Annotated in this window: 117 protein-coding genes, 2 pseudogenes and 1 riboswitch (1 of these 120 running past the window's edge); of the genes and pseudogenes, 107 read left to right on the plus strand and 12 right to left on the minus strand. The window is 57.7% G+C overall.

Annotated elements, in window-relative coordinates; all coding sequences use genetic code 11:
• Positions 1–135 precede the first annotated feature (135 nt).
• From AC0CW1_RS01355 to AC0CW1_RS01375, 5 genes are all read left to right on the plus strand, one after another.
• Complete coding sequence (locus tag AC0CW1_RS01355) at positions 136–630, plus strand: helix-turn-helix domain-containing protein (RefSeq protein ID WP_488181326.1); 495 nt, start codon at positions 136–138, stop codon at positions 628–630.
• A 10-nt stretch (positions 631–640) separates the two neighbouring features.
• A complete protein-coding gene (locus AC0CW1_RS01360; protein WP_488181327.1) occupies positions 641–892 on the plus strand; it encodes a hypothetical protein in 252 nt (83 codons plus the stop codon).
• A complete protein-coding gene (locus tag AC0CW1_RS01365) occupies positions 892–2811 on the plus strand; it encodes a PDC sensor domain-containing protein (RefSeq protein WP_488181328.1) in 1920 nt (639 codons plus the stop codon). Before AC0CW1_RS01360 ends, AC0CW1_RS01365 begins: the two co-directional genes overlap by 1 nt.
• 14 nt (positions 2812–2825) lie before the next feature.
• On the plus strand, positions 2826–4550 hold the full coding sequence (locus AC0CW1_RS01370) for a DUF3369 domain-containing protein (RefSeq protein ID WP_488181329.1): 1725 nt from the start codon (positions 2826–2828) through the stop codon (positions 4548–4550).
• 103 nt (positions 4551–4653) lie between these two features.
• Positions 4654–4776: a hypothetical protein gene (locus AC0CW1_RS01375; protein ID WP_488181330.1), complete on the plus strand. Its 123-nt coding sequence runs from the start codon at positions 4654–4656 to the stop codon at positions 4774–4776.
• Positions 4777–4856: 80 nt separating this feature from the next.
• Here AC0CW1_RS01375 and AC0CW1_RS01380 read toward each other — a convergent pair whose 3' ends face one another.
• On the minus strand, positions 4857–5915 hold the full coding sequence (locus AC0CW1_RS01380) for a stalk domain-containing protein (RefSeq protein ID WP_488181331.1): 1059 nt from the start codon (positions 5913–5915) through the stop codon (positions 4857–4859).
• Between the two features lie 282 nt (positions 5916–6197).
• On the opposite strand from AC0CW1_RS01380, the gene AC0CW1_RS01385 reads away from it, so the two are divergent.
• A complete protein-coding gene (locus AC0CW1_RS01385; RefSeq protein WP_488181332.1) occupies positions 6198–6635 on the plus strand; it encodes a hypothetical protein in 438 nt (145 codons plus the stop codon).
• 300 nt (positions 6636–6935) lie between these two features.
• On the opposite strand, the gene AC0CW1_RS01390 is transcribed toward AC0CW1_RS01385, so the two are convergent.
• The gene (locus AC0CW1_RS01390; protein WP_488181333.1) at positions 6936–8849 is read right to left on the minus strand and encodes an Rqc2 family fibronectin-binding protein; all 1914 of its coding nucleotides are present in this window, start codon (positions 8847–8849) and stop codon (positions 6936–6938) included.
• Between the two features lie 196 nt (positions 8850–9045).
• Here AC0CW1_RS01390 and AC0CW1_RS01395 point away from each other — a divergent pair, with 196 nt between their 5' ends.
• The 25 genes from AC0CW1_RS01395 to hslO all read left to right on the plus strand — a co-directional run bounded on the left by AC0CW1_RS01395 (position 9046) and on the right by hslO (position 35613).
• Positions 9046–11964 (plus strand): cation-translocating P-type ATPase, encoded by a 2919-nt coding sequence (locus AC0CW1_RS01395; RefSeq protein ID WP_488181334.1) that lies wholly within the window; start codon positions 9046–9048, stop codon positions 11962–11964.
• A gap of 45 nt (positions 11965–12009) precedes the next feature.
• Positions 12010–12855, plus strand: a complete 846-nt coding sequence (dapF, locus tag AC0CW1_RS01400; RefSeq protein ID WP_488181335.1) for a diaminopimelate epimerase — start codon at positions 12010–12012, stop codon at positions 12853–12855.
• Positions 12856–13107: 252 nt separating this feature from the next.
• Complete coding sequence (locus AC0CW1_RS01405) at positions 13108–13986, plus strand: YicC/YloC family endoribonuclease (RefSeq protein WP_488181336.1); 879 nt, start codon at positions 13108–13110, stop codon at positions 13984–13986.
• Positions 13987–14016: 30 nt separating this feature from the next.
• Positions 14017–14325: an integration host factor, actinobacterial type gene (mihF, locus tag AC0CW1_RS01410; RefSeq protein ID WP_488181337.1), complete on the plus strand. Its 309-nt coding sequence runs from the start codon at positions 14017–14019 to the stop codon at positions 14323–14325.
• A 13-nt stretch (positions 14326–14338) separates the two neighbouring features.
• Complete coding sequence (gene remA / locus AC0CW1_RS01415) at positions 14339–14614, plus strand: extracellular matrix/biofilm regulator RemA (protein ID WP_488181338.1); 276 nt, start codon at positions 14339–14341, stop codon at positions 14612–14614.
• A 34-nt stretch (positions 14615–14648) separates the two neighbouring features.
• Positions 14649–15230 (plus strand): guanylate kinase, encoded by a 582-nt coding sequence (gene gmk, locus AC0CW1_RS01420; protein ID WP_488182091.1) that lies wholly within the window; start codon positions 14649–14651, stop codon positions 15228–15230.
• A 41-nt stretch (positions 15231–15271) separates the two neighbouring features.
• Complete coding sequence (rpoZ, locus tag AC0CW1_RS01425; RefSeq protein WP_488181339.1) at positions 15272–15481, plus strand: DNA-directed RNA polymerase subunit omega; 210 nt, start codon at positions 15272–15274, stop codon at positions 15479–15481.
• Positions 15478–16857 (plus strand): bifunctional phosphopantothenoylcysteine decarboxylase/phosphopantothenate--cysteine ligase CoaBC, encoded by a 1380-nt coding sequence (gene coaBC / locus AC0CW1_RS01430; RefSeq protein WP_488181340.1) that lies wholly within the window; start codon positions 15478–15480, stop codon positions 16855–16857. Before rpoZ ends, coaBC begins: the two co-directional genes overlap by 4 nt.
• 112 nt (positions 16858–16969) lie before the next feature.
• On the plus strand, positions 16970–18163 hold the full coding sequence (metK, locus tag AC0CW1_RS01435) for a methionine adenosyltransferase (RefSeq protein WP_488181341.1): 1194 nt from the start codon (positions 16970–16972) through the stop codon (positions 18161–18163).
• 70 nt (positions 18164–18233) lie between these two features.
• On the plus strand, positions 18234–20555 hold the full coding sequence (gene priA / locus AC0CW1_RS01440) for a replication restart helicase PriA (RefSeq protein WP_488181342.1): 2322 nt from the start codon (positions 18234–18236) through the stop codon (positions 20553–20555).
• A 116-nt stretch (positions 20556–20671) separates the two neighbouring features.
• Positions 20672–21127, plus strand: a complete 456-nt coding sequence (gene def, locus AC0CW1_RS01445; RefSeq protein ID WP_488181343.1) for a peptide deformylase — start codon at positions 20672–20674, stop codon at positions 21125–21127.
• Between the two features lie 7 nt (positions 21128–21134).
• Positions 21135–22154 (plus strand): methionyl-tRNA formyltransferase, encoded by a 1020-nt coding sequence (gene fmt, locus AC0CW1_RS01450; RefSeq protein ID WP_488181344.1) that lies wholly within the window; start codon positions 21135–21137, stop codon positions 22152–22154.
• A 34-nt stretch (positions 22155–22188) separates the two neighbouring features.
• Positions 22189–23022, plus strand: coding sequence for a DUF116 domain-containing protein (locus tag AC0CW1_RS01455; RefSeq protein WP_488181345.1), 834 nt, complete (start codon positions 22189–22191; stop codon positions 23020–23022).
• Complete coding sequence (rsmB, locus tag AC0CW1_RS01460) at positions 23022–24380, plus strand: 16S rRNA (cytosine(967)-C(5))-methyltransferase RsmB (RefSeq protein ID WP_488181346.1); 1359 nt, start codon at positions 23022–23024, stop codon at positions 24378–24380. Before AC0CW1_RS01455 ends, rsmB begins: the two co-directional genes overlap by 1 nt.
• A gap of 2 nt (positions 24381–24382) precedes the next feature.
• On the plus strand, positions 24383–25516 hold the full coding sequence (gene rlmN / locus AC0CW1_RS01465) for a dual-specificity RNA methyltransferase RlmN (protein WP_488181347.1): 1134 nt from the start codon (positions 24383–24385) through the stop codon (positions 25514–25516).
• Positions 25513–26268 carry a Stp1/IreP family PP2C-type Ser/Thr phosphatase gene (locus AC0CW1_RS01470; protein ID WP_488181348.1) on the plus strand — a complete coding sequence of 252 codons (756 nt, stop codon included), beginning with the start codon at positions 25513–25515 and terminating at the stop codon, positions 26266–26268. The genes rlmN and AC0CW1_RS01470 overlap by 4 nt, the downstream gene beginning before the upstream one ends.
• Positions 26265–28160 (plus strand): Stk1 family PASTA domain-containing Ser/Thr kinase, encoded by a 1896-nt coding sequence (gene pknB / locus AC0CW1_RS01475; protein WP_488182092.1) that lies wholly within the window; start codon positions 26265–26267, stop codon positions 28158–28160. The genes AC0CW1_RS01470 and pknB overlap by 4 nt, the downstream gene beginning before the upstream one ends.
• A 25-nt stretch (positions 28161–28185) precedes the next feature.
• Positions 28186–29097, plus strand: coding sequence for a ribosome small subunit-dependent GTPase A (gene rsgA, locus AC0CW1_RS01480; RefSeq protein ID WP_488181349.1), 912 nt, complete (start codon positions 28186–28188; stop codon positions 29095–29097).
• Positions 29094–29756, plus strand: coding sequence for a ribulose-phosphate 3-epimerase (gene rpe / locus AC0CW1_RS01485; protein ID WP_488181350.1), 663 nt, complete (start codon positions 29094–29096; stop codon positions 29754–29756). Before rsgA ends, rpe begins: the two co-directional genes overlap by 4 nt.
• A gap of 68 nt (positions 29757–29824) precedes the next feature.
• Positions 29825–29941, plus strand: a riboswitch (FMN riboswitch).
• A gap of 130 nt (positions 29942–30071) precedes the next feature.
• Entirely contained in the window at positions 30072–31202 is a 1131-nt protein-coding gene (ribD, locus tag AC0CW1_RS01490; protein WP_488181351.1) for a bifunctional diaminohydroxyphosphoribosylaminopyrimidine deaminase/5-amino-6-(5-phosphoribosylamino)uracil reductase RibD, read from the plus strand.
• The gene (locus tag AC0CW1_RS01495; RefSeq protein WP_488181352.1) at positions 31184–31873 is read left to right on the plus strand and encodes a riboflavin synthase; all 690 of its coding nucleotides are present in this window, start codon (positions 31184–31186) and stop codon (positions 31871–31873) included. Before ribD ends, AC0CW1_RS01495 begins: the two co-directional genes overlap by 19 nt.
• Positions 31874–31887: 14 nt before the next feature.
• The gene (locus tag AC0CW1_RS01500; RefSeq protein ID WP_488181353.1) at positions 31888–33081 is read left to right on the plus strand and encodes a bifunctional 3,4-dihydroxy-2-butanone-4-phosphate synthase/GTP cyclohydrolase II; all 1194 of its coding nucleotides are present in this window, start codon (positions 31888–31890) and stop codon (positions 33079–33081) included.
• Between the two features lie 89 nt (positions 33082–33170).
• Positions 33171–33641 (plus strand): 6,7-dimethyl-8-ribityllumazine synthase, encoded by a 471-nt coding sequence (gene ribH, locus AC0CW1_RS01505; RefSeq protein ID WP_488181354.1) that lies wholly within the window; start codon positions 33171–33173, stop codon positions 33639–33641.
• Positions 33642–33645: 4 nt separating this feature from the next.
• Positions 33646–34557, plus strand: a complete 912-nt coding sequence (locus AC0CW1_RS01510; protein WP_488181355.1) for a bifunctional hydroxymethylpyrimidine kinase/phosphomethylpyrimidine kinase — start codon at positions 33646–33648, stop codon at positions 34555–34557.
• Between the two features lie 150 nt (positions 34558–34707).
• Positions 34708–35613 (plus strand): Hsp33 family molecular chaperone HslO, encoded by a 906-nt coding sequence (gene hslO, locus AC0CW1_RS01515; RefSeq protein ID WP_488181356.1) that lies wholly within the window; start codon positions 34708–34710, stop codon positions 35611–35613.
• Between the two features lie 86 nt (positions 35614–35699).
• Here hslO and rpmB read toward each other — a convergent pair whose 3' ends face one another.
• Positions 35700–35891 carry a 50S ribosomal protein L28 gene (gene rpmB, locus AC0CW1_RS01520; RefSeq protein WP_155474739.1) on the minus strand — a complete coding sequence of 64 codons (192 nt, stop codon included), beginning with the start codon at positions 35889–35891 and terminating at the stop codon, positions 35700–35702.
• A gap of 152 nt (positions 35892–36043) precedes the next feature.
• Here rpmB and AC0CW1_RS01525 point away from each other — a divergent pair, with 152 nt between their 5' ends.
• The 5 genes from AC0CW1_RS01525 to AC0CW1_RS01545 are packed head-to-tail and all read left to right on the plus strand — an operon-like array spanning position 36044 to position 40966.
• Positions 36044–36253, plus strand: coding sequence for a DUF1858 domain-containing protein (locus AC0CW1_RS01525; protein WP_488181357.1), 210 nt, complete (start codon positions 36044–36046; stop codon positions 36251–36253).
• Positions 36254–36284: 31 nt separating this feature from the next.
• On the plus strand, positions 36285–36647 hold the full coding sequence (locus AC0CW1_RS01530; RefSeq protein ID WP_488181358.1) for an Asp23/Gls24 family envelope stress response protein: 363 nt from the start codon (positions 36285–36287) through the stop codon (positions 36645–36647).
• Entirely contained in the window at positions 36625–38310 is a 1686-nt protein-coding gene (locus AC0CW1_RS01535; RefSeq protein ID WP_488181359.1) for a DAK2 domain-containing protein, read from the plus strand. Before AC0CW1_RS01530 ends, AC0CW1_RS01535 begins: the two co-directional genes overlap by 23 nt.
• A gap of 4 nt (positions 38311–38314) precedes the next feature.
• The gene (gene recG / locus AC0CW1_RS01540) at positions 38315–40786 is read left to right on the plus strand and encodes an ATP-dependent DNA helicase RecG (protein ID WP_488181360.1); all 2472 of its coding nucleotides are present in this window, start codon (positions 38315–38317) and stop codon (positions 40784–40786) included.
• Between the two features lie 33 nt (positions 40787–40819).
• Complete coding sequence (locus tag AC0CW1_RS01545) at positions 40820–40966, plus strand: hypothetical protein (protein ID WP_488181361.1); 147 nt, start codon at positions 40820–40822, stop codon at positions 40964–40966.
• Between the two features lie 145 nt (positions 40967–41111).
• On the opposite strand, the gene gpr is transcribed toward AC0CW1_RS01545, so the two are convergent.
• Positions 41112–42101: a GPR endopeptidase gene (gene gpr / locus AC0CW1_RS01550; RefSeq protein ID WP_488181362.1), complete on the minus strand. Its 990-nt coding sequence runs from the start codon at positions 42099–42101 to the stop codon at positions 41112–41114.
• A gap of 124 nt (positions 42102–42225) precedes the next feature.
• Between gpr and rsmD the strand changes: the two genes are divergently transcribed.
• From rsmD to AC0CW1_RS01565, 3 genes are read left to right on the plus strand one after another with little or no spacing between them, the layout of a single operon-like run.
• Complete coding sequence (gene rsmD / locus AC0CW1_RS01555; protein ID WP_488181363.1) at positions 42226–42813, plus strand: 16S rRNA (guanine(966)-N(2))-methyltransferase RsmD; 588 nt, start codon at positions 42226–42228, stop codon at positions 42811–42813.
• On the plus strand, positions 42810–43316 hold the full coding sequence (gene coaD, locus AC0CW1_RS01560; RefSeq protein ID WP_488181364.1) for a pantetheine-phosphate adenylyltransferase: 507 nt from the start codon (positions 42810–42812) through the stop codon (positions 43314–43316). Before rsmD ends, coaD begins: the two co-directional genes overlap by 4 nt.
• Positions 43317–43333: 17 nt before the next feature.
• A complete protein-coding gene (locus tag AC0CW1_RS01565) occupies positions 43334–43852 on the plus strand; it encodes an ATPase (protein WP_488181365.1) in 519 nt (172 codons plus the stop codon).
• 73 nt (positions 43853–43925) lie between these two features.
• On the opposite strand, the gene AC0CW1_RS01570 is transcribed toward AC0CW1_RS01565, so the two are convergent.
• Entirely contained in the window at positions 43926–45110 is a 1185-nt protein-coding gene (locus AC0CW1_RS01570; protein WP_488181366.1) for a nucleoside recognition domain-containing protein, read from the minus strand.
• Positions 45111–45248: 138 nt separating this feature from the next.
• On the opposite strand from AC0CW1_RS01570, the gene AC0CW1_RS01575 reads away from it, so the two are divergent.
• The 29 genes from AC0CW1_RS01575 to AC0CW1_RS01715 all read left to right on the plus strand — a co-directional run bounded on the left by AC0CW1_RS01575 (position 45249) and on the right by AC0CW1_RS01715 (position 72004).
• Complete coding sequence (locus AC0CW1_RS01575; RefSeq protein ID WP_488181367.1) at positions 45249–46439, plus strand: acetate/propionate family kinase; 1191 nt, start codon at positions 45249–45251, stop codon at positions 46437–46439.
• 77 nt (positions 46440–46516) lie between these two features.
• Positions 46517–47062, plus strand: coding sequence for a YceD family protein (locus tag AC0CW1_RS01580; RefSeq protein WP_488181368.1), 546 nt, complete (start codon positions 46517–46519; stop codon positions 47060–47062).
• 15 nt (positions 47063–47077) lie between these two features.
• Entirely contained in the window at positions 47078–47257 is a 180-nt protein-coding gene (gene rpmF / locus AC0CW1_RS01585; protein WP_488181369.1) for a 50S ribosomal protein L32, read from the plus strand.
• Positions 47258–47440: 183 nt separating this feature from the next.
• On the plus strand, positions 47441–48013 hold the full coding sequence (fapR, locus tag AC0CW1_RS01590; protein WP_488181370.1) for a transcription factor FapR: 573 nt from the start codon (positions 47441–47443) through the stop codon (positions 48011–48013).
• Positions 48014–48026: 13 nt separating this feature from the next.
• On the plus strand, positions 48027–49034 hold the full coding sequence (gene plsX / locus AC0CW1_RS01595) for a phosphate acyltransferase PlsX (protein ID WP_488181371.1): 1008 nt from the start codon (positions 48027–48029) through the stop codon (positions 49032–49034).
• Positions 49031–50029 (plus strand): beta-ketoacyl-ACP synthase III, encoded by a 999-nt coding sequence (locus AC0CW1_RS01600; protein ID WP_488181372.1) that lies wholly within the window; start codon positions 49031–49033, stop codon positions 50027–50029. The genes plsX and AC0CW1_RS01600 overlap by 4 nt, the downstream gene beginning before the upstream one ends.
• Positions 50030–50094: 65 nt before the next feature.
• On the plus strand, positions 50095–51051 hold the full coding sequence (fabK, locus tag AC0CW1_RS01605; protein ID WP_488181373.1) for an enoyl-[acyl-carrier-protein] reductase FabK: 957 nt from the start codon (positions 50095–50097) through the stop codon (positions 51049–51051).
• Positions 51051–51962, plus strand: coding sequence for an ACP S-malonyltransferase (gene fabD, locus AC0CW1_RS01610; RefSeq protein ID WP_488181374.1), 912 nt, complete (start codon positions 51051–51053; stop codon positions 51960–51962). The genes fabK and fabD overlap by 1 nt, the downstream gene beginning before the upstream one ends.
• Positions 51963–52010: 48 nt before the next feature.
• The gene (gene fabG, locus AC0CW1_RS01615; protein ID WP_488181375.1) at positions 52011–52757 is read left to right on the plus strand and encodes a 3-oxoacyl-[acyl-carrier-protein] reductase; all 747 of its coding nucleotides are present in this window, start codon (positions 52011–52013) and stop codon (positions 52755–52757) included.
• A gap of 21 nt (positions 52758–52778) precedes the next feature.
• Complete coding sequence (gene acpP / locus AC0CW1_RS01620; RefSeq protein ID WP_161255776.1) at positions 52779–53009, plus strand: acyl carrier protein; 231 nt, start codon at positions 52779–52781, stop codon at positions 53007–53009.
• Positions 53010–53152: 143 nt separating this feature from the next.
• Positions 53153–54097 carry an NAD(P)H-dependent flavin oxidoreductase gene (locus AC0CW1_RS01625; RefSeq protein WP_488181376.1) on the plus strand — a complete coding sequence of 315 codons (945 nt, stop codon included), beginning with the start codon at positions 53153–53155 and terminating at the stop codon, positions 54095–54097.
• 18 nt (positions 54098–54115) lie between these two features.
• Positions 54116–55363 (plus strand): beta-ketoacyl-ACP synthase II, encoded by a 1248-nt coding sequence (gene fabF, locus AC0CW1_RS01630; protein ID WP_488181377.1) that lies wholly within the window; start codon positions 54116–54118, stop codon positions 55361–55363.
• A 97-nt stretch (positions 55364–55460) separates the two neighbouring features.
• Positions 55461–56168 (plus strand): ribonuclease III, encoded by a 708-nt coding sequence (gene rnc / locus AC0CW1_RS01635; RefSeq protein WP_488181378.1) that lies wholly within the window; start codon positions 55461–55463, stop codon positions 56166–56168.
• A 4-nt stretch (positions 56169–56172) separates the two neighbouring features.
• On the plus strand, positions 56173–57390 hold the full coding sequence (locus AC0CW1_RS01640; RefSeq protein WP_488181379.1) for a radical SAM protein: 1218 nt from the start codon (positions 56173–56175) through the stop codon (positions 57388–57390).
• Positions 57391–57721: 331 nt separating this feature from the next.
• Positions 57722–57982 (plus strand): stage V sporulation protein S, encoded by a 261-nt coding sequence (locus AC0CW1_RS01645; protein WP_488181380.1) that lies wholly within the window; start codon positions 57722–57724, stop codon positions 57980–57982.
• Positions 57983–58132: 150 nt separating this feature from the next.
• On the plus strand, positions 58133–61705 hold the full coding sequence (gene smc / locus AC0CW1_RS01650) for a chromosome segregation protein SMC (RefSeq protein WP_488181381.1): 3573 nt from the start codon (positions 58133–58135) through the stop codon (positions 61703–61705).
• A gap of 16 nt (positions 61706–61721) precedes the next feature.
• A complete protein-coding gene (gene ftsY / locus AC0CW1_RS01655) occupies positions 61722–62675 on the plus strand; it encodes a signal recognition particle-docking protein FtsY (RefSeq protein WP_488181382.1) in 954 nt (317 codons plus the stop codon).
• Positions 62676–62705: 30 nt separating this feature from the next.
• Positions 62706–62906: a tautomerase family protein gene (locus tag AC0CW1_RS01660; protein WP_488181383.1), complete on the plus strand. Its 201-nt coding sequence runs from the start codon at positions 62706–62708 to the stop codon at positions 62904–62906.
• Positions 62903–63700, plus strand: coding sequence for an S-methyl-5'-thioadenosine phosphorylase (mtnP, locus tag AC0CW1_RS01665; RefSeq protein WP_488181384.1), 798 nt, complete (start codon positions 62903–62905; stop codon positions 63698–63700). The genes AC0CW1_RS01660 and mtnP overlap by 4 nt, the downstream gene beginning before the upstream one ends.
• 17 nt (positions 63701–63717) lie before the next feature.
• Positions 63718–64755, plus strand: coding sequence for an S-methyl-5-thioribose-1-phosphate isomerase (gene mtnA, locus AC0CW1_RS01670; RefSeq protein WP_488181385.1), 1038 nt, complete (start codon positions 63718–63720; stop codon positions 64753–64755).
• 25 nt (positions 64756–64780) lie between these two features.
• Positions 64781–66094 (plus strand): amidohydrolase, encoded by a 1314-nt coding sequence (locus tag AC0CW1_RS01675; RefSeq protein ID WP_488181386.1) that lies wholly within the window; start codon positions 64781–64783, stop codon positions 66092–66094.
• Positions 66095–66167: 73 nt separating this feature from the next.
• Positions 66168–67436 carry a GGDEF domain-containing protein gene (locus AC0CW1_RS01680; RefSeq protein WP_488181387.1) on the plus strand — a complete coding sequence of 423 codons (1269 nt, stop codon included), beginning with the start codon at positions 66168–66170 and terminating at the stop codon, positions 67434–67436.
• 194 nt (positions 67437–67630) lie between these two features.
• Positions 67631–68014: a putative DNA-binding protein gene (locus AC0CW1_RS01685; RefSeq protein WP_488181388.1), complete on the plus strand. Its 384-nt coding sequence runs from the start codon at positions 67631–67633 to the stop codon at positions 68012–68014.
• Entirely contained in the window at positions 68007–69371 is a 1365-nt protein-coding gene (gene ffh / locus AC0CW1_RS01690) for a signal recognition particle protein (RefSeq protein WP_488182093.1), read from the plus strand. Before AC0CW1_RS01685 ends, ffh begins: the two co-directional genes overlap by 8 nt.
• Before the next feature lie 32 nt (positions 69372–69403).
• Positions 69404–69676, plus strand: coding sequence for a 30S ribosomal protein S16 (rpsP, locus tag AC0CW1_RS01695; protein WP_488181389.1), 273 nt, complete (start codon positions 69404–69406; stop codon positions 69674–69676).
• A gap of 39 nt (positions 69677–69715) precedes the next feature.
• Positions 69716–69943, plus strand: a complete 228-nt coding sequence (locus AC0CW1_RS01700) for a KH domain-containing protein (RefSeq protein ID WP_488181390.1) — start codon at positions 69716–69718, stop codon at positions 69941–69943.
• Positions 69944–70027: 84 nt separating this feature from the next.
• Positions 70028–70543, plus strand: a complete 516-nt coding sequence (rimM, locus tag AC0CW1_RS01705) for a ribosome maturation factor RimM (RefSeq protein ID WP_488181391.1) — start codon at positions 70028–70030, stop codon at positions 70541–70543.
• A 28-nt stretch (positions 70544–70571) separates the two neighbouring features.
• Positions 70572–71384: a tRNA (guanosine(37)-N1)-methyltransferase TrmD gene (gene trmD / locus AC0CW1_RS01710; RefSeq protein ID WP_488181392.1), complete on the plus strand. Its 813-nt coding sequence runs from the start codon at positions 70572–70574 to the stop codon at positions 71382–71384.
• Positions 71381–72004 carry an RNA methyltransferase gene (locus AC0CW1_RS01715; protein WP_488181393.1) on the plus strand — a complete coding sequence of 208 codons (624 nt, stop codon included), beginning with the start codon at positions 71381–71383 and terminating at the stop codon, positions 72002–72004. Before trmD ends, AC0CW1_RS01715 begins: the two co-directional genes overlap by 4 nt.
• A 584-nt stretch (positions 72005–72588) precedes the next feature.
• Here AC0CW1_RS01715 and AC0CW1_RS01720 read toward each other — a convergent pair.
• Together AC0CW1_RS01720 and AC0CW1_RS01725 are read right to left on the minus strand one after the other, a co-directional pair.
• Positions 72589–72999, minus strand: a complete 411-nt coding sequence (locus AC0CW1_RS01720) for a hypothetical protein (protein WP_488181394.1) — start codon at positions 72997–72999, stop codon at positions 72589–72591.
• Positions 72929–73507, minus strand: a complete 579-nt coding sequence (locus AC0CW1_RS01725) for a toxin-antitoxin system HicB family antitoxin (RefSeq protein ID WP_488181395.1) — start codon at positions 73505–73507, stop codon at positions 72929–72931. Before AC0CW1_RS01725 ends, AC0CW1_RS01720 begins: the two co-directional genes overlap by 71 nt.
• A gap of 604 nt (positions 73508–74111) precedes the next feature.
• Between AC0CW1_RS01725 and rplS the strand changes: the two genes are divergently transcribed.
• The 3 genes from rplS (at position 74112) to ylqF (ending at position 75966) form a co-directional block, all read left to right on the plus strand.
• The gene (gene rplS, locus AC0CW1_RS01730; RefSeq protein ID WP_488181396.1) at positions 74112–74456 is read left to right on the plus strand and encodes a 50S ribosomal protein L19; all 345 of its coding nucleotides are present in this window, start codon (positions 74112–74114) and stop codon (positions 74454–74456) included.
• A gap of 89 nt (positions 74457–74545) precedes the next feature.
• Positions 74546–75106 (plus strand): signal peptidase I, encoded by a 561-nt coding sequence (lepB, locus tag AC0CW1_RS01735; protein ID WP_488182094.1) that lies wholly within the window; start codon positions 74546–74548, stop codon positions 75104–75106.
• A gap of 2 nt (positions 75107–75108) precedes the next feature.
• On the plus strand, positions 75109–75966 hold the full coding sequence (gene ylqF / locus AC0CW1_RS01740; protein WP_488181397.1) for a ribosome biogenesis GTPase YlqF: 858 nt from the start codon (positions 75109–75111) through the stop codon (positions 75964–75966).
• A gap of 53 nt (positions 75967–76019) precedes the next feature.
• On the opposite strand, the gene AC0CW1_RS01745 is transcribed toward ylqF, so the two are convergent.
• Positions 76020–76868: a polysaccharide deacetylase family protein gene (locus tag AC0CW1_RS01745; protein ID WP_488181398.1), complete on the minus strand. Its 849-nt coding sequence runs from the start codon at positions 76866–76868 to the stop codon at positions 76020–76022.
• A gap of 131 nt (positions 76869–76999) precedes the next feature.
• Here AC0CW1_RS01745 and rnhB point away from each other — a divergent pair, with 131 nt between their 5' ends.
• The 22 genes and pseudogenes from rnhB (at position 77000) to AC0CW1_RS01855 (ending at position 97388) form a co-directional block, all read left to right on the plus strand.
• Complete coding sequence (gene rnhB / locus AC0CW1_RS01750) at positions 77000–77638, plus strand: ribonuclease HII (protein ID WP_488181399.1); 639 nt, start codon at positions 77000–77002, stop codon at positions 77636–77638.
• Between the two features lie 2 nt (positions 77639–77640).
• A complete protein-coding gene (gene fliK / locus AC0CW1_RS01755; RefSeq protein ID WP_488181400.1) occupies positions 77641–79347 on the plus strand; it encodes a flagellar hook-length control protein FliK in 1707 nt (568 codons plus the stop codon).
• A gap of 16 nt (positions 79348–79363) precedes the next feature.
• Positions 79364–79663 (plus strand): EscU/YscU/HrcU family type III secretion system export apparatus switch protein, encoded by a 300-nt coding sequence (locus AC0CW1_RS01760; RefSeq protein ID WP_488181401.1) that lies wholly within the window; start codon positions 79364–79366, stop codon positions 79661–79663.
• A gap of 288 nt (positions 79664–79951) precedes the next feature.
• A complete protein-coding gene (locus tag AC0CW1_RS01765; protein ID WP_488181402.1) occupies positions 79952–80308 on the plus strand; it encodes an NADH-quinone oxidoreductase subunit A in 357 nt (118 codons plus the stop codon).
• Positions 80299–80826, plus strand: coding sequence for an NADH-quinone oxidoreductase subunit B (locus tag AC0CW1_RS01770; protein ID WP_488181403.1), 528 nt, complete (start codon positions 80299–80301; stop codon positions 80824–80826). Before AC0CW1_RS01765 ends, AC0CW1_RS01770 begins: the two co-directional genes overlap by 10 nt.
• A complete protein-coding gene (locus AC0CW1_RS01775) occupies positions 80816–81280 on the plus strand; it encodes an NADH-quinone oxidoreductase subunit C (RefSeq protein ID WP_488181404.1) in 465 nt (154 codons plus the stop codon). Before AC0CW1_RS01770 ends, AC0CW1_RS01775 begins: the two co-directional genes overlap by 11 nt.
• A gap of 14 nt (positions 81281–81294) precedes the next feature.
• Positions 81295–82389 carry an NADH-quinone oxidoreductase subunit D gene (locus AC0CW1_RS01780; protein WP_488181405.1) on the plus strand — a complete coding sequence of 365 codons (1095 nt, stop codon included), beginning with the start codon at positions 81295–81297 and terminating at the stop codon, positions 82387–82389.
• Between the two features lie 21 nt (positions 82390–82410).
• Positions 82411–83487 (plus strand): NADH-quinone oxidoreductase subunit NuoH, encoded by a 1077-nt coding sequence (gene nuoH, locus AC0CW1_RS01785; RefSeq protein WP_488181406.1) that lies wholly within the window; start codon positions 82411–82413, stop codon positions 83485–83487.
• Positions 83488–83490: 3 nt separating this feature from the next.
• On the plus strand, positions 83491–83934 hold the full coding sequence (locus AC0CW1_RS01790) for a NuoI/complex I 23 kDa subunit family protein (RefSeq protein ID WP_488181407.1): 444 nt from the start codon (positions 83491–83493) through the stop codon (positions 83932–83934).
• A 7-nt stretch (positions 83935–83941) separates the two neighbouring features.
• Positions 83942–84454, plus strand: coding sequence for an NADH-quinone oxidoreductase subunit J family protein (locus AC0CW1_RS01795; RefSeq protein WP_488181408.1), 513 nt, complete (start codon positions 83942–83944; stop codon positions 84452–84454).
• 11 nt (positions 84455–84465) lie between these two features.
• Positions 84466–84789, plus strand: coding sequence for an NADH-quinone oxidoreductase subunit NuoK (nuoK, locus tag AC0CW1_RS01800; RefSeq protein WP_488182095.1), 324 nt, complete (start codon positions 84466–84468; stop codon positions 84787–84789).
• A 41-nt stretch (positions 84790–84830) separates the two neighbouring features.
• Positions 84831–86747, plus strand: coding sequence for an NADH-quinone oxidoreductase subunit L (nuoL, locus tag AC0CW1_RS01805; RefSeq protein WP_488181409.1), 1917 nt, complete (start codon positions 84831–84833; stop codon positions 86745–86747).
• Positions 86748–88265: a complex I subunit 4 family protein gene (locus AC0CW1_RS01810; protein ID WP_488181410.1), complete on the plus strand. Its 1518-nt coding sequence runs from the start codon at positions 86748–86750 to the stop codon at positions 88263–88265.
• Between the two features lies 1 nt (position 88266).
• Complete coding sequence (locus AC0CW1_RS01815) at positions 88267–89685, plus strand: NADH-quinone oxidoreductase subunit N (protein ID WP_488181411.1); 1419 nt, start codon at positions 88267–88269, stop codon at positions 89683–89685.
• A gap of 343 nt (positions 89686–90028) precedes the next feature.
• Positions 90029–90154 carry a cyclic lactone autoinducer peptide gene (locus AC0CW1_RS01820; protein ID WP_488181412.1) on the plus strand — a complete coding sequence of 42 codons (126 nt, stop codon included), beginning with the start codon at positions 90029–90031 and terminating at the stop codon, positions 90152–90154.
• Positions 90155–90331: 177 nt separating this feature from the next.
• Complete coding sequence (locus AC0CW1_RS01825) at positions 90332–90949, plus strand: accessory gene regulator ArgB-like protein (protein ID WP_488181413.1); 618 nt, start codon at positions 90332–90334, stop codon at positions 90947–90949.
• A gap of 17 nt (positions 90950–90966) precedes the next feature.
• The gene (locus AC0CW1_RS01830) at positions 90967–92376 is read left to right on the plus strand and encodes a sensor histidine kinase (protein WP_488181414.1); all 1410 of its coding nucleotides are present in this window, start codon (positions 90967–90969) and stop codon (positions 92374–92376) included.
• A 28-nt stretch (positions 92377–92404) separates the two neighbouring features.
• Positions 92405–92764, plus strand: a complete 360-nt coding sequence (locus AC0CW1_RS01835; protein ID WP_488181415.1) for a YraN family protein — start codon at positions 92405–92407, stop codon at positions 92762–92764.
• Between the two features lie 195 nt (positions 92765–92959).
• Positions 92960–93469, plus strand: coding sequence for an FHA domain-containing protein (locus AC0CW1_RS01840; protein ID WP_488181416.1), 510 nt, complete (start codon positions 92960–92962; stop codon positions 93467–93469).
• Between the two features lie 82 nt (positions 93470–93551).
• Positions 93552–93947 carry a hypothetical protein gene (locus AC0CW1_RS01845; RefSeq protein WP_488181417.1) on the plus strand — a complete coding sequence of 132 codons (396 nt, stop codon included), beginning with the start codon at positions 93552–93554 and terminating at the stop codon, positions 93945–93947.
• Between the two features lie 202 nt (positions 93948–94149).
• Positions 94150–95732, plus strand: a pseudogene (locus tag AC0CW1_RS01850) (IS3 family transposase).
• 369 nt (positions 95733–96101) lie between these two features.
• Positions 96102–97388 carry a YifB family Mg chelatase-like AAA ATPase gene (locus AC0CW1_RS01855; protein ID WP_488181418.1) on the plus strand — a complete coding sequence of 429 codons (1287 nt, stop codon included), beginning with the start codon at positions 96102–96104 and terminating at the stop codon, positions 97386–97388.
• On the opposite strand, the gene AC0CW1_RS01860 is transcribed toward AC0CW1_RS01855, so the two are convergent.
• The 4 genes and pseudogenes from AC0CW1_RS01860 to AC0CW1_RS01875 form a co-directional block, all read right to left on the minus strand.
• Positions 97330–98889, minus strand: a complete 1560-nt coding sequence (locus AC0CW1_RS01860; protein ID WP_488182096.1) for a recombinase family protein — start codon at positions 98887–98889, stop codon at positions 97330–97332. The two genes, AC0CW1_RS01855 and AC0CW1_RS01860, sit on opposite strands and share 59 nt — an antisense overlap.
• 345 nt (positions 98890–99234) lie before the next feature.
• Positions 99235–99730: pseudogene (locus AC0CW1_RS01865) on the minus strand (transposase); the annotation flags it as partial.
• A 199-nt stretch (positions 99731–99929) separates the two neighbouring features.
• On the minus strand, positions 99930–100262 hold the full coding sequence (locus tag AC0CW1_RS01870; RefSeq protein ID WP_488181419.1) for a hypothetical protein: 333 nt from the start codon (positions 100260–100262) through the stop codon (positions 99930–99932).
• 39 nt (positions 100263–100301) lie between these two features.
• The gene (locus tag AC0CW1_RS01875; RefSeq protein ID WP_488181420.1) at positions 100302–100724 is read right to left on the minus strand and encodes a helix-turn-helix domain-containing protein; all 423 of its coding nucleotides are present in this window, start codon (positions 100722–100724) and stop codon (positions 100302–100304) included.
• Between the two features lie 159 nt (positions 100725–100883).
• Between AC0CW1_RS01875 and AC0CW1_RS01880 the strand changes: the two genes are divergently transcribed.
• The 14 genes from AC0CW1_RS01880 to AC0CW1_RS01945 all read left to right on the plus strand — a co-directional run.
• Positions 100884–101120 (plus strand): helix-turn-helix domain-containing protein, encoded by a 237-nt coding sequence (locus AC0CW1_RS01880; protein WP_488181421.1) that lies wholly within the window; start codon positions 100884–100886, stop codon positions 101118–101120.
• 59 nt (positions 101121–101179) lie between these two features.
• A complete protein-coding gene (locus AC0CW1_RS01885) occupies positions 101180–101341 on the plus strand; it encodes a hypothetical protein (RefSeq protein WP_161259875.1) in 162 nt (53 codons plus the stop codon).
• A 56-nt stretch (positions 101342–101397) separates the two neighbouring features.
• Positions 101398–101994: a hypothetical protein gene (locus AC0CW1_RS01890; RefSeq protein ID WP_488181422.1), complete on the plus strand. Its 597-nt coding sequence runs from the start codon at positions 101398–101400 to the stop codon at positions 101992–101994.
• A 31-nt stretch (positions 101995–102025) separates the two neighbouring features.
• Positions 102026–102709 (plus strand): hypothetical protein, encoded by a 684-nt coding sequence (locus AC0CW1_RS01895; protein WP_488181423.1) that lies wholly within the window; start codon positions 102026–102028, stop codon positions 102707–102709.
• A gap of 20 nt (positions 102710–102729) precedes the next feature.
• A complete protein-coding gene (locus AC0CW1_RS01900) occupies positions 102730–103395 on the plus strand; it encodes a MarR family transcriptional regulator (protein WP_488181424.1) in 666 nt (221 codons plus the stop codon).
• A gap of 1227 nt (positions 103396–104622) precedes the next feature.
• Complete coding sequence (gene recD2 / locus AC0CW1_RS01905) at positions 104623–106896, plus strand: SF1B family DNA helicase RecD2 (protein ID WP_488181425.1); 2274 nt, start codon at positions 104623–104625, stop codon at positions 106894–106896.
• 540 nt (positions 106897–107436) lie between these two features.
• Positions 107437–107805: a hypothetical protein gene (locus tag AC0CW1_RS01910; RefSeq protein WP_488181426.1), complete on the plus strand. Its 369-nt coding sequence runs from the start codon at positions 107437–107439 to the stop codon at positions 107803–107805.
• 18 nt (positions 107806–107823) lie between these two features.
• On the plus strand, positions 107824–108177 hold the full coding sequence (locus AC0CW1_RS01915) for a PrgI family mobile element protein (protein ID WP_488181427.1): 354 nt from the start codon (positions 107824–107826) through the stop codon (positions 108175–108177).
• Entirely contained in the window at positions 108174–108872 is a 699-nt protein-coding gene (locus AC0CW1_RS01920) for a hypothetical protein (RefSeq protein ID WP_488181428.1), read from the plus strand. The genes AC0CW1_RS01915 and AC0CW1_RS01920 overlap by 4 nt, the downstream gene beginning before the upstream one ends.
• Positions 108873–108888: 16 nt before the next feature.
• Positions 108889–110832, plus strand: coding sequence for a VirB4 family type IV secretion system protein (locus tag AC0CW1_RS01925; protein ID WP_488181429.1), 1944 nt, complete (start codon positions 108889–108891; stop codon positions 110830–110832).
• On the plus strand, positions 110810–112897 hold the full coding sequence (locus AC0CW1_RS01930; RefSeq protein WP_488181430.1) for a hypothetical protein: 2088 nt from the start codon (positions 110810–110812) through the stop codon (positions 112895–112897). Before AC0CW1_RS01925 ends, AC0CW1_RS01930 begins: the two co-directional genes overlap by 23 nt.
• 11 nt (positions 112898–112908) lie before the next feature.
• On the plus strand, positions 112909–114681 hold the full coding sequence (locus AC0CW1_RS01935) for a peptidoglycan DD-metalloendopeptidase family protein (protein ID WP_488181431.1): 1773 nt from the start codon (positions 112909–112911) through the stop codon (positions 114679–114681).
• An 89-nt stretch (positions 114682–114770) separates the two neighbouring features.
• Entirely contained in the window at positions 114771–115235 is a 465-nt protein-coding gene (locus AC0CW1_RS01940) for a hypothetical protein (RefSeq protein ID WP_488181432.1), read from the plus strand.
• A gap of 26 nt (positions 115236–115261) precedes the next feature.
• Positions 115262–115343, plus strand: the beginning of a protein-coding gene (locus AC0CW1_RS01945; RefSeq protein ID WP_488181433.1) for a hypothetical protein. The gene runs 170 nt beyond the window's last position; 82 of the gene's 252 nt are visible here — the first part of the coding sequence; its start codon is at positions 115262–115264; its stop codon lies off the right edge, out of view.

Below are 115343 nucleotides of genomic sequence, written 5' to 3' on the forward strand. Positions count from 1 at the left end.
CAATAGATTACACGTATTTTCGTGCAAAGTCAATAATATTTGCTATGTTTTTCGTGCAAAAATCTATCGATATGCTGTCTTTTTCGTGCATAGAAATGAGCTTGCGCTCGAATATTAATGCGGAGGGTGATGATTGTGAGCATTGGGCAGAGAATAAAGGAACTTAGAGCTTCTAAAAAGCTAAGTCAGAAGGAGTTAGCAGATGGGATAGGTGTGTCGCGTGGTAATGTTGGCGATTGGGAGGCGGAGAAAGCGAAGCCTGGAGCTGATGCGTTGCTGGCATTGTCCAAATTCTTCGGTGTTACGGCCGATTGGTTGTTAAGCGGGGAGGGGTCGGTGCAAGACACACGAATATCCGTGCATGCAATGGGGGATGATATTGCGCCGCACGAGATCGAGTTCTTGGCAAAGGTCCGGCAGTTGTCGAAGGAAAATCGAATCAAAATCGAAGGGATCGTCGAAGGTTTGCTAATCCCTGACGGAATTTCGTCTCACTCCGTCAGGTCGTCCTCGATCCATACTGGACACACTCACACACTCACATTCCCTTTATTTTATTGGGTTTTTGTAACGTCTCGTAACGTCGAACAACGTCCAGGAACGGGGTTTTGTTTTTCTCAATTTCAGTGATACCCGACACGTGCATCTGTTGTCACAGCAAGTGAAGAACGCCGCCGCCGTCGTCGGCGAGATCAATGAAGGCGCCGTCATCATGGTGGATTCGATGGACCAGGTGACCAAGATCGCCCGTGAGTCGGCCAAGAGCCTGGAAGACGTGGCTGCCGCCACGGAAGAGCAGGCCGCCACGGCCGAGACGGTGACTTTTGCCGCCAATCAACTGGCTGGCATGGCTGCCGAACTGGACCAGTCGGTCCGAATGTTCAAGGTATGATGAGAGATTCGAGACAAGTCGTCCGGGGAGGAACGCGGCTGCTAGCCGCCTTCCTTCCCATTACCATTGTGGCTATGCTGTCGCTCTCTCTCGTCAGCTATCACCATGCAGACGCCATCGTCCGAGAGCAGTTGGACCTGCGGATGAATGACATCCTCGATGACATCCATTCAGAAATTACACACAAACTGGATTTACATAAAAGGATTGCTGCTACCCTGGCGGACAACATCGAGAGTTTGGGCGATGAACTGGCGCCGGAACAATATGAGCTGGTGCTGAAAAACTACATGGTCAACAGCAGTCCGGAGACCTACGGCGTCGGCGTATGGTATGAGCCGTACCGGTACGATCGGGATAAAAAGTATTTCGGCCCCTATGTGCATCGAAAAGCGGAACAACTTGTCTTTACCGAAGATTACAGCCAGGCGGAATACGACTATCACAGTCATGCCTGGTATAAAAACGCCCTTGCCGTGAGAAATAAACCTGTTGCAGACAGGGCCAGCGTGGTGGTCTGGAGCAAACCCTACCTCGACAATGTATCCGGCGTGACGATGGTGACGGCGTCGGCGCCCTTTTTTGACGGCGAGGGAAAACCCAAGGGCGCGGCGACGGGCGATATCGATTTGACCGCGTTGCAGAGGTTCATCGGTCAACAGAACATGGGAAAAACGGGGAGAGCCTTTTTGCTCAGTCGTGACGGCCTCTATCTGGCCGATGCAGACGCCTATAAGGTCATGTCTGTCAACATCAAAGAGGATCCCCTTTCCGGTCTTGCCGCGAAAGCCGACGAAATCATGTCCCGCAACAGCGGAAAGCTGACCTTTCAACAGAATGGGCAACCCTTTTTTCTGTACTATGCGAAGGTGGATGAAGTAGACTGGGTGATCGGATTCATCGTTTCGCAACAGGAAGCGTTGGCGCCGGTCCGTTTGTTGCTGTGGAAACAGATCCCCGTCGTGATCGCGGCGACCTTGTTGATCAGCCTTGGCAGTTGGCTCTCCAGACGCATGTGGCTCGAACTGAAAGAATCGCGCGATGAAGTGGCCGAGTTGAACGCCACGCTGGAACACCGCGTGGAGGAACGGACAGAACAACTGCGTATCGCCAATGAGGAACTGAGGACGACCTTGGCGACGCTGCAGGAAATGCAGGCCCAGCTGGTCCATTCCGAAAAGATGAGCGCCCTCGGCAGCTTGGTCGCCGGAGTGGCCCATGAGATCAACACCCCCGTCGGGATCGGGGTGACCACATCGTCCCACCTGGAGACGCGCACCCGCGAGATGGCCGAGCTTTTTGCCAATGGAAAAGTCAAAAAGTCGGATTTAGAGCGGTACCTGAAAACATGCGGCGAAAGCGCTCGCATCATTTACAGCAATCTCCGGCGGGCGGCTGAATTGATCCGCAGTTTCAAGCAGGTCTCTGCCGACCAGTCGAGTGAGCAAAAGCGCCTGTTCAATGTGAAACAATACCTGGATGCGGTGCTGCTGAGCCTGCGGCCGCAGTTGAAGCACACCCGGATTGACGTCCTGGTGGAATGCGACCCTGACCTGGAGATGAACAGCGACCCCGGCAGCCTCTCTCAGATCATCACCAACCTGGTGATCAACTCCTTGACCCACGGGTTTGATCCGGGGGAGCAGGGACGGATTCGGATTCAGGCGGCCCAAGTGGAGCAGGAACTGGTCTTGCAGTACACCGACGACGGAAAAGGCATCCCGGCAGAGATCCGGCCCAAGGTCTTCGAGCCCTTTTTCACGACGGCCCGGAACAAAGGCGGCACCGGTTTAGGACTGCATATCGTCTATAATCTGGTCACCCAAAGGCTGCTAGGGAGGATCCACTGCAGCAGCAACACTATCGAAGAAGCCCCTGAGATGCATGGAACCACCTTTACGATTTGCATTCCCCTGTGAGGAGGATGATGGTCATGGTCAAACGAGATGACGAGCAACCCCGGCAGCATCCATTCCTCATGGAGGGTATTGAAGCGACGAGCCATGAAGCGATGGGCTATCAAGCGACTGCCGATGAAGCGATAGGCAATCAAGCGACTGCCAATGAAGCGATGGGCAATGATGCGATGGCGTCCCAGGCAGAGGACGAACTGTTCGCTTTCATTGATGAAGAGGAGCAGGCGGAACAAAGGCAGCCCGGTCAGCCCGTGCCCTGGAATATCCTCATCGTCGATGACGATCGGGAAGTTCACGCCATGACCCAGGTGGTCCTGGAGGACGTCTGCTTTGACGGCAGGCCTTTGCATTTTATCAGCGCTTATACTGGGCAGGAAGCCCGCAGGATCATGGAAGCGAATGACGATGTGGCCGTCGTCCTGCTCGATGTGGTGATGGAAAGCGATCATGCGGGGTTGAGCACGGTCAAGCATATTCGTGAGGAATTGGGTAACCGGAATGTGCGGATCATCCTGCGCACCGGGCAGCCGGGAGAGGCGCCGGAACGAAAGGTCATCGACGAATATGACATCAATGATTATAAAGAAAAGACGGAACTGACCGCCCAAAAGCTCTACACCACCCTGATCGCTGCGTTGCGCTCGTACCGGGACATCACCGTGATCAACGCCTTCAAACGAGGGTTGGAAAAGATTGTTCAATCGTCGTCGACCATCCTGACCTTGCAGTCCATGAACAACTTTGTCTCCTGCGTGCTGACCCAATTGAGCGCGGTGCTGTGTGTAAGGGAGAATGCTAGCTTTTTCGGCATGTCCAGTTTTGCTGCCGCCGTCAATGACGACAAGAGCGATTTGATTATCCTGGCCGGAACGGGAGAGTATCGCAGCCATGTGAACAAAGCGGTACACGAGGTCGCTCCCGCGAAGGCCCTTGACTTGATCAGGCAAGCCCGGCAAAACGGCGGCAACGTCTTCGATCACAACAGCTTTGCCAGTTATTTTCGGAGCCAAAACGGCCATGAGAACTTGATTTACCTCGAAGGGGCGGGGGAGTTTACCGAGTTTGACCGGTACATGTTGCATATTTTCTGCGCCAATGTCTCCATCGGATTGGATAACATCCACCTGAAAGAGGAAATGGAGCAGACGCAAAAAGAAATCGTCTGTACGCTGGGGGAGATCGCGGAAGCCCGCAGTTTTGAAACGGGCGTGCATGTCAAGCGTGTGGGCGAGTATTGCAAGATACTGGCCGTCGGTTTCGGTCTGAACGAAGAAGAAGCGGAATTGTTGAAAATGGCCTCCCCCATGCATGATGTGGGGAAACTGGCCATTCCCGACGCTATCTTACACAAGCCTGGGCCGCTCACACCGGAAGAGTTTGCGCTGATGCAAACCCATGCCGAGATCGGTTTCGAGATGTTGAGAAAGTCGAGCCGGCCGATCATGCAGGCGGCGGCGTTGATCTCGTTGCAACATCATGAACGGTATAATGGAAAAGGGTATCCCCGAGGATTGCAGGGAGATGAGATCCATATCTACGGAAGGATCGCTGCCATTGCCGATGTCTTCGACGCCTTGAGCTGCGACAGGGTGTACAAGAAGGCTTGGGAGTTGGAGGCCATCTTGGGCTATCTGCGTAAAGAGAGCGGGGAACACTTTGACCCGCATCTGATCGAGATTTTTTTCAACCGTCTGGATGAGATCTTGAAGGTGCGGGAGAAGTACGGCGCAACGGCCAGATAACTCTTCCAGGGACCGCCCGGCTCCCCAGCTTTTGTACAGATGCGGCAAATCATGCGGGCGCTTTGATTTAATCGGTTTTTTTGCAACGCCATTCCAGTTCTTGATGAAAAAACAGATTGATCGTGAACGCATCCTTGACCTGGGCTGCGGCGACGGGGTGCTGACGAAACAACTGGCCGACCTCGTTCCCGAAGGGAGCGCCCTTCCTGAAGTATCTGCCCGATGAGAAAAAGGTCAATTTCCCGTTTTATACCATCGCCTATCGGAAGCTGTTCCAATAGAAAGGCGGTCCTATCGGAGGGCGGCTTATTGAATCGGAACGGTCAAGAGGTCGGCCAATTCGGCGTATGGGATGGTGAATTGAGGAAACCCGGCGGCATAAGGGGCGATGTCGTAGAGTTGGTAGTAGACGACCAGGCCGTTGGGGCTCAGGTAATAGGAATGCTTGGGGTCGATGGAGGTGAAGGGGGTCCAGAGGAAGTAATCCGTGCCTTTCAACTGTTCAATCCGCTGGTTGATCCGTTCGATGTAGGCCGGGGAGGAGAAGAGGTCGGGCAGTTCGTAGATCTTGCCGTCAGTGATGGAAAAGGTGAGGGAAGAGGCGTAGGACATGCCGTGGGCGCCGCCTAAGTAATTGTAATCGATCAAGCGGAGGCTAACGAGGTTGTTGGCGTTATATTTGACTTCATAGTTGCAGGTGATGGAAAAGGTGCGCAGGGGGACATTCGGATCGAGAAAGGATTCCCGCATTTCTTTCGCATCGGTGAGGGTTTTCTGTTTGAACTGGGCGATCTGCTCTTGAATCTTGCGGTTGATCCGCTCCTGGGCGGCCGGATCCTGCATACCTTCGATCTGCGGGTATTGGATGTCGATGATCATCTGCTCGTTTTCGGAAAACTCTTTGGCTGTTTTGATGGTGATGGCGTTTTCCTTAAGCCGCTTCAGCGCCACCGTATCTGTGGACGGATCCAAGGATACGCTGGCCGCGAGGTTTTCCGCGACAAAACGGAGCGGCACATAGATAGCTTGGTCGACCAACTGCGGAGGGGTATCCAGCGCGAGTTGATGATCGTTGACAGTGGCCTTGTACTCATTCATCTTCATAGTAATCGTCCGGTCGGCCTTTTTCAGGATCACTGTTTGGTCAGATGGCGTCCAGATCGGTTCGGCCCCAAGGGAATCGCTGATGGGGTTGAGGGGAACGAGGGCGCGTTCTTCAAGGAGCAGTCCGGAAAAAGGGAGGGCCTTGCCGTCGAGGGTGATATGGAATGTGTCGCCGTCACTGGCGCAGGCGGTCGTGGTGGTTGCAAGCCAGAGCAGCCCTGCGGCGGCGAGGAGGAAGGGTTTTTTCATGGAGAACGGCATTGAACACACGTCCTTTTTTTCGTCATTCTCCTTATCAGTGTACCACATGTTGTCCTGAAAGGTCCAAATATCGCAAAGAATTTGAATATTATGGCATGATAATATTTGTAGTAAATGCAGGGCGCTAACATCGCCTAAAATGGTTGTAAACCAGCTTTTCTAGGGGCTATCATATCGATAGAACAGAAGCATGGCCGAGAATAGTCATGTGCTTTTTTGGCATACTAGGACAAATGGGACGTGAAAAAGGTCCGTAAAGATGTTCGCTAAAGGGGGATTGCTGTGAACCGTAAAGTTTTTCGATGTATCACTCTATTGACAACATTGGCGATGTTGGCCGCCACCACTGTTACGGCTGGCTGTTCGGCTGCGAAGAACGATATCGGAAGCAAGCTCAATGAGGTTGCGAATCAAGCGCAGACCACCATCAATGCAGAGATATCGGCCGGGCTGGCCGAAATGCTGCAAAAAAAGATCGAAGAGGTGAAAGCAAATAACGAAAAGGTTATCAACCCCGATGGCACCATCAACTGGGACGAGGTCGGACGGACAAAACTGGTTGATGTGACGATTGCATCTGTGCTAAATCGCGATTATAAGGCTACATTGCAAGGAAACGGCTTGTTTGAAGTCAATCAGGTGGATAAGGTGACCGGCGAGAAAATTGTGTTTGCGAAATATACGGTCGAGTTTGTGAATGGGGAGGTTAGGTTGAAATAGGGTGTTAGACGCAGACGCAAGCAGAGTTGGTAAGATTGTCGGCGCCGTTGGTACATGAGAAAAAGCCCCCGATGACACGGACGATGAAGCGTGTCAATGGGGGCTTTGATGATTCTATCTCTCACTGAGCGCATTTTTTATCACCCAACGTCTTGCGGATGACAAGTCGGTGTTTACGTGGGAGTTTCCCGGATGGAAAATTGAAGCGGGAGAAAATCCGGAAACATCCCTTCGCAAGCTTATTTCGTAAGTGCGATAGTTGAGCCGTTCATTTTTGAAAAAACAGAAGCATAGTTACAACTATACTTCACTCGGCCTCACCCACACCGTCTGCTGATGATCATAAATCACAAATCCAGGCTTCGCCCCCGAGGGCTTGCGTACATATCGCCGCTCCGTGTAGTCGACAGGCACCTTGTCCGCCTCGCGGGCGCGGCTGAAGTGGGCGGCGTAGGAGGCCGCCAGTTCCAGCACCGAGTCGGGGAGGGGGCGCTGGTCACGGATGGGGATGACCACGTGGGAGCCGGGGATGTCTTTCGTGTGTAGCCAGATGTCCTTGTCGCGGGCCATTTTCATCGTCAAGTAGTCGTTCTGGCGGTTGTTGCGGCCGATCCAGATCGTCCAGCCCTCTTCCGTCGTCACCGTCATCGGCTTCGGCGGCCCTTCCGAGTCGGTGGCGCCACCTTTGCCGCCTCTGTTGCCCTTACCGCTCGCGCCTTTAACACCTTTCCCGCCTTTGCCACCTTTAGCGCCGGCTTTTCGGGCCTTGCCGCCAGCGTCCTTCCCGCCACCAGATGTCCCAGCAACGCCACCGGCGCCGCCATAGCCGCCTTTTCCAGCCTTTCCCTTACTGCCCTCATCCGGCAAATAGCCGCTCGTCACCAACTCCTGACGGATCTCCTCCAGATCTCCCGGCGTTTCCGCCTGTTCCAAAGCGATCAGCACCGTATCCAGGTAGGCCACCTCCTGGGCGGTGTTTTCTTTTTGCTCCGTCGCCAGCAACACCGTCTGGCGGGCTTTGTTGTAGCGGCTGTAGAAGGCCTGCACATTCTCTGACGGCGACAGGGAGGGTTCCAGTTCGATCACATAGGTCTGTTCCGGTTCGGTCAGATCGGCCACGGTGATGGAAGAGTCACCCGGCTGGACGCGGTAGAGGTTGGCCAGGAGCAGGTCGCCCCAGGTGCGGCAGACGAGGTCTTTTTCCGCCGAGGCGATGTCTTTTTCCTGGCTCGTCTTGCGCCGCTGCGCCCGCTCCCATTCGGCGGCGATGCGCTTGACCAGGGCGGAGCGTTTGGCCGCCAGTTTTTCCAGTTCGTCCTTGCTGTGGTAGAAGCGGTCGGCGGCCTCGTTGACACTGTCCATCTTTTCCCGTCGCAGGGTCGGATCCAGATGGGTGAGCGGCCAGGGGGCGAAGGTCTTCGGTGCGCCGGCGCCCGTTTGCCAGACGATCTCCGGTGTCGCCTCCTGGCGCTCCACCAGGGACACCAGGTCTCGCACGGCCAGGGCGAGGCGGCTGAATTCGTAGCGGCCGCATTCGCCGGACACAGCGTCGCGGCCCAAGCCGGCGCGGTGGCAGATCTCGCGCGCCGTTTCGGGGCTGAGGCCCATCAGGTTTTGCTGGAGCGCTTTTTCCACGGGCGTGTTTTCGTCGTGCTTCCAGATCAGTTCCGCCAGGGTCTCGTCGGTCGCCGCCGACGGGGCTTTTTTATTCGGGTCGGGCGGGGCGATGTAGGTCCGGCCGGGGAGGACCTCCCGGTGGCGGCTCACGGCGTGGCTGTAGCGGCGGATGCCGTCGATGATCGTCTCGGTGGCGTCGTCGACGAGGATCAGGTTCGAGTGTTTGCCCATGATCTCCAGGATCAGGCTCTTTTCTGTCCGGCCGCCCAGTTCGTCGCTGGCGTCAAAGCGCAGGCGGACGACCCGCTCCCAGGGCGATTGCTCGACAGCACGGACGCGCCCGCCCTCTAAGTGTTTGCGCAGGACCATGCAGTAGAGGGGCGGTTGGGTCGGGTTGGGCTTGTTTTTTTTCGTCAAGTGGATGCGCCCGGTCACGGGGTGGGCCGAGAGCAGGAGGCGCCAGTTGGTGTGGCCGGTGCGGCCGATCAGGTGTATCTCTTCCGGCAGGGGCTGGACGATGCGGTCGATCCGCCCGCCCAGGAGCGCCGGTCTCAGTTCATCGATGATGGTGGTCAAGGTGAGTCCGTCGAGTGCCATTGGGTATGCCCTCCTTATCACGTTCGCCCCTCATCATAGCATGGCAGCCCCGTTGGCGGCAATTGGAAGGGAAGGCATTGACAGACCTTTCCAATCATAGAAATAGGACAAGAGGGAGCCCGTCCATTTCCGGGGGCGGCCCACGAATCCAGCATGCCGGCGCGGCATGCAATTACAAGGAAACGGGGGAACGCAGATGAAACGTAAAGGCCAAGGTCGTTCGGGGAGGGAGACGGTCGCCGCCCCGGACAAGCCCTGGCACCAGCTCACCTATGAGGAGTTGTGCCGAACGCTGATCGCCGGCTCGCAGGGGCTCAATGAGCGCGAGGCGGAAGAGCGGTTGGGGCGCATCGGGCCGAACGCGCTCCGGGAGGCCGAGGCGGTGCCCTTGTGGCGGCGGCTCTTGGCGCAGTTCACCGACTTTATGATCCTGGTCCTCTTGGCGGCGACGGCCATTTCCGCTTTTTTGGGCGAAATGGCCGACGCCATCACCATTCTGGTCATCGTGGTGATGAACGCCGTCCTCGGCTTCGTCCAGGAATACCGGGCCGAACAGTCTTTGGAGGCATTGAAAAAACTGACGGCGCCGGAGGCGCGGGTGCTCCGCGAGGGCCGCGAAATGCGCGTGGCGGCCCACACCATCGTCCCCGGCGATGTGGTGCTTTTGGAGGCGGGCGACCGGGTGCCGGCCGACCTGCGTCTCCTGGAGGTCCACGACCTGGAGATCGATGAGTCGCCCCTGACCGGCGAGTCTTTGCCGGTTTGCAAGCAGCCGGAGCCGATCACCGCCGCCGGCGTGGGCATCGGCGACATGGACAACATGGCCTTTTCGGGGACAAGCGTCACCCGAGGCCGCGGGCGCGGCCTCGTCGTGGCGACAGGGATGCAGACCGAGATGGGCCGCATCGCCCACCTGATCGAGTCGGTTGGCGACGAGATGACGCCCTTGCAGCGCCGCCTCGATGAACTGGGTAAGATCCTGGTCGTCCTCTGCCTGGCCATCTGCCTCGTCGTCGTCTTCATCGGCCTCTACCAGGGCGAGCCCGTCTACCGGATGGTTCTCACCGGCGTCAGCCTGGCCGTGGCGGCCATTCCCGAGGGGTTGCCGGCCATCGTCACCATCGTCCTCGCCATCGGGGTGCAGCGGATGATCCGTAGTCGCGCCATCATCCGCAAGCTGCCTGCCGTGGAGACACTAGGCTGCGCCACGGCCATCTGCTCCGACAAGACGGGCACGCTGACTCAGAACCAGATGACGGTCCGCCAAGTCTGGGTCTCGGGCGAGCGCGTCGATGTGAGCGGCCAGGGGATTGAGCCGGTGGGCGAGTTTTTCGCCGAGCGGCGGGATTTGGCGGTGGGGGCGGAAGGTGTTGGCGCTGGATTCACCGGGTGGGCTAACCGGACGGGGGCTTCCGGTGAGTCGGGAAGCGCGTCGATGGGGACTGGCTGGGCCGACCTGGACGATCTCTTCCGCGCCTCCGTGCTCTGCAACAACGCTCGTCTCACCGGCGGCGAGTCTTCCCGCTCTCGTAAGGACGTTCCCTTCTGGGGACGCCGCAAGAAGGGTGAGGGAGAAGCGCCGGCCGGCGACTGGGCCCTCACTGGCGATCCCACCGAAGGGGCGCTCCTGGTGCTGGCAGCCAAAGGAGGATTTCTCCATCGGGATGTCGAAGCTGACTTTGATCGTGTCGAGGAACTGCCCTTTGACTCTGACCGCAAGCGGATGACTGTCATTGTGCGCGATCAGAAGGGGCAGATGATGGCCTTCATGAAGGGTGCCCCCGAGGCGGTCCTTTCCCGCTGTGCCTTTGTCCGCTGGAACGGATCGGAAGCGCCCCTCGATGACGACCGCCGCCGGAAGATCCTCGATGAAAACGAGCGCATGGCCGACGAGGCCTTGCGGGTGCTGGCCCTGGCTTGCCGGCCCCTCCCGGCGGGGATGCCGGTCGAAAAATTGATGGAAATCGCCGAGGAGGATCTGACCTTCCTCGGATTGGCCGGCATGATGGATCCGCCCCGGCCCGGCGTCCGCCAGGCGGTGGAGCGCTGCAGCCAGGCTGGCATCCGCACGATCATGATCACCGGCGACCATCCGGTGACGGCCTTGGCCGTCGCCCGGGAACTTGGCATCAGCAGCCGGTCCGACGAGGTGCTTACCGGCGCCTGTCTTGATGAACTCGACGATCGGCAACTGGAGGAAAAGGTGCCCCGCGCCGCCGTCTACGCCCGCGTCTCGCCGGCCCACAAATTGCGCATCGTCCGCGCCTTGAAGTCGCGGGGCCATGTGGTGGCGATGACGGGCGACGGTGTTAACGACGCCCCGGCCGTGAAAGAGGCCGATATCGGCGTCGCCATGGGCAAGGCCGGCACGGATGTGACGAAAGAGGCTTCTTCCATGGTCCTTTCCGACGACAACTTCGTCACTATCGTCACCGCCGTCGAGCAGGGCCGCGCCATCTATGACAACATCCGCAAGTTTATCCGCTATCTCTTGTCCTGCAACGCCGGCGAGGTGCTTGTCATGTTCCTGGCTAGTCTCATGGCCTTGCCGCTGCCGCTGTTGCCTGTTCAACTGCTCTGGGTCAACCTGGTCACCGACGGCCTGCCGGCGATGGCCCTCGGCGTGGACTCGCCCGATCCGGACGTGATGCGCCGGCCGCCGCGCCACCCGAAAGAACGCATCCTCGCCGGCGGCCTGGGGCGAAATATCCTGATCTGGGGAACCTATTGCGGGTTAGCCACATTGGCCGTCTTTGCCTGGGGGATTTACCTGGGCGACCTTCCCCTGGCACGGACGATGGCCTTTTGCACCTTGACTTTTTTCCAACTCTTCTACGTCTTTGACTGCCGGTCGGAGCGCTACTCCGTCTTTGAACTGGGCTGGTTCACCAACCGCAGTCTCATCGGGGCCGTGTGCCTCTCCGGTCTGATGCAGTTGGCCGTCGTTTACCTGCCGCCGCTGCAGCGGATCTTCCAGACCGTTCCCCTGGAGCCGAGCCACTGGCTCGTCATCCTCTTCTTCTCCGGCGGCTGGCTGCTCCTGGCTGGGCTCCGCCACTTCGTCTTGCGGCCTCTCGGGCAGCGCGACGGCGGGCGGGCGTTGTATGGACAGTAGCACTATATAAGGAAAAGATTGAATCCCGGAAAGGTGGCATCGTCGATGGAATTCGTAAAAATGCACGGCCTCGGCAATGACTTCATCATTGTCAACGCCATGGAACCGCCCCTGTTGGACCGCGAGGACTGGGAGGAGATCGCTGTCCGCATCTGTAACCGCCACTACGGTATCGGTGGCGACGGTTTGATCCTCCTCTTCCCCTCTGACAAGGCGGACATCCGCTGGCGCATCCTCAACTCCGACGGCTCCGAGCCGGAGATGTGCGGCAACGGCATCCGCTGCCTGGCCCGTTATGTCTACGAGCGGGGCATCGTCGCCAAGCGTCGCATCGAGGTGGAAACCCTGGCCGGGATCATCATCCCCGAGATCATCACCGACGAAGCCGGACTTGTCACCGGCGTCTGTGTCGACATGGGCGAGCCGCGCTTGCAACGCCACCAGATCCCTATGGTCGGGCCGGAAGGCCCTGCCGTCAACCAGGAACTGGCTGTCGGCGATGAGGCGGTCCGAGTGACAGCCGTGTCTATGGGCAACCCCCATTGCCTTATCTATGTCAACGACATCGACGAAGCGCCGGTCACCACCCTGGGTCCCAAGATGGAGATCCACCCGGCTTTTCCGGCGAAGACGAATGTTGAGTTCGTTCAGGTCGTCGCCCCCGACGAGGTGCAGATGCGCGTCTGGGAACGCGGCGCCGGTCCTACACTGGCCTGCGGCACCGGTGCTTGTGCTACCGTCGTCGGCTCCGTCCTCAACGGCTACACGGACCGCAAGGTGACGGTTCACCTCGCTGGCGGCCCGCTGCACATCGAGTGGCGCGAAGAGAACAACCGCGTCTACATGACTGGTCCGGCGGTGGCGGTTTTCCAGGGCGATTTCCCCCTGTAAAAGGGAAGTATCGGCTTCGCCCCCTCTGGGGAAGGCTATTGCCGCATCGCCTGACCTTTTACCCTAAAAAAAGCATGCGGGGCTGGGCGACCAGCCCCCTTTTTTTCAATCTGAAAAAGGAATTGCCGGAACTAGGTCGAAGTAATCACGCGAAAATGATAGTGCGGCGATGGTTTTCGGATCCTAATCGCATGTACGGGCGATCCGGAATAGCGTAGGAACGGCAGTGGGCCGCGCAAAGGAAGATGCATCGTGATCAAGAGCATGACCGGCTACGGTCGGGGAGAAGCCTGCGGAGGAGGGAAGCGCGTCACCGTCGAGGCGAAAGCGGTCAATCACCGCTACTCGGAAGTGGTCGTCCGCTTGCCTAAAACCTATATGGTCCTGGAAGATGCGATCAAGAAGATCTTTTTCCAGGGCGTCTCCCGGGGAAGGGTCGATGTGTTCGTCAACATGGAAACCGATGGGGAAATCACCCGGCAGGTAAAGGTTGACAAACAATTGGCCCTTCGATATTATAAATCGTTGAGAGACTTGGCGCAGGAGCTGGAATTGCCTTGTGATGTGGGTATAAACGCCCTCTACGGCCTCCCGGAAGTGATCACCCTCGATGAACCGGAGGAGGACATGGATGAGGTGACCCGCGTCGTCGAGGCGGCGGCGCGGCAGGCCTTGGACGGCCTGGTGGGCATGCGCATCCAGGAAGGGAACTCCTTGGCGGAGGATCTCTTTTTGCGCTTAACGGCGCTGCGCCACCGGATCAAGGCGGTGGAGGAGCGCTCGCCCTTCGTCGCCGAAGACTACCTGAACCGTTTGCAGGAGCGCATCAAGGAACTGCTCGGGCAAACGCCCGTTGATGAGCAGCGCTTAGCCATGGAAGTGGCCCTCTTCGCCGATCGTTCGAACATCACCGAAGAACTCGTCCGCCTCAACAGCCACCTGGAGCAGTTTCAAAAGGCGCTAGCCTCGTCCGAACCGGTGGGACGGAAGCTCGACTTTCTCGTCCAGGAGATGAACCGCGAAGTCAATACGATCGGATCGAAGAGCAACGACCTAGAAATCTCCCGCCATGTGGTCGATTTGAAGAGCGAAATGGAAAAAATACGTGAACAGGTGCAAAATGTAGAATAAGTCGTACCTGGAACCTTAGGAGGATCATTGATGGCGGTTCCCATGCTCACGGAGGAACAGAAATCGGAAGCCCTGAAAAAGGCCCATGCGGTGCGCAGCCAGCGCACCCAACTGCGCAACCAGTTGAAGGCCGGCGTCGTCTCGGTCGATGCGGTCTTTAACCGGATGGACGACGAGGTTGTCCGGGGGATGAAGGTCCTTTACCTGCTCGAATCGCTGCCGAAGGTCGGCAAGCGGACGGCCCGCCGCATCATGGCCGACATCGGTATCGATGAGTCCCGGCGCTTACAGGGGCTCGGCAGCCGACAGCGGGATGCGTTGATGGCGAAACTGACGTAGGAGGAACCAGGATATGGATATCAAGCTGATCAATATCGGTTTTGGCAACATCGTTTCCGCCAGCCGGATTGTCGCCATCGTCAGTCCTGAGTCGGCGCCGATCAAGCGTATCATTCAGGAAGCCCGGGATCGGGGCATGCTGATCGACGCCACCTACGGGCGGCGCACCCGGGCCGTTATCATCACCGACAGCGATCACGTCATCTTATCGGCCGTCCAGCCGGAAACGGTGGCGCATCGCCTGTCAGCCAAGGAGTCGGTCCATCATGGAGACGAGGGAGCCGAATAAAGGCGTACAGATCCTCCAATCCTACCTGGCTCGCATGGGCCGCGGCGTCCTGCTGGTCATGTCTGGTCCCTCCGGGGCGGGCAAAGGGACCCTCAGCCGCCGTCTATTAAACGAACTGCCACAACTGACCCTGTCCATATCCGCAACGACCCGCAAGCCTCGTGAAGGGGAACGGGAAGGCGTTCATTATTTTTTTCTGAGTAAGGAAGACTTTGAGCAACAGATCGAAGAGAACCGGTTTCTCGAATTTGCCCAGGTCTATGATAACTACTACGGGACGCCTTTGGGGTCGGTGCAAGCGTCGCTGGCCAGCGGAAAGGACGTCCTCTTGGAGATCGATATCCAGGGGGCGCTGCAGGTTAAGGAGCGTTACCCCGAAGCGGCGCTTATCTTCATCGCGCCGCCTTCTTTGGAGGAACTGGCGCGGCGGATCTACGGGCGCGGCACCGACAGCCGCGAGGTTATCGAAAAGCGTTTGAGCCTGGCCTCGCAGGAGTTGGAGTACATCAACCGTTACGACTACTGTGTCATCAACGATGACGTGGAGCGCGCCATCACCCGCCTGCGGGCGATCGTGGAGGCCGAGAAGTCACGGATCTACCGTAAGCTGGAATAGCTCCTTCAGCTTTCTCAAAGTTTTGGGGAGGTGTGAAGACCATGAACCAACCGTCTTTGGACAAATTGATGGAAAAAGTGGATAGCAAGTACACCCTGGTGGTGTTGGCGGCCAAACGGGCCCGCTCTCTGGTGGAGAAGCAGGATCCCCTTGTCAGCGCCGGCAAGTCCGCCAAGCCTGTCAGCGTTGCCTTGCACGAGATCGTCGATGGCAAGGTGACCTACCGGCAAGCGAAAGGCGGCCTCAAGTGAGACAGCCAGAAGCGGGACATTCTCAGAAAAACATCCTAAAGGGCAAATTTATCGCCGTCGGCGTCTCTGGCGGTATCGCCGCCTACAAGGCTTGTGACCTGGTGAGCCGGCTCGTCAAGGCCGGAGCCCAGGTCCAGGTGATCCTGACGGCTTCGGCGACCCGTTTTGTGGGACCGCTGACCTTTCAAACCCTTTCCGGGAGACCTGTCATCACGGAGATGTTTGATGAGCCGAAGCAGTGGAACGTGGCTCATGTGTCTGTCGCCGACGCGGCAGACCTTTTTGTCTTGGCGCCGGCGACGGCCAACATCATCGGCAAGCTGCGCTGCGGCATCGCTGACGATTTTCTTTCGACGACACTGCTGGCCATCCGCTCGCCCCTTGTCATCGCTCCGGCCATGAACGTGAACATGTTCAATCACCCGGCGGTGCAGGAAAACCTGGCCGTCCTCCAGTCGCGCGGCGCTGTCATCGTGGAGCCTGACGAGGGGCGGCTCGCCTGTGGCGTCACGGGGAAAGGGCGCCTTGCTGAGGTGGAGCGTATCCTGGCCACGATCGAGGATACGCTGGCGGCGCAGGGGTCGTCGACCAGTCCTGGTGGGGCCGATGAAGCGGCGTCGCCTGAGGTTTTATTATCGCCCAACATTTCAGGATCGCTGGATGCTCTCGAAACGCCGGAAGCGCCTGATGAGCAGGGCGATTCCATTGCGCCGTCGCGCGACCTCGCCGGTCGCCGCGTGTTGATCACCGCTGGCGGTACTCGCGAGGCCATCGATCCGGTCCGCTACATCAGCAACCGCTCCTCCGGCAAGATGGGCTACGCCCTCGCCCGGGAGGCACTCCGGCGCGGAGCTGAGGTGGTCCTGGTGACGACGCCGACTGGTCTGCCTGTCCCCGAGGGGGCCGAGGTGGTGCCTGTCGAGTCGGCTGAGGAGATGTATGAGGCGGTTCTTTCTCGCTTTGACGCTGTCGATGTGATCGTCAAAGCCGCTGCCGTCGCCGATTACCGCCCGGCGGCGCCAGCGGAGCAGAAGATGAAGAAGCAGGCCGACCGCCTGTTTTTGGAACTGGTCCGCACGCCAGACATCCTGGCGGAACTAGGCCGGCGCAAAGCGGGGCAGGTGCTCGTCGGCTTTGCCGCCGAGACGAACGACCTGGAGACCTACGCCCTGGACAAGCTGCGGCGCAAGAATTTGGACCTGATGGTCGCCAATGATGTGACCCAGCCGGGGGCCGGTTTCGGCGTCGAGACGAACATTGTCACCCTCTTCGACAGACAGGGCACGAAGGAATCCCTTGACGTCATGACGAAGGAAGAAGTGGCCTGTCGAATTTTTGAACGGGTTGTTCAAATCTTATCGCACAGTTGTGATTAATGCCCTTGTTTTTCTCCAACGTCCTTGATAATCTAGGAAGGAAAGCCAACGAGGGGCATTTTCGCCCAGATCCACACATTTTTCAGCGAAAGCCGCGAAGGAGGAAACAGATTTGAGCCGTAAACGTCTCTTTACGTCGGAATCTGTCACCGAAGGTCATCCCGATAAGGTGGCCGACCAGATTTCGGACTCCGTACTTGACGCCATCCTTGGACAAGACCCCATGGCGCGGGTGGCCTGTGAAACGTCGGTGACGACCGGCCTGGTGCTGGTTGCTGGCGAGATCACCACCAAGTGCTATGTCGATATTCCCAAAGTCGTGCGCCAGACGATCCGCGAGATCGGCTACACCCGTGCGAAGTTTGGTTTTGACTGTGAAACCTGCGCCGTTCTCACCTCCATCGACGAGCAGTCTCCGGACATCGCCATGGGTGTGGACAAGGCGCTGGAAGCCCGGACCGGCGAGATGAGCGAAAGCGAAATCGAAGCCACCGGCGCCGGCGACCAGGGCATGATGTTCGGTTACGCCACCAACGAGACCGAAGAGTACATGCCCATGCCCATCTCCCTGGCCCACAAGCTGTCCCGCCGCCTCTCCGAGGTCCGCAAGACGGCTGAACTGGAATACCTCCGTCCCGACGGCAAGACTCAGGTCACTGTTGAGTATGACGGCGACAAGCCGGTCCGCGTCGACACTGTCGTTATCTCGGCGCAGCACTCGCCCGAAGTCTCCCTGGAGACGATCAAACAGGACCTGATCGAGCGCGTCATCCTGCCCATCATTCCTCCGAGCCTGCTCGACGATAAGACCCGCTACTTCATCAACCCCACCGGCCGTTTCGTCATCGGCGGACCTCAGGGTGACGCTGGTCTGACGGGCCGCAAGATCATCGTCGACACCTACGGCGGCATGGCCCGTCACGGCGGCGGCGCTTTCTCCGGCAAGGATCCCACAAAAGTCGACCGTTCGGCGGCCTACGCGGCTCGGCACGTGGCGAAGAACGTCGTCGCCGCCGGCCTGGCTGACCGTTGCGAAATCCAACTGGCTTACGCCATCGGCGTTGCTCATCCTGTCTCGGTCTTGGTCGAGACCTTCGGCACCGCCAAGGTGGATGAAGCCAACATTGAAAAATGGGTCAAAGAAGTCTTCGACCTCCGTCCCGCCGGTATCATCAAGGAATTGCAACTGCGCCGGCCCATCTACCGTCAGACGGCGGCCTACGGCCACTTCGGCCGTATCGACGTTGATCTTCCCTGGGAGCGCCTCGATAAGGTCGAAGCGCTGAAGAAACTGGCCGGCCTGTAAGCCAGACCTGGAAGCCCGGAGCCAAGGCTCCGGGCTTTTTCACTTTAAGCGCACTGGGGTGTAAAGCGGTATGGCGCCCGAACAATGGCCTGAACTCGCGCAGGTCGTCGTGGACATCCCTCATCAGGAACTTGATCGCGTCTTTCATTACCGCGTGCCTGCGGCTTTGGCGAGAGAGGTCCAGCCGGGCTGTGAAGTCTGGGTTCCCTTTCACGGTAAGGTAATCCGAGGCTGGGTGATGGCTGTTGAGGCTGCCACGGCGGAGTTGGAAAAAGCCTTCTCCATACAGCCAATCGAGGCCGTAAAGGTCAGCTACCCTTTGGGCTCCGACTTGCTGGCACTCGTGCCCTGGCTGGCTAAGGAGGCCTTGGGGACGATGGCCGATGTGCTGCGGATGATGGCGCCGCCCGGCCCCCCGGTCCGTCCTGCCGCCTGGGTGCTCCTCTCTGACCGGCCCGATGGAGAGACGATCGCCTTCTGGGAGGGGATCGACCCGGAATGCGCGGCCCTGCTGCGCCGCCTCTCCCGGGCGCCGCAGCGGCGGATGAAGCTCGCGACCCTGACAGGCAAAGCAGGCAGTGTGCCTCCGGCGGTGATTGAACGGCTCGTTCATGCCGGGCTGGTGACCGTGCGACGGTTGCTCCCCAGGCAGGTGGAGGCGGGATCGGCAGAGGCAACAGATCCACACTTGTCAAAAGGGAGAGTATCTTCGCCTGATAAGGCGCCGCTTTTTCCCGAGCCCACTCTTACCCCCGATCAACAGCGCGCCGTCCACTGCTTGACAGAGGCTCTCGATGCAGCGCAAAGGACCAATGTCGATCGCCGGCCCTTCTTGCTCCACGGCATCACCGGCAGCGGCAAGACGGAGGTTTACATCCGAGCCGTCCGGGAGACCTTGGCCCGCGGACGCCAGGCCTTGCTCCTGGTGCCAGAGATTGCCTTGACGCCGCAGACGGAGCGCCGTTTGCGGGAACGCTTCGGCAACAAGGTGGCCCTGTTGCATAGCGGACTGGCCGACGCGGCCAGGAAGCAGGAATGGCAGCGCATCCACCGGGGCGAGGCTGATCTTGTCGTCGGCGCCCGTTCGGCCGTCTTTGCCCCGTTGCCGAAGCTGGGCTTGATCATCCTTGATGAGGAGCATGAACCCTCCTACCAACAGGAAAACGACCTCAAGTACCATGCGCGGGAGGTGGCCATCGAGCGGGCGCGCCATTGCGGCGCTGTCGTCGTCCTCGGTTCGGCCACGCCTGCTCTGGAAACATACGCACAGGCCTTGTCGGGCCGCTTCCGTTTGCTGCAACTGCGTCAGCGGCCGGCGGGCGGGAAACTCCCCCCTGTCGATGTGATCGATATGCGCAATGAACTCGTTTCCGGGAACAAGGGAATGCTTTCGCAGGCGCTTCTGGAGGCTGTGGAAGCCCGGTTGCAGCGGCGGGAGCAGGTGATCCTCTATCTGAACCGGCGCGGTTTTTCCACCTTTGTCATCTGCCGCGAGTGCGGCACTGTCGTAACCTGTCCCCGTTGTTCCATCTCCCTCGTCTACCATCGCCAGGGGGAGCAGTTGCACTGCCACTATTGCAACTTCCGCCGCCCTGTGCCGGAGGCATGCCCCCACTGCCGGAGCCGGGCGATCCGCTACTTCGGCGCCGGAACCCAGCGGATCGAGGAGGAGTTGCGGGCTCGCTTTCCCGGCGCGCCTGTTTTGCGGATGGACCGTGATGTGGCGGAACAGGAGGGGATCGCGCCCGTCCTGGAGGCTTTTGGCCGCGGCGAAGCGCCGATTCTCGTGGGGACACAGATGATCGCCAAAGGGCTCGACTTTCCACGGGTCACGTTGGTCGGTGTCGTCGCCGCTGACGCCTCTTTGCATATCTCCGATTTTCGCGCCGCTGAGCGGACCTTTCAGTTGTTGTCTCAGGTGGCCGGGCGGGCGGGCCGGGCGCGCGACCCCGGCCAGGTGATCCTGCAGACTTACTGTCCCGAGCATTACTGCCTGCAAGCGGTGCAAATGCATGATTATGAAGGGTTTTTCCGCCGGGAAATCGAATTACGGCAACAACTCGGTTATCCGCCTTTTTCTCGTCTGGCCCGGGTCCTTTTTTCCGGTCCGGAAGAGCCCCTCGTCCGCCTGGCAGCCGATACGTGGGCGGAGATCCTGCGCGAACAGGCAGAGCCTTTGGCAGGCAGCGCTCCCAGCGGCCTGGATGTTTGGGGGCCGGCGCCGGCGCCGGTGGCCAAGGTGGAAAATCGTTTTCGCTGGCTCTTGACCTTGCGGGCAAGCGGCGACAGGTTAGAGACGTTGCGATCCGCCCTCACGGTTGCCGGGAGGGAATACAAACGCCGCCGCGGACGTCCCGCCGGTGTGACGATCAGCCCCATGCTCAATCCCTAGTGTGCTTAACCCTTAACGCTCGATGGATTGAGAATCATATTTTTATCGGTGTATCCTGAGCGAGGTTTGCGATATGATATTTTGGATAGATTTAAAGCCGACAGGGAGGGTTTTTTTTGGCCGTTTATGAAATTCTTAAATTGGGTGATCCCGTGTTGCGCGAAAAGGCGAAGCCGGTCACTCGCTTCAACAGCAACCTGGGCCGGCTGATTGACGATATGTTCGATACGATGGCGGCGGCTCACGGCGTGGGCCTCGCAGCGCCTCAGATCGGCATCAGCAAGCGCGTCTGTGTTGTCGAAGTGGGCAAGCGCCGCCTTGAGTTGGTCAACCCTGAGATCGTCGAAGCCGAGGGCGAACAGTGTGACGCCGAAGGCTGTCTCTCGATTCCCGATTACACCGGCAAAGTGAAGCGATTCCGGCGGGTCCGTGTCAAAGCCCAAGACCGCAACGGCGAAGAGTATACCGTTGAGGGGACAGACCTGCTCGCTGTCGCCTTCCAGCATGAAATCGACCACCTGGACGGGATCCTCTTTGTCGACCGCGTTGACCAAGACGAGCCGGAGGAGTGACTGGCCCATGCGAATCGTCTTTATGGGGACGCCCGACTTTGCTGTCCCTACCCTAGAAGCGATTGTAGCGGCCGGTCATCGGGTGGTCCTTGTGGTCACCCGGCCGGACCGCCCTCGGGGGCGCGGTCAAAAAGCGCAACCGAGTCCCGTCAAGGAGGCGGCCCTGCGGTTAGGCATCCCCGTCGATCATCCCGTCCGGTTGGACGACGACTTTGTGCAAAAGTTGAAGGAATTGGGTGTCGAAGCCGGGGTGGTAGCCGCTTTCGGGCGGATCCTGCCGCCTCGGGTGCTGAACGCTTTTCCCCAGCGATGGATCAATGTGCATGCCTCTTTGTTGCCGAAGTACCGAGGTGCGGCGCCGATTCACCGGGCTGTTATCGACGGGGAAAAGGAGACTGGCATCACGACGATGCTGATGAGCGAGGGTCTCGATGAAGGGGACATGCTATTGAAGCGTTCCCTGCCCATCGGCCCCGATGATACGACCGGTCGAATCCATGACGCCTTGGCCGAACTGGGGGCCGATCTGCTGGTGGATACGCTGGCGGCGATGGAAGGGGGCTTTTTGCAGCCCCAGTCCCAGGACCATGGTCAAGCGACCTATGCGCCCATGTTGACCCGCGATGATGAGCAGGTCGACTGGAGCGCTTCCGCCGAGGCGGTCCACAACCGGGTGCGCGGGATGAACCCCTGGCCGGGCGCTTTTACCGTCGATGACGGGAAGATCCTGAAGATCCTGCGGGGGCGCCTGCGCCAGGAGGGGTTGTCGCTCCCTTTGTCTGGCCCGTCTGGAGCTTTCGGCGCATCAGGCTCTGCTGACCTGTCAGGGTCGTCCGCCTTGGCCGGTTTTCCGAATTCGTCGATCCAGCCCGGCGAGATCCTCCAGATCGCTGGCGATGAGGTGGCGGTTGCCACTGGCGACGGTGTGTACTGGCTGGCCGAGGTTCGCCCCGCTGGCGGCAAAACGATGGCCGCCGGGGCTTATGCGCGGGGACGCCGGATGGGACCGGGATCTCGACTCGGCTAAGACAGGGAATGTAAACAGTGGGAGCGTTGGAACCATGCCTATCCGCAAGCGATTGTTCATCGGTCTGATGTTGGCCAGCTTTCTTGCGTTGCTCGCGTTGGCCTTCCTCGGCTGGTATCTGGTCAAGTATCAAAACTACCCCTGGAACAAGGTGCTGATCGGCCTGTTGGGGGTTATCTTTGTCGCTGTCGTGGCCTTGATCGCCTTCGGCATCGGCGGGATGATTTTCTCCATCTGGCAGGATCGCGCTTTTCCTTCTGTCTATCGATGGACGCGGATGGCCGTCAACATCCTCTTTCCCATGGCCCTCGTCATCGCCCGTTTTTTCCGTATCAGCCCGGACCGGTTGAAGAGCAGTTTCATCGAGGTGAGCAATCAACTGGTGCGACTGCGGAAGGTGACTGTTGCGCCGGACAGGCTGATGATCCTGGCGCCCCACTGCCTGCAAAAGACGACCTGCCCCCATAAGATCACCCTCGATATCCACAACTGCAAGCGCTGTGGCGCCTGTCCTGTCCATGACCTGATCGAGCTGACAGACCGCTACGGGGTGAACTTGAACATCGTGTCCGGCGGAACCTGGGCCAGAAAGGCGATCATGGAAAAACGCCCCCAAGCGATTGTGGCCATCGCCTGTGAACGGGATTTGACGAGCGGCATTCAGGATGTCGATTTTCTGCCTGTTCTGGGCATATTGAATGACCGACCTGAGGGACCCTGCTGCAACACCCTGGTCAATATGGGCCGTCTCGAACAGGCGGTGCGCTACTTCCTCTATGATGAACGAGCCGACTGGATCAACAGTAGCGTGATCGGATCGGTCCTGGAAAAATCGGCGATTCCTGAGCGCCGGATGGAGGTATCTTGATGCAGCCATCGCCGAGAGGCGTCGCCCTGGATGTGCTCAACGCCGTCGAAGAACGGAAAGCTTACGCCAACCTGCAGATGGCCCACGCCTTGGAGGTCAGCGCCTTGCAGCGTTTGGACCGCGGGCTCGTATCCGAACTGGTCCTGGGCGTGCTCCGTCGCCAAAATGCCCTCGACTTTGCTCTGGATGGACTGCTCAAGCGTCCCGCCGCTGTGCCCCCTGAGGCGCGCCGGCTGCTGCGGCTTGGCGCCTACCAGATTCTCTTTTTGGACCGCATCCCGGACGCCGTCGCCTGCCACGAGACGGTGGAACTGGCCAAACAATCCGGTCTGGGACGGCTGTCGTCGTTGATCAACGGGGTGTTGCGCCAACTGGTCCGGCGGCGTGACGAAATCTCCTGGCCGCGCTGGGAAGACAAGCCGGTGGAACACCTCACCGTCGTCGAATCCCATCCTGAATGGCTCGTCCGGCGGTGGATGAAACAGTTTGGGGCCGAACGGACCCGAGCGATCTGTCAGGTCAACAACCAACCGGCGGCGGTGTCGCTCCGGGTCAACCGGTTGCGGACTCAGCGGGACGAGTTTTTGCGGCAACTGGCTGAAGCCGGAATGGAGGCCGTCCCTTCGGCGCTGCACGGCGCCGGGGTCCGCCTCGCTTCTGCTTCGGCCGTCACGCGTCTGCCTGGTTTTGCCGAGGGGCTTTTTACCGTTCAGGATGAAAGCTCTATGGTCGTCGCTCCTGTCGTCGACCCACAGCCGGGAGAGACAGTCGTCGACGCTTGTGCCGCACCAGGGGGAAAGACGACTCATATGGCCGAATGGAGCGGCGACAAGGCGACGATCCACTCCTGGGACATCCACCCCCACAAGCTGGGGTTGATCCGCGAAAACTGCCGGCGCCTCGGGATCGGGAGCGTTCAGGTCGAGGCGGTCGACGCCCGCCAGCCGGCAGAGATCTTGCAGAGCAAGGTGGATCGCCTGCTCTTGGATGCGCCTTGCAGCGGCCTCGGCGTCTTGCGGCGCAAGCCAGAGCTGCGCTACCGCATCTCGGAAACAGACCTTGTCCGGTTGCAAGCGTTGCAGCGCGAACTGCTGGATGGGGTTGCCCCGCTGGTCAAGCCGGGGGGCGTCCTTGTCTATTCCACCTGCACCATCGAGCCGGAAGAAAACTTTCAGCAGGTGAAAGATTTTCTGCAGCGTCATCCCGATTTTTCCGCTGATGATGTGTCGCCCTTTTTGCCGGAACTGGATTACACGGAAGAAGAGAGACGGCAGACGGCCAAAGGATACATGCAGATCCTGCCCCATCGCTTTCATACGGACGGGTTCTTCGTGGCCCGGTTAAGGAGGCGGTCTTGACGTTGAGAGAACCTGTGTCAGAGGTGAAGACGGAGCGGAACGGGACGTTGACAGAACAGCAGGAAGCACAGCTGACAGATCTGCGCGGCCTCTTTCCCGAAGAGATTGCAGCCCTGCTAAAAGCTTGGGGTCAGCCGCCCTTCCGGGGCAAGCAGGTCTTTAAGTGGCTTCAGAACCGGGCCGTCCGTGAGGCCGCTGAGATGACCGACCTGCCTCAAACGCTGCGGACCAGGGTGGAGGAAGCGGGTTGGCTCCAGCCTCTCGCCCTGGAACGGCGCCGGGTCGCCCGGGACGGCACGGAGAAATACCTCTGGCGTCTGGCCGACGGGGAATTGATCGAGTCGGTCCTCATGCCCTACCGGCGGGCGCAGACCCGTGACCGGGTGACGGTCTGCCTCTCGACGCAGGCTGGCTGTGCATTGGGTTGCCGCTTTTGCGCCACTGGTCAGCAGGGGTTTCGCCGGAACCTGACGGCGGCGGAGATCGTCGGCCAGGTGCTGGACATCACCTATGATCAGCGCCGGGAAGATCCCGAGTTTAAGGTGACCAATCTCGTTTTCATGGGGATGGGCGAGCCCTTCTTGAATTATGACAATGTACGCCGGGCAATCGGGCTCTTCACCCATCCGGAGGGGCAAGCCATCGGCCAGCGCCGGATTACCGTCTCCACAGCCGGTATCGTGCCCGGCATCGACCGCTTCGCCGGCGAGGACTGGGAAGTGAACCTGGCCCTGTCGCTCCACGCCGCCGATGACAAACAGCGCAGCGAGTGGATGCCAGTGAACGAGCGCTTTCCGCTGGCCCAGGTCTTGGAGGCCTGCCGATGCTACTGGGAGAAGACGCGGCGGCGATTGTCCGTGGAGTATGCCTTGATGGCCGGCGTCAATGACCGGCCCGAGGATGCCCGGCGTTTGGGGTCGCTCTTCAAGGGTTGGCCCATCCACTTGAACCTGATTCCCGTCAACGCCGTCGCCGGAACGGGCGCCCGGCGGCCGGAGCGGGAACCGACAGAGCGCTTTCTGGCGGAACTGCGTCGCTGGGGGGTTGACGCCGTCATCCGTGAAGAGAGAGGGCAGGATATCGAGGCGGCCTGCGGGCAACTGCGCGGGGCTGCCAGGGGGGAGGGGAAGGCATGAACGTCATTGCCCGCACCGATAGGGGGCGTGTGCGGCCGACCAACGAAGACAGCCACTGGTGTGATGCGGCCCAAGGACTCTTCCTGGTCGCTGATGGGATGGGCGGTCATGAGGCGGGAGAGGTGGCCAGCGCTCTGGCTGTGGAAGCCTTCGCCGCCCATTGGCGTGAAACAGAGGGGCAAGGGGAGCCGGGCGGCCGCATGGAGGCCGCTTGCCGGGAGGCAAACCGGCGGATCTACCAGGAATCGCTGATCCATCCCAAGTGGGCCGGCATGGGTACGACCCTCACCGCAGCCCACCTAACGGCGTCGACGCTGACGGTGGCCCATGTGGGCGATAGCCGGGCCTATCTCTGCCATAACGGTCAGGTCCGCCTGCTAACGCGGGATCACTCCCTGGTGGAGGAGATGGTCCGCCTCGGCAAAATCACCGAAGCCGAGGCCCAGGCTCACCCGCAGCGCAACATCATCACCCGCGCCTTGGGCACTCGCGACGATGTGCAGGTCGATGTGGCGACAGCGCCCTGGGCGGCGCGGGATCTCTTGCTCCTCTGCACCGACGGTCTGTCCAACCTGGTGACGGCCGAGGAGATGGGCCGGCTCTTCGACCCCAACGCCGCGTTTCCCTATCAACGGGAAGCGTTGGAACGGATTGCTGACGCCATGATGAATCTGGCCCTGGAACGGGGCGGTTACGACAATGTCACTTTCCTGATCATTTGGCAAGAGGAAGGTGAGGGGTGGCAGGCATGATCGGACGCATCTTCGGCAATCGATATGAAATTATCGAACGATTGGGCGGCGGCGGCATGGCTCAGGTGTTTAAAGGCTGGGATCGGTCGCTCCAGCGAGCCGTCACCGTCAAGATCCTCCGCGAAAACCTCTGCTCTGACGAAGAGTTTGTCCGCCGCTTCCAGCGGGAAGCCCAGGCGGTGGCCGGTTTGTCTCATCCCAACATCGTCAATGTCTATGACGTGGGCCGTGAGGGCGAGACCGACTACATAGTGATGGAGTTCATCGACGGGCCGACGCTGAAAGAGGTCATCCGCAGCCGGGCGCCTTTGCCGCCTGAGGAGGCTGTCGATCTGGCCAAGCAGATCTGTGACGCCCTCGAACACGCTCATGAGCGCGGGATCATCCATCGAGACATCAAGCCCCACAACATCCTCTTGACCCGGACGGGACGGGTGAAGGTGACCGATTTCGGCATCGCCCGGTCCATCACCCAGAACACGATGACCATGGATCGTTCCATCGTTGGTTCCGTCCACTACCTGTCGCCGGAACAGGCGCGGGGACTTCCCGTTGACGAAAAATCGGACATTTACGCCCTCGGCGTCGTCATGTACGAACTGTTGAGCGGCCAGGTGCCCTTTCAAGGGGAGACGCCCATCGCAGTGGCCCTCCAGCAGATCCAGCAGCAGCCCCAGGCGTTGACGGCGATCAACAACCGCATTCCTCCGTCGCTGGAGCAGGTGGTGCTGCGGGCAATGGAGAAGGAGCCGGCCCGACGCTACCGGAACGCCCGGGCACTCCGGCAAGACCTGGATCGTGTCGTCACCGGCCAGGCGATCGCCCGTTTGCCCGATGTCGATGACGACAGCCCGACGGTTCGCCTTGATGGTGTGGCGGCGGCTCGTTTGGACGCCGGATATGGGGTGATCGAGCGCGAAGAATCCCTGAAAGAGGCCCAGCGATCAAGTCAAGGAAAAAACAAGCGGTCCTGGACCCTCTGGGCCGTGGGGCTGCTGGCGGCCGTGTTGCTGCTAGCCGCTTTGACCTTCGCCTGGACGCGCTATATGAGCGTGCCAGAGGTGACCGTGCCGAAGGTAAAAGGGATGCGGCTCACCGATGCGCTGGAACGCTTGGACAAGCTGGGGTTGCATGCCGAGCACACCTATGTCTTTGACAACGCCAACGCCCAGATCGTCATCGCTCAGGATCCGGAGGAAAACCAGGTCGTCAAGCAAAACAAGGTCATCAAACTGACCGTCAGCCAGGGACCGAAGCTGCTTCGCGTTCCCACTGTGACGGGCAAACCGCAGCGCGATGCCTTGGTGGCGCTCCAGGACGCCAACTTCAAGGTCAAGATAGAAGAGGTCTTTGACGAGGCGCCTGCCGGGACGGTGATCAACCAGTCCCCGGCAGCCAATTCAGAACAACCGGGAGAGACTGTCATTCAACTGACCGTCAGCAAGGGACCTGAAACGAAGGCCGTCATGCCCCCCCTGGTGGGGAGTAAACTTCAGGAAGCCCAGAAACAATTGGAGCCGCTGAAGATCGATCTGACATTGAAGCTTCAGGAGAACGCCACCCTGCCAGCCTGGACGATCCTCGCCCAGGAGCCGCCCCCCAATGCGCCGCTCAAGGCGGGCGAGCCGGTCACACTGACCTACAGCATCCCGCCAGCGAACGCCTCGCCGGCCAGCCCCGTCAAATCTTCGGTGCGGGTTTATGTCCCCAATGACGGCAAGGAGCATATGGTGCGCATCGTCTTCCTCGACGAGCGGGGCGCCCAGAAGGAGTTCTATAACCAGCGGCACAAGGCCGGCGAAGTCGTCAGCCAGGAGGTCACCACGACTGGCAAGGGGACGGTCCAGGCTTTCGTAGACACCACGGTGGCCTGGGAGCGCAAGGTGGAGTAAAGGTGGAGCAATGGAGGAGCCTTCTTTGAACCAAAGGGAGACGGAAGGAACGATCATCAAAGGATACAGCGGTTTTTACTACGTCCTCGCCGGAGGCCGTCTGTACACCTGCTCCTTGCGGGGGAAGTTTCGCCTAAAAGGCGATGACCGCGTCTTTTTGCCGGGCGACCGGGTGCGCATAAGCGTTCTCGAAGGGGAAAAGGGGGTCATTGAAGCGGTGCTGCCGCGGCGGAACGAACTGCTGCGGCCGCCGGTGGCCAATGTGGACCAGGTGCTCTTGGTCTTCGCCCTGGCGTCGCCTGACCCTGATTTCGTCCTCGTCGACCGCTTGCTCGTCCTGGCGGCTCACGCCGGCATCCGGCCTGTCCTCGTCTGGAACAAGGCTGATATCGCGCCGCCAGGACGGGTGGACCAGGTCCAGGCGCTCTGCAGCGCTGTCGGTATTGACCAGTTTGTCCTTTCGGCACGGCAGGGCGAGCATCTAGAAGGCTTGCAGACTTTGCTGGAGGGGCGCATCTCGGTCGTCGCCGGCCCGTCGGGTGCGGGCAAATCAACCCTGCTCAACGCCCTCGCGCCGGGCCTTTCCCTGAAAACAGGCGAGGTGAGCGCCAAGATCGGCCGCGGACGCCACACGACTCGCCATGTGGAGTTGATCCAACTCACGTCGGGCGCCCTCGTCGCCGACACGCCGGGCTTTTCGACGTTGTATCTGCCCGATGTGTCATCCCAGGATTTGTCGGAGTTTTTCCCCGAGATGGCGCCTCATCTCGGCTGTTGCCGCTTTACGAGCTGCCTGCACCGGACAGAGCCGGACTGCGCCGTCATCGCCGCCGTTCAGGCGGGGGAGATCGACCGGCAGCGCTATGACCACTACCTGATGTTCCTGAATGAATTGATCGAGCGGGAACGGCAGGCCCCGAAAGGAAGAAAAACATGACGATCAAGATTGCCCCGTCGATCCTGTCTGCTGACTTCGCCAACCTGGGCGCCCAGGTGGCCGCTGTGGAAGCAGGCGGCGCCGAATACCTGCACATCGACGTGATGGACGGCCACTTCGTGCCCAATATCACCATCGGTCCCCTCGTCGTAGCGGCGCTGCGGGAGCGAAGCCGGATGGTCTTTGACACCCACCTGATGATCGAATCGCCCGACAAATATATCGCCGATTTCATCCAGGCCGGCTCCGACCTGATCACGGTCCACCAGGAGGTTTGCGTCCACCTGCACCGCACCCTGTCGCTGATCAAGGAAAAGGGCGCCCGGGTCGGCGTGGCCCTCAACCCGGCCACGCCCTGGCAGAGCCTGTCCTGTGTGCTGCCCCTGATCGATCTCGTCCTGGTCATGTCCGTCAATCCCGGCTTTGGCGGCCAGAAGTTCATCGCCGGCACCTTGCCGAAGATTGAGGAATTAGCGCGCTGCCGCCAGGAACAGGGCCTTAGCTTCGAGATCCAGGTCGACGGCGGTGTCAACCGGACGACAGCGCCCCAGGTCGTAAAGGCAGGCGCTGATGTGCTGGTGGCCGGTTCAGCCCTCTTCGGCGCTCCTGATCCCCAGGCTGAGGTGGCCCAACTCCGGGCTGCGGCGCTGTCCCGTTGATCCCCCTTTGACAGGATTCGCAACGGTTGGTATAATCGAATCTGCAATCAAAAGCACAATCGAATCGGTGTTTTCCTTGGGGTTGGGTGCAATTCCCTACCGGCGGTAGAGCCCGCGAGCCCTTCGGGGCAGATCCGGTGTGATTCCGGAGCCGACAGTGACAGTCTGGATGGGAAAGGGAAACGAAGAGGCGGCTGATTTTTCGCAGCCTGTCCTTGCTTTGTCCTGCCGCGTTGGCCTCGGTCAAAGTGTTGTTTCTGTATCCCCGGGGAAACTAACCCCGGGGTTTTTCGTTTTCCGGAGATGGGTGGTGTTGTGTTGAATTCGGAAGATCAGGCCTTTATGGCCCGCGCCCTAGAACTTGCCGCTTTGGCCCTGGGCCGGACAAGTCCGAACCCGGTCGTGGGGTCGGTGATCACTCAAGGGGGGCGCATTGTCGGGGAAGGCTATCACCAGAAAGCCGGGACGCCCCATGCCGAGGTCCACGCCTTGCGCCAGGCCGGCGAAGCCGCCTGCGGCGGAACCCTCTATGTAACCCTTGAACCTTGTAATCATCATGGTCGGACCCCGCCCTGCACCGAGGCGATCATCGCCGCCGGCATCGGCCGTGTTGTGGCTGCTGTGCCCGATCCCAACCCCCAGGTGGCAGGCCAAGGTTTCGCCCGACTTCGGGAAGCCGGCATCGACGTGGAAGTGGGGGTGATGGCGGAGGAGGCCATCGCCATCAATCAACCCTTTTTCACCTGGGCGACGCGCAAGCGTCCTTGGGTGCTGCTCAAATGGGCTATGACAGCCGACGGCAAGATCGCCGCCGCCTCAGGCGACAGCCGCTGGGTCAGCGGGCCGGCGGCGCGGCGGAAGGTCCATGAGTGGCGAGACCGCCTCGATGGCATCTTAGTCGGCATCGGCACGGTGCTGGCTGATGACCCCGAACTGACCGTCCGGCTTGGGGAAAACACCTCCACCTGCAACCCCGTCCGCATCATCGTCGACAGCCAGGGGCGGACGCCGCTGACGGCCAGGGTTCTATCACCGGAGGCGAGGACGGTCATCGCCGTCACGGGCGCGGCGCCGGCGGCGCGGCGCCAGGCGCTGGAGCAGGCCGGAGCGAAGGTGCTCTGCTGCCCGTCAGACCCTGCCGGACGGGTGGACCTGTCCTATCTTTTGAACGAACTCGCCCGCGATAGCGTCACATCCCTTCTGGTGGAAGGGGGAACTCGCATCCATGGCGCCTTTTTGGACGCTAACCTGGCCGATCAAGTCGCCATCTTCGTCGCGCCGAAGATCGTCGGCGGTGAGGGGGCGCCATCGCCCGTCGGCGGGACAGGAGCAGCCCTGATGGGGGAAGCCCGACCTTTGCGTAAATGCGCCATGACCCCGGTCGGCGACGACTGGCTGCTGGAAGGGGTCTTGCAGGAGGTGAGGCCATGTTTACCGGGATTGTAGAAGAACTCGGTGTCGTCCGGGCCATCGCCCGGGGCGCCCGCTCCGCCAAGCTTGAGATTGAAGCGAAGACGGTCGTCGAAGATGTGAAGCTCGGTGATTCCATCGCTGTCAACGGCGCCTGCCTCACCGTTGTCCGCTTCGACGGCAACGGCTTTACCGCCGATGTGATGGCCGAGACCCTCGACCGAACCGCCCTTTCCGAACTGCGGCCCGGGCACCGGGTCAACCTGGAGCGGGCTGTCCGCGCCGGCGACCGCCTCGGCGGCCATATCGTCTCCGGCCATGTGGACGCCGTCGGCGTCATCCGGGGACAGGAGCGCGTTGACATCGCCGTCGTGACAGAGATCACCGCCCCGCCGGAATTGTTGCGCTATGTCATCCCGAAGGGTTCCATCGCCATCGATGGCATCAGCCTGACGGTCGTCGATGTTTATGACGCCGCCTTCACCGTCTCCCTGATCCCCCATACGGCCGGTCTGACGACGCTGGGCTTGAAGAAGCCCGGCCAGAAGGTCAACCTGGAGGCTGATGTCATCGGCAAGTATGTAGAGCGCCTGCTCACCGGCAGGATTCCTTCCGCCGAGGCGGGCCGCGCCGGCTCAGGGGATGCTGCAGCGGGAGGAAGAGGATCCCGGTTGACCCGCGAGTTTTTGCTGGAAAATGGATATTAAAAGAGGTGAGTCCCTTGGCATTTAGCACGATTGAGGAAGCCCTGCAGGACATCCGCGACGGCCGCATGATCATCGTCGTCGACGACGAGGACCGGGAGAATGAAGGCGACCTGCTGATGGCGGCGGAAAAGGCGACGCCGGAGGCGATCAACTTCATGGCCACCTTTGGACGCGGTCTGATCTGTGTCCCCATGACCGGGGAGCGGCTCGACGCCCTGGAGATCCACGCCATGGTGCGCGATAACACAGACCGTATGCAGACGGCCTTCACCGTCTCTGTCGATGCCACCACCTGCACCACCGGCATCTCTGCGTATGAGCGCCACCAGACGATCCACACCCTCCTGGACGCCAAGACGAAGCCCGAGGACCTGCGCAAGCCGGGCCACATCTTCCCGCTGCGCGCCCGTGAGGGCGGCGTGCTCCTGCGGGCAGGGCACACGGAAGCCGCCGTCGACCTGGCGCGGATGGCGGGCCTCTACCCGGCCGGCGTCATCTGCGAGATCATGGCGGACGACGGCACCATGGCCCGGGTCCCTGAACTGCTCCCCTTTGCGGAAAAACATAACCTGAAGATCATCACCATCGCCGATCTGATCGAGTACCGCCGCCGGACGGAAAAACTGATCCGGCGTGTGGAGACGATCAAACTGCCCACCAAGTACGGCGATTTTACGGCTGTCGCCTATGAGAGCCTCCTCGACGGCGAAGGCCACCTGGCCATCGTCAAAGGGGATGTGGAAGACGGCGAAAAGCCGGTGCTCGTCCGGGTCCACTCGGAATGCCTCACCGGCGATGTGCTCGGTTCCAAGCGCTGTGACTGCGGCGATCAGTTGGCCAGCGCCCTCCGGCGGATCGAGGAGGAGGGCCGCGGTGTTGTCCTCTACATGCGTCAGGAGGGTCGCGGCATCGGCTTGGTCAACAAGATCCGCGCCTACAAGCTCCAGGACATGGGCGCCGACACGGTGCAGGCCAATGAGATGCTTGGCTTTCCCGCTGACCTGCGCGACTACGGAACGGGCGCTCAGATCCTGGCCGATCTGGGACTAAAAAAGATCCGCCTCATGACCAACAACCCGCGCAAGATCAAAGGATTGGAAGGCTACGGGCTTTCCGTCGTGGAACGGGTGCCTATCGTCATCGACTGTGTCCCCGAAAACGAGCGGTATTTGAAGACGAAGGAAGAGAAACTGGGACACATGCTCTGATGCATTGTGTCTGAGGAAAGTGCCAGATGCGCAGCACCGTCACGTATTTTCTCTAACGGCAATGATATTGAAAAAGGAGTCGAGCCATCATGCCAGGTGCTATCTATGAAGGCCATCTGATCGGCCAAGGTTTGAAAATCGGCATCGTCGTATCCCGTTTTAACGAGTTCATTTCCACCAAACTGCTTGCCGGCGCTCAGGATGCCCTGCTGCGCCATGGCGTTTCCGACCAGGATGTGCAAGTGGCCTGGGTCCCCGGCGCTTTCGAGATCCCTCTGGCGGCCAAAAAGATGACAACCAAAGGCTATGACGCCGTCATCTGTCTCGGCGCCGTCATCCGGGGCGCGACGCCCCACTTCGACTATGTCTGTAGCGAGGTGTCCAAAGGGGTTGCTCAGGTGGGCCTTCAATCGGGCATTCCCACCATCTTCGGGATCCTGACGACAGATACGATCGAGCAGGCCATCGAGCGGGCCGGCACGAAAGCAGGCAACAAGGGCTGGGACGCCGCCATGTCGGCCATCGAGATGGCCAACCTGATGCGCAGTATCGGCGGCTGATCCGATGGCGAGGATTCCATCGGCCATCACCGTGCAGAGCTTGGTGGCCCGGGGGTTTGTGGGCAATTCGGCCGTCATCCCCGGGTTCCTGGCCTGCCGGGTGGAGCCCTATCCTGTTCATACGGTCATGCTCGGCGCCCATGGCGCCGTCCGGCCCCGGCGGGGCGGCGTCATCCCGTCGCCCCTCTTCTACAGCCTGCTGCGCTCCTTGGAGGAAGTGGAGGCTGACCTGGTATTGAGCGGTTACCTCGGTTCGGCTGCACAGGGAGAGATCCTGGCCGAATGGCTCGCTCGCCGGATGGCGGTGAAAGGGCCGATCCCCTACTTGCTCGACCCGGTGCTGGGCGATGATCCCCACGGGCTTTATGTGACGCCGGAGGTCACTGATGTGGTCCGCGAGCGGTTGCTTCCGCTGGCTCAGGTGATCACCCCCAACCCTTTTGAGGTGCTCAAGCTGGCTGGGTTGGATCCGGCGGCAAGGGACCGCGGTGAGACCGTCATCGTGGAGGCGGCTCGTCGCTTGTTGGCAGCAGCGACGGGGATGTGTCCCTTTTCGCCTGCGTCCAGGCTCCAGTGGGTGATCGTCACCGGCTGGCGGCGGGAAAACAACCGAATCTACACCCTTGCGCTGGGGCGGGAGGAGGCCTGGGAAGTTGGCATCGACGCTGTGCCCTGGTCAGCCTACGGCACGGGCGATCTCTTCGCTGCCATCGCAGCGGCCGGGATCTGCCATAACCAGCCTGTTCCCGTCGCATGCGCCGCTGCCGCGCGCGGCGTGGCGGCGGCGCTGGAACAGGCGCAAAGGAATGGCGCTGATACGGTGCTGCCGATCGGGCTACCTGACTTTTATAGCGCTGCTGACAGGGATTTCGGCGCAGTCGACTGCGCTTTGACCCTTGAGCCCTTTCAGGCTTGATTGTTTGAACTGTAGCTTGAAAGCAAAAAGCAAATAGGCTGTTCTAGCCAAACATGCCTCTGTGGCGCAATCGAGAGGCGTAGTGAGGTTAGTGTGCAGCAGTATTGTCAAAAATAGTTTTCTGGATCGGAAAGGAAGACAAGGACGACGATGGGTGACACGAGGAAGGGCGATGAACTGATACGGGCTACGGCTCAGGAGGGCATGGTGCGCTTTATCGGCGCCCGGACGACGGAACTGGTAAACCGGGCCAGGGAAGCGCACGGTACATGGCCTGTGCCGACAGCCGCTCTGGGCCGGGCGTTGACGGCGGCGGCCCTCTTGGGCGCCTTGCAAAAAAACGATGAGAAGATGACCTTGCGTATTCTTGGCGATGGCCCCCTCGGGGCAGTAGTGGCCCAAGGCGACGCCCAGGGGCGGGTGCGCGGCTATGTGCAACATCCCGAACTGGAACTGCCGCCGACGCCGGAAGGGAAGCTTGACGTCGGCGGCGCTGTGGGCCGTCAAGGCCATATCCATGTCACCCGGGACCTGGGTTTGAAAGAGGCCTACACCGGCTCGGCGGAACTGATCTCGGGTGAGATCGCCGAGGACCTGACCCGGTACTTCCTTATCTCCGAGCAGACACCGAGCGCTGTCGCCTTGGGCGTTCTCGTCGATGTGGATGGGTCGGTGACAGCCGCCGGCGGCTACCTGCTCCAACTGATGCCTGGCGCCGATGACGCCATGATCGATCAGTTGGAGGCGCGTATCGCTGCGACCGGCCCCATCAGCCAGTACTGGTCGTCAGGCAAGGGCGTTCGCGATCTGATGGAGGAACTCCTGGAAGGCATGGAACCGAAAGTGGTCGTCTCCTATCAGCCGGAGTTTTTCTGCGGCTGTGACCGGGAGCGCGTCGCCACGTTGCTGAAGAGTCTCGGTGCTGATGAACTGGCCGATATGCGCGATACCCAAGGGGGCGCCGAGGTGCTCTGCCATTTTTGCAGTCAGGCTCACCTCTTCACTCCCGAGGAGTTGCAAGCCTGGGAACAGGAACTGCGCAGTAAAACAGAATAGGTTTTAAAACGCAAAAAGTCCTTTGACCAGATGGTCAAAGGACTTGACGCTTTGGGGTTATCGGCAACCGCAGGGGCCGCGGTTGGTTAGACGGACCGCTGAACTTTGCCCGAACGGAGGCAGCGGGTACAAACATTCAGACGAACAGGCGCACCCTTGACAACCGCGCGAACGCGCTGAAGGTTAGGGGACCAGGTGCGTTTGGTGCGGATGTGGGAGTGACTGACTTGCATCCCCGTTTGAACCCCTTTGCCACAAATGGCGCATTTCCGTGCCATGATTCCACCTCCTTGGGCTCGAAAAAAATCACTATTACAGTCTAACAGATAGATTGCCCTTTGGCAAGATCTTGGACAGAGGGAAAAAGGAATTCTTGTCGACGTTGACGAATAAGATGGCAGGAAGTAAATGATGTTAAGGGGGGGACGACTTGGGAAAGATAACCAAGGACATGTCTTTGATGGCATTGCTCCAGGAATACCCGGAAGCCGGGGAAATCCTGGCCCGGCACGGGATGGGCTGCCTCGGATGCATGGGTTCCGCTACAGAGACGATTGAAGGCGGCGCTCGGATGCACGACATTGACCTCCATGTCCTCCTGGCGGAATTGCAGCGGTTGGAGAGGCAGGGGCCCGCTTGAGGGGCCTTTTTTTATAGGAAGGAGATGACCGATGATGACGGTGAAAAATCCCTCTGACATGGGCAGCGTATCGATCGCCGATGAGGTGATCGCCAATATCGCCGGACAGGCCGCAGCCGAGTGTTACGGTCTGGTGGGCATGGCGCCGAAACACCTCTTTGCAGGCATTGGTGTCAACAAGCGAGCTGAACAGGCTGCCCGCGGCATCCAGGTGAACGCCTACGGCGACTTTTCCGTATCTCTCGATCTGCATGTGATCATGGCCTACGGTGTGCGCATTCCTGAAGTGGCTCGGACTGTCATGGAACGGGTCAAAATGGCAATTGAGTCCCAACTGGGGTTGTCTGTTCGCGAGGTGAACGTCCATGTCCATGGACTCAAGATCCCTGACTAAGGATCGAGTGGACGGGCTTTTGCTGGCCTTCTTGATCCAGGGCGGCGCCAACCGGGTCGAAGCCAAACGTCAGGAAGTAGACCGCCTGAACGTCTTTCCTGTTCCAGACGGTGATACGGGCACCAACCTTTCTTTGACCCTGCGCGCCTGCTCCGAGGCCATCCCGGCCGGCGAGGTCCGGGTGGGCAAAGTGGCTATGGCGGCGGCAAAAGGCGCATTGCTCGGCGCTCGCGGCAATTCGGGCGTCATCTTTTCTCAGCTTTTCCGGGGCTGGGCCAAGGCGATTGAGGACAAGGAGTCCTTATCTCCCCTCGATTGGGCGCGGGCCATGGAAAAAGGAGTCGAGATGGCCTACAAGGCGGTCATGAAGCCGGTGGAGGGGACGATCCTCTCCGTCGCCAAGGCGGCGGCTCGGGAAGCCCTGGCGGCGAGCCGTCCAGACAGGGATCTCGACCAAATCCTGACGGCCGCCATCACAGCCGCCCAGCGGGCTCTTGACAAGACGCCGGAACAGCTTCCCCTTTTGAAAGAGGCGGGTGTAGTCGACGCTGGCGGGCAAGGTTATCTGTTCTTTCTAGAGGGCTGCCGCCAGGCGCTGCGCGGTGAAAAGGAAGCCGCCGAACCTACCGCCAAAAAGGGCGACTGGCGTGAGAGCGAAACGTCTGCTCGCCCTATGGAAGACCATACTGGCGCGATGGTTCGAAGCAACAATCCTAAGCAACAAGCGCCGATGCAAGCTGTGGCGCCGGAACAATATCGCTACTGCACCGAATTCATCCTAAAAGGGCGGCAACTCCCTCTCGAGGATTTGCGCAAAGGCCTGAAAAACCTCGGTGATTGCCTGCTCGTCGTCGGAGACCCGGATGCGGCCAAGATCCACATACATACGGACCATCCGGGACAGGTGCTTGAACAAGCGCTTCGACACGGCGCGCTTCATGAAATCCACATCAATAACATGGCCGAACAGGCTGAAGCTAGAGCAACGAAGCCAACCGGAGCGACAGCGCCGATCGGGGTGATCACCGCCGCGCCGTCAGCCGGATGGGCCCGCCATTTTAAAGAGCAGGGCGCTGTGGCTGTCATCGACGGAGGGACAAGCCGCAACCCCAGCGCTAGCGATTGGCTGGCAGAAATGGAGAAGGCCTCCGTCGATTTCTGCCTGCTGTTGCCTAATCACCCTAACTTGATCATGGCGGCTCGTCAGGCTGCGCAGATCTTCGGCGAGGACCGGGCGTCCGTCGTTGCGACTCGCCACCTTCCCGGCGGTCTTGCGGCGATGCTCGCTTTCGACCCGAAAAAAAGCGCTGGCGAGATCCAGGCTGCCATGGAAAAGGCGAGCCGGGAGGTTCGCTGTATCGAAATCACGAGGGCAGTTCGCGACGCCAGCGTCAACGGGGTGGCTGTCCGGGAGGGTGATCGGATCGGCCTCCTTGACGACAAGCTGATTGCCGGCGGTGAGGAACTGACTGCTGTTGCCAGCGCTTCTTTGGCTGCGGCAGGCGAGGGCTGGGAACTGATCACCCTCTATCAGGGCGAGGACGCAGAGGCCGCCGAGGTGGAAAACCTGATTGAAGCGATCGAAAGGGTCTGTCCGGACGCCGAAGTGGAACGGGTGACGACAGGGCAGCCGCTTTATCCTTATATCATTGGACTGGAGTAAGGACATGAAATGGCAATCCTTGTGGACGAGTCTGCGACGGGCGCTCGATGCGGAGCGCCATTGCGGCTATACGGATGGCGGCGTTGTGGGCGGTTTTTCAGCCTTTGCTCGTTCCGCCCTCGTTGCGTTGCGGCGGGAAGCGGTGAACGCCCCCGGCCCTTGGGGAGCGCGCCTGGCCCTGTGGGAGGGCCAACTGCAACACTACCAGCGGCAGCCGGTTACGGAGCGCCGCCATCTCGTCGAACAGATCTCTCAACATCTCGGTGAACTGGAGTTGGAATTGTCGTCACACCTGCCGGACAGCCATACTTTTGCGGCAACACAGATTCAGTCAACGTCCCCAACTGCTACAGCAGGGTCGGCTGGGAAAAAGCAGTCCCCGACGACCTCACCGCCTGCTGCGAAGCGGTCCCTTCCCCGCAGCGGGCAGGGGCCGGGCACAGAAATCCAGTTTCTGCGCGGCGTGGGGCCCCAGCGGGCGGCGACGCTGAAGAAGCTGGGCATCGCCACCGTGCGGGACCTGATCCTCCACCTGCCTCACCGGTACATCGACCGGAGCCGGCTGATGAGCATTGCTCAGATCCGCTACCCTGGTGACGTGACCGTTGCCGGCGTGATCCGCGCTTACCAGCAGTGGAACCCCCGCCGCGGTCTGGCGGTGATCAAGGGGCAGATCGACGACGGCAGCGGCCTGTTGCCGATCGTGCTCTTCAACCGCAAACACCTGCCGGCCAAGTATCCGCCCGGCACGGCTGTCGTCGTCTCCGGCAAGGCCGAGTTCCGCTACGGCAAGGCGGAATTGCATGTGGAGGAGATGGAAAACCAGGCTGAGGCCGGTCTGCACACCAACCGCATCGTGCCCATTTACCCCGCCACAGAGGGGTTGAACCAGCGTTTTTTGCGGGGCCTCTATGAACAGGTGTTGGACAAGTACGCCGTGTCCCTTGTCGACCCGCTCCCCGCGCCGGTGGCGGCGAAGGTCAACCTGCCCTCTTTCGTCGATGCCATCCGCCAGATCCACTTCCCCGAGAGCTTGGAAGCGGCGGAAGCAGGGCGGCAAAAGATCGCCTTTAACGAGATCTTCTTGCTGTCGATGGCCTGGTTCTATGTGCGGCGGCAGAAACAGGGCCCCGTCGAGGGGATCCGGCACCAGCCGGCCCGGGAGGAACTGCAAAGGTTCTGGTCGCTCCTTCCCTATGAACTGACAGGAGCCCAGAAACGGGTCATCGCCGAGATCGCGGCCGATATGGAAGCCGGCAAACCGATGCACCGCTTGCTCCAAGGGGACGTGGGCGCCGGCAAGACGGTGGTTGCCGCCTCAGCGGTCGTCAAGGCCGTCGCCTCGGGGTACCAGGCGGTCTTGATGGCGCCCACAGAGGTGCTCGCAGAGCAGCATGCCATCAACTGGCAGAGCCTGCTGGCCAACATGGCTATGCCGGTGGCCCACCTGACTGGTTCCATGGGGCGCCGCCGCCGCGAAGAAGTCTTGCGTGGACTGGCTGACGGCTCTATCCCTGTCGTCGTGGGCACCCATGCCCTGCTACAAAAAGAGGTCACCTTCCGGCGGCTCGGCCTGGTGATCATCGACGAGCAGCACCGCTTCGGTGTCCGGCAGCGGGCAGTCCTGAAGGGAAAGAGCGAGGCGGCCGACCTGCTGGTGATGACGGCGACGCCCATCCCGCGTACGCTGGCCATGACCGTCTACGGTGATCTCGATGTGTCGGTTCTGGACGAACGCCCGCCGGGGCGGCAGCAGGTGAAGACCCATCATGTGGGCAGCGACGCTTGGCCTCGCATCTACCGGTTGATCCGCCGGGAAGTGGCGGCGGGGCGGCAGGCCTATGTGGTCTGCCCGGCCATCGAGGATTCAGAGGAGTCCGATTTGGCTGCCGTGGAGGAACGCTACGCCACCTTGTCTGACGACGTCTTCCCCGACCTGTCCGTCGGTATCCTGCACGGGCGGCTGAAAAAAGAGGAAAAAGCGGCCGTCATGGAGCGCTATTATCGCGGCCAACTGCACATCCTCGTCGCCACGACGGTGATCGAGGTGGGCATCGATGTGCCTACGGCGACGGTCATGGTCATCGAGGGGGCTGAGCGGTTCGGTCTCGCCCAGTTGCACCAACTCCGGGGGCGGGTCGGCAGGGGCGACGCACAGTCCTACTGCATCCTCGTCGCCGACAAGCTCTCCGAGGAGGGGCGGCAGCGCATGCAGGCCATGGAGGCGAGCGACGACGGCTTCCGCCTCGCGGAAGAGGACTTGAAGCTACGCGGACCTGGCGAGTTTTTAGGTACGCGCCAGAGCGGCATCCCTGCCTTCAAGGCGGCCAACCTCGCTCAGGACGCTGTGTTGATCGAGCAGGCGAAAGAATGGGCGCGCCGCTGGTCTGCCCACGACCCGGAACTCCAATCGCCGGAGAGCCGCCAGTTGGTCCAGCGTGTGAGGGAGACTTTTCATGGATTGGACCTGTTCTGACGGGCGAACCTAAAGGGCGAGGAGGTGATCGCCTTGCCAAAGCGGGATCGCGACGAATTGTCTCCACTCATGGAGGACTTTAAAATGGAAGTGGCCCAGGAAATCGGTCTGGGCCACCGTTTTCAAGGCGCAAAAAAGGACGGAACAGTCGCAGGGGACTCAGCTTCGCCAGGCAAGTGACCGAACTGTGCCAAGGACGATGCAGTCCGGCGGCCTGGTGGGCCGTCCAACAGAGAGTAGCCTGAGAAAAGAGCGCTCCGCAAGGGACGCTCTTCGCCCTTTTTCTCCACCTTATTATTGGGTGTCTTTTACCGCAGGCGCTTTTTTACTGCAAGTACTGGGTCCATTGGTCCGGCGTGATGGCCGGATGGAGCGCTTGGGCGATGCCGGCCGAAACGACGCGGGAGGTCTGCTGGATCAGTTGGTCGATCTCCTTGGGGGTCATGATCAGGTCCCGCTGGAAGGGACCGAGCACATCTTCGATGATCTGCTGCATGGCGTTTGGGTTGATGCCTTTGTACAAACGGTAGAGGGTGGGGCTCGTCTGAAACTGCTGCATCAGTTTTTCGATGGCCTCATGGGCGATGACGCCGGCGTGGACGACAGTGGGGATGCCGAGGGCGATGACGGGGCAGCCCATCATCTCTTGGTTAATGCCGGCGCGGCGGTTGCCCACGCCTGAACCGGGATGGATGCCCGTGTTCGCCAGTTGGATGCTCGTGGCGATGCGATCGACCGAACTGGTCGCCAAGGCGTCGATGGCGATGATCAGGTCGGGGCGGGTTTTATCGACGATCCCTTTGATGATCTCGGCCGTCTCGATGCCCGTGAGGCCGAGGACGCCGGGGGCGATGGCGCTGACAGGACGAAGATTGCCCGAGAGTTCCTCCGGGGCGTAGTGGTGAAGGTGGCGGGTGACGAGGGTGGACTCGACCACCTTCGGCCCGAGGGCGTCGGGGGTGGCGTTCCAGTTGCCGAGGCCGACGACAAGGACAGAACTGTTGGGTCCGATCGGCAGAAGGCCGCCCAACTCGCGGGCCAGGATCGTTGAGATGTCCTGGTGGGACTCGCGGTTGTTCTCCCGCAACGGGGGGGCGTCGATAGTCACATAAGTCCCCCGCGGCTTGCCCATCGCCTGTTCGCCCTGCTCCGATTCGACGACGACGGTGGTCACGACGACCTTCTCCGGGTGTTCGCTCCGGAAGACGCGCACACCGGGCACATCGGAACCCATCTCCCGGCGGATGACGTCATGGGCCTCGAGGGCCATGTCTAGGCGGATGCCAAGGTTGCTGTAGAGTGTGGAACGATTCACTGCCATTCCTCCTTCTTCCCTCAATGTGCCCTCTGGGACAGGAGGCTCATTCCTCCGATGCGGGAATTGTCGAAAGAGGGAGGCCGTGCTATAATCTGGGTAATGCGGTGAAGGGGGATTAGGCGTGCGGATCATATCCGGCCAAGCCCGTGGCCACCGGCTCGTCTCTGTCAAAGGTTGGGAGACGCGGCCGACGGCCGATCGCGTGAAAGAAGCGCTGTTTAATGTTCTGGCCGGGCGTTGCCTGGAAGCACAATGCCTGGACCTGTTTGCCGGAACGGGCGCCTTAGGACTTGAGGCCCTCAGCCGTGGCGCCGCGTTCGTATATTGGGTGGAAAACAACCCAGGGGCCTGTGCTGTTATCGACAAGAACATCAAAGCAACCCGGCTGGACAAGGGAAAAGTGCTGAAGCAGGATGTCCGGCAGGCCTGCCAGCGGTTGCTCGCTGAGGGCAAGCGCTTTGATCTGATCTTCGCCGATCCGCCCTACAAGCGGGAACTCTGGCGCCCTGTCCTGGAAATGGCTGCCGCCGGCCTGTTGGCGCCGGAAGGGACGCTGGTCCTGGAGACCAGCCGCGAAGAGGGGCTTCCCGAACAGTTCGGTTCCCTGAACCGGAGGAAACAGGACCGCTATGGAGACACCATGATTCATTACTACCAGTGGGAGCGGTCGCCGGAACCGGGCGAGCGCCATGAGGAGGCCGATTCGTGACTGTTGCCGTCTATCCGGGCAGTTTTGACCCGATCACCAAGGGCCACATGGACATTGTGGAGCGGGCTGCCCAGATTTTTAATGAAGTGATTGTCGCTGTCGTCATCAATCCGAACAAGAAACCTCTCTTTACAATGGATGAGCGCGTCGAGATGATCCGGATGGCGTCCTCCCATATCCGGAATGTCCGTGTGGAGTCTTTTTCCGGGTTGCTCGTCGATTTTACGCGCAAGCAAGGGGCGCAAGCGATTGTGCGCGGTTTGCGTGCCGTTTCCGACTTCGAGGTCGAGTTTCAGATGTCCCTGATGAACAAAAAGCTCTACCCTGAGGCGGAGACGGTTTTTATGGCCACCCATACCGACTACGCTTTTTTGAGCAGTTCCATGGTGAAAGAAGTGGCTTCCTTCGGCGGAGATGTGTCCGATTACTTGCCGCCGGCGGTGCTGGCCAAGATGGCGGAAAAATTCGGCGATTCTGTACGGGGTAAGGCGTCTGCCAGATAGAAAGGGGAACCTGTTCGATGGAGCGAGCACAGGCTTTGGAAGGGAATCCGTCCCGCTTTGGCGAAGGCAGGAGTGTTTTGCGCATCCTCGACGAATTGGAAGAGTTGATCGAGACGTCGACGCGCATTCCGATCACCGGCAAGGTGCTTGTCGATGATCATGTTCTCCTCGATTTTCTCGATCGCATCCGCACCGGATTGCCGGAAGAACTCCGCCAGGCCAAATGGTTGACGAAGGAACGGCAGCGTGTGATCCAGGAAGCGGAGGCCGAGTGCCAGCAGATGATCGAGGAGACGAAGGCTTATGTGGCCAAACTGGCTGGTGAGACGGAAATCGTCCGCCTGGCCCAGCAAAAGTCAGAAGAGATCTTGGCTGAGGCGCGGCGCCAGGCGGACGAACTACAGACCGATGCCCGCCGGTATGCCGATGATGTCCTTCGCCAGATTGAGCATACCCTGACCAAGTCTGTCAACACAGTCCGTAAAGGCCGGGAAGAACTGCAAGCCCAGTGGGAGCAGAGAGAGGAAGAATACTAGCTCTGCCAGGGGTGAAGATCTACCCTTTTACGCGCAGTTGATTTTCAGCGGGGTGTCTAAGGACGCCCTTTTTTTATTTTTTCCAAACCCTTTTCCGGGCGGAGAGGAAACCCCACAGGCTGAGCAGACAGCCCAGGAGCAGATAGCATGTTCCTGACGAACCTGGCCAGAAAGGCCAGAGTTGGAGACCCAAGATGGGAGGGATGTTAGCGGAAGCCAGCGAAGATGGCATATAAGGCAGAAAGAGGCTGACCATCGTCATCGATAGGATGCCTTGCGCCAGCCTGGCCAGGACATAGCGGCTCATGCGCACGCCTGTCCCGGCGAGACAAGCGGCCACCTGCGATAAAACCGAGAGGCCGCTCCAAGAAAGGATCAACGCCGTCAAGGCAATACGTTGGGAAAGGGGGGCTTGGGCCACCGCGATCTGTTGACAGCCGATGCTCATCTCTAGCGCCCCTGACAGGAATCCCGGCGCCAGATCCGGGCTGACCTGTAAGGCGGTGAGCGCCTTCTCCAGAAGCGCCAGTAGCGGCGCGAGCAAGCCGCCGGCGGAGAACAGCCGGAAGGCGACGACGTAAAACATGGTATATCCACCGATGATCAGGATGTTGTGCATCCCTTTGCCGATTGCCGCTCCCAGTGTTTCCCCGGCCGTTCCGGGCTGGGTTATGAAGTTTTGCCATTCCGCTTTCAGCCGCGATCGGAAGGGTGTGGTCGTCATCCTGCGGCTCTCTGGAGTGAGGCGGCCGTAAAGCAGGCCAATGAGCAGGTTGGCTAGGTAATGGGAGGCTGCCAGCAGCAGCCCCACCTCCGATGAGCCGTACATGCCGGCGCCGACGGCGCCCAGCATGAACAAGGGGCTGGCGTTGTTGGTGAACAGGACGAGCCGTTCGCCTTCCGCACTTGTCAGCATCCCCTCGCGGATCAGGCGGGCCGTCATGATGGCGCCGACGGGAAAACCGGTTGTAAATCCGACGGCGACGACGACGGCAGCCGCGCCAGGCAAGCGAAAGAGCGGCCGCATCAACGGTTCCAGCACGGCGCCGATCAAGCGGGGCAAACCCAGGGCCAGGATCAGTTCGGCAACGACCAGAAAGGGAAAGAGGGCCGGCAACAAGACGGTCAACCAGAGTTGTAATCCTTCCCGCGCCGCGGAGAGTGACACGGCCGGGTAAAAGACCATGAACGGGGTCAAGAGCAGAAAAAAGCCGGCCAGGATGAGCGGTCCGGGGACCACCGGAACAGGTGAAATCATTAACCATACGCCCCTAACCGTCTGTAAAATTCTGAAAATTTCGAGATAATTGGCTTGACGAAATCTTCTGCTTAAGTGACAACCGTTGACCATTGGGGTATATTAAAGAAAAATGTCACAAATATAAGGAGGATCCTCATGATCGTTTTGGTTATCAACTCTGGTAGTTCTTCGCTCAAATACCAGGTTTTTGACATGCAGAAAGAAGCGCTGCTTGCCAAAGGCCTGGTCGAACGGATCGGCCTGAATGGTTCCATTTTGACTCATCGACCGACCGGCAAAGACCAGGTCGTCATAGAAACAGAGATCCCGAGCCATGACCGGGCGATCCAACTGACCGTCGAATGCCTGACCCATGAGGACCATGGCGTCGTTGCGTCGATGCGTGAAATCAACGCTGTTGGGCATCGCGTCGCCCATGGCGGCAATACATTCTCCGACTCGGCTGTCATCAATGAAAAGTCGCTGGCTGACATCCGTGCCCTCTTCGAAGTGGCGCCGCTGCATAACCCGCCGGCGGTGATGGGCATCGAGGCCTGCCAACACATGCTGCCCGGTGTGCCCCAGGTTGCCGTCTTTGACACAGCCTTCCACCAGACCCTGCCCAACTACGCCTACAACTACGCCCTCCCCTATGAGTTGGCGGAAAAGTACGCCCTTCGCCGTTACGGCTTCCACGGCACCTCCCACAAGTACGTGGCCCAGCGCGCGGCGGCCATGCTCGATCGGCCGCTGGAGGATTTGAAGATCGTCACTTGCCACCTCGGCAACGGCGCCTCCATCGCCGCCATCGACGGGGGCCGTTCCGTCGACACGTCGATGGGCTTTACGCCCCTGGAAGGCCTGATCATGGGCACCCGCGTCGGTGACATGGATCCGGCCGCCGTTCCCTTCCTGATGGAAAAAGAGGGACTGACGACAGGCCAGATCAACGATCTGATGAACAAGAAGAGCGGCGTCCTCGGCGTTTCCGGCGTCTCCAGCGACTTCCGCGACTTGGAGGATGGGGCCGCTCAAGGTAACGAGCGTTGCCAGCTCGCCCTCGACATGTTCGCCTATCGTGTTAAAAAATATATTGGCGCCTATGCGGCCGTCATGAACGGCGTTGACGCCATCGTCTTTACAGCCGGTCTCGGCGAAAACTCGCCCTCCATGCGCCAGGCTATCTGCAGCGGCCTCGGCTACCTGGGCGTCCAAATGGACGTGGAGAAAAACAAGGGGCGTGGTGAAGCCGATGTCTCCGCCGCCGGAGCGACCTGCCGCGTCATGGTCGTGCCGACGAACGAAGAACTGATGATCGCCCGCGACACCTACCGTCTCCTGAAATAAGCCGCAACCCAAGCATTGACATTCTGCGCGCGCCTTTATATAATTATGGCTGGTTGTTTTCTAAAGAGGTGAGCTTCGTGCAAGTTGATCGGGGTTTATTGCTCAAAGTCCGCGAACGGGATCTGACGGTTCCCCTCTCTGGTCAATGGCGGGATGAGACCGACCTTGGCGGCGACCTCCGTCTGGAAGGACCTGCCGATGTGGAAGGGCTCCTCTCTCGGGAGGAAGGCGGATACCGCTTCCGCGGCAGCCTCTCCGTCCGGATCGCAGGCCTTTGTGATCGCTGTATGACTCCGGTGAACATGGACCTGCATATTCCCGTCGAAGCAACCTTCACGGTGACCCCCGAGAAGGATGACTCGGAAGAAGCGGAACCATCGGGCGAAGTCCCCAACTATCCCTTGGAAAAAGACGGGGAACTGGATTTGGGCCCCGCTTTTCATGAAAGCCTCATCTTCGCCTTGCCGATGAAGGTGTTGTGTCAGGAGGATTGCCCCGGACTCTGTCCGCAATGCGGCGCATTGCAGGTGCAGGGACCCTGCGGTTGTCCGGATGAACCGGTCGATCCCCGGCTGGCCTCTCTCCAAGCCTTGTTAAGTGGCAAAGGGCGTTCCGAGACGTAAAAGGAGGTGTAGGAGATGGGTGTTCCTCAGCACCGTCGATCGAAATCGCGCAACCGGCAGCGCCGGGCGACCCAGAAACTTGAACTGGTTTCCTTCGGTCCCTGCCCGCAGTGCCATGAGCCGAAAATGCCCCACCATGTGTGCCCGAGCTGCGGTTTTTACCGTGAGCGGGAAACCGGCAAAAAAGCCGAATAAGCCATAATGATTCCTTGAAAAAGGCCTATCACGTATAGGCCTTTTTCTTTTGGGGAAAAAAGGAAATAAAAGGAAGTGATATTTGCTAGAAGGGCTTGCGCGATCGGCCTTTTCTCGATATACTTTGAATTGTTAGCAGGTGCTAAGATTTTTCCTTTGCCGTAGGATACAGGGGGAATTGCCATGGGGGGGCGGGAGAAGAAGGAAGCCCGTCTGGCTGCGTTGGAACAGATCGTGCAGGAAAACCCCTTCTATACCGATGGGGAACTGGCGCGCCGTTTGGGGGTGAGCATCCAGACGATCCGTCTGGATCGCCAGCAGATCGGCATTCCCGAAGTGCGGGAACGGACACGCCAGGTGGCCGCAGAGAAGCTGAAGGAGGTCCGCTCCCTCAGCAGCGATGAGATCGTGGGCGAACTGACCCACCTGCAACTCGGCCGGGAGGCCGAATCGCAACTTGTCGTGACGGAAGCCATGCTCCTGCAGCATTCCGCCATCGCCAGAGGACATTACCTCTTCGCCCAGGCCAACTCGCTTGCTGTGGCCGTCGTCGACGCCACGGTGGCGGTGACAGGTCTTTCCCGAGTCCGCTACCGCCGCCCTGTCCGCCTCGGTGAAACCGTCGTCGCTCGGGCCCAGGTGGTTCGCGTTGTCGGCGCCCGCAACATCATTCGCATCGTCAGCACTGTCAACGAAGAAGTTGTTTTTTCCGGTAAATTCTATGTGACCGCACGCGATAAAATCGCTGGGACCTAAGGAGGAAATGGGATTGCGCATTGCGCTGGACGCCATGGGTGGTGATCATGCACCTGGAGAAATCGTAAAAGGCGCGATTGAGGCGGCAGAGGAGTTAAACATGCAGATCCTGCTCGTCGGGCGTCCCGACGCCATTGAGCCTCTGCTCGCAGAAGCCTCCGCCGATGTCCGTTCACGCATCGAAGTTGTCGCTGCGTCGGAAATCATCGCCATGGATGAGTCGCCGGCCACCGCCCTCCGCAAGAAGAAGGACGCCTCGATCGTCGTGGCGACGAGGCTCGTCAAGGAGGGGCGCGCCCAAGCCCTCGTGTCCGCCGGTTCGACAGGCGCTCAGATGGCATCATCTCTGCTCGGGCTGGGGCGCATCAGCGGCATCGATCGTCCGGCCATCGCCACGATTTTGCCCACACTGGAGGGCGGCAAGCTGCTTCTGGACGTGGGCGCCAACTCGGAGGCCAAGCCGAGGAACCTGCTCCAGTTCGCCCACATGGGCAGCGTCTACGCCGAAAAGGTGATGGGGATCGCCAACCCGCGCGTTGCCCTGCTCAACATCGGTGAGGAGGAGACGAAGGGGAACGAGGTGGTCCTGGGCGCCTATGGGATGCTCCGGGAGGCGCCGTTGCGCTTTATCGGCAATGTGGAGGGCCGCGATCTCTTTTTTGGCCGCGCCGACGTGATCGTCTGCGACGGTTTTGTGGGCAACGTGGTATTAAAGTTCGGCGAGGGCATGGTCAGCGCCCTGAAGACGATGATCAAGGATGAACTGAAGAACAGCCGCATGGCTCAGGTGGGTGCCTTTTTGGCTACTCCGGCCCTCAAGGGCATGGGGAAACGCCTCGATTACGCCGAATACGGCGGCGCGCCCTTGCTGGGCGTTAACGGCGTTTCCATCATCTGTCACGGTTCTTCCAAGGCGAAGGCGATTAAAAACGCCCTGCGGGTAGCCTACCAGGGCGTACAGCAGAACTTCATCGCTGCCATTCAAGAACATATTCCAGGAAAGGTGGAGCCGGTTTGTTGAAAAAAGTAGGCATTTGGGGCACTGGCTCTTATCTGCCTGAGCGGATCATGATGAACAAGGAATTCGAGTCGATGGTGGAGACGAGTGATGAGTGGATCGTCTCCCGCACGGGTATCCGGGAGCGACGTGTCGCGGCGCCCGAGCAGGCTGTCAGTGACCTGGCTGCTGTCGCCGGCGCCCGCGCCCTGGAAGCGGCCGGCGTAGCGCCGGAAGAGGTCGATCTGGTCATCGTCGGCAGTTGCACCTTTGACACCTATCTGCCGGCGTCGGCTTGCCTCGCCGCCGAGAAGATGGGCGCTCGCAAGGCAGCCGCCTTTGACCTGGAGACGGCCTGCACCAGCTTCATCTACGGTTGCGCCGTCGGCGCCCAGTTTATCGCCACTGGCATGTATCGCCATGTGCTCGTCATCGGTGCAGAGGTCTTATCGAAATTTTTAGATTACCGCGACCGCAACACCTGTGTGCTCTTTGGCGATGGCGCCGGCGCCGCCTTGCTCGGCCCCGTTGAGGAGGGTGGATTCAAAGCCTTTGACCTCGGCGCTGATGGTTCCGGGGGAGATCTGATCACCGTCCCCGCCGGCGGCAGCCGCATGCCGGCTACGGCGGCGACCCTCGAAGAGGGGCAGCACTATGTTAAGATGAATGGCAAAGAGGTCTATAAATTCGCCGTCCGTGTCATCGGCGACGCATCTCAGAAGGCGCTCGACACCGCTGGCTGGCAACAGGAAGAGATCGACATGCTGATCCCCCATCAGGCCAACCTGCGCATCATCGAGTCAGCTGCCAAGAAGTTGGGTCTGTCCATGGAAAAGGTGGCTGTCAATCTGGACCGCTGCGGCAATATGTCGGCGGCCTCCATTCCGGTTGCCCTCGACGAGGTGGTGCGCGCTGGCAAGGTCAAAGCGGGCGATCGCCTGCTGATGGTCGGTTTCGGTTCCGGTTTGACCTGGGGAAGCATGGCCATTGAATGGAATCAAGGACAGCGTTCGGTCTGATTGTGAGCTGTTTTTGATGCGGTGTCTGTTGAGTTTAGTTTTTAGTTTGGTGTAGGAGGAGTCTCGTGAGAACCGTTTTGTGTGACCTACTGGGAATCCGCTATCCCGTCCTGCAAGGCGGCATGGCCTGGGTGGCCACGGCAGAACTGGCGGCGGCCGTCTCGGAAGCCGGCGGTTTGGGTATTGTGGGCGCCGGTCAGGCGCCGGCTGAATGGTTGGACAATGAGATCAAGAAGATCAAGGCGCGCACATCGAAGCCTTTTGGTGTCAACGTTATGCTCATGTCCCCCCATGTGGACGCCATCATCGATCTGATCATCGAGCACCGTGTTCCGGTGATCACCACCGGCGCCGGCAACCCCGGCAAATACATCCCTCGCTTAAAGGAAATCGGCACGAAGGTGATCCCTGTCGTCTCTGCCGTCGCTCTAGCCCAGCGTTTGGAGAAGTCCGGCGTTGACGCGCTGATCGCTGAAGGGATGGAATCAGGCGGCCATGTGGGCGAACTGACGACGATGGCCCTGGTGCCCCAGATCGTCGACGCCGTCGAGATCCCTGTCATCGCCGCCGGCGGCATCGCTGACGGTCGCCAGTTTGCGGCTGCTCTCAGCCTGGGCGCTGTGGGCGTGCAAATGGGCACCCGCTTCATGTGTGCCAGCGAATGCACCATCCATCCCAATGTGAAGACTATGGTGCTCAAGGCAAAGGATCGCGACACTGTCGTCACCGGACGTCCGACGGGTCATCCCGTGCGGGTGCTGAAGAACAAGCTCGTCCGCCAGTTTGAAGAGATGGAACGGCGCGCCGCCCCGGCGGAGGAAATGGAAGCCCTTGGCGTCGGCAAACTGCGCAAGGCCATGGTGGAAGGCGACGTGGAGATGGGCTCGGTCATGGCAGGTCAGGTGGCCGCCATGGTCTGCCGCGAGCAAAGCGCCGCTGAGATCATCGAGGAAATCATCGCCGAAACGGAAAAGGTGCTCGCCCGCATGGGCGGCATGACGGCAGGATCACAGGAGGCATAATGACACAGACACTGTTCATGTTTCCCGGGCAGGGATCCCAGTTTGTCGGCATGGGTGCCGATCTGGTCCGCGATTACAGCGAGGCCCGGGAGGTTTTTGCTGAAGCCGACGACACCCTCGGCTTTTCCCTCAGCCGGCTCTGTTTCGAAGGTCCCGAGGAAGAACTCCGCCTGACGGCCAATACCCAGCCGGCGCTCCTGGCCACATCGATCGCCTATTACCGCGCGCTGGCGGCGAAGGGGATGAAGGCTGACTGGGTGGCCGGACACAGCCTGGGCGAGTACTCGGCTCTGGTGGCGGCAGGCAGCCTGACCATGGCCGACGGCTTGCGCCTCGTGCGCCAGCGGGGGCTTTTTATGCAGGAGGCCGTGCCGGCCGGTCAGGGATCGATGGCCGCCATCATGGGCTTGGAGGCGGAGGCTGTCGAGGCCGTCTGCCAACAGGCGTCAGCGGCTGCGGCGGGTGTTGTCGAACCGGCCAACTTCAACGGCGCCGGTCAGGTCGTCATCGCCGGAGAGGCGGCGGCGGTAGAGAAGGCGATGGAACTGGCCAAGGCGGCCGGCGCCAAGCGAGCTATTGCGCTGAATGTGAGCGCCCCTTTTCATTGCTCTCTGATGAAGCCGGCGGCGGAACGCATGGCCAAGGTGCTCCGGGCGGCGACTATCGCCAATCCCGTCGTGCCGCTGGTGGCCAACGTGACGGCGGCGCCTGTTCGCGACAGGGAAGCGGTCCGGGAGAACCTGATCCTTCAGGTGGACCATCCCGTCCGGTGGGAGCAATCGGTCCGCTTCCTTGCTGACCAGGGGGTGACCCGTTTCGTCGAGGTTGGGCCGGGGAAGGTCCTCTCCGGATTGGCCCGCAAGATCGCCAAAGGCGTCGAAGTCCTCTCCGCAGGCGATATCTTGGCCTAGGAAAGGCCATCCAAAAGGTTCTTGCATCTTAGGGGGAGAGTGGATAAAATGGGTGTAGACATGCGGGCGGCCCTGATTACCGGCGGTTCGCGCGGGATCGGACGAGCCATCGCCCTCCAACTGGCGGCCAAGGGCTACGCCGTCGCCGTCAACTATGCCGGGAGCACCGACAAGGCCAATGCCGTCGTCGACGAGATCACCGCAGCCGGGGGCAAGGCTTTCGCCGTGCAGGCGGACGTATCCCAGGCCGAGCAGGTCGACGCCATGATCCAGAAGGTCCTTGACACCTTCGGACGGCTCGATGTGCTGGTGAATAACGCGGGCATCACCCGGGATAATCTGTTAATGCGCCTGAAGGAAGACGATTGGAACAAGGTTATAGACACCAATTTGAGAGGCGTCTATCTTTGCACCAAAGGTGTCATCAAAACCATGCTCAAACAACGGTCCGGGCGCATTATCAATATTACTTCCGTTGTGGGCCAGACGGGCAACGCCGGTCAAGTCAACTACGCTGCTGCCAAAGCAGGCGTGATCGCCTTTACGAAGACGGTGGCCAAAGAAGTGGGATCCCGCAACATCACGGTCAACGCCGTGGCGCCCGGCTACATCCAGACAGACATGACAGAAAAACTGCCAGCAGAGGCGCGGGAGAATTTTGTTCAATCTATTCCGTTAGGACGGATGGGGCAACCGGACGATGTAGCGAAAGTGGTCACTTTCCTGGCTTCTGAAGATGCGGCATACATCACAGGCCAGACGATCAATGTCGACGGTGGCTTGGTCATGGCCTAGTATTTAAAGGAGGTGAAAGACGTGTCATCTATTTTCGATAAAGTCAAAGCCATCGTGGTGGAACAATTAGGAGTTGACGAAGAGGAAGTTAACATGGAGACTTCTTTTGAGGACCTGAACGCCGACTCTTTGGATATTGTTGAACTCGTAATGGCCTTGGAAGAGGAATTCGATATCGAGATTCCTGACGAAGATGCCGAAAAGATCAAGACCATCGGTTCGGCTGTCGAGTACATCAAGGAAAATCAGTAAGCCAAAAACCCATAAAGCGATGTAATTCGGAAGTCCCGTAGCTTTACGGGGCTTCCTGCCTATAGAGGATAGGCCCCGTTTTTCGCAACATACGCAGCGATACATCCTTGGATAAACCCAAGGGACATTGGGGGAGTAAATCGGTGAAGCTTCCGGAGTTGAAAATCGGCCACCTGGTCGCCAAGCTGCCCATCGTACAAGGCGGCATGGCGATACGCATTTCGACGGCGCCTCTGGCGGCAGCCGTTGCGAACGAAGGCGGGATCGGCCTGATCGCGGCGACAGGCATGACGCTTGATGAATTAAGAGAAGAGATCCGGGAGGCCCGGCGGCGGACCAAAGGGATCATCGGCATCAACTGTCTCTTCGCTGCTCGTGAGTTTCCCAGTCTGGTGAAGACGGCGATCGAAGAAGGGATCGACCTCGTCGTTTCCGGGGCTGGGTTTTCCCGGGATATGTTCCAGTGGGGGAAGGAATCGGGCACGCCGATCGTCCCCATCGTCTCCTCAGCCCGCCTGGCCCGGATGGCTGAAAAACTGGGCGCTGCCGCCGTCGTTGTCGAGGGGAAGGAAGCCGGCGGGCACCTGGGCACCGATGAGCCGATGAAAAAGATTCTCCCGGAAGTGGTCGAGGCCGTTAACATCCCGGTGATCGCTGCAGGCGGCGTCATCGACGGTCATGACATCGTCGAGGTTCTCCAGATGGGCGCCAGTGGGGTGCAGATGGGCACCCGTTTCGCCGCCAGCGAGGAATCGGCGGCTGCGCCGGAATTCAAAGAATTGTACCTGCGCTCCACCCATGACGATGTGATCCTCATCGACAGTCCCGTCGGCCTGCCGGGTCGGGGCCTCAAAAACCCCTTCTGGCACAGTTTGACTGGCGGTGTGGACTTTTCGCCGAAAAAGTGCGTTGGCTGTTTGAAGCACTGTTCTAAGTGGTTTTGCATCGTTGATGCCCTCGACAAGGCCCAGAAAGGCGATCTTGAGGCGGGTCTCGTCTTCTCGGGCGAGCATGTGGAGCGGATCAAGGAGATCCTGCCCGTGCGCCAGATTATTCAGAATCTCCTGCGGGAAGTGGAAGCGTATTAAGGAGTGTGTACACAGATCATGAACAAGCGCGTAGTCATTACGGGTGTTGGCGTTGTTTCGCCCGTTGGGACAGGCAAGGAGAAGTTTTGGTCCGCTCTGACCAATGGCGTATCCGGCATCGGCCCTGTCACCCGTTTTGACGCCAGCGATCTTCCGACTCAGGTTGCCGGTGAGGTAAAAGATTTTGAGCCCACCCAGTTTCTCGACCGCAAGGAAGCGCGGCGGATGGATCGTTTCTCTCAATACGGCGTGGCGGCGGCCAAGATGGCTGTCGAGGATGCTGGCTTTGATCTCGATACGGTTGACCGGGACCGCTTCGGCGTCGTCCTCGGTTGCGGCATCGGCGGCATGGAGACCTTTGAGGACCAGGCGAAGGTGATGATGCAAAAAGGCGTCGGCCGGATCAGCCCCTTCTTCGTCCCCATGATGATCTCCAACATGGCCGCTGGTTTCATCTCTATGCAATTGAACCTGCGCGGACCAAGCGAAACGGTCGTTACCGCTTGCGCTTCAGCGACAAACGCCTGCGGCAGCGCCTTCCGGCTCGTCCAGCGGGGCGACTGCAAGGCCGTGCTGACCGGTGGCACCGAGGCGTCTATCGTCCGGCTTGCCTTCGCCGGTTTCTGCTCCATGAAGGCCATGTCCACCCTCAACGAAGAACCGGCCAAGGCCAGCCGTCCCTTTGATCGCGACCGCAGTGGTTTCGTCATGGGCGAAGGCTCCGGCATCTTGGTCTTTGAGGAACTGGAACACGCCCTCGCCCGGGGCGCCCGGATTTATGCGGAAGTGGTCGGCTACGGCTCCTCCTGTGACGCCTACCATATCACTGACCCGGCGCCGAACGGCGAAGGGGCAGCGCGGGCCATGAAGGGCGCCCTCGAAGACGCCGGCCTAAAGCCGGAGGAGATCACCTACATCAACGCCCACGGCACGGCGACGGAGAAGAACGATTACTTCGAAACGCTAGCCATCAAGTCGGTCTTCGGCGATGCCGCTAACAAGGTGGCCATCAGTTCGACCAAGTCGATGACGGGTCATCTGCTCGGTGCCGCCGGCGGAATCGAGTTGATCGCCTCCGCCCTAGCTGTCCATGACGACATCATCCCGCCGACGATCAACCTCGACAATCCTGGCGAGGGCTGTGACCTTGATTATGTTCCCCACAAGGCGCGCAAACTAACGGTGGATTCGGCCATCTCCAACACTTTTGGATTTGGCGGGCATAACGCGACGATCGCTATCCGCAAGTATCGCCCCGGGGAGTAACCGGTGCCCTCATCTGCTTTTCTTTAGCGGAAGATTATTTGCAAAGACTCCCCGTGCCCGTTTTGGGGTACGGGGCTCTTTTGTCTGAGGTGAACTCATGAAAAGAGGACCTAATCACCCGGCCGAACTGGCCCGGAGGATCGGCGTCGACGGCGAACATCTCTCCACCCTCGAGATGGCCTTGACCCATCCCTCCTTTGCCTACGAGAATCCCCAGGCCCCGCAGGAGCACAACCAGCGTCTGGAGTTTCTCGGCGACGCTGTACTTGGGCTCGTCATCGGCGAACAGCTTTTCGACCGCTATCCCGCCTGGACGGAGGGGGAACTGTCGCGCCGGCGGGCGGCTGTCGTCTGTGAGGCCAACCTGGCTGAGGGGGCGCGTCGTTTGAACCTTGGCGCCTGGTTGAAGCTGGGCCGGGGCGAGGAGGCCAGTGGCGGTCGTGAGAAGCCGTCCATCCTGGCGGACGCCCTGGAGGCGGTCATCGGCGCGCTCTTCCAAGCTGGTGGCATTGAGGCGGCTCGCCGCTTCATCCTCGATCTCTTCGGCGAGGCCCTGGAGAACGCCCAGAACCTGATCAGCGGCGACAACAAGACGGCTTTTCAGGAATGGGTTCAGCGCAGCGGTCCCGCCGACATACGCTACTGCATCGTCGACGAGAGCGGCCCCGATCATGACAAGCGCTTTGTCGCCGCGGTCATGGTCAACGGCACGGTGATCGCTGACGGTCAGGGTCGCACGAAAAAAGAGGCGGAACAGCAGGCGGCTGGCCGGGCCATGCGGGAATGGGCTGGCAGAAAGGGATGATGGCATGATCATCCCTATTTTTATCCCCCAGATGGGTTGTCCCGCCCGCTGCCTCTATTGCAGCCAGGAGGGGCTGACAGGAGAGCGGGGAGTTCCGGGACCGGACAGTGTCGATGAGACGGTGCGCCGTTATTTGGGTAGCCGGAAGACGGCGATATCGGCAGAGCCTGCGGCGAAGAGGGTAGCTGTTACAAGTCTGGCGTGTGCAGCAAATGCGACGACGGCAGCGAGGGGAGAAAACCATGAGATCGCTTTTTACGGCGGGTCCTTCACCTTGCTCCCTGGCGAGGTTCAGGTGCGTCTCCTCGCAGCGGCCCGGCGGTGGCTCGGCAGGGAGGGGATCGGCGGACTGCGTCTTTCGACGCGGCCTGACGGCATTGACGGCGCGACAGTGGAACGCTTGCGCCATTACGGGGCGACGGTGGTGGAGGTGGGCGCCCAGTCGATGCATGCCTCCGTTCTGGAAAGGGCCGGCAGGGGGCATGGGCCAGCCGATACGGTCCGGGCCGTGGGCCTGCTGCGACAGGCTGGGATAAAGGTTGGCATCCACTTGATGACCGGCCTGCCGGGCGACGATGAGGCTGGCGCCTTGTCATCGCTGCAGGAGTGCCTCTGGCTGAAACCCGACTTTTTGCGCATCCACCCTACCCTTGTCTTGAAAGACAGCCCGCTGGAACCTTTATGGCGGGCGGGGATATACCAACCCTGGCTTTGGGGGCGGACGCTGCGCCTCTTGTCCGATATGGCAGCTCTCTGCGCTTATCATCGCATTCCTGTGATCCGCTGGGGGCTTATGCCAGGGGAGTTGTGCGAACAGGCGACCTTGGCCGGCCCTTCGTCACCTAGCCTGGGCGAATGGGTGCGGCGTTATCTGGCTTACCGGTACACGCTTGCCTTGATCGCATCGTTTATCGCCAAGATTGGCATCGGACCTGCCGCAAGCGAAAATCGGCTGCTCGTCCCACCGCAGGATCTATCTTTAGTTACCGGCCATCGGCAATGGCTCCTCCGTCACATCAACGCCGTGATCCCTTTGACGATTTCAGGGGCGATTCCCCGGAGCGATTTTATCGCCAGCGACGATTCAACAGGCGTGATGCCTTTTCATGGCAGTTGGCAGTTCGCCCGGGGTAGTCGAATATATCTCTTAAACCAAGAGGAATATATATCTACGTTGCGGGATCAAGTGTCAATTCTGTACAGAGACCATCACAATTGTTGATGTTGCCGCTGTTATTTAGGCGGTTTCTTTTTTTGTTCGCCAATCATGGGATGTAAGGAATCGTTTCGATTGTGGAAAAGGGAATTCGCTGATGGTTGACTACAGGGAATCGGCTGGAAAACTCGAACTTTGATGGTTTTTGACGAATAAATTAACACAGATAAAAACAAAAATTTGAAAAATGTACAGGTGATGTGGAAGGAAATTGCAGGATATTCGCATACCAATAGAGAAATGACTTCAAGCCAAGGAAAGACCGAATCAGCAAAAAGCGGATGCCCCACCTTGGACCTGCAGGGAAAGACAATTACAGCTAGGAGGGAACTGTCTCATGGAAGGGTTGAAAGTATCGGCGCAATCGAACCCCAAATCGGTAGCTGGAGCATTGGCCGCTATCCTCCGCGAGAAAGGAAGGGCCGAGATTCAAGCGGTGGGGGCTGGCGCGGTCAACCAGGCGATCAAGTCCATCGCCATTGCCAGGGGCTTTGTCGCGCCCAACGGCATCAACCTGATCACCATCCCCGCCTTTGTGGAGATCGCCATCGATGGGGAAGAGCGGACGGCCATCAAGTTTATCGTTGAGCCTCGGTAATGTCGTCGACTACATAAAACCGCAAAAGTCGCTATTACAAACTCACAGAGGGCTGTCCGGCAACGGGCAGTTTTTCTTTTTCAGGCCTTTCTTGTTCCCCCCTGGGGCCTATGCTACAATGAAGAGGAATTTTTCGGGAGGAATCGGGAATTGGTTCTTAAACGCATCGAATTGAACGGCTTTAAATCTTTTGCTGATAAAACAGAAATCCTGCTTTCCCCCGGCTTGACCGTCGTCGTTGGCCCCAACGGTTCCGGAAAGTCGAATGTGGCTGACGCCATCCGCTGGGTGCTGGGGGAGCAGAGCCCCCGGTCGCTCCGCGGCTCGAAGATGGAAGATGTTATCTTTGCCGGTTCGGACCGGCGCAAACCGGTCGGAATGGCCGAGGTCTCCCTGACTCTGGATAACGAAAAAGGGATGCTGCCTGTCGATTTCCGCGAGGTGACGGTGACGCGGCGCGTCTTTCGCTCCGGTGACAGCGACTACCTTTTAAACCGAAGCCCCTGCCGCCTGCGGGATCTGCAGGAGCTTTTTTCGGATACCGGTCTAGGACGTGAGGGGATTTCGATCATCGGTCAGGGTCGGGTCGACGAAGTCCTCTCCTCCCGTCCTGAGGACCGGCGCGCGTTGATCGAGGAGGCGGCCGGCATCGTCCGCTACCGCAACCGTAAGCGGGAAGCGGTCAAAAAGCTTGAGGAGACGCAGCAGCACCTGGTCCGCTTAAGCGATATCATCGGAGAACTGGAACAGCAGCTTGACGCCATCCGCAGTCAGGCTGAACTGGCTCGCCGGTTTCAGGCCCTTGAGGTGGAACGGAAAGAGGTCGAACTGGGGTTGCTCGTCGTCGATTTTGAAGAGATGATGGCGACCATGGAGCAGACGCGGCGGGAACTGGACCGGTTTTCTGCCCTGCTCTGGGAAAAGGAAGCCCAGTTGGCCACTCTGGAAGGCGCTGAAGCGGACGCCGCGCTGGCGGCGCGGCAGGCGGAGGAAACGCTCATGGCGGTCAGGCAGGAGGCCCACCGCCGTTCAGAACAGGTGATCGCGCTGCAAGGCAAGCTGAACGTGATCCGGGAACGGATCAAGGGCCTTGAAGCGCAAGGGCAACTGCTGATGAGGGAACAAGAACAATCCCGAGCGGCTCTTGCCGCCTTGCGCAGCCGGGAAGGGGCGCAGCGGGAGCGGCGGCAACAGGTGGCGCAGGAACTGGCGGATGTCCGGCAGGAGGTCGATGCCCGGCTCGCCCGCGGCGCTGCGGCTCGGGAGGCCGTCGCGGCTGCTGAAAGGGAGATCGACAACCTTCGGCAAAAGCTCTTTGAATCCGCCCAAGGCTTAGCCCGTCTGCGGACTCAGACCCATGAGTCCGACTTGCGCGCCGCCCGCCAAGAGGCTCAGGTCCGTCGATTGGAAGAGGAGAGGGAGCGCTCACGCAACCGGCTCGCTGAACTGGAAGGGGAAGCAGAGAGGTGCCGCCAGGAAGCAACCGAGAGGGAGCGGCAGAGGGCGGACAAGCAGGCAGAGGGGGAGGCTGACGCCAATCGGATCGCCCAGTGGAAAGGCCAGTCCAACGAGTTGGAACATCAACTCAGTCAGACGATGCGCCGCTGGCAGGAGGTATCGGCGCGGCGAAAGGCCATTGAGGCTATGGAACGCTCCTATGAAGGCTTTGCCTCCGGCGTCCGGGAGGTGCTGGCCCAGGTAAAGGCCGGCAATCCCAAACTGCAAGGCATCATCGGCGTCTTCAGTGACTTGATCGAAGTGCCGCCGGGGTTGGAAACGGCTATGGATGTGGCCTTAGGCGGCGGCATGCAAAATATCGTCACCGAGGATGATCAGGGCGCTCGCGGCGCCATCGAACACCTGAAGAGGACGCGCAAGGGGCGGGCCACCTTCCTGCCTTTGAAAAGTCTCCAGGTCTATGGCGGACCGGGGCGGGAGGTCTTAAACCAGCCGGGGGTCATCGGCTGCGCTGCCGATCTCGTCCGCTGCGATCCCGCCCATCTGCCTGCCGTGCGTTTTCTCCTGGGCAGGACGCTGGTGATGGAGAACCTGCACGGGGCGCTCGAATTTGCCCGCAAGACGCGCTACCAGTGGCGAATCGTCACCTTGGAAGGCGATCTGCTGCAGCCGGGAGGCAGTGTGACCGGCGGCAGCCAGGGGCAGCGGGGCGGTCAGACCTTCCTGCGCCGCCGCGAATTGTCGTTGCTTGCCGAAGAGGAACAGACCCTGGGACTGGCCATCAGTGATCTGAAACAGCAGCGGGAGGAGGCGACTGAGCAGATCAGCCGCCTGGAGAGGCAGAGCCAGGAGCGTCAAAAGGCGATCGCCCACCTGGAAGCGGAAAAGGCGGCCAATTCAGCCGACCTCGCCCGTTTGCAACGGGGAATTGACCAGGAAACGCGCCAGATCCGCGGCGTTGAAGGGGAACTGGCGATCCTGCGAGACGATCTGACACGGTTGCTCTCGGAAAAAACCCGCTTGCAGGCCGAAGTGGCTGCCAGTGAGGCGGAAGCGGCGAACCTGGAGGCGGTCATGAGTGAGCGTCAGGCTGAACTGGCCCGCTTGCGCGCAGCAGGGGAAGATGACCGCGATGACCTGACTGGCTGGCAGTTGAACTTGGCCCGGCTGGAGGAAGAGAGCCGGGGCATCGAACAGGCTCTCGCGTCGTTGCATACGGAGATCCGTAAGAACGAAAAAGAGATCGCCGAGAAGGAAGAACGCTGCCACACGGCGAACGGGGATATGGCCGCCAGTGCCAGCGAACAAGAGGAGATGGAAAAGGAACTGGCTCTGGCTATCGCTGAAGAGACGGAAGCGATGGAACAGGTTCGTCTGCGCCAGGAGGAGCAAGCAGAGGCCGATCGCCGGCACAAAGAGACTATGGAACGTCGCAAAGCAGTGGCCGCCGAGGTCCAGCCTCTCCGGGAGAAGGTGCACCGGCAGGAACTGCAACTGACGCGCCTCGATGCTGAGAAAGTCACCTTGACCCAGCGGCTCCTTGAACAGTGGGAGATGACGCCAGAGCAAGCCTGTGAACAGGGGCAACCTCCTGAAGACCGCCGGGAGGCCCAGAAGCGATTGAATCAGCTGCGCGCTTTACAGAAGGAGATGGGGCCTGTCAACCTACTGGCTATCGAGGAGGAAGAGCGGTTGCAGGAGCGCGCCCAGTTCCTCTCTCGGCAGCATGAGGACCTGATGGCGGCAAAAGCTACTCTGGAACAGGTGATCGGAGAGATCGAAGGGATCATGGTGCGCCGCTTTGGCCAGGCCTTTGAGGAGATCAACAGCCACTTCGGCGAGGTTTTCTCTGACCTTTTTCAAGGGGGGCGGGCGGAACTGGCCCTCACCGATCCGGGCGATTTGTTGACGACGGGCGTAGACATCCTGGCCCAACCGCCAGGCAAAAAACTGGTCAACCTGTCCCTCCTCTCCGGGGGTGAACGGGCGTTAACCGCCATTGCCTTGCTCTTCGCACTGCTGCAGGTCCGACCGAGCCCATTCTGCGTCCTCGATGAGATCGAGGCAGCCTTGGATGAGGCCAATGTGGCCCGCTTCGGACGCTACTTGCAAAGCCTTTCCGAAAAGAGCCAGTTCATCGTCATCTCTCACCGTAAAGGAACGATGGAGAGCGCCGATTACCTCTACGGCGTGACCATGCAGGAGGCTGGTGTGTCCAAGTTGATCTCGGTGCGCATGACCCGACCAGATGAAAACAGCGCCTGATCAGGATAAATCCTGGATGATTTCGGATACTACTTGTGATTTCGACGGAGGTGGAACGGTGACCGGTTTTTTCAGCCGACTGAAAGAAGGACTCACCCGAACACGGCAAAACCTGGTCGAGAAGGTGGAGGCCCTGGTGACGGGGCGGCCCAAGATCGACGAGGAACTCTTTGAGGAGTTGGAAGAGGCCCTGATCAGCGCCGATGTGGGCGCTGACACGTCCCTCGACCTGGTGGAACGCCTGCGGCGGACCGTGAAGGAGCAGAAGATCGGCGATCCGGCGCGGATCAAGGACCTGCTCCAGGCGGAGGTGGCCCGCATCCTGGGCGAGCAGGCCCAGACCGTCGCACTGGATCATCAACCCACCGTCGTCCTCATCGTCGGCGTCAACGGCGTCGGCAAGACGACGACCATCGCCAAACTGGCCCACCGGTGGAAACAGGAGGGACGCAAGGTCCTCCTGGCAGCCGGCGACACCTTCCGGGCGGCGGCCATCGACCAGTTGGAGATCTGGGGGCAGCGCGTCGGCGTCGAGGTCATCCGCCATCAGGAGGGTTCCGACCCGAGCGCGGTCGCTTTTGACGCTGTCCAGGCCGCCAAGAGCCGCAGTGTTGACGTGTTGATCATCGACACGGCCGGCCGCCTGCACAACAAGGCCCACCTGATGAATGAACTGAGCAAGATCAACCGGGTCCTCGACCGGGCGTTGCCGGGCGCGCCCCATGAAACCCTGCTGGTTCTCGACGCGACGACAGGGCAGAACGCTGTCAGCCAGGCGCGCCTCTTCAGAGAGGCTGTGGGCTTGACTGGTCTCGTGCTGACCAAATTGGACGGCACGGCCAAGGGTGGCGTCATCCTGGCTATCGCGGCGGAGATGGAGGCGCCTGTCAAGTTCATCGGCATTGGCGAGAAGATGGACGACCTGCGCGACTTCGATCCCCCTGAATTCGCCCGCGCCTTGTTCGGCTAGCCAATGACAACAATTTAAGGAGGAGTCATCATGCCCATCGTCAACATCACCATGCTCGAAGGCCGCACAGAAGACCAGAAGCGCGCCGCCACCCAAGCCATCACGGAGGCCCTCGTCCGGCACTGCGGCGCCAAGACGGAAAATGTGGTCATCACCATTGTCGATGTCCCGACGACCAACGTCTACATGAACGGCATGCTTGTCAGCGATAGAAGGAGGAATCCTGGGTGAAGGCATCCATCGCCATCATCGGCGGGACAGGCGTTTACGACCCGTCCATGATCGTCGATCCCCGTCACGTCAAGGTAGACACCCCTTATGGAACGGTTTCCTTGAAACTCGGCAAATACGCCGGCAAGGATGTGGCCTTTTTGAACCGCCATGAGGAGGGCCATTCAGTCCCTCCTCATCTCGTCAACTACCGGGCCAACATCCTGGCGTTGAAACGGCTTGGTGTGCGTCAGATCATCGCTACGGCAGCCGTCGGTTCATTAAATGAAGCGATGGGGACGAACAGCCTCGTCGTCATCGATCAGTTCCTTGACTTCACGAAGGCGCGACCGAACACCTTTTTCGAGGGCGGCGCCAACGGCGTCATCCATACCGACGTGACCCACCCGTACTGCGCCCGGATCCGGCAGACCATGCTGGAGGCGGCCAAGGCGGAGCAGTTGAGCGCCCATGACGGCGGCGTCTATGTCTGCACGGAAGGCCCCCGTTTTGAGACGCCTGCCGAGATCCGCATGTATAAAATGCTCGGCGGCGACCTGGTGGGGATGACGAGTGTTCCCGAAGCGCCGCTGGCCCGGGAGGCGGAGATGTGTTACGCTACCGTCTGCATGGTGACCAACTTCGCCGCCGGCATCTCGCCGCAGGTGTTGACCCATATGGAAGTCCTCGACGCCATGAAGGCGAACATAGAGAACATCAAACGCCTGACCATGCGGACCATCGCCATGCTGGAACCGGAGGCGGACTGTGAGTGTCAGCACGCGCTGGCCGAATTCGGCGGCTTCAAACTGTAAGGGGAAGGGGAACGCTGTTGGATACGATGCGCTGGCAGGAGGATCACCTGCTGCTTCTCGATCAGACCAAACTGCCCGTTACGGAAGAGTATATCGAATGCTGGGATCACATCATCCTCTGTGACGCTATCAAAAAACTGAAGGTCCGCGGCGCCCCGGCCATCGGCGCGGCTGCCGCCTTCGGTGTCGCTCTGGCGGCGCTCAACTACACCGGTGAGGACCGGGTCGACTTTGCGGCCGATGTCAAACAGGCCATCGCCGATCTGGGCAAGACGCGCCCGACGGCGGTCAATCTCTTCTGGGCGCTCCGGCGCATGGAGGCCATCCTCGAAGATATTCGAACATACAGCGTCAAGGAACAGCAGGAGCGCCTCGTCGCTGAGGCGAAGGCGATCTTCGATGAAGACCGGGCCATGAACGAACAGATGGGCCAGTACGGTCTCGAATTGATCCCCGATAGCGCCGGCATCCTGACCCACTGCAACGCCGGCGCCCTGGCTACTGCCGGCTTCGGCACGGCCCTGGGCGTCATCCGGGCGGCCCACCAGGCCGGCAAGGAGATCTCTGTCTTCGCCGATGAGACGCGGCCCCTTTTGCAAGGGGCGCGGTTGACCGCCTGGGAACTGATGCAAGACGGCATCCCCGTCACCTTGATCACCGATTCCATGGCGGCCTATGTGATGAAACAGAAGCTTATCGACTTGGTCATCGTCGGCGCCGACCGGATCACGGCCAACGGCGATGTGGCCAACAAGATCGGCACCTACGGCGTCGCCCTGGCCGCCAAAGCCCATGGCATCCCCTTCTATGTGGCGGCGCCGGTGTCCACCTTCGACCTGACCCTTTCGTCGGGTCTTCAGATCCCCATCGAGGAGCGCGACGCCGAGGAGGTCCGCCGTGTCGGCGAATCGATCACAGCGCCGGCAGGGGTGCCTGTCTACAACCCGGCCTTTGACGTGACCCCAGCTGAACTGGTGACAGCCTTTATCACTGACCGCGGTGTTTTCCGTCCTCCTTACCTGGAGACGTTGCAGGCGATGGCGGAAACGAAGTGACCCTGTTTTTTTGAGGAGGATGTGTATGGCGAGAATCCTGATCCAGGGTGGCATGGTGCTGCCGATGACCGAGCGCTCCGCCATTGGACGGGCCGATGTCTATGTGGAAGACGGCATCATCGCCGACATCTTCCCGGGAGGCGCCCCTGAGGCGATCTTCGGGCCTGACCTGCAGGTGATCGATGCCCGCAATAAGGCGGTCCTACCGGGCTTAGTCAACGCCCATACCCATGCGGCCATGACTCTTTTTCGCAGCTACGCCGACGATCTGCCCTTAATGCGCTGGCTCAACGAAAAGATCTGGCCGGCCGAGGCGAATCTGACTGGCGATGATGTCTACTGGGGCACCCTTCTGGCAGCGGCCGAGATGTTGAAATCGGGCACGACCGTCTTCGCCGACATGTACTTTTTCATGGACCGTGTGGCCGAGGCTGTCGCCGAGAGCGGCATGCGGGGTCACCTCAGCCGGGGCATGATCAGCGTAGCCGGCGAAGCGAACGGTAACAAGGGCCTCACTGAGTCGGAAAGGCTCTTCTCCGACTGGAACAAGGGCGCCGACGGGCGGATTCGCGTTTGGTTGGGGCCTCATGCGCCTTACACCTGCAATCCCGATTACCTGAAAAAGGTGATGGACTTGGCCGACCGCCTGGGAACAGGCCTCCATATCCACCTGGCCGAAACGCGGACAGAGGTGGAGGATATCACCAAGCAGTACGGCAAATCGCCCATCCTGCTGATGGACAGCATCGGGCTCTTCGAACGGCCCGTCTTGGCCGCTCACTGTGTCCACCTGACCGAGGCGGAAGAGGAGATCCTGACTACGAAAAAAGTCGGTGTCGCCCACAACCCGGAGAGCAACATGAAGCTTGCCTCCGGCATCGCGCCCGTCGAGAGTTTGCGCAAACGTCAGGCTGTAATCGGTTTGGGCACCGACGGGGCATCGAGCAATAACAACCTCGACCTGATCGAGGAGATGCGCCAGGCTGCCTTTTTGCAGAAGGTCAATCTTTTCGATCCGACAGCAATGCCGGCTTACGCTGTCCTGGAGATGGCCACCATCGGCGGCGCCCGCGCCCTGGGATGGGATGACGTTATCGGCTCCCTAGAGGCAGGCAAAAGGGCCGACATCGTCATCGTCAACATGGACCAACTACACCTGTGTCCTGACTTCGATCCTGTAGCCCACCTGGTCTATGCGGCTCGGGGGTCTGATGTGGAAACGGTGCTCGTCGACGGCCGGATCCTGGTGCGGGACGGGAAATTGGTTCATCTCAATGAAAAGCGGATCATGGAGGAAGCGCGCGCCCGGGCAATTCGTTTGACGACTCCGAAGGCTTAACAGCAGGAATCCTGCTCTGAAAGGAGAATATAACCCTCATGGGGTTCTTACTCCTTTTGGAAGGAGCCAGGCGATGGAATACTTTGTCATCGGAATGAGCGCCGTCCTCCTTCTTTTTCTTGCCTACCGGTGGCAGGGAGGTCGGCTACATATACCATACAGCGAAGAGAAACAGAGACAGATGGCGCTCCTGGAGCGGCGGATTTCAGAAATGGAGGGTCAGATTGCCTATCTGGCCCTTGAGCGGGACGACGCTCTGCGGACCATCGAGTCTCAGCGGATGGCCCAGGAGGATCTGGACGAACTGACCCGCCAGAATTACATCCTCCATGAAATCAACCGGGCCATCAACACCACTGTTGATGAAGGCGAAATCGTCACCATCATCCTCCAGGCGATGGTGACCTTGACGGGCGCTGAATCAGCGTCGATCATCCTCTGGGATGAGGAAGATGTGCGGATCGTGAGCCACTGCGGCTTTGGCGACGGAGCGGCATGTCTCCCGGACCGCCCGCCTGAGGGTTTTCGCGACAGCGTGGCCTGGCAGGTGCTCACCACCGGCCAGCCCTTTATCCATGACCATTCAGCCGAGTACCGCCGGTACCGGCCATCGTTGACCAACTATGTAGCCTCTATCCCGCTGACCTTTATTAAGGAAGTCATCGGCTGCATCAACATCCACTCGATGGGACCGCGTTACCTGCTCACCTCTTCGAAGGCCGAGATCCTGCAAATCCTGGGCGGTCAGGCTGCGCTGGCTTTGAAAAACGCCAGCATGTACCACCAGTTAAGACGGCAGAATGAGTATTTCGCCAAGCAGGCTGTAACAGACGGCTTGACGGGTTTGCACAATCACCGTTTTTTTCAACAACGTTTGCAGGAACTGATGGAGGAAAGCGAAGCGTTGGGACGGACGCTCATCTTATTGTTGCTTGATATCGACCATTTCAAGCGCTGTAACGACACCTACGGCCATCCCTGTGGCGACGAGATCCTCCGGCAGATCGCCGTTATCCTGCGGAGCCATCTCGGTCCGGAGGAGGTGGCCGCCCGGTACGGCGGTGAGGAATTTGCCGTGATTCTCCCTGCCGCTGATCTCCAGCGAGGGATCGAGAAGGCGGAACAGATTCGGCTGGCGGTGGCGAACTTCTGTTTTCACAACCCCGATCGCAGCCTCTGTCTGAACATAACCGTCAGCATCGGCGCTGCCCAGAAGTTAGCCGGTTGGGACAAGTCGCGGTTGATTGAAGCGGCTGACCGCGCCCTCTACCGGGCAAAAGGACTGGGTCGTAACTGCGTCTGCGTGGATATGGACCGGGACATGTCGGAGGAGGCCGGTTGAGTCTAACTGGAGCGATGTTGCTCACGAAGCAGTTGCGATAAAGAGGCGTCATGTACCAAAAAGCGCTTCGACCATAAACGAAGGAAGGCTGTGGCCTTCCTTCGTTTCGTGAAGGAGAAAACCTTGACAGTCCTGTGGCTTCATAGTAGAATCATTAAGTGTCAAGTCTCCTCCCTTTACAGAAGGGTTTTGTGATGGAAGAAAGACCGCTCGAAAAATTGACGCGGATGGCCCTGCTCAACGACTTTTACGGTCAATTGCTGACTGAACGTCAGCGGCAGGTTCTATCCCTTTATTACGAGGACAATTTCTCCCTGGCGGAGATCGCCGAGGAGTTCTCTGTGACGCGCCAAGCCGTCTTCGACCTGTTGAAGCGGTCCGAGAAGATCCTGCTCGGTTATGAAGAGAAGCTAGGATTGGTCGATCGCTGGCAGGAGGAACGAGTGAGGTTGTCGGAAATCCTGGCGCAACTGCAGCGCTGTCATCGCGACGGCGATGGGGGACGGTTGGAAGGGGTCATCCTCCGACTGAAAGAAATGCTTGACGAAAGCGGGGGAGCCACTGATGGCCATGTTTGAGGGATTGGCGGAAAAACTGCAAAACACCTTCAAAAAGCTGCGTGGCAAGGGGAAGGTCTCAGAGGCCGATGTGGCCGAGGCGATGCGGGAGGTCCGCATGGCCCTTTTGGCGGCGGACGTCAGCCTGAAGGTTGTCAAGGATTTTGTTGCCCGCGTCAAAGAACGAGCTATCGGTCAAGAGGTCCTGGAAAGCCTGACGCCTGGTCAGCAGGTCGTTAAGGTGGTCTATGAAGAACTGGTCTCCCTGATGGGAGGCGCCTCATCGAAGCTGACCTTATCGCCCAAACCGCCGACGGTGGTCATGCTCGTCGGTTTGCAAGGCGCCGGCAAGACGACGACCGTCTCCAAGCTGGGCCTGTTCCTGCGCAAGCAGGGGCGGCGGCCCCTCTTGGCGGCTTGTGACGTCTACCGTCCGGCGGCGGTGAAACAGCTTCAGGTCCTGGGCAATCAGCTCGACCTGCCCGTCTTTTCGATGGGCACTGGCATCAGCCCGATCGACATCGCCAAGGGCGCTGTCGAGCATGCCGTCGCTCATGGGCGCGATGTGGTCCTGCTCGATACGGCTGGCCGTTTGCACATCAACGAAGAGTTGATGGATGAACTGAAATCGATCAAAACATCGGTCCGGCCCCATGAGATCCTGCTTGTGGTGGACGCCATGACCGGTCAGGACGCCGTCAATGTGGCCGAGTCCTTCCATGGGCAACTCGGACTCGACGGGGTGATCTTGACCAAGCTCGATGGCGATGCTCGGGGCGGCGCCGCTTTGTCTGTCAAGGCGGTCACCGGATGCCCCATCAAGTTCGCCGGCATGGGGGAGAAGCCAGATGCCTTAGAGCCCTTCCATCCGGACCGGATGGCCTCGCGCATCCTGGGGATGGGCGATGTGCTCACCCTGATCGAGAAGGCCCAGGCCAACATCGACGCCCAGACGGCCAAGGATATGGAACAGCGCCTGCGCAAGGCTGAGTTCAACCTGGAAGACTTCCTGTCTCAGATTCAGCAGATGAAGAAGATGGGACCCCTCGATCAACTGATGGGCATGATGCCGGGCATGAACAAGATAAAGGCCATGAAAGATGTGCAGATCGATGATAAAGACATGAAGCATGTGGAGGCCATTATCCTGTCCATGACGCCGGAAGAGCGGCGCAATCCCCAGATCCTGAAGGACAGCCGCAAGCGACGCATTGCCCGCGGTTCCGGCACCTCGGTCCAGCAGGTGAACAACCTGCTCAAGACCTTTGAACAGACGCGCAAACTCTTCAAGCAGTTCGCCGATATGCGCGGCGGCAAGGGGCCGGGCAAAGGGCCCGGTGGCAAGAAGGGTATGTTCCGGATGCCTTTCATGAAGTAAAGCAGTCAAACTCTTTGAAGGAGGTGATATTCTTGGCAACTCGGATTCGTCTCAAACGCCTGGGTATGAAAAAAGCTCCCTTCTACCGGGTCGTTGTCGCCGATTCCCGTTCTCCCCGGGATGGGCGTTTTATTGAAGAGATTGGTTACTACAACCCCACCAAAGAACCGGCCATCCTGCAGATCGATGAAGAAAAAGCGATCAAGTGGCTGTCCAGCGGGGCTCAACCTTCGGATACCGTCAAGGCCTTGTTGAACAAGGCTGGGATCCTGGACAAGTGGGCGGAGAAAAAAGCGCAGGCTTAATCGCGTCCAATGGGGAATGTCCAGTGGGGAGGTACCCACGTGAAAGAGTTGGTAGAGGTTCTGGCCAAAGCCCTGGTCGACCGACCAGAGGCCGTGCAAGTTACCCAGACGGAGACGGACAAGCAAGTCGTGATTGAACTTCGCGTCGCTCCAGAAGACATGGGTAAGGTCATTGGCAAACAAGGTAAGATTGCCAAGGCCATCCGCACGATGGTCAAAGCGGCCGCCGCCAGGGATGGACGGCGTGTTATGGTTGAAATTCTTTGATTCATTGGAATCAAAAAGGCAAAGACACAGGGAAAAGGGGGCGAAAGCTCCCTTTTTCCCTTCTAACGGGGGAGGCCGCCTGTTATGTCGAAGCGTGTCCGGGTGGGGCAGATCGTCAACACACAGGGGGTGCGCGGACAGGTCCGCGTCTGGCCGCTGACGGAAAAGCCGTCGCGGTTTAATGAACTGAAACGGGTTTTCCTGGAGTCGGCGCCCCAGGGGTTGCCAGAGGTGTTGACGATCGCCGGCGCTCACCCCATGAAGAAACTGGTGATCGTCAGCTTTCAGGAGATCGGTGATATGACCCAGGCCGAGCGGCTCAAGGGCTGCTACCTGACCATCCCCGTTGAGGAAGTGCCGCCGCCGGAAGCAGACAGCTACTACCATTTTCAACTGGAAGGTCTGGCTGTTTTTACAGAGGAAGGGGAAAAACTCGGGCAGATCGAGGAGATCCTGGAGACAGGCAGCAACGATGTCTATGTGGTCCGCCAGTCGTCTCCGCCGAGCGAGGTCTTGGTCCCGGCCCTGAAGTCGGTCGTGCTGAAGGTCGATCTGGCTGCAGGGACGATGACGGTAAGGCTCCCGGAAGGGTTGCGCTGACCGATGGCGATAAACGGATGGCGATACAATGAAGATTGACGTGTTGACGATCTTTCCGGAGATGTTTTCCGGACCGATGGATGCGAGCATCATCGGGCGGGCGAGGGAGAAGGGTATCCTGTCGGTAAAAGCCCATGATGTGCGGGCTTATACGACGAACAAGCACCGTCGCGTCGATGACACCCCTTTTGGCGGCGGTGCCGGCATGGTGATGAACGCTCAGCCCTTTTTCGACGCCTTGGAGTCGCTCTGCGGCCCGCGCGAACAGCGGGATCCTTCGCGGGTGCGGGTGGCCCTGATGACGCCGCAAGGGGCGGTTTTTCATCAGGCCAAGGCGCGCGAGCTCTCCGGTTTAGAGCAAATAGTGCTGATCTGCGGCCGCTATGAAGGGATTGATGACCGGGTCCGTCAGGCCTGGGTCGATGAGGAGATCTCCATCGGCGACTATGTGCTCACTGGCGGCGAATTGCCGGCGATGGTTGTCATTGACGCCGTGGCCCGCCTGCTGCCAGGGGCTCTGGGCGATGAGACCTCTGCTGAGGAGGAGTCCTTCAGCGATGGCTTGCTTGAGTATCCCCAGTACACGAAACCGGCCCTCTTTCGCGGGATAGAGGTGCCGGTTGAATTGCTGAGCGGTCACCATGAGGCCATCCGGCGCTGGCGGCGCAAGGAGGCCTTCAAACGGACTTATCAGAACCGCCCGGAACTGCTCATCGGTCGGTCTTTCCCATTCGATGACCGGCTGCTGCTGGCCGAGGCCTTGCGCGAATTGGGCCTCGAAGCGGAAATCCCGGAAAAGCCGAAGAAGAAATACGCCAGGGGGAGGGAGCCGCACTCGTGAACCTGCAGGATGTTCGCCTCTATATCGGTCTGGTCCACCACCCCGTCTACAATAAGCGGATGCAGGTTATCGCTACATCGGTGACCAACCTGGACCTCCATGACATCTCTCGCAGCGCCACCACCTATGACGTGGCCGGTTATTTCGTCATCCACCCCCACCAGGCCCAACAGCGCCTGGTTGGCGAGATCCTGCGCTATTGGATGGAGGGTTATGGGGCCGAATACAACCCGGACCGCAAGGAGGCCCTCGAACGGTTGAAGGTGACGGCCACCCTGGAAGAGGCCATGGCGGCCATCGAGGAGAAAGAGGGAAGGCGCCCGAAGATCATCACGACCGATGCCCGGATTTATGACAACTCGGTCGGCTACCGTCAGATGCGGGAAAAGTTCGTCACCGAGGAGGGTCCTTGGCTGCTGCTCTTTGGCACCGGCTTCGGCATGGAGCGGGAAATGATGATGAAGGCCGATTACATCCTCTATCCCATATGGGGGCGAGGGCCTTACAACCATCTCTCGGTGCGGGCGGCGGCGGCGATCATCCTCGACCGGCTGCTGGGGGAGCCTTGGTTTGAGGGTGACTTTGGCGCGCTATGTAGTGCTACCGACTTCTCAGAGTAACAAAGCTAGTTGTAACGTTTACGCTTCGTTGCGGTTTGCGCCGGCTCCGCTCGCCAAGAGCTGCGCGGCTACTCGCTTGTCTGCTCCGCTGGCGCGCCAAACCTCTGGGCTTTTCTGCATGTGAACCATGGCGCGCTTAACCGCTCCGCAGCCTGCGCTCGCTTAACGCCGCTCCGCTCAAAGGTTCGCTGCGCCGGCGCAAACCTGACGTTGTCGTTACGTTCTAAAATGGGAAACTCGATTACTCTTCGTCGCGGTTTGTGCCGGCTCTGCTTGTCAAGAGCTGCGCGGTTGCTCGTTTGTCTGCTCTGCTGACGCGCCAAACCTCTGAGCTTTTCTGCATTGTGAACTTATGACGTACTTAACCGCTTGCAACTTGACTCCCTTTACAACGATCCGCTTAAAAGGCAGCTGCGCATGCTCAAACCTTACGTATACGTATTAGCGATTGTTTTCGGACTTTTCTTTTTGCACTTACGAGTTCTTCTCCGTTAAATTATTTATTTTTTGGTTTTTATAAGTAGTAAAAAAGCCCTTCGAATGCAGAATTGCTATTCGAAGGGCTCATTACATTATAGTACGTTTTAATTCTTGGTAGTCTGGGGAGGGACAATTAAAGGTAATCCAACAAAGTCTTCTGAAACAGAGGCGATAATTCTAGCGGATTTAGCATACAATGGTGTTGATAAATCGTTCAACATTTCTTCGATGATCGAAATAGAAAGTGATTCTTCATTTCTATATATCCCTATTAATTCAATATCGAGTTTAAACGGCCCATCCGGTTTAAAATAAATTTTTTCAGTTAACTTTATTTTAAGTATCTTCTCATCATTTTCCAAAATATCTATAGAAGAATCTCTGACTAACTCTACTTCTTGTTTAGAAACTGCTGATATTTTTTGTCCGTTAATACTAAAAAGCCTAGTATCTAATAAGCGGGGTCTCTTGATTTGAAAATTTGTATCTTTTTCCGTCTTTAAATTGCTTTTCATCGTTATCTATTAAACCTCCTATTCTGTTCCACAAATTATTTTGAATTTGAATTTCAGGCTCATTAACAATCAAAAGTTGTTTTTGTTCACTAATTGTAGTAATTGATTTAAAAACAGTGTGCGTAGTAAAATTTCTCTTAGATTCCGTCTTTTTCCCAAAGTTGAAAAATAACAATGAAAGAATGTATTGGTTTAAACTAACTCCTTCTGACTCAGCTTCCTCAGATAATTCTTTATGAAGTGACTTCGGAATACGCAATGTAAATTTACCACTATACTCATTCGTTCTAGCTTGGGGCAGAGGAATACTCTGCCCCTTGTTTACTGCCATACTATACCATACCATTTTTGCATCATTAAGGTTGCATATAGCTTCTTCTGGTGTTTCTCCATCAGTCATACATCCGGGAAGTTCCGGAATTTCAGCAAACCAGCCCCCACCTTCCTCCTCTGAAAGGGGCCGTATCTTAATAGAATATTTTTGTTTTAAAAAATCATTTTTATTCATTCCAAATAAATTCTCCTACATATGCGTCTATAAACCCATTGTATCGAAAATATCACTATAGATCCATAAATTCGTCAATTAATTCAAATATCATGGTTACGTAAACTCGCTTAACACGATTGTTATGCACTGGAATTGAAAGGTTTCTTTTTGATAACGGATGAGAAACAGACCAATGGCTTCCTCCGTTGGGTTCCGCAACTAAGAGGCCAATGCGTTTCAGTAGAGATTGAAATTCATCCCATTTGATTTCAATGGGATTGTTTCGAAGACGCAAAAGTCGTTTTTTGAATTTCGACATAGGTTCTCCTCAAATCAATAGTCATTATATGCACTCCTTTAATTGGATATTCCTAGGAACCATATTGTCAGGCACCATATATGATACCATTTTTTCTTAATGGTAGCAATATCCACTCGGAATCATAGTCGAATGACTAGACATTCGTTATTTTTGGTAAACTCTTTGTTGTCTGGACGACCGCCATATGCTATAATACTTTTGTTTGTAGGCGGGAACGTTGTTCCCCCTGAGCAAGGGTGGTCCGCTGCTCCATGGATTAGGTGGGGTAAGAACGCCTGGGCCGGAAGGAGGTACAGATCGATGCAAGATATTATTCGCCAGATCGAAGCGGAGCAACTGCGTAAAGATATCCCTGATTTCAAGCCGGGCGACACCGTCAAGGTGCACGTCAAGGTTGTTGAAGGAAACCGGGAACGGATCCAGTTGTTTGAAGGGATCGTCATCAAGCGCCGTGGTGGTGGTCTCAGCGAGACCTTCACCGTTCGTCGCGTCTCTTACGGCGTCGCCGTAGAGCGGACGTTCCTCATTCACTCCCCGCGACTCGACAAGATTGAGGTTGTTCGTCGCGGACGCGTGCGCCGGGCCAAGTTGTACTACCTGCGCGGCCTTTCCGGCAAAGCGGCTCGGATTCGAGACATACGGTAGACTGGTGTTCAGGGACTGGGAAGCCAGTCCCTTTTGTCTATGGATTTACTGGTATATAATGGAATTCGGAGGGATGTTCTGTGGAAGAGATGCAGCAACCGGAGGATTCTGCTTTGCTAAGTCAAGCAAAGCCGCCTAAGTCGGCTGCCCGGGAGATCGCCGAAGCTGTGTTAGTGGCGATTTCGCTGGCCCTTCTGATCCGCCTATTCCTCTTTCAGCCGTTCTATATCCCCTCCGGTTCGATGGAGCCGACTTTACTGCCTTTGGACCGCATCATCGTCAGCAAGGTCAATTACTGGTTTTCCGAGCCGGCGAGGGGCAATATCATCGTTTTTCGCTTCCCTGAGGATCCGAAGCGTGATTTTGTCAAACGGGTCATCGCTGTCGGAGGCCAAACGGTAAAAATCCGCAACAACCAGGTTTTTGTCGATAATCAGCCCATTCTGGAACCTTACCTGCCTCCGGCTCATCGAATGCAAGATTATGGTCCGGAGACGGTGCCGGAAGGTCAATTCTTTGTCATGGGGGATAACCGGGACCACTCCTACGACAGCCGGGGTTGGGGATTTGTGCCGAGGGAAAATGTGATTGGGCAGGCGGTTTTTCTCTACTGGCCTTTTGACCGTATGCAGACCCTGGGAGGAGCCTGACTTTGAGCGGCATTCAATGGTACCCCGGCCACATGACCCGGGCGCGCCGCCAGGTGGCCGAAGACCTGGCCAAGGTCGATCTCGCGTTGGAGCTGGTGGATGCCCGGATTCCCTTCAGCAGCCGCAACCCCGATATCGATCGCATCCTTGGCGAAAAGCCACGGATCGTCTTGTTGAATAAGGCTGATCTGGCCGACCCGTCAGAGACGCGGCGCTTTATCGACTTTTTTCGGGAGCAAGCGATCCCAGCCCTATCGGTTGACGCTGCTTCCGGTGACGGTGTCAGAGCCATCGCGCCGCTCGTTGAACAGACGCTGGAACCGCTGCTCCAACGTTGGCGGCAGCGGGGGATGCGGCCACGGGCCTTCCGAGCCATGGTGGTGGGCATTCCCAATGTGGGCAAGTCATCGCTGATCAACCGCCTGGCTGGTCGGCGAAGGACAGTGACAGCCGATCGTCCGGGTGTAACCCGAGGTCCCCAGTGGGTGCGGATCGGTCAAAAACTGGAACTCCTCGATACGCCGGGGATCCTTTGGCCGAAGTTTGAAGACCCCCTTGTTGGCTTCAAGCTTTCCGCTACAGGCGCTGTCAGCGACCTCGTCGTGCAGGTGCAGGAGGTGGCCCAGTTTATCCTTCGATGTATCGCCGACAAAGCGCCCCAGGCCCTGCTGGAGCGTTACGACTTGCAAACCGGGGAGATTCCGGAAGCGGAATGGCTGGATGCCGTCGCGCGTCGGCGAGGTTTCCTCCGCCCCGGCGGCGTCTTGGACCGGGAAAAAGCGGCTGTTCAGGTCTTCGGTGATTTTCGTTCCGGCAAGCTTGGACGGTATACCCTGGACAAGCCGGAAGAACAGAAATAGGCGCCCCTCGCTCAGAAGGGCGCTTTTTTTCGTCATTTTAAGTTTTATCCCGGTCACTCTGTTAAAGCATTCGTCCCGCTGTGCGACGGCGGGAGGAGTTGGTCAAGGGTTTCCACGGTATATCCCCGTTCCCGAATCGTCTTCAAGATGCCATCCATGGCGTCAACAACGGCTTTCGAGTTGCCATGGAGCAGGATGATCGCCCCGGGGTGAAGTTGGCCGCTCACATCTTCCAGAACTTGCTGAGGTCGGGACGATGGCAGCCAATCCACCGAGGAAATACTCCAGAAGACCGTCCGGTAACCGAGGTTTTTCGTCGACTCGAGGGACTTGCGACTGAATTCTCCCTTGGGTGGCCGCAGGTACTTGGCCGAATAATCGTTGCCGGAGATCTGCTGGATGTCCCGGTGCAGCGACAAGATTTCTTCAGTGAGTTTTTCCGTGGAGATGTCAGGCAGGCTCGGGTGGTTCCAGGTGTGATTCGCCACCGTATGGCCTTCAGCGATCATGCGCCGGAGCAGGTCGGGCTGCGTTTTCACCCAGTGCCCGGCTAGGAAAAAGGTCGCTTTGGCGTTATGGGCGGCCAGGATTTCGAGGATGCGTGGTGTGGCGCCATCCAGTTCATAGCCCATGTCAAAGGTGATGGCCACAGACTTACGGCTGCTGTCGCCCATATAGACGGCGTCGTAGTCCTTGAGGAGTTCCTTTTGCCATTCCGGAACATAGGGAGGGACTTCATTTTTGGAGCGCACGAAGCCCCAACCGAATTTTCCGGTGGCACTGTTGGGCGAGGCACCGAAATGGGCCAGATCATCCGGTTCCACCGGCATCGCTTGCAGACTTACATATCCCATGATGCCAAACAGGAGAAACAGGGCCGCTCTGCGAATTATTCTGTTCAATGGGCGCCCTCCGTTCCTTGGCGGAATCTCACAAATAGTGTGTCTGCCAGGGAAGGGAGCTATGGGCGGGATTCGCAGGGGTCAATGGCGTCTCTTTCCACCTGGTTTCCGAGGAGAGCGGAGGATGGATGGTGTCGAAAAGCAGTCTTTTGTTAAAGGAATCATGGATGGAGCGGGAATCGTTGCTGCGCGGCAAGGGGTTTCAGGTGATCGCCGGTGTCGATGAGGCAGGTCGAGGGCCTTTAGCAGGCCCCGTTGCCGCCGCCGCCGTGATCCTGCCACCCGGCTGTATGATTGAAGGGTTGAATGATTCCAAAAAACTGTCGCCTGCCCGGCGAGAAGCTTTGGCTGCCGAGATCAAACGCCTGTCTGTCGCCTGGGGAGTAGGTATTGTTTCGTCACGGCTTATCGACCGGATCGGCATCGTTCCCTCCACCTTTCGGTCTATGTCTTTGGCGATCAAGAAACTCGGCCTCAAGCCCGATTATCTGATTGTTGATGGGAATCAAAAAATCTCCGGTTATGACGGGGTTCAGGAGGCGTTGATCGACGGCGACGCCCTCGCTGCGCCGGTGGCGGCCGCTTCGATCCTGGCCAAAGTGGCCCGCGATGGTTTGATGGAGCGGTATGCCCGCTTTTTTCCCGGCTACGGATTCGAGCAACATAAGGGCTATGGCACACGTGCTCATCGTTCAGCCATTCTGGATCAGGGAATCTGTCTCCTGCACCGATCCACTTTTGTCCACTTACGTGAACCGGAGGAGGGTTGACCATGGATATCGGCCAGGTACTGGTGCGGGCGTTGCTCTCCAGCATGAGGCCGCGCAACGCGAACGAGGGGGGGAACTGGAAGGTCGGCGCCATCGTCAACGGCTTGGTGCTGGAGATGCTGTTCAAAGACACCTATGCAGTCAATGTGGAGGGCAAGAGGATCACCCTCCAGTCGCCTTACCTGCTGTCTCCCGGCGAGGAGATCCGCCTGGAGGTGCAAGGTCATGATGAGGGACAGGTGAAAGCCCGCCTACTGCCGACGGACAACCGGTATGCTGCAGGAGACCGGACGACGAGTCTTCTGAAACAGGCGGGTGTCGATAATACGCTGCAGAACCGTTTGATCCTGAAATCGCTCACCGGTTCCATGCTCGGCTTGACGCGCGATAACTTCCAGCAGGTGGCCCTCGGCATGGCATTGCTCGGCCATACCGAGGAGCAGACGGCCCAGACAGTCGCTTTCGCCCTGAAGTCGGATATTCCCTTGAGAGCTGACACACTGCGGTTGCTCCATTCGGCTTTTGCGGGGGAGCCGTGGCAAGGGTTGCGGGATTGGATCAACGATGTCAAAGGGGCAATCAAAGCCCAAGGGGGAGCTATCCCGGAAGCGTTGCTCCATCTGGAAGCTGAATTTGCCAAAGTCGAGCCGCAGTCGGAGGATTCGGCGGAGGCGATCAGCCAGAAGTTGGCACGGCTGTTGGAAAGTCAAATACAGGCATCCAAGCGGCAAATAGGCGGCCAGAGCGATCCGATGCTTCGCACGACGCCGGGAAACGCGAACGGATTGCCGGTCGTGATGACCCAGGCTGCTGGTAGAGCCCTTGACGGGCAAGGTAAGTTGGTTGGCTTGCCTCCAAACGGCGCCCAGGAGACTGCCCTTGGGCAGGGCACCGTTTCCCCCCCCGGCGCGGGTACAGGAGCGGGAGAGAAGGATAAGTTGATCAAAGCGGCGATGGAGCAACCGTCTCAGGGGAGTAACGTTTTGGATAAAGGGGATCAAGCGAAAACTGCCCCGGGGAGAACGTCTGTGGAGAGAGTTGGCGCAGAGCAACCGCTCGTTGAAAGACCAACTGCAGACAAAAATGCGACTGAGCGAACCCTTGCGGAGAAACTAGGTCAGGGATTACTGGAAGGTGCTTCTAAAGAGAAGATGGCAGCGCTGGCGCAGCAGATTACCCGGGCAGTTCAGGAGGTGGAAGTCTTTTTTACCAACCGGGGCACGGATGCGGCGGACTTGCTGGCGCGGGGCAAGGCGATCGAGGAACGGCTGGCCGGTCACCAGGTATTGCAGGGATTAGATAAGGGGACCCAGGGCGCCAATGATTATCTGTCCTTCACCATCCCTTACCGCCTCTCTGGCGGAAAAGAAGGGAGCGGGCAACTCCGTGTTTATAAGGATGGGAAAAACCGTACCCTTGATCCGGAGAACCTCCGGTTGGCCCTCGTTTTAGACACGGAGCATCTCGGTTTTGTCACGATTGAGCTGGCGGTGCAGCGCAAGGAGATTCAGAGCAGGGTGACTGTGGCAGAGCCAGCTGTAATGGAAGTGGGAAAAGTTGCCTGGCCCGAGTTGCAGCAGGCTCTGGCGGAACAAGGGTTTCACCTGGGCGGGGCGAGTTGGCGCGTCGGCTTGCCGGCTGATCTGCGGCCGTCGCCAGCAGAGGCGCCCCAAAACTGCGAACCGGGTCGTGTGAATATTCGCATCTGAGAGGAGAGGGGCGCTGATGGACGAATCACGAAAGAGGCCTTTGACGGTAGAGGACGCGGCGGTGGCCTTGCGCTTTGACCCAGCGGAGGATGCGGCGCCGAGGGTGATCGCCACCGGCAAGGGCCATCTGGCCCGCAAGATCCTGGAGATCGCCCAGGAGAAGGAGATCCCGGTCTATGAGGATCCCACGCTCATACAACTGCTGTCCAAGCTCGACCTTGGCGCAGAAGTTCCCCCGGAGTTGTACCGGATGGTGGCGGAGGTGCTCGCCTTTGTCTACCGACTCGACAAGGGCATGGCCAAGGGGCGTGACTGATTTTCGTGGAGAAAGAGGGATCTTTTGTTGATCCTGTGATCCAGTGAAATGGGAAATGACCTTCTGCGGGCTCGGTTTCCTCGATGTATACATGGACAGGACCGAGTTTTTGCTATAATATGTACAGGGAACGTCAATGCTATGTAAAAGGTGCATTGATTTTTGCTTTTTTTTCTAAATTGGAAGGGATCTGTCCTAAAACGCAGAATATTATCGTTTTGGGACTCCGCTTCTCTTCTTGGTCGACCATTTTAACTATAGAATTCCAGAAGGAAGGAGGGAACAAGAGTGTTGAAGGAGTACTTGGGCATCAGTTTGTTCCTGGCCGCGGGTTTGATTATTCCCTTCCTCGCCTTTGCCGTGTCCCGTCTGCTCCAGACCCGTACCAACAGCCCAGCAAAGGGCGAGCCTTATGAGTGCGGCATGGAAACCATCGGGGATACCTGGATCCAGTTTAAGTCCAACTATTTTCTCTATGCGCTGGTCTTCGTGGCCTTTGACGTAGAGACGGTATTTCTCTATCCCTGGGCCGTCAAGTTCCAGCAACTGGGAACCTTTGCGATTGTGGAGATGTTTATCTTCATCACCATTCTCGTCGTCGGTTTCTGGTATGCCTGGAAGGAAGGAGCTTTGGAATGGAAATAGACAAGAACATCGACACCCTCAGCGAGGGGCAGGTCGATGAACTGATCAAGAAAAACATCATCATGACCAGCCTGGAAACGGTCTTCAACTGGGCCCGCGGCAATTCCCTCTGGCCTTTGTCCTCCGGTTTGGCCTGCTGCGCCATTGAGATGATGGCCACTGGCGCCAGCCGTTTCGACATGTCCCGTTTTGGCTACGAGGTCTTCCGTCCTTCTCCCCGGCAAGCCGACCTGATCATCATCGCCGGCACCTTGACCTGGAAGATGGCCCCGGCTATCCAACGGGTCTATGAACAGATGCCGGAACCGAAGTGGATTATCGCCATGGGCTCTTGCGCCTGCACCGGCGGTCCCTTCGCCGACTCCTACGCCGTCGTTCCTGGTGTGGACAAGGTCATCCCTGTCGATGTCTACGTGCCGGGGTGCCCGCCGCGGCCCGAGGCCTTGCTCGACGGTTTCCTTAAATTGAAAGCGAAAATCCAAAACCCAGCCAAAGTGGGGTTGAAGCATGGCAAATAATCTCTTGGATCGGTTCAGCCAGGACGAACTGGCGGCACGGCTGCAGGCAGAAGTGGAAGTCACCGGAGAAGGAGTCAGCCGTGCCGTTGTTGTGCCTAAGGAACAACTGCTCGCGGTGATGGAAAAGCTGCTCTGCGAGCCGGACTTCGCCTTTGACATGCTTTCGGACCTGACGGCGGTAGACCGGAAGGATGCCGGCTTTGAAGTCGTCTACCAACTGTTTTCGCTCAAACATCTCTGCGACCTGCGCGTAAAGACGCGGACAGCGGCGGAGGAGGCCCAGGTTCCGACGGTGACCGGTATCTGGCCCGGCGCTGACTGGATGGAGCGGGAGGTTTATGACCTGATGGGGGTCACCTTCCTCGGACACCCCAACATGACGAGGCTGTTGTTGCCGGATGAGTTCGAAGGACATCCCTTGCGGAAAGACTTCAAGCTCCAACCAAGAGCGTAGGGTGGTGATATCCTTTGCAAACACAAACCTATGAACTAAACTTTGGCCCGCAGCATCCCTCAACCCACGGCGTGTTGCGGATCGTCCTGGAACTGGATGGCGAGGTCGTTGTCAAAGCGACGCCGGTCATCGGCTACCTCCATCGCGGGATTGAGAAGATCTGCGAGAACCGGACTTATATACAGACGGTACCCTTCACTGACCGGATGGACTACCTGGCCGGTATGGGTAACAACCTGGGCATCTCCCAGGCGGTGGAAAAGTTAATGGGTGTCGAGGTGCCTGAGCGGGCCGAGTATATCCGCGTGATCATGTGCGAATTGTCGCGGATCGCCTCCCACATGATCTGTTGTGGCAGTCTCGTCCAGGACCTCGGCGGCGTGACTGGCTTCGTCTTTTTTATTCGCGACCGGGAAGACATCCTGGAACTGTTTAACCGCGCTTGCGGCGCCCGGATGACCTTCAACTATATCCGCCCCGGCGGCGTCGCCCAGGACTTGCCGGATGGTTGGGTGGCGCAGTGCCGGAAATTCCTCGCCGATTTTAAAGGTATGATGGAGACCTACCACAAACTGGTCGTCGGCAATGAGATTTTCCAGATGCGTCTTAAGGGTGTGGCACCCCTCAGCGCAGAGCGAGCCATCGCTATGTCGGCCACCGGCGGGGTGCTGCGGGCCAGTGGCGTCGATTATGACGTCCGCAAGGCCGACCCCTATGGAATCTATGACCGCTTCGACTTCAAGGTTCCCCTCGGGACCAATGGCGACAACTGGGACCGCTTCATGGTCCGGATGGAAGAGATGGAGCAGTCGGCGCGGATCATTGAGCAGGCCCTTGATCAGTTGCCCGAGGGTCCCATTATGGGCAAGATCCCCAAGGCGATCAAGCCACCTGCCGGCGAGGTCTACCACCGGATCGAGAACGCCAAAGGCGAGATCGGCTTCTACGTCGTTAGCGACGGTTCCCTAAAACCCTATCGCTGGCATGCCCGTCGCGCCGCCATGATCAATCTTCAGCTCCTGGACGAGCTCTGCCGCGGCTTTAAAATCGGTGACGTCGTCGCCATCCTGGGCACCCTGGATCCGGTGCTGGGTGAGGTAGACTGTTGATGCAAGGTGGGAGACGATGAGATGACTGACCAAAACATTTTTATGGCGATCAGCGGCTTCCTGCGGTCCTTTCTTGGCCCCTTGCTGGGAAACGACCTCACCGATATGGTCATGTATGGTGTGGGGTTGCTGGGCGTTATCATTTTTATCTTCACCAACGCCATTGTCCTGGTGTTAATGGAACGGAAAGTGGCCGCCTTCATGCAATCCCGTCTTGGCCCCAACCGGGTTGGCCCCTGGGGTCTCTTGCAGACGGTGGCGGACACGCTGAAACTGCTTGTCAAGGAAGACTATAAGCCCCATAAGGTCGACACCTGGGTCTGGGCCTTGGGTCCGGCATTGCTGTTCATCCCGGCCATCGGCGCATACGCCGTCATCCCTTTTGACTATCAAGCGGTTCCTGTAGACCTCAACATCGGCATTTTCTACTTTATCGCCATATCGTCGCTGTCGACATTGCCTTTTCTGATGGCTGGCTGGGGTTCCAACAACAAGTACTCCCTGATCGGCGGCATGCGCTCTGTGGCCCAGATGATCAGTTATGAGGTTCCCCTGATCTTCTCGCTCCTCGGTGTGATCATGCTCGTTGGCTCCCTTCAGATGTCCGCCATTGTGGAGGCGCAACATCGCATCTGGTTCATCTTCCTTCAACCCGTCGCCTTTGTGATCTATGTGATCGCGGCGACGGCGGAGACGAACCGGACGCCTTTCGACCTCGTCGAGTGCGAAGGGGAGATCATTGCCGGTCCCTTCACGGAATACTCGGGCATGCGTTGGGCCATGTTCTTCCTGGCCGAATACGCGAACCTCGTCGCCGTCTCGGCGATCGCCACGACCCTCTTTCTCGGGGGCTGGCAGCCGCTGCCGTTGCCGGGTGTTCTCGGCGATCTGATGGCCTTTATCCCGGGATGGGCTTGGTTCGCGGCGAAGACCTACTTTATGATCTTCCTCTTCATGTGGTTCCGCTGGACCTTCCCGCGTTTCCGCGTTGACCAACTGATGGCCTTCGGCTGGAAAGTCTTGATTCCCCTGTCGCTGGCGAACATCCTGGTCACCGGGGTGGGGATCTATCTCTACCGCATGGCGATAGGAGGGTAATCGATGCAAGGTAAAGGCTTATTGACCGGGATGTGGGTCACCCTCAAGGAGTTCTTCCGCAAAAAAGTGACCGAAGAGTACCCCGATGTGATGCCCGACCTGGGCGAACGCTTCCGGGGGGGGACCATTAAGCTAAAGACAAGCAAGTGCATCTCCTGCGGGATTTGTCAGAACGCCTGTCCCAACGGCTCAATCAAATTGACGAGTGTCAAGGATGAAAACAACAAGCGCAAGCTGAGTACCTATGTGCATGATGCCGGGTTGTGCCTTTTCTGCAACCTCTGCATCGACTCCTGTCCGGTAAAGTGCATCGATTGGACAGGCGAGTTCGCCTTTTCAGGTTATTCCCGGGAAGACCTTGTCTTCGACTGCATCGAACTCGCACAAAAGCGGGGCTATGATCCGGTTGAAGTCAAGGAACCCCCGGCAGACGAGGAAAAGGGGTGATGGGCCGATGGTGAATGAATGGATCTATGCAGGCGCCTTCTACGGCCTTGCCGTGTTGACGCTGCTGTCGGCCGCCGGGGTGGTCTTCCTCAAGGACATTGTCCACTCGGCCCTGTTGCTGGCGGCTTCCTTTGTCGGTGTCGCTGGCATCTATGTTCTGCTCAACGCCGACTTCTTGGCGGCTGTGCAGGTGCTCATCTACGGTGGCGCCGTGGCCATCTTGATCGCCTTCGGCGTCATGTTGACGCGCCGCCCGCACATGAAAGAAACGAATGCAGACAACCGCTGGGTTGTCTGGGGCGCTTTCACTGCGGCCTTGACCTTCGCGATCTTCGGCTGGGCCTTGTCTTTCACCCACTTTAAGCCTATCGATGAAACGCCGGCGCAGGTGTCGGCTGTCGACGGGATCGCCACCCAACTGCTAGGGGACTTTGTCGTGCCCTTTGAGGCGGCGGCCTTCCTGTTGCTTGTCGCTTTGGTGGGCGCTATCATCCTTGCGAAGGGGGCGAAGGAAGCGTGACGATCAACCCAATGGCGTTAGTGGCGCCTATCGGATTGACCCATTTCCTGCTGCTCGCTACGGCACTCTTCTGCCTGGGGCTCTACGGTGTCTTTGTCAAGCGCAACGCTATCGCCTTGTTAATGGGCATTGAACTGATGCTGAATGCGGTGAACATCAACCTCATCGCCTTCAATAAGTTTATCGCGCCGGCCAGTTTCACCGGGCAGGTCTTTTCCATCTTTGTCATCGTTGTGGCAGCGGCCGAAGTGGCCGTCGGGCTGGCCCTTGTCATCAGTATTTACCGGGATCGCGCCACCACCAGTGTAGATGACCTCGATTGGCTCAAATGGTAGCAACAGCGACAACCGGAAAGTAAGGTAGGTGTGGCAAAGGAATGGATTTTGCCCTGTTTAGTCTGAATAATGCCTGGCTGATTCCGCTGCTGCCCTTTGTGGCCTTTGTGCTGATCGCGTTTGCCTTTAAAAACATGGAGAAAACGGCATCCACGACGGCCATCCTGTTCTGCGGCGTCTCCTTTCTGCTCTCGCTGGGCGTCGTCGCAGGGGTTCTGCAGCATCCGGAATTGATCGAACAACCCTTCGTCAAAGAAGTTCGCTGGTTTTCCATGCCTGGCTTGAGCATCACCATGGGCCAATATATCGACCCCGTTTCGGCTATGATGCTCTTTGTCGTTACTCTCGTGGCGACGCTGGTCATGATCTACTCGACGGGCTATATGCACGGCGACCCTGGCTATACGCGCTTTTTCGCCTATTTGTCCCTCTTCGCCTGTTCCATGCTCGGCTTGGTCATCGCCACCAACCTCTTGCAGATGTTCATCTTCTGGGAGTTGGTCGGCCTCTGTTCCTACCTGTTGATCGGTTACTACTACTTTAAGGATTCTGCGAGGGAAGCGGCCAAAAAGGCCTTCATGACGACTCGGATCGGCGACTTCGGCCTGTTGCTGGGGATCATGTTCCTGCAGATCAACTTCGGCACCCTGGAGTTTACCGAACTGGCAGACAAGCTGCCGGCTTTCGCGGTAGCCCATCCGGCTCTGATCACTCTGATCGGCATCCTCGTCTTCATTGGACCCATCGGAAAATCAGGCCAGTTTCCGCTCCATGTCTGGCTCCCCGATGCCATGGAAGGCCCGTCGCCTGTGTCGGCTCTGATTCACGCCGCCACGATGGTTGTGGCTGGCGTGTACCTCGTCGCGCGGGCCTTTACACTCTTCGAGGTGGCGCCTGAGGCGCAGCACTTCGTCGCCTATATTGGCGGTTTCACAGCCTTCTTTGCCGCCTCCATCGCATTGACGCAGCGGGAGATGAAGCGGATTCTGGCTTATTCGACGGTCTCCCAGTTAGGCTACATGATGATGGCTCTTGGCGTCGGCAGCTTGACGGCCTCCATGTTTCACCTGATGACCCACGCCTTCTTCAAGGCTCTCATGTTCCTTGCCGCTGGTTCGGCCTTGCATGCCCTGCACGGCACAGCAGACATCTTTGAGATGGGCGGCCTGCGCAAGAAGATGCCTTGGACGGCGGCCTTCATGGTCATCGGCACCCTGGCCATCGCGGGCATCCCGCCTTTTGCTGGATTTTGGTCCAAGGACGAGATCCTGCTGATGACGAAGCTGCACGGCTTCACTGACCTCTACATCTTGGCGTCGCTGACAGCCTTTATGACTGCTTTCTACATGTCGCGGATGGTTTTCGTGGCCTTCTTCGGCAAAGAAAACCCCCACAATCATCCCCATGAGTCCCCCTGGAACATGATTCTGCCTATGGCTGTCCTAGCTGTCTTGGCCATCGTGGGCGGACTTGTTGGAACGCCTTGGACGGAGCATGGCTTCGGTTACTGGGTGCGCTACGGCGAGTACCATCATCCTGAGGTCGACTGGTCGGTCATGGGCGGCTCTGTCGTCCTGGCGGTCGCCGGCATCGGTCTCGCCTGGGCCATCTACGGCGCCAAGCTGATCGACAACGAGAAGTTGGCCCGACGAGCTGGTTTTCTTTACACCTTGTCCTATCGCAAGTTCTTCATCGATGAGTTCTACCAGTTTATCAATAAGGTGATTGTTGGCGGTACGGGTCGAGTCCTCTACTGGGTCGATATCCACATCGTCGACGGCTTCATCGACGGACTTGCCGACAGCACAGGCTGGGCCGGACGGGTCTTGCGCCGCGCCCAGAGCGGCCAGATACAGCATTACGCCATGATCTTCTTTTTCACTGTCGTCTTGGTTGCAGTCATTATGGGCCTGATGGGGAACCACTCTGCCATGGCCTTGATCGGAGGTGGAAAGTAAATGGGCTTCCCTTTGCTGACCATCACGCTGTTGGCGCCGATCATCGGAGCCCTGGTGTTGGTGTTCGTGCCGCAGGATGAGCATAAGCCGATCAAGTGGATCTCCGCTTTTTCCATGGCTGTCTCCCTGATCCTCACCCTGTACGCCTATTTCACCTACGACTTTGCCCTTGGGGGCATGCAGTTTACCGAAAATGTGGTCTGGGTCAGGGAACTAGGCGTCACCTATGCCATGGGTGTCGACGGTCTGTCGTTGCCTATGTTGCTGCTGACTAACCTGATCGGCTTCAGCGCCATCTTTGCCTCTTGGAACCAGGAAAAACGGCCGAAGGTCTTCTTCGTCCTCCTGCTCCTGCTTATTGCCGGGGTCATGGGCACCTTCATCAGCCGCGACCTCTTTATCTTCTTCCTCTTCTACGAAGTGGTGGTCATTCCCATCTACATCATGGTGATCATCTGGGGTTCCAGCAAACGGGTCACCAAGGAGTACGCCGGCATGAAGCTGACCATCTACCTGCTCATCGGGTCAGCCTTCCTGCTCGTTGGGGTCATTGCCATCTACCTGAACGCCTTCCCGGCTGGTGAGCGCACCTTCCTGATGGAAAAGTTGGCGACGGCCAACTTCAGCGAGTCCTTCCAGATCTTTGCCTTCTTCCTGTTGGCTGTCGGTTTCGGCTCACTGCTCTCCATGTTCCCCTTCCACTCCTGGTCGCCTGACGGCTATGCTGGCGCACCGACGGCCGTTTCCATGATCCACGCCGGCGTCTTGAAGAAAATCGGCGGTTACGGCCTGATCCGTCTTGGCCTTCTGACCCTGCCGTTGGGGGCCAAGTTCTGGGCGCCGGTCATCGCCTTCCTGGCGGTGGCCAACGTGGCCTACGCGGCGATGATCGCCCTGGCCCAGAAGGACCTCAAGTATGTCGTCGGTTACTCCTCAGTCAGCCACATGGGCTATGTGCTCATCGGCCTGGCAGCCTTGAACGTCATCGGCATCAACGGCGCTGTCGCCAATATGTTCGCCCACGGCGTCATGTCGGCCCTCTTCTTCGCCATGATCGGCCATCTCTATGAAAAAACCCATACCCGCTGGATCCCTGACATGGGCGGTCTGGCCCACCAGATGCCCCGTGTGGCCATCGGCTTCATGATGGCCGGTATGGCATCGCTTGGTCTGCCGGGCCTGATTTCCTTCATTCCTGAGTTTACCATCTTCGTCGGCTCCTTCTCGGTCTATAAGGTTCTGGCCATCATCGCCATCTCCGGCATCATCATCACCGCCCTGTATACCCTGCGGATGATTGCCGATGTGCTCTTCGGACCGCGCCGTTCCGAATTTGACCACCTCCAAGACGCGAAGGGCGCTGAACTGGTGCCGCTGCTCGTCCTCGGTTCCGTCCTGGTCCTGGGCGGCTTCTTCCCGCACCTGTTGATGGATATGGTCAATTCCGGCGTCGAGCCCCTGGTGGCGGCCTTCCTGGCCAAATTGGGCGCCGCCCCCATGATCGGAGGTGGCTTCTAAGATGAATCTCAGTCTGCTCACTGCGGAAATGCTGACGTCCCTGCTGGCCACCGGTTTGCTGGCGATGGGTATTCTCAACCGGAATAAGGACAGTCACCGCGGTGTCGCCTATGCGACCGTCTTCGGCCTGCTGGGCGTCCTCGTGGTTACCTTCTTCCAGTACGGCATTAACGCCACTACTTTCCACCAACTCTGGATCCTGGACGACTACTCCGTCTTCATGAAGGAGATCTTCCTCGTCGCCGCCATCCTCGTCACTTTGTCGGCCATCGACTATGTTGACGGACTGCCCCGGTTCAAGACGGAGTTTTATTCGCTGCTTGTCTTTGCCACCCTGGGCATGATGGTCATGGCCTCAGCCAATGACCTGATCACCCTCTATGTGGGCATGGAACTGATGACGATCACCTTCTTCGTCCTTGTCGCCTACATCCTGGGTGACGGACGTTCCTCCGAAGCCGGCGTCAAGTACCTGGTCCTGGGCGGCGCCTCGTCGGCGGTCCTGCTTTATGGTTTGAGTCTTCTTTACGGCCTGACAGGCACTACAGTCATCCCCGACCTGCTGGCCCGGCTGACCTGGAGCCCGGCGCTGGTCATCGCCGTTGTTACGCTCATCGCCGGCTTCGGCTTCAAAATCTCCGCCGTGCCCTTTCACATGTGGTCGCCGGACATCTATGAAGGCGCTCCGACGCCGGTCACCGGCTTCTTGGCGGTGGCCTCCAAAGCGGCTGGTTTGGCCGTTCTTGTCCGCGTCTTCCTGGAAGGCTTGCCGCTGCAAGCCGGGGCTAATTGGCTGACAGTCATCTCGGTTCTAGCGGGCATCACCATGGTGATCGGCAACGTCGTCGCCATCCCCCAGACGAATATCAAGCGCATGCTGGCTTATTCCTCGGTCGCCCAAGCTGGTTACCTGCTCGTCGGCCTCATGTCGACAGACGCCCCTGGCGTCAAGGGCATCCTCTTCTACGCCATGCTCTATGTGGTCGCCAACATGGGCGCCTTCGCTGTCGCCACCGTTGTCGGCCGGGCTATCGGCTCCGATGAGATTCCCGACTACGCCGGTCTCTCCCAGCGTCAGCCCCTGCTGGCCTCGGTGATGACGATCAGCCTGCTCTCGCTGGCCGGCATCCCGCCCCTTGCCGGCTTTGTCGGCAAGCTGTACCTCTTCGCTGCCATCATGGACAAGGGCGTGCTCTGGCCGGCCTTCGTCGGCTTCGTCATGTCCATGGTCTCCGTCTACTACTACCTGAATGTGGCCCTCTACATGTGGCGCGACGAGCCAAAGGACGACCGTCCCATCCCGGTCTCGGGCGCCATGAAGCTGACGGTGGTCTTCTCTATGGTCGTCACCGTCATCCTGGGGATTTACCCCGGTCCGCTGGCGGAAGTGGCCACGGTGGCAGCCAAGTCGCTTTTCTAAGTTTAGCTTCTTCATAGGAGAGTAATTGAAAAAGGGATGCAAGGTTTTAAGAAAAACGTTGCATCCCTTTTCTCGTTGTATAACCCTTAACTATAAATCCTAATATGTAAGTAATTGTAGTTGCTTGAAAGGATATCCCAATTAAAAGGAGGATTTTAGTAAAGCACGTAGAATAATGTCAGTTGACAAATAAATTCCGAAAATTCCTGTAAAGACAAAATTAACAACATGAGATCCATGCAAATTCAGCCGACATGATTATGGAATGATTATTAGCCAAAAGCGCCCTGGATCCTCCAGGTATCCCTCAATAGAACAGATCAGAGAGAAGGAGGTGAACCATATGAAAAAAGCTGGACTGATCGGCGTTGTCGCCGCTCTGCTGACGTTGCTGGCCAACCTCGGCGTCGCTTCCGCTTGCGGTTACGGCGGATACCAACCGGAAGTGCCCTCGGCCCTGAAAAAATAAGTAGGTATAACATGGAGGATCACAGGGTGCATTTTATTTCTACCATTTTTTCGGCGGTGTTTTGCAACTTCCTATCGCGAAGGCGACTGTGATTTCTTAGTTATGTTGTAAGAGACAGGCCTGACAAAGTAGCCTCTGACGCAGAAAAAATGCTTAAGCAACGGGTGGGAATAGACTGTGGATGCCATTTATCGACGTTGGGCTCTTCGCATTTCCGAAATCAACGGAGATCCAGATGGACAGTGGGAAGTGTACCTGTATGCCCTGCGGTTTTGGGTGAGTACAGTCATCACCTTCGTTCTTTTGTTAGCTCTGGGGTGGTTATTTGATTGTGTATCGTTGATCATCGCCGCAACCTGTGGCATGAGTCTCTTCCGGGGTTTTGCCGGCGGTGCTCATCATGAGAAGGCGGAAGTCTGTTCATTAATGACGATGCTCATTATGGCTGCGATCACAGCCATCGCCTGGATGCCCTTTGATGTGGATATGGTGGTCATGACCTTCATCATCACTGTAACCTTTGTTTTCTGGTCAGTCTACCGATTCGCACCGGCAGACACTCCGAATAAACCGATCATCGGGGAGGAACGCCTGCATTTTCGTCGACTTTCTTTTATCATTGCTACCCTATTGGCGCTAGGATTCGGCGCTTTGTTGACAGCGGGCTTTACGAAGGCAGCCCTGGGTGGCCTCCTCGGTATGCTCTGGCAAGCCTTCTCCATGACACCGCAAGGTTACGGCTTCTTCCATGCTGTCGATGATGTTGTAGCGAAGGTGTCCAGGTTGTTGAAATAAGAGGAGGGTTCGGCGCCGTGGAGGAACTGAGCGTACCTTTTTTATATCTGATATTTGAACCGGGGGTGATGCTGTTTTTGGGCATCACTTTTCTCGGTTTGGCGGCGCCCTGGTCTCAGTTGCTCCGGTACTCTTTTATCACGGGATGTCTCGTCTGGGTTGAGCGGAGCCTCTTGTTTCAGGATTATTTTGGTCTTCATTTGATCGTTTCGATTCTCATCTCAATTACGGCGGCGCGACTGATTATCCGGTTGCCACTTCTCCAAACGGTATCATCGGTGCTTCTCGGGTACACCTTTCTGATTGTTATCGAACTCTTTGTTTCCTCCACGCTTCGATTGATCGGATTAAATGATATGCTTGCTCTTCGGGTGCCCTTGTATCACGTCACCTACGGCTGGATTCTCATACTGTCCATGCTTGGAATTGCAATCCTAATCCGGCATATCAAGCAGTGGAATGAACAGCACATCAGACGCAAAGTCATGCATGATCATGCGGATCATGATCAGTTGATGGATAGAAGCATATCTTTGTCGGTGATTTTGTTTGCTTCCATGGTGATTTTTCAGGCCTCTTTTTTTGTTTACAATGTGGATTGGGGGAATATGTTTAAAAAGAGCAGCCTCTCTTCTGAACAAATGCAACCGGTTTATAGCATAATAAGTTTAATGTTGCTATCGGCAGCGGTTCTATTCATGAAAAACATCCAAATCATCTCCAAGATAACTCGGGAGAGCCTCGAGTTGAAGAAGGAACTGGATATTTCCCGTATGCTCGTCAAGCAGTACCGGACTAACCAGCATGAGTTTCTGAATCACCTGCAAGTTGTCTTCGGCTTCATCCAAATCAAATGTACAGATAGAGCTGTCGAGTACATCAAGGAATATGACATCCGGTACCGGCAAGGCATAAAACTGGAAAAAATCGCCCGGCCGGAGATCGGTGCGATCATCATATGCAAAATGAGTTCACCCATGGGAGAAGCAGCAAAGTTTTCGACGATTATCCGAGACGACTTGTCCCTGTTGCCGCTCACTGTATCTGAATCCGTCTCTGTATTAGGAAACCTCCTGCAAAATGCGCTGGAAGCGGTCCACAAGCTGGGAGAACAAGAGCGCCACATCGAGATCGAGCTTGACCGGATCGGTGAAGAAATTCTGATCCGAGTGGCCAACAGCGGTCCGGCCATCCCGCATGACATCCTCCCCAAGCTGTTCGACTACGGCTTTACGACAAAAGAAGAGCCGGACACTGGTATCGGCTTGGCGCTGATCAAGTCGATCGTCGATCAGTATAACGGGAAGATCGATGTGGAAAGCAACGACATACGGACGGCCTTCACGGTGTACTTGCCCCTATCCCGCAGCATTGGAGCTGCGCCTGCGCAGAGGGGATCCGCGCAGAAGGCAGTCGCCGTGCTCTAAGTTTTACCACATGGACGGGGTGAAAGCGATGGAACGTGTTGAACTAGGGCGGTGGGGCGAAGAAAGGGCGTTGCAGCACCTCCTCGGACTGGGCTGGTCCCTGATCTGCCGCAACTACCGGACGCCGCGCGGGGAGATTGATCTGATCCTCCGTGAGGAAAACTGGATCGTCTTCGTCGAGGTCCGCACCCGGTCATCGGATCGTTTCGGTAGAGGGGAGGAGACGATCGATCATCGCAAGCGCCGTCGTTTGATGACTGTGGCCGGGCATTTTTTAGGCGCCTATCAGGGGCTGCCGGGAGATCCGAGGTTTGACCTGGTGAGCATCCTGCTTCAGCAGGGTGGGGGGTATTCGTTAGAGCATATCCGGGGGATGTTTACGCCGTAATTGTCTAAATCGAGGTATTCCGCCATTCATCATAGGGCGGTTATTTTTTTTGTCCGTTTTGACGATAAAAATCGTTTCTTTTTCTTCGGAGTTATGCCTAGAAAATCTTTGCAAGGAATACAAGTTACCGAGATTTTCTTTTCCTTTTTGACTTGGAAAGTGTTGCTCAATCAGTGATGGAAAGGAGGGGATCCGTTGATCCGACTCCAGGTGGTTGACGGACCGGATAAAGGCAAGCAGTTTCCTTTCACTGGCTCTGTTACAGTAGGCAAGCAGGGAGGATACTGTGATTGGCCTTTATCTGATGAATATATGTCACGACAGCATGCGCGACTCACCCTGTTGCCCGATGGCAGGATTCTGTTGGAAGACATGAACAGCCTGAACGGAACCATGATCGGCAATCGTCGCATGGATAAGCCGGAAAAAGTGGAATCTGCGACGGTTTTTCGCGCGGGCAACAATGTGATCTTTGTTGAGGCTGTGGCGTGTCGTCACCAGATCCGGTCTATTCCGCTCTTGGATGGAAAGAAAGTCCCTTCAAACTCATTTTTGACCTCCATCTCATCAAAGCACGTCTGTGTCACATCTATCCCGGTCAAAGCAGCGGGTGGGGAGGTCTTTGACCGCCGTCACCAGAACATTCTTACTATCCCAAGTGTACCAGTTTTTGATTGTGTGCTAGTAGAGATTTCAGTATTCTAGGAATTTAATCTAAAGGCACGTTAATAAACACTGTAAACACAGAGACAATCTTTCGCATTTAAATTAAAAGGAGTCGTTGTAAATGGGAAAAATCTCTCTTATGAATCTTAGTTCAGTAGGATTATTCTCGCTTTTTATAGGATATTTGTACTACATACAATTATACGGTCAATTAGACAAAGTAATTGTTCAATGGGGAATAATGTCTATTTTTGCAGGTCTCTTTTGTTGTTTATTAGTATTAATATCTATATCCAAAAATAATTTTGTCAACATGATTAAAATACATTGCATTGTAGTTGTTTTATTGCAAATTGCTCCGATGTTTTTATGGGTACTATTTTCATTAAGTGGTCGCACAATCACAGAATATGAGTATCAAAGCAATATCCTTACAAACATACTGTTTGCTTTTCCTCATATCGCAATAATTATATTATGTGCATCTATATATATCGATATATTTAAGCATAAATAATTTAAAACATTAATGTTGTTCAGGTGCGCTTTAGCTACAACGCCAGACTTTAGGGTAATTGCGTCCGGTGTCCGAGTGCCATGCCATTTTTATGACTAGAAACTCAATTTATATTTGATCTCGGAACCCCCCCTGTGTTAGGCTAGTTGTCGTAGGACCTAAAGGAGTTATAATTATAGAAACCCTTTAGGGAGGACGAAACATGACAGGCCAAAGAGGACACAAATATAGCCAGGAATTTAAAAACTCCATTGTGCGACGAATGATGCCACCGGAGAACGCAACCGTTTCTGCTTTATCGGAAGAGACGGGTATCACCGAGGTGACGTTATATAAATGGAGACGGGAAGCACGGATTGAACGGACAAGCAGCCCCGGGTGATGGTCGAGAATCGGAACAGTGGAATTCTGCGGACAAGTGTCTTATTGTCATGGAAACATACGCGATGAACGAGGCCGATATTTCCGAATATTGCCGCAAAAATGGGTTGTACCGTGAGCAATCGAGGCCTGGCGTGAAGCCTGTCTTCAAGCCAATGACCGGCAGGCGGCAGAAAGTAAAGGACTGCGGGCGGAACTTCGTGAAGAGAAAAAGCGGAGCAAGAGTTTAGAGAAGAACCTTCAGCGCAAGGAAAAAGCGCTCGCAGAGGCAGCGGCCCTGTTGGTGCTGAGAAAAAAAGCCGATGCGATCTGGGGGGAACCCGAGGAGGAATGATCAGTGCCCAGGATCGCAGAAAAGCCGTTGAACTGATCGAGGAAGCGAATGCGCAGGGCGCCAGGTTTGCTAAGGCGTGTGAGGTTCTCAACATCTCGACAAGAACCTACGAACGATGGAGCAAAGCTGGCGACGCAGTTGAAGATGGAAGACCAACAGCGAAGCGGCCAGCACCCAAGAACAAGCTTACGGAAGAAGAGCGGCAGGAAATTTTAGAAACGGCGAATCAACCTGAATACGCCAGTTTACCACCATCGCAAATCGTACCGGACCTGGCAGATAAGGGCATCTATGTGGCCTCTGAATCCACATTCTATCGCATCCTCCGGGACAACAACCAACAACATCACCGCGGCCGAAGCAAGCGCCCCGTATCTCGCCCACCGGCAACGCATATTGCCACCGCGCCAAACCAAGTTTGGACCTGGGACATTAGCTGGATACCCGGCCCGGCGCAGGGCGTCTTTTATCGCCTGTATATGGTGATCGACATCTTTAGTCGGCTCATTGTAGCTTGGGAGATTTGGGAGAAAGAAACGGCAGAACATGCAGCCGAGCTAATCAAAAAGGCGACGGTCTCGGAGAAAATCAAAGGTTCCCCGCTGGTGCTTCACTCGGACAACGGCAGCCCGATGAAAGCGGCTACGTTCCTCGTTCTCCTGGACAAACTCGGCATCCGCTTTTCTTTCTCGCGGCCTCGTGTCAGTAACGACAACCCGTACTCCGAGTCGTTATTCAGGACCTGCAAGTATCGTCCCGTTTACCCCTATAGGGGCTTTGAATCGCTAACGAAAGCACGAGAATGGATGCGCCCGTTTGTGCATGGGTACAATGAAAAACACCGTCACAGCGGCTTGCAGTTTGTGACACCCAGGCAACGGCATAACGGACTCTCCGACGAAATTCTACAGAGACGACGAAAGGTTTATAAAGAGGCGCAGCTACGACATCCGGAACGATGGTCTAGAGGAATCCGCTACTGGCAGCTAGGAGAAAGAGTCGCCCTCAACCCAATAAAAGAAGAAGAGGCGGATTCCCGAGGGAGGGGCCGGTCCTATTGTGATGAATAGGCACGAACGGAGCCGCCGCTTGCGGTCGGAGCGAAACGGAGAGTCTTGACGAATGTGCTAAACTGGACAAAAGCCGACCAGCGGCAAAGGTTCACAGGCGTATGTCCGTCGGTCGGGTGCTATAGGAAGAGCACATTTGTCAAGACCGGCGGTCTTGCATAGGTTCATGCGACAACTATCTTGACAAACACCGAAACCAAGATACCAATAAAATAAACTTACGCATTATAGGCATGTCAGGAAAAACTAGCGAAAAGAGTTTGTCTTTATCCTAGATACCATATAAGTAAAAAAAAGGAATTACGTCGGTTGTGTCGAAAACCTCCTATTAATCTACTAAAACAGCGTAGAGCGTCTGGAGGTTTTGCCTTGCTAGCCCGTGTCCAAAGCATCGTCCTGGAAGGACTGAACGCAAAAACGATCGAAGTGGAGGTCGATGTGGCCAACGGGCTGCCGGCCTTCGATCTTGTTGGATTGCCTGCTACGGCTGTGCGGGAGGCCCGGGAACGAGTCCGCTCGGCTTTGCGTAACAGTGGGTACGAGTTTCCCTTGCGACGGATCACTGTTAACTTGGCGCCGGCTGATGTGCGCAAGGATGGCTCTGGATTGGATGTGCCCATCGCCGTGGGCATCCTGGCGGCGACTGGTCAAATCGAATCAGGTCTGCTTCGGGATTGGTTTCTCGTAGGTGAACTGGCCCTTGACGGCGCGATTCGCGCCGTCAGCGGCGTATTGGCTATCGCCTGCGGACTGGCTCGAAACTGGGAACAGAGGCCAAGATACAGAGCGGAGAGCAAGCTGGAAAGAGAGTCGGAAAGCAAGCTAGAGCACAAGCAAGAGCAGGCGCCGGAAAAAGTACATGAGTCGGAAAACGCTCATGTGCAGAGCCACGGCAGTCTCCAGGGAGATCTATTTAAAGGAAGTTTCCGCAAGACATCGGCCTATAGCCTTACTTCGCCTATAAAGTTGCTAGTACCGGAGGCCAACCTTGTCGAAGCTTCTCGGATCAACAGCATCGAGGCATACGGCGCTTCGAATTTGAAAACAGTAGTGGAATGCCTGAATAACCCGGCGCAGGCCTCTTTTTCCCAAAAAAACAGCAAAAGAGATACTGTGACGCTACTGGCTTCTAAAGCTGTGAGCGGATTATCCTCAGCCATACCAGACTTATCATCCGTTCGTGGACAAGCCGTCGCCAAGCGGGCCTTGGAGATCGCCGCCTCCGGAGGGCATAATCTTGTCCTCATCGGGCCACCCGGCACGGGGAAGACGATGCTGGCCCGCTGTTTGCCGGGGATTCTGCCGCCCATGACCGGTGAGGAAGCCATGGAAACGACGATGATTTACTCAGTTGCCGGGGCGCTGCCGGAAGGCGTCGGATGGATGGACAGCCGGCCTTTTCGGACACCCCACCATTATACGACGCTGGCGGCCCTTGTCGGCGGGGGGCGTCCTCCTCGACCCGGCGAGATCAGCCTAGCCCATAACGGCGTCCTGTTCATGGATGAATGGCCTGAATTCTCTCGGGAGGCACTGGAGGCGTTGCGCCAGCCTTTGGAAGACGGGCAGGTCACCATCGCCCGCCAGGGAGGCGCCGTCACGTTCCCGGCCCGGCTGATGCTGGTAAGTGCCATGAATCCTTGTCCGTGCATGTAATACCTTTGGAAAAAATATATCGAGCGGTAACGGTCGCATGAGGGCGCCCGTTTTTTATTTCTGTTGAGACTTCGATCCGGTCTACGAGGGAAGTCACGATCTGGCGCCGGGTCTCAAAGGTATCCTCATTGGCCAGCTTGTCTCGCAGCGCACGAAGCAGTTCTTCGGCCGAAGCGAACTGGGATACGAGGTTATCCTCGGAAGCAATCAGCTTGTCCAACTCTTTGAGCCGCTGTCGTAGATGTTCCGTTTCCTGGGCGATCTTCGAGAACTGCTTCTCCACGTCTGACGATGAGATGATGTTGCGGCGGTACAAATCTAGGATCGGCTGCTTCTCTTGGTCCTTCGCGGCAATAGCATGCTCGATCATTGACTTCTCGGCAGAGTATTTTTCCTTTTCGGATTTCCGAACCTCCATACCAGCAGCCACTTCTGCCAGCGTTTCACCGGGATCGTTGATGAAACGAACGCAGTCTTCCCAGACCGTGAGCTCTATTTCCTCCATAGGGAGGTTTTTTGACGTGCATTTGCCGCTATACTTGCCTCGGTAGGATATCTTTCCGTTACAAACGTAATAGGCCTTCAGAGCGCCTTTAGGCCCTTTATAAGCCGTTCCAGTGTAGGTGAGGCCACACATTCCGCACTTGATTAACCCACGGAGAAGATATTCCCGCTTAGCGTTTCGAGTCGCTTCAATCTGATTGTTTCGTAAAGATATCTGGGCGGCCTCCCAGATATCCTCCGAAACGATGGCGGGTATCTGTCGCGTAATCGTTTCTCGTTGCTTTTTTGTGCGCTTTCCGTACACATGAACGCCTTTGTACGTGGGGTTGACGATCATGTTCCGGACGCGGCCGGGTAGCCACTGGCCGGATGTGGCGACTTTACGCTTGCCGGAGGTAACAAGCCGGTTGTCCTTCGTGTAGGAGGGAGGGACGCCAAGAGCATTTAGGTAATCGGCAATCTTAATCGTTGAAAGCCCCTGGGCGGTGATCTGGTGATAAATCATCCGGATCACATCGGCCTCACTCAAGTGGTGGCCGGGGAGAGGGTCATCGTTGATCTCCAGGTACCCATCAATGACACGGTATCCGTATGGGACGATCCCGCCAAGCCAGCGGCCTTCCCGTGCGGCCCGATTGGCGCCATGCCACAGGCGGGTGATAATCGTGTCCCGTTCAAGGTCGGCAACGCCAGCAAGGATGGTAAGCAGGAAACGGCCGGAGGGGTCCCCCGTATCGAAAGGTTCCGTCATGCTGCGAACTACAATGCCGGTCTGCTCCAGGTCGTGGACAGCGTTGAGGATGATGCGGGCGCTGCGGCCCAGGCGATCTAGCTTATATACGAGCAATACGTCGAATGGCTTTTCAGTAGCTTCTATTACGAGTTTTGAACCCTCTGGACGCTGCTCCAGGGGGATGGTGCCGGAGATGCCATCGTCTATATACCACTTGATGATGGTGTGCTGATGAAGGTCGCAGTATTTGTTGGCGAATTCGATTTGGTTTTAAATAGTGCCTCTGTCTGCTTGGTCGTCGGTGGAGACGCGGGCGTAGATGGCCACTCGCATAGCGAATCACTCCTTGGAAATAGAGTAACAAAAAAGCAATTAAAAGAACAGATGTTCCAAGAAGGATGAATGTTAAACCGTAGCGGAGGCAAAAATCTTGAATCCGTAATCCAATTTAGGTACAAGACCTTATAATGCCACAAAAAGTAAATGTGACTAAAAAACAGTTCCTGGAAAGGTTTCCGATGATCAGGATGGCATATGAATAAAAGCATAGCAAAGCTAGTCCTTTGACTTCCTCTACGGGGGCTTGATTGCTCGAAAGGGGTGGTTTGTTTAGGCAAAAGCGGAGTAGAGATCTCGGAACGTCGCTAACCAGGGACTATGCGCCCCAAGCCGGAGCTTCACTCGTCGCGCATGCTTGACCAGGCGAGAGGCCAGCGTGATGAGATTTTGGAGCACCGTTCGGATGCGGCGCCGTTGGATCTGGCCTTTCTTTTTCAAAGGGGCATCTTGATGGTGTTGGTCGACGATGCGAAGCAGGTTATAGGCGATGGAGCCGAAATGGAATACCAGGTCATTGAACTTCAGTTTGCCGCTAGGCAGTCGTTCCAGATCAAGGTCTGTCTTTAGCTCACTATGGAATTGCTCGCTGGTTCCGTGGTCCCGATATAACTGTATGATTTCTTCCGGTTAATCGGGAGCGCTGTCCAATAGGTCGCCACTTCCAAATGGGGAATCACAAATATTGGCCATTCGATAAGATGGTCCGCTCCACAACACGAAACACAACGCGTTCCGGTTTTTCCATCGCGCCGACTTTCCACATGACAAGGAATAGGAAGCATGTTTCCGTAAAACAAAGATTGGGTCCATTACCGCTATCGCGGCGGCTGTTTTTGACTCAATGACCTAAAGGATCAAAGCAATTTTTTAGAAAATCAAGACACGGAGTATCATTGGTCGAAAGATGGAATATAGTGTCGAAATATGTCTAGAAGACAAAAACACCCTTAGGGGTGTTTTTGCTTTTACGCCAACTTAAACAAGTCCGCTGCCTCTTCAATTGTCGTCCTCTGCATGTCCAGGCCCACAACATACCCTATCGTCGGCAAATCATAGATGATGTGCTTTATCTCATGGCAGAACACCCGATACTGGGTCTCCGCGTTGATGTTCCCGTTCATCACCAGATGGTATCTCCCTTTCCGGCTGACATACACGAACGCATATACCTCCGGCGTGAGATTGCCGATGCTTGTCCGAATATCAAAGGTGTTCATTACGTCATGAAAGGGTATCGACTCATCTATCAGACTGCGTATCAGTTGTTTGTCAAGGATGGAGAGGTTCAACGTAGACATGCCTCCCTAGATGGTCCTGCATGGTTATAGACTAATCAATCAATCTTCTTGAGCTTCTTCATCCTCAATGGCCTTGATAATCCGAATGATCTTTTTGATCCCGTCGGGCGACAAGGGGCGTACTTGTTTGAAAAGAAGTTGAAGGTCTTCGCGTTCTTTCAGTTCGGCAAAGAAAGTAAGAAGTTCGGGGTCGTCGGTTAGGGCCGATTCTATATGATTGACAGCGTTTCCAACACCTTTATTTTGGGACGGTGTAGGTTCATCAGTTAGGCCCAGCAGGAAATCTGCTGACACATTGAGCACTGAGGCAATTAGAGGGAGTTTCTGATTATCTGGTTGTCTGTAATTATTTTCATACCCAGATATTGTTGGAATCTTAACGCGAATTTTCTCTGCAAGTTGGTCTTGGGTCATTCCAAGACGTTCTCTGGCCCACTTTATCCGTTCTCCAGTAGTTTTCAATCGGCTCCCTCCCAGCTAACCACATAATAACAGGATTATGCGTTTCGCAAATAACAATACGCGAAATGCGAATAAATCTATTGACATTCGCGTATTGCGTATGTAAAAATTAATTGTGCGTATTCGCGAAATGCGAAATTGAGTTTTGGGGGTGAAATCTTGGGTTGCGGTTCTAATGTTCGTGAATTGCGAGTTATGAAAGGACTAAAAGCAAAGTTTGTTGCCTCAAAAATTGGTGTCAGTCCTTCAATGTACTGTGACATGGAGAAAGAAAGGCGACGTATTGACGCAAGTATTTTGGCTAAGATCGCAGATGTTTTTGGTGTTTCTGTGGATGAATTATTGCGCCCTAGAGTACGCGAAACGCGAATAGAGATGATGGCTAAAAACAATTAGACCACCTGTGTTCCGGTGCTTGCTAAAAGTGGCTAATTAAAGAACTTGGAGGTGGCCTTATGCCCAGGCGGCCAGATCCCATTGAATACCGTGCCGTCTATGGCACGGACCCCAGTAAGAACGCCGAGTTGCTCCGCAAAGTCATCGATATCCTCAACCGGAGCGAAGCCATGAAGAAAGCCGAGCAGCAGTTGGCGGAAAAGGACAAGGAAACGGCGTGACCTGTTTGCTTGTGGTTTTTATAATAACCTATTTTTGGTAGAAACGGGAGGGTTATATGCAAGCCGCATGGCATGTCATGGACCGGGAAATCCGGCAAACCCGGTCGTTGCTGAGTCGAAGAAAGACTGATCTACAGTTTGAACTGTACCGGGCCATCGTAGACCGGGCCAGCGACGAGGAAAAGTCCGTTGCCGCCAAACGTCTGGATCAGAATCAGTTCAAGCTGTGCAATATCAACACCCAGGAACAGTTCATCCAGACACACAAGCTGTCGGAATTGAAAAAGCACCCTGACAATCCGGTTTTTTATGGTTTGACGGCTCGCCACCGCCAGGCGCTGATCGTCAAATACGCGGGCGGGAAAAGTGAACGGATGGCCCAGCAACTCGGAATGACCGTCGAGAGTTACCGGCAGGCGATCCGGGAGGCGACCGGTATCATACAGCTTAACGCGGCCGCCTTACAGGAGGCACATTCCCTGGGGCTGACCGAGGAACAGACGGCGGTTTATATCCGGTTGTCTACGCTGGAGCGGTCAGTCTATGTACGGATGGACCAAAAGCCCAGGGACATCGCAAAGGAACTCGGAGTCAGCCTTTCCCGTGTATACGAGGCGGTCCGAAGGGTAAAGGCCAAGACAGAAGGCCAGTAGGGAATGGCGTTGCAAGAAGGGAGGGGGGAGCGTGCAAAAGGAAACGATTGACCTATTCCAGTGGTATGTGGCCTGTGTCCGCCAGACAGGACAGGAACGGATGCTCTGCGCCACGATATGTACGCAGGCGCCTCCCGAACTGAAATCCTATCTCAAGGTGGATTCGCTGCACCGGGAAGCGGTGGTCTACACCGTAAAGTCGCCTCGTGTTGTATCAGAGCCAGTGCTGCCAGGGTACATACTCGTCGGTCTACGAAAACAGGCCGGTCTACTGGAGCATCTGGAGGCGTTTCTATCCGGGGTTCCACTTTACCATACGGGATACAAACTTCGCCCGATCTCAGCCGCAGAAGCAAGGTTCTTTCAGTCTCTGACTCAGGATTTGAGTGTCCAGGTAAACGTGAAGACGACAGATATCTACGCTTGGACAATCGGCCGGTCCATTGAGGTGGATGTGCCCGAATATGGCCGCTGCCGGGGTGTGGTCAAACGTATCCAGCAGGACGGCCTGCTTACCGTGTGGCTCCACGGCTCTCTCGCCACCACGCTGGGTAACGCTGCTGTTCGATTGGTGGTGCAGGCAAAAGCGCCTGTGGCTCGGCGGGTTCCGAGAGGAAAGGGTGAGGTTGACTGCGCGGCGGAAGCTTGGGCAGACCTCATGCAGCCGGAGTTTTTCAATCCCGACACGATTCCATATGCAGCCAAGGCGAAGTAACTGACAGAAAGGGGAGGGCTATGCTATCAGGACGACTGCGGAAAACGCTCCCTTCCAGGCCACCGACGCCGGCCGATCTGGCGGTGGTCAACAAAGAAGAGAGAAAGGCGAATGTGGCCGGGTTTACGCTGGTGAAGAAGCGGGAGAAGGGGGCGGCTCAGTTCACCCAGGTGATATCCCGGAATGTGCTGTATCTCACCAGCAACGACTATCTTACGACGTCGGAATCGTCCTTCCTGTTCCATCTAAGCGCCGTGGTGGAGATGTGTTCTAACGCCCTGACGAAACATGTTCAACAGGGGGAAGAACGGAAGTCTACCGGAAAGTACTTCACCATTGCCGAACTTGGGCGGGCCTTTGGGTTCTCGCGGGAGCACGTCAGTCGCCTTATCGGGCGGCTTATTGAAAAGGGCATCGTCTATGAACTGGTCAACTTCCGGGGGGTTAAACGTCATGGCCGGGTGGTGGAGGAGCGGCCACTGTTCGTCAACCCGGAAATCATGTTTGCTGGCAGCCAGAACCGGATCAACGCCACCCTATGCCGGATCGTCATCAACGACGATTCTCTTGAGAAGAAGGGAATGAAGCTTCCCTACAAACTTTGGATTCGTCCCGGTGAAGAGTACGGGCGGCTCTATCCCCGGAAGCGGTACATAGAACTGAAGCAAGGCTGCGCTGCTGAATAACCCTGACGTTTTTTGACTAAGACTGCGCAGGGGAAGATCTGTCCATAGGGTGTGATAAAAACATCACACATGTGTGACGAAAACGTCACACCCCCAAAAGTGCCTCCAGGCCTTGCTGGGCAAGGGTTTGCGGTCATTCGGCAGCGGTTCTCTCTTCTTACTCTTTAAATATACAACGGCAGTCGGTTTGGGGGGGGCTGGAGCGGTGAATCCGAGGAAGTGCGGTCAGGGTAGACGGGATTTTTTCCAGTGAAAAAGGAAATTGGGTTGAGGTATATGTAACATAAGATAAGTAAAGTCAAAACAACATATTGGTATGGGGGTAGTAGTAATGGGGTTTAGAGGATTGGTGGTTTCTTTTATTGCAATTGTAATATTCACCTACCTTTTGATGAAAATCGTTTTTGCGGGTGCTTCGGTTTAGTATGTTTTTCAATTAACATATCCACTATCTTTAATCGCAGTTCAAAATGATACTTTTGATTGTTTACGTAATACTTAAAGAACAAAAAGAACACAAAGGCAAATAAAATTATCTTAAAAAATAGATCTAATACATCTTGAATACTGGTCAATACCAATGATGAGAATTCGTCGATTTGCTGAACAGTTTCCTTTTCTTTATAAAGGTCAGTAAACCTGGTTATAAAAGCATAAAAAATGCCGGTAATAGAAAGCAAAATTGTTATAACAAATGAAAATACTTTTTGGAGAAAATCAAGTATATCATTTTGCATATCGATATTCGGTGTTTTTTTAGTTCTAACAGTATTCTTTCTGATTTAAGCTGGTCAATCGTATATTTTTTGTAGGAATCGATAATGTGGTTGTATAGCAGACGGTTAGAATCAGGAATTCGAGTTACTTGATTATGGTGTGTTGTTGTGATTTTATTCCATAAATTTTTAAGAAGCATTGTTATCACTCCATGAAATATTTCAGAACCAATTTTAACAAAAACAACTATTGAATTGGAAGTTCCAATGCTGTGTTTCTTTTAATCGATACGCATAAAGATCTGATTAAAGGTAAGTTGTAGGTGATAAAAATATCACACATTGCGAAAGACACGCCGGAAAGCCTGATTTTATAGGGATTTTAGGGGTCGGACGTGTGACCGAAATATCACACCCTCTGAACGAAGCGAAAAAGGCAGCCAGATTTCCTTTTTCACTGGAAAAACCAAAACGATTACCGGAAACATAAACGATAGAAGGGAGGGGGAGCATGCTGGCTGTGCAGATTGACCTCTTTCAGCCTCAAGTAACGGAACCGGCAACGGGTGATGCAAGAACAGCGGAACTGAGGGGGACCGTCCGGCGGATTATCTTTCAAAAAGGCGACTTCTACATCCTCGCCATTTCACCGGAACAACGGAAGGATACGGTGACGGCCACCGGGGAGTTCTTCAATCTGGCCCCGAATGACTCCCTCATCCTGTGGGGCGAATGGGTGGACCATAATCGCTTTGGAAAACAGCTAAAGGTTACCCGTTGGGAGCGCCCGCAGCCGACCAACGAGGCCCAACTCCGCGAGTATTTGTCTAGCGCCTTTATCAAGGGTGTCGGCAGCAGCAAGGCCGCTCAGATCGTCAACGCTTACGGCACAAATGCGCTGGATATCATCCTGGAGCAGGGACCGAAAGCGTTGGAAGCGCTCAAGGGGATTGGACCCCGGCAGGCCGAGCAGATCTGCAATGCCATCCGGGACCGGCATGAATTGCATCGGGTGGTCATGAACCTGCTTCCACTGGGATTCACGCCGAAGCTGGCCCAGCGAGTGTACAAGAAGTTTGGCAGCCGGACCGTTGATATCGTGAAAACGGACCCCTACCGGCTCACGGAAGTGGACCTGATTGGCTTCTACCGGGCCGACCAGATCGCCGCCTCGGCGGGCCTTCCGAAGGACGGCGATGGGAGAATCCAGGCGGCCATCCGGCATGTCGTGGAGGAACAGACTGCCAGCCTGGGCCATTGCTGGCTCCCCATGGAGGATGTCATCGAGCAGTCATGCGTGCTACTGAACCGGGAGACTCGTTCGGTGGAGAGACAGCGCGTTGAGCAGGCCCTTAGCCGGTTATGCACCCTGGCCGACGACAAGGGGCGGACTGTGCTGGTACAGAACGGGCAGGTCGTGTATCCAAGCTGGCTGTATCAGGCGGAACTGCGCTTGGCGGAAAACGTGCAGGCGATGATGGGTGTCCATGACAAACCGCCAGCCAACCTAGACAGACACATTGTCGCCTATGAGCGTGCCACCCGGATTGAACTTGCACCGGAGCAACGGCAGGCGTGTCGTGCCATTTCTCAAACGGATTTGTTGATTTTAACGGGTGGTCCGGGAACTGGTAAAACACAAACAACCCGTGCTGTTCTGTATGTCTTTGAAAAACTGCATCCCGAAGCGAAGATCCTCCTGGCAGCACCCACCGGGCGCGCCTCCCGGCGCATGGCCGAAGTCACTGGCCGGGAGGCGGGAACGTTGCACCGGATGCTGGGTATCGGCAAGGACGGCAAGGCCCAGTACAACCGGGACAACCCGCTTCCCTGCGACCTGCTTGTGGTCGATGAATCCTCCATGATGGATCTCTCGCTGGCCTACCGGGTATTCGACGCCCTGGCGCCGGGGACGAAAGTGCTGCTGGTGGGGGACACGGACCAGTTACCGTCCGTGGGGCCGGGGAACGTGCTGAAAGACCTGATTGAGGCCGGGTGTCCATCCGTCCGGCTGACCCGGATCTTCCGTCAGGCGGAACAGAGCCAGATCGTGACGAACGCGCACCGCATCAACCGTGGGCTAGCGCCCCAGATCAATCCGGCCAAGGGAGACTTTTTCTTCATCCGGCAGGAAGATCCCGAAAAAGTGGCCGACTTGATCGTTCGGTCCGTTGTGCGGCTGCTCCAGAAAGGGATGGGCATTGAGGACATCCAGGTGCTGTGCCCGATGAAGAAAGGGCATACCGGGACGGATAGCCTGAACCGGCGGTTGCAGGAGGTTGTCAATCCGGTGCGGGGCAATGCAGAGACAGAGGAAATCCGTTACGGCAACCAACTGTTCCGCCTCCGGGACAAGGTGATCCAGACGAAGAACAACTACGGCAAGGGCGTATTTAACGGCGACATCGGAACCATTGTGTCGGTTGGAACAGTGCAGACGAACAGCGACGATAGTGAGTCGGAACCTGCAGAGGGTATCGTGGTCCAGTTTAACGGCCAGGAGGTCGCCTACACGCAGGACGAGTTGGGGCAGTTGGCGCTGGCCTACGCCATTACCGTCCACAAGAGCCAAGGAAGCGAGTTTAAGGCCGTAATCGTCCCCGTCACAACTCAATCCTACGTCATGCTGGCAAGGAACCTTCTGTATACGGCGGTCACGCGGGCTAAGGAGATGGCAGTCCTTGTGGGGACAGACAAGGCCCTCTGGATCGCCGTCAAGAACGACAAGGTGAGCCAGAGAAATACCGGATTGAAGGAAAAACTCAGGCCTTTTAATTCATGCTGAGATGGATTTATCCCTATATCATCTTTGTTTCTCGTCTATCGCCCAGTTGTTTGACACCGATCACAACGCCAGTATAATAAAAACTGTGAATGGTTTTTTTGTGAATCCCGAATCGAAAATTTGGGTTTTTCACCTCACAAAAACCGAAGTGCCCATGGTATGCCCAAAACGAGACAGGCAGGACTTCTGAAAGTCGAAAGCGCAGGCCTCTTCATCCACAGAAATTTGGGTTTTTGACCTCACAAAAACCCGGTGCCCAAGGTGTGTCCAAAATTTAGGCGACGGCGGTTCCGCTTGTTGAATGCAGCGGCCTCTTCCCCAGGAAACTGCATCGAAAAAATTTGGGTTTTTGGCCTCACAAAAATCCAGCGCCCAAGGTGTGTCCAAAAGTAATAAGTCGCCCCGGCTCTCCAAAAAGGCCGGGGCGTTATGATTGTGGAGCCGATTTTTCTGCCATGGCAGGGAAGTCGGCTTTTTTTGTTTGAGGGGCGAAAGGCACCTCTGCAATAACACCAAGTGATTGAAGGGGGTGAACTACAAATGAAAATGAAGAAAAAAGTATTTGTTATTCTGGCTCTCTGCCTAGTGGCCACGTTCCTGTTTTCCGGTGTTGCCGCTGCAGCTCCTGGCACTGGCGACGTCAACGTTAGCGTAACCGGGGGCGTGGAAAAACAGAGCCTTGAAACCGCAGGTAACAAAGTTTTGACCGCAGTAATGTGGATCATGGGGATCCTATCCATTGTTTGCGCCGTTGCGATGGCAACCATCGGCGCCAAGATGGCGGCGCAAGGTTCCAATCCGCAGAAACGGGCGGACATGATGATGGGCTTTCTCATGGCCATGGGTGGCACGGCGATCTGTGGCGGCGCCTGGTTTCTTACCTCCGTGTCACTCGGTATTTTCCAGTAGAAAAAGAGGCGATTCACGATGGGGGGCATGTATCACCTTCCACTACAGATGGATGGGGAGGATAAAGTTGTAGGTGGTATTGTCAGCCTGCGACAACTAGCCTACTCCCTTTTGGGGTTGTGCTTGGGCGGCGGATTCGGCTTCACGATTTACTCTTTAGCTGGTTTTGTTCTTCCTGGTTTTCTTGTAGGCATTCTTCCGCTGGGCCTTGGCTTGTACATGGCCTTCTGGAATGTAGACGCCTTCGGGATGACCGCCGACCAGTACTGGCGAAACCGGCTGGTCTATGCCTTCCGTCCCAAAGCGTTCCCGTACATCCAGGACCCAGCGGCGATGTTGCCCACCCAGGAGAAACGGAGGGGCTTACGATGATCGTTGCTGCCGGGATCATTACGCTGCTGGCCGCCATATTTGGCGGCGTTTTCTTTTTTGAGAAACGAAAGCAGCGGCGAAGCAAAAAGGAGAAGCCCGACATCCCCAGCGCCCAGACGTTCCTCAAGATTGAGGATATCCGGCACAGCGCCATCCACCTGGGCGGGGGCGAATACCGGGCGGCGATTGAGTGCGGGTCCATCAACTACTTCCTGCTTTCGGACAATGAGCAGTCGTCCGTCGAGTCGGCTTTCTCCCGCTATATTTCAGGCCTGACGAGGCACGTACAGTTTCAGATTCAGACGCGGCAGGTGGACATGCGCTGGGCGATCAACCAAATTAGGTCGAATGCGGCCCGGCAGCAGAACCCTGTTCTGCAGGGCTATGCGGAAAACCTAGCCGGGTTTTTGGACAACTGGAGCGCCCAGCGGTCCACTCTTGTTCGCAAGAACTACATTGTTATTTCCGCGAAGAAGGACACGCCGGAGGAAGCCTATTCGGAACTGAACCGGCTGGCACAGGTGACGGTGGACGCCCTCTCGCGGATTCGAGTCAAATGCCGTGTCCTTGGTACGCGGGAACTGCTCGATGTCCTCTATGTCAGCCAGAACAAGGACCGGGCCGCCTATGCGCCGGGGCCTACCCGCGCCGAGGAACTGGGTTACATCAACCTCGTCGTAACACGAGAGGCGTAAAGGGGGGAGGTATACATTGTTCAAATGGATTCGCCAACGGGTGGCGAAAAAACCGGCGGCATCCAAAGAAACCATCCGGGAAGAGGAACAGGAACTGGGGCTCATGACAAATGACGATGACGAAAACGGACTACTTATCGGCCCCAGTCTCGTGGGCAGCGTCCCTTCAATCAATGACCTCATCGCCCCGGAAGGCTACAAAGAGACAGAAACCTATGTGCAGGTCGGGATACGACGTTTCACCCGCGCCTTTGCCGTTGTCCAACTGCCCCGTGTGGTGCATGTGGGCTTTCTCGAAAGCGTATACGGGCTTGGGGACGTGGACATGTCCATCCACCTTTACCCGGTCGACGGGAAAACGTCGGTAGACCAGCTGACGCGGGAAATCACGCGGATGGAGTCCCAGCGGCTCATCGAAGAGAAGCGGGGTGACATCTACAACCTGTCGATCCTGACATCGACCCGTGACGACCTGTGGGCGCTGCGGGAAGCCATTCAGACGGGACGGGACAAGCTGTTTTACACGACGGTCATCATCACCCTGTCTGCCCATTCACCGGAAGACCTGGACCGGAAATCGCTTGTGCTGGAAGAACGGATGGCGGGGCGGGGAATCGAGATTCGCCCCATGTTTCTCCGCCAGGCCGCCGCCTTTCGGAGCGGCCTGCTACTGGGCCGGAACGAGGTCATGGATGTGTACCGGACTCTGAACATGGGCGGGGCCATTTCGATGTTCCCCTTCATCAACCCGGAACTGAGCCATGATTCCGGGATCTTCTTGGGCCGCAACGTCCATTCTGGTGCCCCCATCTTCCTGGACACCTTCAAGGGGCAGAACTACTCCATGGTCATCATCGGCACGTCCGGCGCGGGCAAGTCGGTGACAGTCAAGGCGATCATTAACCGCGGGGCCATCGACAGCATTCACTCGGTCATCCTGGACAAGGAGGGCGAGTACAAGAACACCACCTTGATGGCGGGCGGGGCTTACATCACGCTGTTCCCTGGGCGTCCGTCCGGGATCAACCCGCTGGAGATTGAGACTGACACCGACGACGATACGGGCCGCCTTTTCGTCCCCGTCATGGAAAAGGCCGATCAGGTGACCGACCTCTTTACCATCATGGCCATGGGTACGCATGGGGAGTCTGTATCCAGCGAGGAACGGGCCTTAATCGCCGAAGCGGTGCTGGAGACGTACCGCGATGATTTCGGTATCACCGAAGACCCTGCCAGCCTCATGGAGGAACACCCGGACGATTACCATATCGGCTATCGTCGCAAGACGATGCCCACCATCTCCGATGTCTATAAACGGCTCTGCGAAAAACCGGGAACGGAGCGGCTTCGGATTATCTTGAAGCCCTTTTTGCGTTCCGGCACATGGGGAATGTTCGATGGAATCTCAGAGATTGATGTTAAAGGGGTGCCCATCGTCGGCTTTGGCCTAAAGCCGCTGGGGGAAGGCTTTCTCTGTCCGCTGGCAATGTACATCATCACGACCTGGCTGTGGGAAACGTGGGCGAAGCGGAACAAGGAGATCCGCAAACGGTTCATCGCCGACGAGGCATGGCAACTGATGAGGTACACCGAAACGGCTGCATTTTTAGAGTTGGTGTCGCGCAGGGGGCGCAAGTGGAACTTGTCGCTGGTGGTAGCCAGCCAGTCCTTTATTGAGTTTGTGGAAAACCCCAAAGGCAAAGCGGTCCTCACCAATGCGGCCACACGGTTTCTGATGCGGCAGGCGGATACGGACATTGATGCCGTGTGTGATGTCTTCAAGCTCACCGAGGGCGAACGGGAGTTTTTGATGGCCTGCGGAAAAGGGGAAGGGCTCTTGCAGCATGACAAGGAGAAGCTTGCCGTAGAGGTGGTGTGTACCCCTGAAGAACTGGAGTTCTTTAGCACGACGCCGCCGAATCCGGCTGGTGACGCCCATGAATCCCTCCAAAGCGCGTAACGCCCTTATCCTGACCGCCGCCTTCGTGATGGTCGCCACACCGGCGTTTGCCGCTGACAGCGCGCCTATCATGCTGGAAAAGATGCTGGCCTGGGTGGTGCAGGGGGTCGCCGATGCACTCGGTTCAGGCATCTTCGGCTTTGAGCCGATTGGCCGCCTGATAACAAAGAGTGAATGGTTTCCTCAATCGGCTGTTACAGCAGCAGCCCCGGTGCGAAACACCTTGATCGCCCTCGCCACCATCCTGATCGCTTTGAGCATCGCCAATCAGGGACGAAAGCTGACCACATCGGCGGCCACCAACCCCAGGGAACGGGCAAACACCCTTGGAGCGCTACTGGATCACTTCCTGGCCATTGCGCTCCTTTTCCTGTCTTCCGTTGCCTTTGAGATGATTTACAGCCTGGATCAGTATTTGGTGAACGTCTTCGTCCAGGACATCAACAGCAATTCCCTGAATTATTCCACCTTTATGGGACCGAAGGGCGGGGAACTGGAACAGCGGAGCCCCCTGACCTATGCCCTGACGAATCTGGTCATGGTGGTCTTCGGGATCATGATGAACTTTCTCTACTTCAATCGCGACATCATGCTTTTTACCCTATGGGTAATCGCGCCGCTGGCGGCAGTCGGCTGGGCCGGGGAGTCCCGTCAGGGATACATCGCCTGGATGGCGGAACTGTTCAGCTACGGCATGATGTCGGCGTCCCATGCAGCCGCCCTCAAGATCCTGACGATGTTTCTGGCGGGGAAAAGCGCCCTGTGGTATGTCTTCGTGATTGTCCCGGCGCTGATGCTGATCACCACGTTCATGCGGTCGCTCACCGTATCCTTTCTGGAAGTGGCCGGGGTGAAACCGGGCAAAGGCCTGGGGGCGGCCACAGGGCTTGCAACCGCCACGGCCATTGGGGCGGGGGCCATGAGCGCCCTCGGCACACTGGCGGGCGGATTTGCGGGAAGTCCGGCGGGGTCTCGTTTTTCCACGCCCCTTTCCTTGGAGGGCGACCGGTTCCTGGTGAAAAGCGATGCAGGTTCTATGCGTAGCGCCAGTTCGAGTGGAGGAAACGCGGGAACAGGCTGGGGGGCTGCCATCGGCGGCAAAATCGGCGGGCTGATGGGAACCGGTATGGGAACGGTGGTTGGCGCTGCCTTTGGCCCGGCGGGGGCGCAGGTGGCCCGGATGATGGGCAACGCCGGGGCGCGGATTGGCGGGGCGGTCGGTAGTGTAGCAGGTACGGCTGGCGGGATTGCGCAACGGTACCGGCAGATCCGGTCCAGCGCAGCGCCGGGAGGGTCCCAGGGTTATCAGGGCTCCCTCTTCGGATCGGACGATCCGCCGGGACATTCAGAAGCCCTGCGGGGCGCCCTGGGGATCGACGCTGATGCAACCGGTTGGCAGACGGCCGGAGGGCTGGCGGGAACCCTTGCCGGTTCCGCTCTTGGCGGCGCAGGGGGAACGCAGTCGGCAATGGTGGGCGGTCAACTGGGCGGCAAGCTGGGGCAGTTTGGCGGACGTGTCGCTGAGCGGCCGATGAGCGCCGCCATGCAGGCGGGCCAGCGGATTTTTAGCGGAATCGGTGGTGCAGACGCAATGCCCTCGTCACCGCCGATGGGACCAGATGAACTGCAGGCGAGGGTCAGCGCATTTTCGCAGAAGATTGAAGCCGCGAGAGAAGCGCAGCATCCCATCTCGGCACAGACGGAGACACTTGTCGCTGGGCCGTCAGGTGGGGCGAACCTGTTGCCTGCCTCCCTCACATTCCGGGGTGGCGGAAGGCCCCAGCCCACCCCATTGCCGGAGATTACCCATCAAGCGGACATGAGCCGGTACGTCCCGGCGAACCTGTCGGCGCCGGTGCAGAATGCGCCGGAAAAACAACAGACGGGCCGCCCTCAACAGACTCGGCCTTTTAACCCTGGAAACGGACCGTCTTCTTTTCCGAATAGCGGTTCCGTATTTCAAAAAACAGCGGGAACGGCTAACGGAAGACCGCCGGCACCGAAGGCAGAACGATCTTATCGGAATACCGGACTTCCGCTGGACAGCACACACCGGTTTAAGTAAGGGGGAGGAGGATGAACGAACAACAGGCCGGGCAACAAACGCAGCAGATGGTCAATGGCGCGGCCAATGCGGCTGTCCGGGCCGGGTGGAAGGTAGGAAGCGCCGCTATGCGGACAGGCGGCAGGATACTTGGAAAGATGACGAAATTGGCGCTGAAAAAGGCGGCCCTATGGCTGGCAGGTCTGATTGGTCTGCCAGCCCTTTTTGCACTGTTCATCGTGATCCTGTTGCTGGGAGTGTACGCCGTGGTGGCCTCGGGTGATCTGAACTACTCGAAGACCGTGCAGGGAGAGGACGACCGGGCTGTGGCAAAGATGTACTCGGACGCCGCCGAGAAAGTTAACAGTCGCGCTGACGTGGAAGGAAAATTGACAACGCTCCCGCCCATTTCAGTGGGGGCCTTGGAGAACCGCTACTATCTGGACTGGCCAATGGTGTACGCGGCAGACCTGTACGAGATGCAGATAAAACGCACTACCTTTTCACCGAAAGCCACGGAGAAGTCCAAGGTGCTTGCTCCTCGATTTCGTTACAAACCATCGACCATTGTGGTCTGTTGCTCGGATCCTGATGGCGGCGGAACAACCTGTAGCACCGAGAACGTACAACTGCTTATTTTGGCAGACACATACAAGGGGACTTATGTTCATTCCTATGTCAGAGTTACCGAGGGGTCTGGAAACTGTTCAACCACCTACGACAAACTGGTTGATATCGAAGAGTTGCCTGATACAAAGTGGAAGCGGCTTGATGCAGCGTTGCTTGAATGGTATCAGGAAAAACCAGAGAACGCAGAGGTCATCCGGCAACTGACGCTCTTAGCCGCCGAAGGCGTAGCGGAACAGAAGCCCTGGCTGGCGTGGCTCCTGGACCGGGAAGAGTACATCCAGTCTATCCGGGACGCCTGGATGGCGGAGATCCCGCCTGAGTACATCCCATGGTTCCGGGATGCGGCCGATAAATACGCTCTCTGCCGCGATGATACCGGAAAGCCTGTGGTTGACTGGGCGGTTCTAGCCGCCATCGCCAAGATTGAAAACAGCTTTCGCCCTACAGGGGAAGGCCAGCCGAATCATACAGGGGAACTCGGCCAGGGGATGATGCAGTTTTTGCCGTCCACCTGGGCGAAGTTCGGTGTGGACGCCGATGGAGACGGAAAAGCGGACCCTAACAGCCCAAAAGACGCCATCTATTCGGCGGCCAATTACCTCAATGCCGAGTTGTCTGAAGCCGGATGTTCAAACCTGTCCAGGGCGCTTTGGGTGTACAACAACAGCGATGCCTATGTGCAGAAAGTGCAGCAACTGGCCAACTCATACCGCTGGCAGGAGACCAACGGGGCAGGGAAATATGCGGTTCCCATCGCCGGATGCTGGACAGTAACCGATACCTACGGGAGGATGCGAAAAGGGACGCCTCACCATGGTTTAGATCTTGGTGCAGTAGCCGGAACCCCGATAGTCGCCTGTGTTGGTGGGGAAGTGATCGTCCTAGATGGAGGGCACCGCCACAACGACGGGAGCATCTACGGAAACCAGGTGGTGATCCGGGGGGATGACGGCAACTTGTGGGTGTACGCTCATATGGAACGTTTCGCTGACAACCTTAGAAAAAATGATCGGGTGGAAACGTGGCAGCCTATCGGGACGGTTGGAAACACTGGCAAGAGCACAGGCTCCCATTTGCATCTGGAAGTCCGGAACGGGTACTCCGGAATCACCCTTAACCCGGAAATCCTTGTATTCGGATCTCCCGCAAGTGTTGGAACAACAAACTGTAACTGAGGACAACCCCTGCGGATGTTAATTCCGCAGGGGTTGTTGTGTTTGAGGGGCATTATTTCGCAAGCGTGAATGGCAAAGGGGGTGATGGGTTGAGGAAGAAAGCAGGATTTGTACTGCTGTTAGCATGGATGCTGGCGGCAATTCCTTTATCGCCGGTGTTTGCCGACGAGGTAAAGTCGCCATCGTCGGCAACCGCTACAACGGAAGAAACGGCCTCGGCAGCCGAAGCGACGAAAAAGATTACCGATCCGACACAGGAAATGCTCAACAAGGCGTCCGGCGGGAGATACCGTCCGGTCACCATTGAAGAAGGCTTTTCCAAGGTGGCTGATAAGGGAACAGCCGTCATCGCCGGGTTGAGCGGGGTTACGGGAATCGTCGCGGTCATCGGCATTCTGGCGGGGGTTAGCTTCGCTGTCGTCGGTTCGCTCTTGGGATTCGACGGTCTGCGGGCCGCCGGAATCGGTTCGCTGGTGATGGGGTTCGTTGCTCTGATTATCACCGGGGGACTTTGGTATTGGGTAGGCACGGCCATGAGCCTTGTGCCGCAATGACGAAAAGACAGGAGGTTTTATCAGAGATGAATCAAGAGGGGCAAAAGGGCATGGAGAAAAAGGGTGAGCAATCGTCCTTGCTTGGGCGGTTTCATCAGTGGTTCCGGG

The sequence above is a fragment of the Heliomicrobium sulfidophilum genome (genome assembly GCF_057715735.1).

Coding starts and splice junctions, on each gene's coding strand:
- AC0CW1_RS01795 (WP_488181408.1), top strand. CDS start 83,942: ATGGTGAATGAATGGATCTATGCAGGCGCCTTCTACGGCCTTGCCGTG.
- ribH (WP_488181354.1), top strand. CDS start 33,171: ATGCCAGGTGCTATCTATGAAGGCCATCTGATCGGCCAAGGTTTGAAA.
- ftsY (WP_488181382.1), top strand. CDS start 61,722: ATGATTTCGGATACTACTTGTGATTTCGACGGAGGTGGAACGGTGACC.
- lepB (WP_488182094.1), top strand. CDS start 74,546: ATGCAGCAACCGGAGGATTCTGCTTTGCTAAGTCAAGCAAAGCCGCCT.
- AC0CW1_RS01885 (WP_161259875.1), top strand. CDS start 101,180: ATGCCCAGGCGGCCAGATCCCATTGAATACCGTGCCGTCTATGGCACG.
- AC0CW1_RS01810 (WP_488181410.1), top strand. CDS start 86,748: ATGGGCTTCCCTTTGCTGACCATCACGCTGTTGGCGCCGATCATCGGA.
- AC0CW1_RS01535 (WP_488181359.1), top strand. CDS start 36,625: ATGGACTCAAGATCCCTGACTAAGGATCGAGTGGACGGGCTTTTGCTG.
- AC0CW1_RS01680 (WP_488181387.1), top strand. CDS start 66,168: ATGGAATACTTTGTCATCGGAATGAGCGCCGTCCTCCTTCTTTTTCTT.
- AC0CW1_RS01845 (WP_488181417.1), top strand. CDS start 93,552: ATGGGAAAAATCTCTCTTATGAATCTTAGTTCAGTAGGATTATTCTCG.
- AC0CW1_RS01920 (WP_488181428.1), top strand. CDS start 108,174: ATGATCGTTGCTGCCGGGATCATTACGCTGCTGGCCGCCATATTTGGC.
- AC0CW1_RS01775 (WP_488181404.1), top strand. CDS start 80,816: ATGGCAAATAATCTCTTGGATCGGTTCAGCCAGGACGAACTGGCGGCA.
- AC0CW1_RS01770 (WP_488181403.1), top strand. CDS start 80,299: ATGGAAATAGACAAGAACATCGACACCCTCAGCGAGGGGCAGGTCGAT.
- AC0CW1_RS01760 (WP_488181401.1), top strand. CDS start 79,364: ATGGACGAATCACGAAAGAGGCCTTTGACGGTAGAGGACGCGGCGGTG.
- fmt (WP_488181344.1), top strand. CDS start 21,135: ATGCGAATCGTCTTTATGGGGACGCCCGACTTTGCTGTCCCTACCCTA.
- AC0CW1_RS01815 (WP_488181411.1), top strand. CDS start 88,267: ATGAATCTCAGTCTGCTCACTGCGGAAATGCTGACGTCCCTGCTGGCC.
- fabF (WP_488181377.1), top strand. CDS start 54,116: ATGAACAAGCGCGTAGTCATTACGGGTGTTGGCGTTGTTTCGCCCGTT.
- AC0CW1_RS01820 (WP_488181412.1), top strand. CDS start 90,029: ATGAAAAAAGCTGGACTGATCGGCGTTGTCGCCGCTCTGCTGACGTTG.
- AC0CW1_RS01900 (WP_488181424.1), top strand. CDS start 102,730: ATGCTATCAGGACGACTGCGGAAAACGCTCCCTTCCAGGCCACCGACG.
- fabG (WP_488181375.1), top strand. CDS start 52,011: ATGGGTGTAGACATGCGGGCGGCCCTGATTACCGGCGGTTCGCGCGGG.
- rpoZ (WP_488181339.1), top strand. CDS start 15,272: ATGAACCAACCGTCTTTGGACAAATTGATGGAAAAAGTGGATAGCAAG.
- AC0CW1_RS01640 (WP_488181379.1), top strand. CDS start 56,173: ATGATCATCCCTATTTTTATCCCCCAGATGGGTTGTCCCGCCCGCTGC.
- AC0CW1_RS01930 (WP_488181430.1), top strand. CDS start 110,810: ATGAATCCCTCCAAAGCGCGTAACGCCCTTATCCTGACCGCCGCCTTC.
- rnc (WP_488181378.1), top strand. CDS start 55,461: ATGAAAAGAGGACCTAATCACCCGGCCGAACTGGCCCGGAGGATCGGC.
- AC0CW1_RS01890 (WP_488181422.1), top strand. CDS start 101,398: ATGCAAGCCGCATGGCATGTCATGGACCGGGAAATCCGGCAAACCCGG.
- AC0CW1_RS01725 (WP_488181395.1), bottom strand. CDS start 73,507: ATGAATAAAAATGATTTTTTAAAACAAAAATATTCTATTAAGATACGG.
- AC0CW1_RS01370 (WP_488181329.1), top strand. CDS start 2,826: ATGGTCAAACGAGATGACGAGCAACCCCGGCAGCATCCATTCCTCATG.
- trmD (WP_488181392.1), top strand. CDS start 70,572: ATGAAGATTGACGTGTTGACGATCTTTCCGGAGATGTTTTCCGGACCG.
- remA (WP_488181338.1), top strand. CDS start 14,339: ATGGATATCAAGCTGATCAATATCGGTTTTGGCAACATCGTTTCCGCC.
- AC0CW1_RS01870 (WP_488181419.1), bottom strand. CDS start 100,262: ATGTCTACGTTGAACCTCTCCATCCTTGACAAACAACTGATACGCAGT.
- AC0CW1_RS01365 (WP_488181328.1), top strand. CDS start 892: ATGAGAGATTCGAGACAAGTCGTCCGGGGAGGAACGCGGCTGCTAGCC.
- rplS (WP_488181396.1), top strand. CDS start 74,112: ATGCAAGATATTATTCGCCAGATCGAAGCGGAGCAACTGCGTAAAGAT.
- fabD (WP_488181374.1), top strand. CDS start 51,051: ATGACACAGACACTGTTCATGTTTCCCGGGCAGGGATCCCAGTTTGTC.
- nuoH (WP_488181406.1), top strand. CDS start 82,411: ATGACTGACCAAAACATTTTTATGGCGATCAGCGGCTTCCTGCGGTCC.
- rpmB (WP_155474739.1), bottom strand. CDS start 35,891: ATGGCACGGAAATGCGCCATTTGTGGCAAAGGGGTTCAAACGGGGATG.
- rsmB (WP_488181346.1), top strand. CDS start 23,022: ATGCAGCCATCGCCGAGAGGCGTCGCCCTGGATGTGCTCAACGCCGTC.
- nuoK (WP_488182095.1), top strand. CDS start 84,466: ATGGCGTTAGTGGCGCCTATCGGATTGACCCATTTCCTGCTGCTCGCT.
- pknB (WP_488182092.1), top strand. CDS start 26,265: ATGATCGGACGCATCTTCGGCAATCGATATGAAATTATCGAACGATTG.
- priA (WP_488181342.1), top strand. CDS start 18,234: ATGGCGCCCGAACAATGGCCTGAACTCGCGCAGGTCGTCGTGGACATC.
- dapF (WP_488181335.1), top strand. CDS start 12,010: ATGGAATTCGTAAAAATGCACGGCCTCGGCAATGACTTCATCATTGTC.
- rimM (WP_488181391.1), top strand. CDS start 70,028: ATGTCGAAGCGTGTCCGGGTGGGGCAGATCGTCAACACACAGGGGGTG.
- AC0CW1_RS01685 (WP_488181388.1), top strand. CDS start 67,631: ATGGAAGAAAGACCGCTCGAAAAATTGACGCGGATGGCCCTGCTCAAC.
- AC0CW1_RS01510 (WP_488181355.1), top strand. CDS start 33,646: ATGGCGAGGATTCCATCGGCCATCACCGTGCAGAGCTTGGTGGCCCGG.
- fapR (WP_488181370.1), top strand. CDS start 47,441: ATGGGGGGGCGGGAGAAGAAGGAAGCCCGTCTGGCTGCGTTGGAACAG.
- AC0CW1_RS01455 (WP_488181345.1), top strand. CDS start 22,189: ATGCCTATCCGCAAGCGATTGTTCATCGGTCTGATGTTGGCCAGCTTT.
- AC0CW1_RS01530 (WP_488181358.1), top strand. CDS start 36,285: ATGATGACGGTGAAAAATCCCTCTGACATGGGCAGCGTATCGATCGCC.
- ffh (WP_488182093.1), top strand. CDS start 68,007: ATGTTTGAGGGATTGGCGGAAAAACTGCAAAACACCTTCAAAAAGCTG.
- AC0CW1_RS01915 (WP_488181427.1), top strand. CDS start 107,824: ATGGGGGGCATGTATCACCTTCCACTACAGATGGATGGGGAGGATAAA.
- AC0CW1_RS01835 (WP_488181415.1), top strand. CDS start 92,405: ATGGAACGTGTTGAACTAGGGCGGTGGGGCGAAGAAAGGGCGTTGCAG.
- rpe (WP_488181350.1), top strand. CDS start 29,094: ATGACGATCAAGATTGCCCCGTCGATCCTGTCTGCTGACTTCGCCAAC.
- AC0CW1_RS01395 (WP_488181334.1), top strand. CDS start 9,046: ATGAAACGTAAAGGCCAAGGTCGTTCGGGGAGGGAGACGGTCGCCGCC.
- hslO (WP_488181356.1), top strand. CDS start 34,708: ATGGGTGACACGAGGAAGGGCGATGAACTGATACGGGCTACGGCTCAG.
- AC0CW1_RS01575 (WP_488181367.1), top strand. CDS start 45,249: ATGATCGTTTTGGTTATCAACTCTGGTAGTTCTTCGCTCAAATACCAG.
- gmk (WP_488182091.1), top strand. CDS start 14,649: ATGGGCCGCGGCGTCCTGCTGGTCATGTCTGGTCCCTCCGGGGCGGGC.
- AC0CW1_RS01935 (WP_488181431.1), top strand. CDS start 112,909: ATGAACGAACAACAGGCCGGGCAACAAACGCAGCAGATGGTCAATGGC.
- AC0CW1_RS01910 (WP_488181426.1), top strand. CDS start 107,437: ATGAAAATGAAGAAAAAAGTATTTGTTATTCTGGCTCTCTGCCTAGTG.
- mihF (WP_488181337.1), top strand. CDS start 14,017: ATGGCGGTTCCCATGCTCACGGAGGAACAGAAATCGGAAGCCCTGAAA.
- rpmF (WP_488181369.1), top strand. CDS start 47,078: ATGGGTGTTCCTCAGCACCGTCGATCGAAATCGCGCAACCGGCAGCGC.
- AC0CW1_RS01790 (WP_488181407.1), top strand. CDS start 83,491: ATGCAAGGTAAAGGCTTATTGACCGGGATGTGGGTCACCCTCAAGGAG.
- recD2 (WP_488181425.1), top strand. CDS start 104,623: ATGCTGGCTGTGCAGATTGACCTCTTTCAGCCTCAAGTAACGGAACCG.
- nuoL (WP_488181409.1), top strand. CDS start 84,831: ATGGATTTTGCCCTGTTTAGTCTGAATAATGCCTGGCTGATTCCGCTG.
- AC0CW1_RS01380 (WP_488181331.1), bottom strand. CDS start 5,915: ATGCCGTTCTCCATGAAAAAACCCTTCCTCCTCGCCGCCGCAGGGCTG.
- AC0CW1_RS01660 (WP_488181383.1), top strand. CDS start 62,706: ATGCCCATCGTCAACATCACCATGCTCGAAGGCCGCACAGAAGACCAG.
- AC0CW1_RS01470 (WP_488181348.1), top strand. CDS start 25,513: ATGAACGTCATTGCCCGCACCGATAGGGGGCGTGTGCGGCCGACCAAC.
- AC0CW1_RS01675 (WP_488181386.1), top strand. CDS start 64,781: ATGGCGAGAATCCTGATCCAGGGTGGCATGGTGCTGCCGATGACCGAG.
- AC0CW1_RS01495 (WP_488181352.1), top strand. CDS start 31,184: ATGTTTACCGGGATTGTAGAAGAACTCGGTGTCGTCCGGGCCATCGCC.
- AC0CW1_RS01375 (WP_488181330.1), top strand. CDS start 4,654: ATGAAAAAACAGATTGATCGTGAACGCATCCTTGACCTGGGCTGCGGC.
- AC0CW1_RS01565 (WP_488181365.1), top strand. CDS start 43,334: ATGGAGCGAGCACAGGCTTTGGAAGGGAATCCGTCCCGCTTTGGCGAA.
- AC0CW1_RS01645 (WP_488181380.1), top strand. CDS start 57,722: ATGGAAGGGTTGAAAGTATCGGCGCAATCGAACCCCAAATCGGTAGCT.
- AC0CW1_RS01570 (WP_488181366.1), bottom strand. CDS start 45,110: ATGATTTCACCTGTTCCGGTGGTCCCCGGACCGCTCATCCTGGCCGGC.
- AC0CW1_RS01720 (WP_488181394.1), bottom strand. CDS start 72,999: ATGAAAAGCAATTTAAAGACGGAAAAAGATACAAATTTTCAAATCAAG.
- recG (WP_488181360.1), top strand. CDS start 38,315: ATGAAATGGCAATCCTTGTGGACGAGTCTGCGACGGGCGCTCGATGCG.
- fliK (WP_488181400.1), top strand. CDS start 77,641: ATGGATATCGGCCAGGTACTGGTGCGGGCGTTGCTCTCCAGCATGAGG.
- AC0CW1_RS01390 (WP_488181333.1), bottom strand. CDS start 8,849: ATGGCACTCGACGGACTCACCTTGACCACCATCATCGATGAACTGAGA.